The organism is Stenotrophomonas sp. CC22-02 (assembly GCF_004365115.1).
GTDB lineage: Bacteria > Pseudomonadota > Gammaproteobacteria > Xanthomonadales > Xanthomonadaceae > Stenotrophomonas > Stenotrophomonas forensis.
The window spans coordinates 678092-792062 of sequence record NZ_SOCO01000001.1 but is presented as its reverse complement, the minus strand read 5'-3'; the positions used below and the strand labels follow the sequence as shown (position 1 = coordinate 792062).

Genomic DNA, 113971 nt, shown 5'->3' with positions numbered 1-113971 from the left:
GAAGAGCGACTACCCGCTGATCGAGGTCGGCCAGTTCGAACTGAACCGCAACCCGGTCAACTGGTACCAGGACGTGGAGCAGTCGGCGTTCGCACCGAGCAACCTGGTGCCGGGCATCGGCCCGTCGCCGGACAAGATGCTGCAGGCGCGCCTGTTCGCCTATTCCGATGCGCAGCGCTACCGCCTGGGCGTCAATCACCACCAGATTCCAGTGAACGCTGCGCGCTGCCCGGTGCACAGCAACCACCGCGATGGTGCGATGCGCGTGGACGGCAACTACGGCGGCCTGCCGCACTACGAGCCGAACAGCTACGGCCAGTGGCAGGAGCAGCCGCAGTACCGCGAGCCGCCGATGAAGATCCGCGGCGATGCCGACTTCTGGAACTTCCGTGAGGACGACGCCGACTACTTCAGCCAGCCCGGTGCGCTGTTCCGCAGCTACAACCAGGCGCAGAAGGACCGCCTGTTCGCCAACACCGCCCGTGCCCTGGGCGATGCGCCGGACTTCATCAAGCAGCGCCACATCGACAACTGCAGCAAGGCCGACCCGGCCTACGGTGCCGGCGTCGCTGCGGCCCTGAAGGCGTTGGCCAGCCAGCCGTCGGACCCGTTCAAGCCGGCCCAGCCGGAAACCGACTTCCCTGCCGCCACCCCGGGCGCGGAAGACATCGAGCTCTGATCGCCCTCCCCTGCGTACGGCACGCCGCCTCCCCGTGAGGCGGCGTCGCCGTTTTAACGGTCCGCGTCGTACTTTCTGCACGCCCCATCCCAATCGAGGATTCCCCTGATGAGCCTGACCGATGAACTTCTCGCCAAATTGCAGGGCGCTCCGCTGCAGCAGGTGTCGCAGCAGCTCGGCATCAGCGATACCCAGGCCTCCGGCGCGATCAGCGCCGCGCTGCCGGTGCTGATGGGCGCGCTGGGCAACAACGCTGCGCAGCCGCAGGGGGCGCAGGCCCTGCTCGGCGCGCTGCAGAACAACCACAGCGGCCTGGACCTGGGCAGCGTGCTCGGTTCGGTGCTGGGCGGCGGTGGTGGTGGTGCCGCCAGCGATGGCGCCGGCATCCTCGGCCACATCTTCGGCGGCAGCCAGCAGAAGGTGGAAACCGGCCTGGCCCAGGCCACCCAGCTCGACAGCGGCCGCACCAGCCAGCTGCTGCAGATCCTCGCGCCGATCGTGATGGCCTTCCTCGCCCAGCGGCTCGGTGGCGGCCAGGCCGATGCCGGCTCGCTCAGCCAGGCGCTCGGCCAGGAGAAGCAGCAGGTGCAGCAGCAGGGCGGCATTGCCGGTGGCCTGCTCGGCAGTGTGCTGGACCAGGACGGCGACGGCCAGTTCGGCATGAGCGACCTGTTGAAGCTGGGCGGCAACCTGCTCGGCGGCAAGCGCTGACAGACGCTGTCGCCGGGGGTGACCCGGCGTGATCAGCATCGCCAGGGATAACGCCGGGCCCTGCCCGGCGTCTCAGCGGTTCCCGGCCTTCAGCCGCTGCAGGATCGGCGCGAACAACGGCGCCTGCATCGAGCGCGGCGGCACCGCTGACTTTCCCTGTTCCTGTGCCTGCCAGTACGACCACGGCAGCGCCTTGTCGCCCAGTTCGTAGTCCATGCCATCCCAGCCATCCTCGCGGAAGGCGTAGAAGGCCCAGTGCACCTTGTCCTGTTCCAGCACCTGCAGCACGTCCTGCAGGTAGCGGCTGCAGTCGGGCCAGCGGCGCATGCAGCCGAATTCACCGACCACCATGCGGTTGGCCCCCACCCCGTGCGTCTTCGCCCAGTCCATCGGCTGCTGCAGGTAGCTGCGTACGCGCGCCGCATCCCAGCGCTCGCTATGGCCGCCGAACGGCACGCTGCCCGGGTAGCGCCAGGGCTTGGCACGTTTCTGGTTCGGCGCACTGGTCGCCGCGTACGGCTCGTACATGTGCACGCTGTACAGCAGTTTCCCGTCGTCCAGCGGTGCCGGCCAGTAGTTGAAGCCATCGGCGGCCGCATACCATCCGGCATCCAGCATCAGCGGCATTTCCGCGTCGACCTCGCGGATGCGCGCGATCAGCCCCGAGTAGAAGCGGCGCAGATCACGCGGGCCGTCCTGCACCCCGGCATACCACTGCTGCATCGCTTCGCTGGACGCATGTTCGGCCAGGCCGGCACCGTACTCCGGCACCGGTTCGTTGATCAGGTTGTAGGCGGCCAGTGCGGGATGCCCCTTCAACGCCACGGCCAGGTCATGCCAGAAGCGTAGCGCCGGGGCGTGATTGTCGAACGACTGCCACAGGCGCTGGTCGACCTTGTCACCGTTGTGCTGCTTCCAGCGCAGCAACGGCAACGACAGCGGGGTGAGCACCACTTTCAGTCCGGCCGCGTCGGCATCGTCCAGCACGCGGCGCAATGTCGCCAGATCGGCCGCGACCAGCCCTTGATAGTCGTCCGCGTTGCCAATCAGGAAGTCACGGCCGCCCTGCGCCTTCCACTTGTCCGGCACCAGCCGCACCCAGGTCGCGCCGGTCGCACGTAGCGCTTCGAAGTAGTCCCGGTCCGGAGGCGACATGTTCATGCTGTTGCCCCCGCGCTGCGGAGCATCCCAGAAGGTGATATCGGCCGCGTGCAAGGGCGCGGCAGCAAGCAGGGACAGGCACAACGGCAGGTAACGCATCGGCAGGCTTCCAGAAGGTGAACATCCAGCCTGCCCCGCCGCTTCCGAACGCACCGTGACTCGCGCCTCCTTTCGCGCCGCGATAGGAACAATGCACCGGAATCGCCGTTCCGTCAGAGCGCGTCGATATCGCCCAGCGCCCGTATCAACCGCCGCGCGCGCTTGTCCGGCTTGTGCTCAGGCGGCTGGAAGCCATCGCGGGCGGCGATGCGCAGCGCGCGCTGCTCTGCACGACGCGCCTTCGAGGCTTCACTCTCGGTGTACAGCTGCTGCGCCACCGGGGCCGGCCCGCGCTGGTCGCTCAGGCCCAGTACCTGGATCTCGAAATGCTCTTCACCGCGATCGACCTGCAGCTGCTCACCCACGCGCACCGCGCGCGAGGATTTCGGGCGCTGGCCAGCCACGCTGACCTTGCCGGTCTCGATGGCCTGCTTGGCCAGACTGCGGGTCTTGAAGAATCGGGCCGCCCACAGCCAGATGTCCAGGCGGACACTGGGCGACAGCGGGGAAAGCTCATGCATCGGTGCGTACTACTCCGGTGGCTTGTTCAGGGGACGCGGGTTGTCCGGATCAGCCCGGCAGCCGGTGCCGCCGATCAGCGGTGGAACGCCGGACGCAAGATCCTGGCGCTGACTGCCGACCAGGCATTCGGGCCGGTCGGTCGGCCGGATCTGGGTATCGCCCAGCCGGTCGTCCATCGAACATGCGGCCAGTACGACGCCGATCAAGGCCAGCGCCATGCTCCGTCCCACCCGTAGTCGTTGATGCATTGCCACATCCCGCAAACCGGCTTGGTGCTAGTGTGCGCCTCCCGGGAATCGATCACCACTCCATGGCCAAAGCGCCGCTTGACCTGACCTCCGGCCCGATCGGCCGCAATCTCCTGCTGTTTTCCCTGCCGATCCTGGCCGGCAACATCGCGCAGTCGCTGAATGGTTCGGTGAATGCGGTGTGGGTGGGGCGTTTCCTCGGCGAGGCGGCGCTGACCGCCACCGCGAACGCCAACAACATCATGTTCTTCCTGATCGGCTCGGTGTTCGGTTTCGGCATGGCCTCGACCATACTGATCGGCCAGGCCATCGGCGCACGCGACATCGCCCAGGCGCGGCGCGTGGTCGGTACCAGCGCCACCTTCTTCATCGGCCTGTCGGTGATCATCGCCATCGCCGGCTGGTTCATGGCGCATCCGCTGCTGGCGGCGATGGGCACGCCGGCCGCCTCGCTGCCGCTGGCCGAGGCCTACCTGCAGATCATCTTCCTGGCGATGCCGACGCTGTACGCGTTCGCCTTCCTCACCGCCGCGCTGCGCGGTGCCGGCGATTCGCGCACGCCGTTCCGCTTCCTGATGGTCTCGGTGGCGCTGGACATCGTGCTGAACCCGGTGCTGATCTTCGGCATGGGGCCGTTCCCCGCGCTGGGCATCGCCGGTTCGGCCTGGGCCACGCTGGTCGCGCAGACCCTGTCGCTGGCCGGCCTGCTGCTGTACATGCGCCACAAGCGCCACACGCTGTGGCTGGGGCGTGCCGACATGCGCCTGTTCAAGCTCGACCTGACCATCCTCAAGGCGCTGGTGCTCAAGGGCGTGCCGATGGGCCTGCAGATGGTGCTGATCTCGCTGTCGGTGATCCTGCTGATGACCATGGTCAACCAGTACGGCACCGCGACCGGCGCAGGCTATGGCGCCTCGCTGCAGCTGTGGAACTACCTGCAGATGCCGGCGATGGCGATCGGTGCGGCCTGCTCGTCGATGGCCGCGCAGAACGTGGGCGCACAGCGCTGGGACCGCGTGCGCGGTACCGCACGCCAGGGCGTGATGTTCAACTTCCTGCTGACCGGCGCACTGATCCTGCCGCTGGTGGTATTCGATCGCCAGCTGCTGGCGCTGTTCCTGCCGCCGGCCAGCGAGGCATTGGACATCGCCCGCCATCTCAACCATGTGGTGATCGGCTCGTTCCTGTTCTTCGGCGTCAGCTTCGTGATCTCCGGCGTGGTGCGCTCGACCGGCGCGGTGATTCCACCGCTGCTGATCCTCGCCGGCTCGCTGTGGGGCGTACGCGTGCCGTTCGCCGAACTGCTGCAGCCGTACTGGGGCGCCGATGCGATCTGGTGGAGTTTCCCGGTCAGCTCGTTCGTATCGATGCTGCTGTCGCTGGCGTATTACCGCTGGGGTGGCTGGCGCAAGGCGAAGATGATCGGCAAACCCTCGCACGCCGAGGAACTGGCCACGCCCTCGGAAATTCCGGCCTGCCCGCCCTCGCCGGTGGCCGACCCGGATGCCGCATTGGAATCATCGCCGCCACGCTAGTGCCTGCCGCTGGCCGGCGTGCAACAGCCGGCCAGCGGCCGGCTCTACCGTTTCTTCTTTTTCGCCGCGTTGAACTTGGCCGCCTCGCGCAGCAGCGCCTTGAACGCGGCGGCATTGGGCATCACGCCTTCATGGATGTCGATCGCGCGCCGCGTGTTGCCGTCCAGGCTGGCATTGAACAGACCCTTCGGGTCCGCCAGTGCCGCACCGTTGGCGAAGGTCAGTTTCACCGCCTGCTTGTAGGTCTCGCCGGTACACAGTATGCCGTTGTGCTCCCACACCGGCGTGCCGCGCCACTTCCAGGTTTCCTGCACCTCCGGCAGCGCTTCATGGATCAGCGCGCGCACGCGTGCCAGCGTTTCGCCACGCCAGTCGCCCAGTTCGGCGATGCGCGCATCGATCAGTTCGGCCGCCGGGGTTCCGGCATCGGCAGGGTTGGGTGCGTGCGTGGCCATCAGGTGCTCTCGTCGGGAAGGACATCGAAACGTCGGGCTTACATGCGCTCGCCGGGCAACGCGGCCGCCTGCCGCACCCAGTCGAGAAAGCGTACTTCATCCAGCACGCCGTCCTGCTGCAGGTGCAGGTAGCGCGTATCGGCGCTTCTGGATGGCTCGGGCGGCACCGGCTTCAATGCAGCGCCACGGAAGAACGCGACCTTGATGTAGCGCGTGAAGCAATGAAAGCTGAGGAACCAGCCTGCGCCCGGGGCCACCGCATACATCGGCGAGTTCCATTTCACCGCCTTGTGCACGCCGGGCACGGCCTGTTCGATCAGCGCGTCCAGGCGCTCGCCGATCGGTCGTTTCCAGTCCGGCATCGCCGCGATGTAGGCCTGCACCGTGGCATCGCCCTCGCCCTTGGCGATCTGCGGGTTGCCGCCGGACAGCAGCCTGGGAGCGGCGGAAGGTGCGGTTCGCTTGGCAGGCATCGCACGGCACGTCCATCTGAGTGGAAAGCGCAGCCTAGCGCGGTACATGCCTGCCGGTCACGGCGCGCTGCGCCATCGGTTCAGTCCGTCTGGCCGGCCAGGAACTGGCGCCAGCCCGGCAGCTTGCGGTGACGCCGCAGCGAATGCATCAGCGCCGCCATCACCACGCCGAACACAGCGCCGGCCAACAGGCCGGCGGCCAGCAGCAACGCCAGCGGGCGCTCGCTGCCCTGCCACAGCATCAGCCACATCAGCCCGGTCCAGAACAGCCCGAACAACAGGCCCTGCACCAGCGCATTGGTGCCGAAGCCGGCCAGGATCGGCGGCGGCAATGCGACGCCCACGCGCCACAGCAGGCGATGCAACAGCGGGGCCGACTGCGCACGCGCCAGGCCCTTGCTGTCGAGAAAGCGCAGCGCCGACTGGATTGCGGCGGGATAGCGCGGATTGATGTCGCTCATCGCCTGATCGTGACCGATGCACTGCCGGAAACGCAAACGGCCACCCGAAGGTGGCCGTCGCGGCAACAACCGAAGTTGTTTATCAGGCCTTTTCGGCCAGACGGGCAGCCTTGGCGGCAGCAGCGGCAGCCAGGTCTTCCTTGATGCGGGCAGCCTTGCCTTCCAGGCCACGCAGGTAGTACAGCTTGCCGGCGCGGACCTTACCACGACGCTTCACTTCGACCGAGTCGATGATGGCGCTGTGGGTCTGGAACACGCGCTCGACGCCGTAGCCGTGCGAGATCTTGCGGACGGTGAACGAGGAGTTCAGGCCGGCATTCTTGGTGGCGATCACAACGCCTTCGTAGGCCTGCACGCGCTCGCGGCTGCCTTCCTTCACCTTCACGTTGACGACAACGGTGTCGCCCTGGCTGAACTTCGGCAGTTCGCGGGTGATCTGGGCGGATTCGAATTCCGCGACGATGGACTTGTTCAGCTTGCTCATGGGTTACACCGATTCTTGTTCGGGTGGGTGTGTCGTTTCGACAACGTAGGCTGATGCAGTCACTGGACTGTGCTGCACGTTTGTTGTGGGTACTGCGCGCGCCAACCGGGGCTGGCGGGAATTGGCCATGATAGCCGATAAAGCCAGCCCTGCGCTAGGGGCCAGCCTTCTGTTTCAAGGCCTGCCGGGCCTGGTCCAGCAGTTTGCGGTCGGCCTTGCCCAGTGCCTGTTCATCCAGCAGGTCCGGGCGCCGCTGGGCGGTACGGACCAGCGACTGCTGACGGCGCCAGGCAGCGATGGCCGCGTGGTTGCCTGAACGCAGCACCTCCGGCACGTCACCCAGCGGATGCTGGGCCGGCTGGCTGTAATGCGGGCAGTCGAGCAGGCCGAGGTCACCCTCGAAGCTGTCCTGTGCTGCCGATTCGGCGTCGTTCAGGGCGCCGTCCTGCAGGCGGGCCACGGCGTCGATGATCACCGCCGCGCCCAGCTCGCCCCCGGACAGCACGTAATCGCCGAGGGAAATCTCCTCGTCGACATTGGCTTCCAGGAAACGCTCGTCGATGCCTTCGTAGCGGCCGCAGAGCAGGACCATGCGCGGCAATGCCGCCAGTTCCCGCACCTTGGCCTGGGTCAGCGGCGCGCCCTGCGGGCTGAGGTAGATCACCCGCGCCGGGGCCGGGTCGGCGTCGCGGATCGCCTGCAGGCAGGCCTGCAGCGGCTCGATCAGCATCACCATGCCCGGGCCACCGCCGAACGGACGGTCGTCCACCCGGCGGTAGTTGCCTTCGGCGTAATCACGGGGATTCCAGCCATGCAGGCTGAACAGGCCCTTCTCCTGCGCACGCCCGACCACGCCCAACCCAGCGGACTGGGCGAGGAACTCGGGGAACAGGGTGATGACGTCGAAACGCATGCTCACACTCAGAACTCGGGATCCCAGTCGACCACGACCAGGTTGGCCTCGAAGTCGACCGACTTGACGAAGTCCGGCTGCACGAACGGAATCATCCGCTCGCGGTCACCACGGACCACCACCACGTCGTTGGCGCCGGTACTGAACAGGTGCGAGACCTGGCCCAGGACGACGCCCTCGGTGGTCTTCACGTCCAGGCCTTCCAGGTCCACCCAGTAGTACTCATCGGGCTTCGGCGGCGGCAATGCACTGCGCGCCACGTAGATCTCGGTGCCGTGCATCGCTTCGACGGTATCGCGGTCCTCGACGCCGGGGAAACGGGCGACCAGGTGCTTGCCGCTGTCGCGGCCACGCACACCTTCAATCGTGGTTTCCACGCCGGACGGGCTGCGCACGATCCACGGCTGGTAACGGAAAATGGCGGAACGTGGCTCGGTCCAGGACTCGAGCTTGATCTCGCCGCGCACACCAAAAGCGCCGACAACCCTGCCCAGCAGGATGCGGCGCTCGATATCTTTCATCTGCTTCAACCAAGAGGGCCACGCCGAAGCGTGGCCCGTCAGGATCAGGCCGCAGCGGCCTGGGACTTGGTCGCTTCCTTGATCAGGTTGCGGACCTTGTCGGTCGGCTGGGCGCCGTTCTTGACCCAATGGTCAACGCGGGCCAGGTCCAGCTCGATGCGCTTCTCGGCGCCCTGGGCGACCGGGTTGTAGAAGCCAACGCGCTCGATGTTGCGGCCGTCGCGCGCGCTGCGCACGTCGGTGACGATGATGTGGTAGAACGGACGCTTCTTGGCGCCGCCGCGGGTCAGTCGAATCTTGACCATGGTGTTTTTCCTATTGCCCAGTCGCCAGGATGGCGAGGTAAGCGGGCGATTATAGCGGCAGACCCGGGCCGAGCCAACCCCGGCGGTCCCCTGACCTTCACGGTAGCGCCGGGCCCTGCCCTGCGGGGCTTTCAGCCCAGATCGTCCCAAGCCACCCCCGCCAGCACCGCCCTGCCCTGTTCAGCCAGTGCCTGCGAACCCGGTAGGACCTGCCCGTCGATGGCCTCCAGCGCCCACAGGCCGCTGGCATTGCAGGCAAAGGCCGCCTTCACGCTGGCCAGGTCAGCCAGCCGCAGCGGCCGGGTGGCCTGCGCGCCCGGCCAGTACCGCAGCAACAGCGCCTCGGCGGTCCCACGCAGGGCCGGGGCCTGCGGCCAGAGCAGCCGCTCACCATCGTGCATGGCCAGGTTCCAGGTGCTGCCTTCACTCACGTCGCCATCGGCGGTCACGAACAGCACATCGTCGAATCCTTCCGCCATCGCCGCACGCCGCTCGGCGAACAGGCCGAAGGTGCCCACGTGCTTGATCTGCGGCAGCTCGCGCTGCCAGACCAGGCTGCGCACCCGCTTGGGTGCGCTCAGTGCCACCGGCGCGGAGACGGCCACCAGCACGTCCACCGGCACGGTCGCCAGCGGGCTGCGGAAATCGAAGTGGCGCGAGTACACCGTCACCCGCAGCGAGGCATCGGCCCGCGCGGCCTGCTGCAGGGCCTGCGCCATCCACGCCTGCACCTGCGCCGTATCCAGTTCGCTGCCAAACAGTTCGCGCGTGGCCTGCGACAGCCGCGCAAGATGCAGATCGAGCCCCTGCACGGCACCGCCGCGCACCTGCAGCGAGGTGAAATGGCCGTAGTTGACCAGTGCCGGCAGCAGATCTTCGACCTGCGCCGGCTGGCCGTTGCAGGTCACCGTCATCGCAGCAGCGCCTGCGCCTGTTGCCACATGCCACGCAGCACCTCGGCGGCCGGCTGTGCCGGAGCCATCCATGCCGACTGCCCGGCCCAGGCCTGCATCGCCGCCAGCCGGTTTTCCTGCACCGCCTGCCTGCGCATCGGTGCGGTCAGCCCGCGCTGCACCGGGTACGGGCGCGGTGCAGGTGCGCCGTCCGCGGCGGCGGCGCGCACATAAGGGGTGGCCAGGCCACGGCCAAGGCGGCCACTGAAGGCACGCGTCGGCCAGGTATCCTCCGGCTCGCTGGCGGCCAGCCCGTCGGCCCACGCCGAGGCGATCGCCGCTTCGGGCGTGCGCAGGAAGGCCGTGCCGATCTGCACGGCGCTGGCGCCGAGGGTGAGCGCGGCGGCGATGCCACGGCCATCGGCGATGCCACCGGCAGCGATGACCGGAATCCGCAGGTGATCGGCCAGGCGCGGCAGCAGCGCGAACAGCCCGACCAGTTGGCGCTCGGCCATCGCCGGATCAAAGGAACCGCGATGGCCGCCCGCTTCCACGCCCTGCGCCACCACGGCATCGGCACCGGCATCCTGTGCCGCGCGCGCTTCGGACAACGTGGTCGCACAGGCGATCCAGGCAATGCCGGCATCCTTCAGCTGCTGCACGTGGCGTGGCTGCAGCACGCCCATGATGGTCGAGGCCACTGCCGGGCGCGCCGCCAGCAGCGCGGCAAACTGTTCCTCAAAATCGGCAGGCGTGGCATCGGCGGCACTGGCCGGCACGTCCGGCCCCCACTGTGCAAGGAAGGTGCGGCTGGCAGCCTCGGCGGCAACATCACGGGTCGGCGCCGGGTCCGGTACCCACAGGTTCACCTGTGCCGGGCCAGTGGAGGCGGCGCGGAAGTCGTCCATCCAACGACCGATGTCGGCCGATGACGACAGCACCGCACCCATCGCGCCCATGCTGCCGGCGTTGGCCAGCGCGGCCGACAACGGCACCGGGCAGGCCCCCGCCATCGGCGCCAGCAGGATCGGAAGCTGCAATGAAAAACGCCGACAGAAGGTGTCGGCGCGTTCAAGAATCGGCGATGCGTTCACGCGACATACCTGTGGGAGAAGTCGCTGCCCAGCATACGCCAGTCGTTGCAATCGGGGCCGGATCCCGATCGGTTCCGGCCCTGATCCGGATCAACGGAACGGCATGCCACGGCCGCCCATGGCGCCCATCATGCCCTTCATGCTGCGCAGCATGCCCTTCATGCCGCCGCCCGCCATCTTGCTCATCATCTTTTCCATCTGCATGTACTGCTTCATCAGCTTGTTGACGTCGGCCGGGGTCACGCCCGAGCCCTTGGCGATGCGCGCGCGGCGCGAGCCGTTGAGCAGGTTCGGGTTGCGGCGCTCCTTCTTGGTCATCGAGCTGATGATGGCGATCATGCGCGGCACCTCCTTGCCCTGGCTGACCTGCTGCTTCAGATGGTCGGGGATGTTGCCCAGGCCCGGCAGCTTGTCCATCAGGCCGCCGATGCCGCCCATGTTCTGCATCTGCTCCAGCTGGTCGCGCATGTCGTTCAGGTCGAACTTCTTGCCCTTGGCGACCTTCTCGGCCAGCTTGGCGGCCTTGTCCTTGTCGACCTGCTGCTCGACCTGCTCGACCAGCGACAGCACGTCGCCCATGTCGAGGATGCGGCTGGCGATGCGGTCCGGATGGAACACATCCAGGCCTTCCGGCTTTTCGCTGACGCCGACGAACTTGATCGGCTTGCCGGTGATGTAGCGCACGCTCAGCGCGGCACCGCCACGGGCGTCACCGTCGGTCTTGGTCAGCACCACGCCGGTCAGCGGCAGCGCGTCACCGAAGGCCTTTGCGGTGTTGGCCGCGTCCTGGCCGGTCATGGCATCGACCACGAACAGGGTTTCGGCCGGGTTCACGGCAGCGTGCAGGGCCTTGATCTCGGCCATCATCGCTTCGTCGATGGCCAGGCGGCCGGCGGTATCGACCAGCAGCACGTCGACGAACGACTTGCGCGCATCATCGATGGCGGCGCGGACGATGGCTTCCGGCTTCTGGTCGGCGCTGGACGGGAAGAACAGCACGCCAACCTGCTCGGCCAGGGTCTTCAGCTGCTCGATCGCGGCCGGACGGTAGACGTCGGCCGACACCACCATCACCTTCTTCTTGCGCTTTTCCTTCAGGTGCTTGGCCAGCTTGCCCACGGTGGTGGTCTTGCCGGCGCCCTGCAGGCCGGCCATCAGGATGATGGCCGGGGCCGGAACATTGAGGTTCAGGTCGCTGGCTTCAGCGCCCATCACCGCGGTCAGCTCGTCGCGCACGACCTTGATCAGGGCCTGGCCCGGCGTCAGCGACTTCAGCACTTCCTGGCCGACCGCGCGCACCTTGATGCGCTCGATCAGGGCCTGCACCACCGGCAGCGCGACGTCGGCTTCGAGCAGCGCGATGCGGACCTCGCGGGTCGCCTCGCGGATGTTCTCCTCGGTCAGGCGGCCACGGCCACGCAGGCGCTCGATGGTGCCGGAAAGGCGCTGGGTCAGGGACTCGAACATGCGGTACGACCTGTCTGAAAACGGGGGACAATAAGGCAGACAGTATAACGGGTCCGCCCCACCTGCCGGGCTGCGACGCCGCGGCCGTCGCCACCACCGCGGGGGTATGCGAAACTGCAACGATGACAATCGTTCTCATCGCCGTCCTGCTCTATCTGGCTGCCAGTGCCCTGCTGGTGCGCGCGCTCGGCCGCGATGAAACCACCGGTTCCCCCACCTGGCTGTGGCCGGCCCTGCCGGCGATGCTGCTGCATGGCGGCTACCACGTGATGGTGGCGATGCGCACCAATGGCGGGCCGGACATGCACTTCTTCGCCGCGCTGTCGCTGGTCGGCCTGGGCATGGCCTGGCTGACCTCGCTGGTCGGCGCGCGCGGTCGCATGTCGGCGCTGGGCGTGGTGGTGTTCCCGCTGGCCGCCGTGCTGCTGCTGGCCTACCACGGCTACGGCCACGAACCGAGCAAGGTGCTGGGCTGGCGCCTGGCCAGCCACGCCTGGCTGGCGCTGCTGGCCTACGCCACGCTGAGCATCGCCGCACTGCTGGCGATCATGCTGTGGTTGCAGGAACGTGCGCTGCGCCGCCGCGAATTCCGGCCGTGGCTGCGCGCACTGCCGCCGCTGGCCGACCTGGAATCGCTGCTGTTCCGGGTGATCACCGTCGGCTTCGCCCTGCTGACCCTGACCCTGGTCACCGGCGTGCTGTTCGTCGACGACCTGCTGGCGCAGAAGCTGGTGCACAAGACCGTGCTCAGCGTGCTGTCGTGGATCGTGTTCGGCGTGCTGCTGATCGGCCGCCGCCGCTACGGCTGGCGCGGCATGAAGGCGGTGCACTGGACGCTGGCGGCGATGCTGTTGCTGTTGCTGGCGTTCTTCGGCAGCCAGTTCGTGATCGAACTGGTGTTCGGGCATTCGCGATAGCGGCGTGCCGACCCACGGTCGGCACCCACCGGCACTTACCGCCAAGGCTGGGCGAGAATCTTCCGCACCGACTGGCCGCGACTGGTAACGATGTCATCGACCTGCCAGCAGCCGTTGCCCTGCCGGACCATCGGTACGCGGGTGAGACGGGCCTGCTTCCACACGGTGTAGCGCATCTCGACCACGCCGGCGCTGGCCGAATCCTGCCGCCATTGGTAGTCCACCGCACTGTCGATGTCACCGTCCTGGCCATCCAGCCAGGGGTCCGAATCGATCGTGCAGATGCCCTCCTCGCGCACCTGGCAGGCGCGTTCGCCGCGCAGGGCGTTGCCGAATGCCGGGCTCACCAGCGCAGGCGGCGGCTGCAACAGATCCCCCTTGCCCGTCGTCGCCTCGTAGAACGCGCGCGCCACGGCCACCGGCGCCTGGCAGGCCGGCGCGCCCTGCACGGCAGGGGCCAGCAGCAGCCCGGCGATCACCCACATCCTTGTCTTTCGCATAGGTCTCTCCTTGGGGTAGTGCCGGCCGCAGGCCGGCAACACAGGATCGCATGGCGCTGCCGGCCAGCGGCCGGCACTCCCCGATACCGGGCTTACAACCCGTAGCGCTCGATCACGTCCAGGTGCGGCTGGCGGTCCTGGTCACAGGCTTCAGCCAGGCGCAGCCAGCAGTGCGGATGCGGCCACGTCGCGGTCTGCTGCTGCAGGAAGCGGTGCAGCGCCAGCGGCGCATGGTCCTGCGGCTGGGCAACAGTGAACAGGATGCCAGGCAGGGTGCCCTCGTCTGCGTCCGGATCGGTCACGGTGTAGTCCGGGCGGCTGTGCGACCAGACCTGCCATCCCTGTGCTTCGGCGGCTTCGACAAAGGCGTTCCAGGCCGCTTCGCCCGGGTGCGCGCCATCGATCAGCCAGCTGCGGGCGAAACCACCACGCTCCAGCACATGCACCTGTGCGTAGGTCGGGATGAAATGCTCGCGTGCTTCCTCCTCTTCCGGTGCCGGATGCACCAGCGCGGCATCGAACACCACCCAGTCGCCGACCTGCTGGGCGCGGTTGGCCGGTGCGTTCTCGACGATGCGCGCGGTGACCGGGCCGCTGCGACGCGCGTAGTACTCCATCGGCTCGCCATGCTCCTCGCTGCGGATGATCACCCACCCCCACGGCTCCTCGACCACGCCGTCCTGGCTGGTCAGCTCCATGCCGATCGCTGCCGCCGAGCGGCGCACTGCGTCCCAGTCGCGCGCCGCGCTGGCGGCGCTCATGTGGTCCCAATGCGCGGCGTTGGGTTCTTCCAACAGCTCCACCAGCTGCGCATAGCAGGCCTGTGCTTCGCTGAAGCGGCCGGTTTCCATGTACATCCGCGCCAGCGTACCGCGCGCACCGTGCGATCCCGGCGAGGCCGCCAGCAGGGCCAACGCGGCCTGCTCCAGCGCCGGCCAGTCGGACACGCGGCGGGCACGTTGCACCTCGCACCAGTGCGCGAACACCGGCACGCTGCCGCGATAGACGTCGGCCAGGCGGCGCAGGCCGTCGTCGTCGCCCTGCTCGGTCAGCCAGCGCATCAGCGTGTAGGCCGCCGGGCCGTCTTCCTGCGCGTGTGCCTGCACGAACTGCCACAGCAGCGCGCGCGCCTCGGCCTGCGCACCGCAGGCAGCCAGCGCGGAGGCGGCCGTCTCGGCCAGCGCTTCGTCATCGGGCAGTTGCGCCTGCGCCTGCAGCAGCCATTGCGCCTCGCGTTCGGGATCACGCGACTGGTTCTGCTCGCCCTGCTCGCTCAGCCACGCCAGCAGGTCGCCCGCGGGAACCGGCAGCGGCGCCACCTCCGGCAACGCCTCGATGCGCGCGGCCAGGCCAGCCACCAGCGCCGCCGCACCGCGGTCCTGGCGCAGCTGCGCCAGATGGGTGCGGGCCAGTGCCAGCTGGCGCTGCGCGACCCAGCGCGCACCGCGCTGCAGGGCCAGCTCCAGGCTCAGCGCAGCCACTTCGATCAGCAGGCGGTGAGAACCCACCTGGGCGAAGTGCTCAATGATGGTGGAGTAGCGCGTGCCCAGATCCCAGCTGTTGCGTGCCGGATCGCGCTGGCACAGCGCAGCGGCGGTGTTCGCCCACAGCCGCCAGTAGGTGGGGGTCAGTTCGCTCCAGGGCACCAGCTGCTGCAGCGCTTCTTCATCGCGTCCCAGCTGGGCCAGCGCCCAGGCCTTGGACAGGCGGCGCGGCACCGTGCAGTTGGCCGGCTCGTACTCACCGGACGCGGCCACTTCGGCCTCGCGCTTTTCGATCAGCACCAGCGCCTCTTCGGCGCGCCCCATGCCCAGCAGGATCTTGATCTGCATCTCCGGGAAGCTGTCGAACACTTCCTTGCCGCAGGCCTCGATCGCATCGGACTGCACCTGCAGGTAGTCGAGCGCATCCTGGCCGCGACCATCATCGAGCAGCGCGTCGGCCTTCTCGCAACTCAGGCACTGGAAGCAGGCCCAGCCGGGATTGATGCGCGCCAGCGTTTCATCGCACACCTCGATGCGCTCGGGCACCCAGCCGGGGCCATCGATGTTGCCGTAGCAAGCGGCCAGGTCCTGGGTCACGCAGATCGACTGCGGGCACTCCAGCGTGTCCTCGCGGTGCGCCCGCTCGAACAGCGCCACCGCTTCGCCCAGCGCGCTCTCGCCCTCGACACGATTGCCGACACGGTTGCGCAGCGCCCAATGGCCGACGTAGACGTCGACCCACGGGTTGTCGAGCGCCTTGCCCAGCGCGCGCGCCTCGGGCAGCAGCGCGTCGACGCGGTCGACACGTAGTTCACTCACCTCGTCGGCGAGGCGGTTCAGCAGGTGCGCGTTCTGCGCCTGGCCGGCCTGGCGCAGGTCGCCCTGCAGTTTTTCGACCCAGTTCCAGATGTCCATGGGGTAAGTGCTCCTGTCTAGCGAAGGCTGGATGAGAGGGGGCGGTGCTCAGCGCAGCATCTGCTGCAGGGCACCGGCAATATCGGAGAAGGCGCCGTTGAGATCCGGGCCCGGCGCGGCAGTCGCGCGGGCCAGCGGACGGCCCTGTGCGGCAACGATGATCTTCAGCGAGCGCAGCAGGCGCGCCGCGGCTTCGGCCTGCGGGTGGCCCTCGCGCTGGGCGCGCAGCAGCGCCTGTACCGCTGGATTGTCGAGGTTGAGATACAGCCGCGACGGCGCACGCGATTCGATGCGCGCGGTGAACTGCCGCGCCAGGCGCAGCGCCGCCATCGACACACGCTTGTCGTTCTCGTCGTCTTCCAGCCGCTGCTTCAGCTCGGCCTCGCGGTCGGGCACCACCACCACCGGCAGCGCCTCCGGGCTGAAGCGCGCCGGCAGCAGCTGCTCACCGTCGCCCAGCTGCTCACGCAACCATGCCAGCTGTGCTTCGTCGAGGCTGTCGTCGCTGCGGAACAACGCACGGTTGCCCTGCTCGGTGCCGAGTTCGACCAAGCGCAGGCCCTTGGCCTGGGCCCAGCGTCGCAGGAACGGCACCACCGCATAGCGATGGCCATGCGCGACCGGCACGCCCATCGCGCGGAACAGCATTTCCTCGAAGCCGCCACCGTTGTCGAGGATCACGTGCACGGCACCGCGCGCCGGCAATGCACTGGCCGGCAGGTCACCCTGCGAGGTCGGCACGCGCACGTGTTCCAGCAGCAGGTCGAACAGGCGGTCATCGCAGAGCGCCGCGCCCAGCAGCGCCTCGTTGTGGCGGGTCAGTACGCGCCGCCACGCTTCCGGCTGATGCCGCGCGATGTCGGCCAGGCCGTCGATCAGCGCTTCCAGCAGCGCGTGCTGCACGGCGCGGTACTGATCATCGCGTTGCAGGTCTTCGCGGCTGGCGGTGGGCGTGAGACGGGACGATTCGATCACCCCGCCGATGAACCCGGCCCACGGGGGCAGCAGGTCGCGCGCATCGTCGTCCAGCAGCATGCCGCGCACGAACACCGACAGGTTGCGGTTGTCGCTGGTGCCATAGGTGGCACCGTCCTGTACCCATAGCAAGCCGGTAGCATCACTGTGGCCATCGGCACGCAGCGGCACAGTGACGATCGGTTCGAAATCGTGCTCGAAGCGCGCGGCGAACTGCAGCGCCTGCCGGCGCGCCTGCACCGGATGCAGCGCGACATCATGCTGGCCGCGCCACGGCGGCGGCTCAGGGTTGAGCGCCTCGGCTGCGGCGCCGATGAAGATCGGCTCGGACAGCAGCGCGCAGTAGCGGCCCAGCACCTCGTGCAGGCGCGCCTCGTTGGCCAGCGGCAGGAAATCCGGATGCAGCTCCAGCTCCACCTCGGTGCCGACCGCACGTGCCGGCACTTCGCTGACCGTGTACTGCTCGGCGTTGCTGGACACGTACAGATGGCCCAGCTCGGGCGTCTGGTAGGAGGTGGTGCGCACGCTGACCCGGCGCGCCAGCACGAAGGCCGACAGGAAGCCCAGGCCGAACATGCCGATCAGGCCGTCGTCGTCCTCGCCCCCCTGGCGCAGGCCACGGGTGTAACCGACGCCGACGGTGGCGAGGTAGTCATGGATTTCCTGGCGGGTCAGGCCGGCACCGGTATCGGTGATGCGCAGCACGCCGGCACCGGCATCGACCTGCACCGCGATGCGCGAGGGTACGTCGACGCCGGGCTGCTCGATGCGGCGACGGATGATCGAGTCGTGCGCGTTCTGCACCAGCTCGCGCAGCGCCACCATCGGGGTGGAATACAGGTGCTTGCCCAGCACCGTCATCAGTCCATTGAGATCGACCCCGGCGCGACGGATTTCGGCGTTGGGGGCGGTGAGCGCGGTGTCCTGCATGTAATCGTTTACTCCTGGGCACGGAAAGGCGCCAGAGGGCGCCTTCGTCGAGCGGGAAAAACTAGCACAGCAAGCCTGACCGGTGCCGTGTCGGCCGCCGCATCCATGTGGAGTCGAGCTTGCTCGACTGCTGTTCTGCCAGCAGTCGAGCAAGCTCGACTCTACGTAACCTGCATCACGCCGCGTCGATGGCCTCGGACAACCGCTCCACCGCGATCACTTCCATGCCCTTCACCGAGCCGCCCTTGGGCGCATTGGCCTTGGGCACGATGGCGCGCTTGAACCCATGGGTGGCGGCCTCGCGCAGGCGGTCTTCACCATTGGGCACCGGGCGGATCTCGCCGGACAGGCCGACCTCGCCAAAGGCAATCGTCTTCTCCGCCAGCGGCCGGTCCTGCAGCGAGGACAGCACCGCCAGCAGCACCGGCAGGTCGGCGGCGGTTTCCTGCACGCGGATGCCACCAACGACATTGACGAACACGTCCTGGTCGCCAACCAGCACGCCGCCGTGACGGTGCAGCACCGCCAGCAGCATGGCCAGGCGGTTCTGCTCCAGGCCAACGGCGACACGGCGCGGATTCGACAGCGGCGACGCATCGACCAGCGCCTGCACCTCCACCAGCAACGGCCGGGTGCCCTCGCGGGTGACCATCACGCAGCTGCCCGGCTGGTGGGTACTGCCCCCGGACAGGAAGATCGCCGACGGATTGGAGACCTCCTTCAGGCCCTTGTCGCCCATCGCGAACACGCCCAGCTCGTTGACCGCACCGAAGCGGTTCTTGAACGCGCGCAACAGGCGGAAGCGGCTGCCGCTCTCACCCTCGAAGTACAGCACCGCATCGACCATGTGCTCCAGCACGCGCGGGCCGGCGATGCCGCCCTCCTTGGTCACGTGACCGACCAGGAACACGGCGGTGCCGGTCTCCTTGGCGAAGCGCACCAGCCGTGCCGCGCTCTCGCGCACCTGGCTGACCGAGCCCGGCGCGGCGGTCAGGCTTTCGGTCCACAGCGTCTGCACCGAATCGGCCACGATCAGCCGCGGGCCGGCCCTGGAAGCATGCTGCAGGATTGATTCAACCCCGGTCTCGGCCAGCGCATTGACACCGTCCAGCGGCAGCTCCAGCCGGTGCGCACGGCCGGCCACCTGGGCCAGCGATTCCTCGCCGGTGACATACAGTACCGGCAGCTCGGCCGCCATCTTGGCCACCGCCTGCAGCAGCAGGGTCGACTTGCCGATGCCCGGATCGCCACCGACCAGCACCACCGCACCCTCGACCAGGCCGCCGCCCAGCACGCGGTCGAACTCGCCGATGCCGGTGGAAACCCGGCGGTGTTCGGTCTGCTCGACGTCCTTCAGCGCGGTGATCTTCGGCGGATCGATCTTGCCGGCCCAACCGGCCCGGCGCGAGGCCGGCGCCTTGGCCGCCGCCGCGCTCTCCAGCACGATCTCCGACAGCGCGTTCCAGGCATTGCACTCGGTGCACTGGCCCTGCCACTTGCTGTATTCGGCGCCGCATTCATTGCAGACGTAGGCGGTGCGGGCTTTGGCCATCGGATGATTTCCAGCAACGGGAACAGGCGTGGCAGGATAGCCGAGCCGGGTCGCAGGTGCTGCGACCGCTCAAGTCCCGCCCACCCGCGCCGATAGGGGTCGCGGGCATGCGCCTTGCGGGCGCCCCTCCCTTCTCCCACTGGATTCAACATGACTGGCAGTTACAGTCAGAGCCTGGTTGCCATCTCGCTGCTGGTGGCCATTCTTGCTTCGTACACGGCGCTGGACATGGCCGGCCGCCTGGCCACCGCCGAAGGCCGCGTGGCCCGCTGGTGGCTGGCCGGGGGCGCGGCAGCGATGGGCCTGGGCATCTGGTCGATGCACTTCATCGGCATGCTCGCCTTCGACCTGCCGATTCCAGTCGGCTACGACCTCGGCATCACCCTGTACTCGCTGGCGGTCTCCATGGGTGCCTCGGCCTATGCGCTGTGGCTGGTATCGCGGCCCAGCCTGCCGTGGCGACGGCTGCTGGCCGGCGCGGTGCTGATGGGGCTGGGCATCGCCACCATGCACTACCTCGGCATGGCGGCGATGCGCATGCAGCCCGGCATCGATTACCACCCGGGCTGGTTCGCCGCGTCGATCGCGGTGGCCATCGGTGCCGCCGGCGCCGCGCTGTGGATCGCCTTCCGCCTGCGTGCCGAGCAGCACAACACCCTGCGCCTGCGCGCACTGGCCTCACTGGTGATGGGCCTGGCCATCGTCGGCATGCATTACACCGGCATGGCCGCAGCGCGCTTCCCCGAAGGCAGCATCTGCGGCGCGGTCGGCAGCGGCGCCATCGACACCCGCTGGCTGGCGGTGCTGGTGATCGTCACCACCGTGGCCACGCTGGGCATCGCGCTGGTTGCCTCGCTGTTCGATCGGCAGATGCGCGTGCGCACCGGGCTGCTGGCCGATTCGCTGGCGCGCGCCAACAACAAGCTGATCCAGGCCGCGCTGCACGACCCGCTCACCCAGCTACCCAACCGCATGCTGCTGCAGGACCGCATCGAACAGGCCATCGAGAAGGCGCGCCGCCGTGGCCACACGGTGGCGGTGATGTTCTGCGACCTGGACGGTTTCAAGGCGGTCAACGATGCCTACGGCCACCAGCTCGGCGACCGCCTGCTGGTGGCGGTGGCGCAGCGCATCGGCGGCCTGCTGCGGCCGCAGGATACTTTTGCCCGCCTTGGCGGCGACGAGTTCGTGATCGTGCTGGCCATCGACATTCCCGACGATGCGGTGGTGGTGGCCGAGCGCATCATCGCCGCAGCCGGCGAGCCGTTCACGCTGGATGCGGCCGAACTGCAGGTCAGCGCCAGCCTCGGCATCGCGCTGTACCCGGACGACGCCGGCAACGAGCGCGAACTGATGGCGCACGCCGATGCGGCGATGTACCACACCAAGGAAACCGGCCGGAACGGCTACACCTTCTTCACCCCGTCGATGCAGCTGAGTGCCAACCGCCAGCTGCGCCTGCTGCAGGACCTGCGCAAGGCCATCGCCCGCGACGAACTGATCCTGCATTACCAGCCCAAGTTCCCGGCCGCGGGCGCACCGGCCACCGGCGCCGAGGCGCTGCTGCGCTGGCAACACCCGGAGCTGGGCCTGCTGGCCCCGGATGTGTTCATCCCCATCGCCGAGCGCAGCGGCCTGATCCTGCCGATTGGCGACTGGGTGCTGGACCGCGCGTGTGCGCAGCTGCGTGCGTGGCACGACGCCGGGCACAGCGAATGGTCGATGGCGGTGAACCTGTCGCCACTGCAGTTCGCCTCGCCCGCGCTGCTGGACAGCGTGCGCGAGGTGCTGCAGCAGCACCGGATCGAACCGGCACGGCTGACCCTGGAAATCACCGAGACCACGGCGATGAAGGACGTCGATGCCAGCCTGGCGATCCTCAACGATCTGACCGCGATGGGCGTGCACATTGCCATCGACGATTTCGGCACCGGCTATTCCAGCCTGCTGTACCTCAAGCGCATGCCGGCCACCGAACTGAAGATCGACCGCGCCTTCGTGCACGACCTGGAGTGCAATGACGAGGACGCCGCCATCGTCTCGTCGATCATCGCGCTGGGCCGCACCCTGCAGCTGCAGGTGGTGGCCGAAGGCGTGGAAACGCAGGCGCAGCGCGAGTACCTGAGCGAACTGGGCTGCGACCAGCTGCAGGGGTACCACCTGGGCCGGCCGATGGAGGCCGAGGAGTTCCTGCGCAAGGTGGTGGGGTAGAGCCGGCCGCTGGCCGGCTTGCCGCGATTGCCGGCCAGCGGCCGGCACTACCGGACAACGGAAAAACAAAAAGGCCGCCCTGGGGCGGCCTTTCTGCGTGGCAACGTCGCGAGGACGTCAGTGCATCATGTGCACGTTCATGTTGTGCATGACCCACAGGGTACCGACCACGATGATGCCGATCACCACCACGGTGAAGGCCGCAGCGTTGACGTTCCAGCGGCTTTCCGAAGAGCGGTCCAGGTGCAGGAAGAACACCAGGTGGACCAGCATCTGCAGTACCGCGGTGATCGCGATCACCACACCGTTGACGGTGCGCGAGAAATCACCCGACATCACCATCCAGAACGGGATGACGGTCAGCACCACCGCCAGCACGAAGCCGATCAGGTACGACTTCACGGTGCCATGGCTTTCGCCGCCGGTGCCGTGGTCGTGTGCATGGTTGTCATGTGCCATTACAGCGCTCCATTGAGGTAGACGACGGAGAACACGCCAATCCAGATCAGGTCCAGGAAGTGCCAGAACAGGCTCAGGCACGCCATGCGGGTCTTGTTGGTCGGGGTCAGGCCGTACTTCTTCAGCTGCACGAACATCACCAGCAGCCACAGCAGGCCGGCGCTGACGTGCAGGCCGTGGGTGCCGACCAGGGCGAAGAACGCCGACAGGAAGGCACTACGGTCCGGACCGTAGCCCTGATGGATCAGGTGCTGGAATTCATAGACTTCCATGCACATGAAGCCGAAGCCCAGCAGCCAGGTGACCGCCAGCCACAGGAACATCTGGCCGACCTGCTTGCGGTGCATGGCGATCATGCCCAGGCCGAAGGTCAGCGACGAGGTCAGCAGCAGCGCGGTTTCCCACGCCACGAACGGCAGCTCGAACAGGTCCTTCGCGCCGGGGCCGCCATCGGTACCGCCGGACAGCACCACATAGGTGGCAAACAGCGAGGCGAAGATGAGGCAGTCGCTCATCAGGTACACCCAGAAACCGAAGACGGTGTTGCCGCCGGTGTCGTGGTGCTCGTGGTCGTCATGGCCATGGGCCGCCGTATGCGCGGCGTGCCCGTGGCTCAGGGTCGAGGTATTGGTGCTCATGCCTTCAGCTCCGACTTCACCAGGCCCTGGTTTTCCAGGTGCTTGCGGTGTTCGTTCTCGATGCGTTCCACCTCGGCGGCCGGGACCCAGTAGTCCACGTCCTGGTCGAAGGTGCGGTAGATGAACGTGGCGATCATGCCGACGAAGCCGACGATGGCCAGCCACCAGATGTGCCAGATCATCGCGAAGCCGAACACCAGGCTGAAGGCACCGATGACCACGCCCGTGCCGGTGTTGCGCGGCATGTGGATGTCGGTGTACTTGGCCGGCTTCGGCCAGGCTTCACCACGCTGCTTGCGCTCCCAGAAATCGTCCAGCTCGGTGACTTCCGGCAGCGTGCCGAAGTTGTAGAAGGCCGGCGGCGAAGAGGTTTCCCACTCCAGCGTACGGGCATCCCACGGGTCGCCGGTCAGGTCGGCGGTCTTCTTGCGGTCGCGGATCGACACGGCCACCTGGATGATCTGGCACAGGATGCCGGCGCCGACGATGAAGGCACCTGCAGCGGCCACCAGCAGCAGCGGCTCGTAGGCCGGGTTGACGGTGCTCTGCAGGCGACGGGTCATGCCCATGAAGCCCAGCACGTACATCGGCATGAAGGTCACGTAGAAGCCGATGAACCAGCACCAGAACGCGCACTTGCCCCAGAACTCATTGAGGCGGAAGCCGAACATCTTCGGCCACCAGTAGGTGATGCCGGCGAACATGCCGAACACCACGCCGCCGATGATGACGTTGTGGAAGTGGGCGATCAGGAACAGGCTGTTGTGCAGCACGAAGTCGATGGCCGGGATCGCCAGCATCACGCCGGTCATGCCGCCGATGGTGAAGGTGACCATGAAGCCGATGGTCCACAGCACGGGCGTGGTGAACTGCACGCGACCGCGGAACATGGTGAACAGCCAGTTGAAGATCTTCACGCCGGTCGGGATCGAGATGATCATCGTCGTGATGCCGAAGAAGGCATTGACGTTGGCACCCGAGCCCATGGTGAAGAAGTGGTGCAGCCACACGATGAACGACAGCACGCCGATGCAGGCGGTGGCGTAGACCATGCCCTTGTAGCCGAACAGCGCCTTGCGCGAGAAGGTCGCGATGACTTCGGAGAACACACCGAACGCCGGCAGGACCAGGATGTACACCTCCGGGTGGCCCCAGATCCAGATCAGGTTGATGTACAGCATGGCGTTGCCGCCACCGTCATTGGTGAAGAAGTGCGTACCCAGGTAACGGTCCAGGGTCAGCAGCACCAGGGTGATGGTCAGCACCGGGAAGGCAGCGACGATCAGCACGTTGGTCACCAGGGCAGTCCAGGTGAACACCGGCATCTGCATCAGCTTCATGCTGGGGGTACGCATCTTCAGGATGGTAATGAAGAAGTTGATACCGCTCAGCGTGGTACCCAGGCCTGCGACCTGTAGACCCCAGATGTAGTAGTCCATGCCGACGCTTGGACTGTATTCGATGCCCGACAACGGCGGGAACGCCAGCCAGCCGGTGGCAGCGAACTCACCGATCCACAGCGACAGCATGATCAGCACCGCGCCGGACACGAACAGCCAGAAGCTGAGCGAGTTGACGAACGGGAACGCGACGTCGCGCGCACCGATCTGCAGCGGCACGGCCAGGTTCATCAGGCCGGTGATCAGCGGCATCGCCACGAAGAAGATCATGATCACGCCGTGGGCGGTGAAGATCTGGTCGTAGTGGTGCGGCGGCAGGTAACCCTCGGACCCGCCGACGGCGAGCGCCTGCTGGGTACGCATCATGATGGCGTCGGAGAAGCCACGCAGCAGCATGACGAAGGCGACGATGAGGTACATCACGCCGATCTTCTTGTGGTCCACCGAGGTGAACCACTCCTTCCACAGATAGCCCCACAGCTTGAACTTGGTGATCAGGGCCATCACGCCCAGGCCACCCAGCACCGCGCCGACCAGGGTGGTCAGCACGATCGGATCGTGGGGGATCGACTCAATAGAGAGTTTTCCCAACATGTTCATTCTCCCGAACCCGCGTGGCCGGCATGGCCTGCGTGTTCGTGTTCGTTGGCATCCAGGTTTTCACCCGATTCCTTGGAATCATGCGCGTCACTGGGGGCGTGGCCCTCGTGCGCTTCATGGCTGGCGGCATCGGCAGCGGCGGCACCGGCGTGTTCGTGCTTCATGCCGTAGTGCTTGTTGTCGCCCATGTGCTTGGCGATGACCCAGTTGAACAGGCCTTCTTCGGTCTTGCCGAAGTAGGTGACCGGGTACCACTCGGCGTTGCGTGCTTCACCCAGGGCCTTGAACGAGGCCTTGTCCAGGGTCTGCTCGCCGGCACGGACCTGGTCCAGCCACTGGCGGTATTCGGCATCGGTGACCGAGTAGGCGGTGAAGTGCATCTTGGCGAAGCCCGCGCCGCTGTAGTGCGAGGACATGCCCGGGAATTCACCGGTCTCGTTGGCGATCAGATGGAGCTTGGTCTCCATCGCAGCCATCGAGTAGATCATGCTGCCCAGGTGCGGGATGAAGAAGGCATTCATCACCGTGTCGGACGTGATCTTGAAGTTCAGCGGCGTGTTGACCGGGAACTTGATTTCGTTGACGACCGCCACCTTCTCTTCCGGATAGATGAACAGCCACTTCCAGTCCAGCGAGATCGCCTCGATGGTGACCGGCTTGACGTCCGATTCCAGCGGCTTGTACGGGTCAAGCGCGTGCGACGAACGCCAGGTCAGGACCGCCAGCACCAGCACGATCATGCAGGGAATGGACCACACCACCACCTCGATCGCCGTCGAGTGGGACCACTTCGGCTCGTAACGGGCCTTGGTGTTGGAGGCGCGATACTTCCACGCGAAGGTCAGGGTCATGATGATGACCGGGATGACGACCAGCAGCATGAGCACGGTAGCCGTGATCAGCAGGGTCTTCTCATCCTGGCCGATCTGGCCCTTCGGACTGAGGATGGCCACGGCATCGCAGCCGGTGAGCATCACCAGCAACGACAGCAGCAGGCCCGGGCGCAACCAGCGCCCAAGGGTTTTCAACGGAATCATCGGTCGATCCAATTGCGAGGGAATGCCGTTCCCCGTCCTGCCTGTTCCGGCCAAAGCCGGTCCCACCGGTCCGGGGACAGGCAGGGAGGTGGGGTCGAGTCAGCCCTACAATTTTAGGCCGTCACCCACCATTTAAGAAAGGCATTGACAATGATCGAGCGCAGGAAAGGCGCCGATCTGGCTGCGACACGTTGTCGCACCGCGCACTCGTGGGCTGTCCAGCCGCACGGGCACGCAGCGTAGCATCGGGCCCGGCCACGCCAAAGCCACCGGACCGGCAAAGCCTACTGAACGTGTTCAGCCATGCGCGGAAGGTCAGGACGGCCGGACTTCCCGGCACACCAGTTCAGCCAGCTCACGGCATGCGAAGAACAGCCCTTCGACGACGCCCTCGTCCAGATGCCGGTCGGGCGTGGCCATGGATTCGCAGCGACTGGCCGCATGCAGCATCTCCACTGCCGTCAGCATGCCCACCGCCGCACGGTCGATCCTGGCCAGGGACTGACGGCGGCCGTCTGACAGGTTCTCTTCTGGCCACAACATGCCATCGGACCCTTCGCCATCGCGGATGCGCTTGAGGCAGCCCTGGAAGGTGCTGAGGTCAATGGACGGGTTGTCGTCGTCGTTGGTGGGCTCATCGACGGGGAATGGCGGAATCTTGCGAGTGGTCATGGCGTCGGCTTCCGTGGCTGTACTTAACACCGCCACCGCGCGGAAGCGGGGTGGCGGACGGTGCGGGTTGCAAACCGGGCATAGCTAAACCGGCGGGTCCGGAGACCCCCACGCACCGCCCGCCATATAGGCCGACGGATTGCCAGCCGGCACCGCTTTTGGGCGGTGCCGGCTGGCAAGCGTTTACAGCTATGGTCGGGTTTGCACGCCCGGCCACCCTTTTTCGGTGGCGCGCCATGTTGTTTACGCCTGCACCTTCGATTCAATGAGAAAAATCCGAAAGGTTCGGATGCATCGGAAGGAGCGGTACGAATTGTTGCATGCCCAGTAGATGGCGAGGGCGACACGAGAAGACGTGAGTGCGCTGATGCTTAGGCGTTGACGACATCCGGTGCCGCAAATGGGCTGCAGACCCTTAAGGCCAGTGACGTTTCCCGCTTACCAATAGTTGTATGAAGCAGCCTGGCCGAATGGATGGACAGTTGGCGGCGCCGTGGGATTTGTCGCAACTGGCGAACCAAACATGCAGAAAGCGACAGGCGATTGGCTTCCGTTTTGGCGGCCATGGGCTGGCACTACTGGGGCTGCCGGACGGCGGCCAGCACTACCAGAGCCACAAACAAAAAGCCCCGACCAAGGCCGGGGCTTTTCATTACAACTGGTGCCGGAAACAGGAGTCGAACCTGCGACCTACGCATTACGAATGCGCCGCTCTACCAACTGAGCTATTCCGGCGGAGCCCGCGATTTTACGGGCTGGGCGCCCCGGCGGTCAATCCACCCGGCTCAGCCCGCCTCCACCCGGTTGGCGCAGGGCCGCCCGGCGGCGAAATCGGCCAGGTTGCCCAGTGTGATCGCCGAGATCTCCTGCAGCGCCTCCACGGTGAAGAAGCCCTGGTGGCCGGTCACCAGTACGTTGGGGAAGGTCATCAGCCGCTGGAAGGCTTCGTCGTCAATGATCTCGCCGGACAGGTCCTGGAAGAACAGCGCGCTTTCCTGTTCGTAGACGTCGATGGCCAGATGGCCGAGCCGGCGCGACTTCAGCGCGCGGATCACCGCATGGGTATCGACCAGCGCTCCGCGTGAGGTGTTGACCAGCATCGCGCCCGGCTTCATCCGCGCCAGCGAGGCGTCGTTGATCAGGTGCTGGGTGTCGGGTGTCAGCGGGCAATGCAGCGAGACGATGTCGGCGCGCGCCAGCAGCTCATCCAACGCCACCATGTCGCCGATACCGTTGAAGGCGGCCGAGGGATACGGGTCGTGCCCCAGCACGGTACAGCCCATGCCCTTGAAGATGCGCGCGGTGGCCAGCCCGATCTTGCCGGTACCGACGATGCCGACGGTGCGACCATGCAGGGTTCGGCCAAGCAGGCCATCGAGCATGAAGTTGCCTTCGCGCACCCGGTTGTAGGCGCGGTGGGTCTGCCGGTTGAGCGTCATCACCAGCGCCAGCGCGTGCTCGGCCACGGCTTCGGGCGAATAGGCGGGTACGCGCGCGACGAACAGGCCCAGTGCCTTCGCCGCAGCCAGATCGACATTGTTGAAGCCTGCGCAGCGCAACAGCACCGCACGCACACCCAACGCATGCAGCGCGCTCAGTACCGGCGCATCAAGCCGGTCATTGACGAACACGCAGACGGCCGCGCAATCCTGTGCCAGCGCGGCGGTATGCACGTCCAGCGCAGCATCGAAGTAGACGAACGCGTACCCCTGCCCGTCCGCATCACGCTGGTTGGCTTCGTCCAGGAAGCGGCGGTCGTAGGGTCGGGCGCTGAAGACGGCGATCTGCATGGAAGAACCTGGGTGGGATGCCCTGCCGACCATACCGCAGCCACGCGCCTGTGGGGATGGCACCGGCGATACAGGCATCGCCGGTGCCCCCTGCCACTTGCTCAGAACCGATAGCCCAGGCCCAGCATCACGCCGTTCTGGATCTGCCCGTCGCGGCGCTCGCCCACGTAGTCGGCCATGATCGACAGGCGTTCGCTGGCGCGGCTGGTCACGCCCAGGTTCCAGGCCAGCACCTGCTCACCCACGGCCTGGCTGCTGGCGCCGAACACCAGGTCCGGGGCGGCGGCGAAGCCGGTGCTGTAGCGGGCCTGCGAATCGCCCAGCTCCTTCTGCCAGACCACGCGGGCACGCGGGGTGATGCGCTCGCCGTTGTTGCCTTCGAAGGTCTTGAACAGCTGCAGGCCAGCGCCAACGCGGATGCTCTCCAGGCTGCCGCTGCGGCCCACCAGCGCGCCCGCGCCCTGCCCTTCATTGAAACGCGTGGCCGAGGTGCGCGCGTAGTCCACCACCGGCAGCAACGGCTGGATCACCAGCCCCTTGCCGGTGGTGAACGAGAACGCGTGCTCGACCCGCGCGGAGATCGCATCGTTGTTGTACTTGGCGCGCAGCGGCTACTGCAGGCCATCGATGCCGCTGACGCTGCGACGGGTGTCGTGGCGCAGATCGGTATAGCGCACCGCCGCCGACAGGTAGCCGCGCGAATAGGTCGCGTCCAGATAGCCGCCCACATCCAGCGCGCGCACGTCACCGCTGAAGTCGGAGCCGTCGCGGCCCTTGGTCGACATGTCAGCTGCCGCCACGCTGACGCCCAAGGTGACGCGGTCATCGGCCACGCGGGTATCGGCACCGACCACGATGCCACCGATGTTGTGGCTGAGGCCGGCCACGCCGCCCTCCGCATCGATGCGGCCATGGCTGGCGAAGCCGCGCGCCCACAGGCCACGGCTGCGCCCAGTGTCGCTGCTGTTACCCGCACCGCCAGCGGCCGGCTCAACCAGATGCATCGCCAGCTGGTTGAACAGGCTGCCGTGGCGCATGCCCGGCTGTGCCGACACCGACTGCGCGGCCTGCGAGGCCAGGCCATCGGCATCACCACCACTGCGCATCGCGGCCTGGTGCTGCTGCACCACGTTGCCGATGCTGCCGACCAGCGCGTTGTCGGCCAGCCGCAGGCTGGCGTGCGCATCACCACGCAGGGCACCGGCCTGCTGCGCGATCACATCACGGTCGGCGAACTGCAGCGCGCCCAGCAGTGACTTCAGGTTGCCGTCCTGGCGGGCGGAAGCGGTCGCCAGCGCGCGGCCCAGCCCGTCGCCGGAGGTGGTGTTGGTGAACAGGCCCAGCTGATCGAAGCCAGGGTTGGCCGTCAGCCACAGGCCATCGGCGGTCTGCTTCACGTTGAAACTCAGCAGCGAGTTGTGGCGCGGGCGGAACACATCGCCCGCGGTGATGCTGGCGCTGTAACCGGTATCGCCCAGGCGCACGACGTCTTCGAAGCCGCCCTGGTAGATCGGGCCCTGCACCAGGTCACGGCGGAAGTCCTGGCCGTAATAGCCCTGCGCCACATTCAATTCGAGGAAGGCGCCCTTGGAGATCACCAGCGCACCGTCGGTCGGTTCGTCATCGAAGAACGTGCCCACGCGCAGTCGGCCCGTGGCGGCGCCGCCGTTCTCGGTGACGTCGAACAACAGCTTGCCGCCCGGCATGATGTTGACGTAGCCGTGGGTGACCAGATCACCGCCGCGCGGCATCAGCGTGCCAAACACGCGCAGGCGGTTGAAGCCGTCCTCGCGCCAGGAGGGGCCGGAACCGCTGCCCAGTGCATCAATATCCATCGCGGTGCCGGCCACGTCGCCATGGCCGACCAGCATGCCCGCGCCCAGCACGCGCACCTCCGACGCCCGCAGCGCGCCGCCTTCCAGTGCGATGGTGCCGTTGTCGACCAGCATGAAGTCGGCGCCGGTGGTGGCGGCGGTGCGCCAGGTGGCACCGTTGCTCACGCGGATCACGCCCATGGCGTTGTCGAGCGTGGAGACGTCCAGGTCGGCCAGGCGCAGCTTGGACAGCAGCAGCGCCTGGATGCCCGGATCGTTGAGGTAGTCCTGCACCGAATCCGGGCCGATGCCCTGCGGGCCACGGCTTGAAGCGTTGTAGATGCTCTGCGCCAGGTTGATGTAGCTGGACTGCCAGTCGGTGTTCCAGCGCGCGAAATCGTCGTCGACGAAGGTCTGCAGCTGGCGCCCGGTGCGCAGGTAGCCGGGGTTGATGTCGCCGCTCACGTTCGCGCTCACGTTCAACGTGTCGCCAGGATCGCGATAGCCGTTCGCGGTGACGATGTTGTTGCTGTAAATGTCCTGGCCCGGGAACGACTCCAGCTTGCTGCCGCTGCCATCCGGGTCGAAGGTGACCGAGGCGCCGGTGGTGCGCGCCGGGTCGCGGAACACCAGCAGGCCATTGGGCTGCACGACCTCGTACATGGCCTTGTGCAGCAGGCCCGCATCCATGCCGCCGCCGTAATTGCCGGTGTAGATCTGGGTCATGCGCGGCGACGGCGTATAGATCACCTTGCCGCCATTGCTGGCCGCGTGGATCTGCACCGAATCGATGATCGGCAGGTCGCCGGCCAGATAGCGCTCGACGCCACCGGACTGCATGATCGAGCACGACGAAATGCAGTGGCCGGACACGATGGTGTTCAGGCCGGCGGCGCGGATCACGCCCTGCAGCCACTCGCCGGCAATCAGCGCGCCGCCGTTGGAGGTGCGCAGCACCACTTCGCGGATCGGCCGGCCCTCGGCCTGCGCCTTGGCCAGCAACGCCGGCAACGACACCACGTCGGCGTAGGTCACCCCGCCACTGAGGAAGATGCGGTCGCCCTGCACGTGATAACTCATTGCCATGACGTCATCAGCCGCCGCGAGGGCGCCGACGCCGATCAGCCCGGCCAGGGCCAGGCTCAACTTCGAATGCTTCATACGTTCTCTCTCCACCCGCAACACGCGGGTAAGGGGTCAAACGTCAGAGCGGCGCGAACTCCCCCAGCCGACCCGCTGCGCAATGATGAATGCATTCACAATGAGAATGGGGTGCCGCACACTCTTCCCCATCCGGTCATCGTCGCGTAAAACTCGATGACGCATCCGCCAATGTCTGCCGAGGCCAGCCCTGTCCGCTCCGTCCCCCCTGATCCACCACGCGCCGGAGCCGCCGGTGCCAGCGGATGCCTTCATCGCGTTCGTACGCGAAGAACGCGCACCGTTGTGTGCGTTCCTGCGCACGCGGGGCGTCGGGCCGGAGGATGCAGAGGACATCGCGCAGGACTGCATGGAGCGGCTGATCCGCTATCGTGCACACGGCGCCGACGAGCTGCGCCTGCTGCTGTATCGTATCGCCCGCAACCGCCTGGCGGATCGCGGCCGCTCTGCGCAGTCGCGACCACACCTGCCGTTGGCCGAGCATGATGGCAGCGACCTGCCCACCAGCCAGTCGCCCGATCCATTGCGCCAGGCCGAGTCCGGGCAGATGCTGTCCCTGCTTCGGCAGGCCCTTTTCAAACTGCCCGAGCGCGCGCGCGAGGTGTACCTGCTCAACCGGATCACCGGCATGAGCTATACGCAGATCGCGCGGCACTGTGGAATTACTGCCAAGACCGTGGAAAAACATATCGCCCGTGCCCTGCAGGGCCTGCGCCAGGAGTTGGGACCGGATCCGCTGCACAACGACAGGGATGTGGAATGAACAGCTACCGGCACACGGAAGACGCCTCGCTGTTTGAACGCGCCAGCGCCTGGGTGGCGCGGCTGGAAGCGCCGGACTGCACGCCGGCCGAACGCGAAACGTTCGAGGACTGGCTGGCCGAAAACCCGGCCCATGTGAAAGCGTGGGTGCAGGCCGAGAACCTGTTCCAGCAGGGCCAGGGGCTGGCAGCAGACCCCTGGCTGCGCACCGCTGCGGCCCGTGCGGCGCGACCGCCGCGCCGCCGCTGGTTGCCAGCGTTCGCGGCCGCCGCCGGCATCTGCCTGGCCATCGGCGTGGGTTGGATGCTGGCCGTGGACGGCAACCCCACGCCGCAGCGCTATGCCAATGACAGCCATGAAACGCAGCAGCTGACCCTGGCCGACGGCAGCGTGGCCACGCTCGACGCGGGCACCACGCTGCACGCCCGTTTCGGCTGGCGCCATCGCGAGCTGGACCTTGAACGCGGGCGCCTGCAGCTGCAGGTCGCGCCGTCGAGCAAGGCGCTGCAGCTGCGCGCCGGCACCAGCACGATCCGCGATATCGGCACGACCTTCCAGGTGGAGCGCCTGCGCGATGGCCTGGTGGAAGTCGCGCTGCTGGAAGGCGCGGTGGAAGTGAGCAACGGTGCCGCCCAGCACACCCTGGCACCGGGCCAGCAGCTGCAGGTGCTGCCTTCCGGGCGCATCCAGCCGGGCCCGGCGCTGTCGTCCACGGCGGCCGCCGAGGGCTGGCTGCAGGGACAGCTGGTATTCGACGCCACGCCGCTGTCGATCGTGGTCGAACGGATGAACCGCTATGGCCGCACACCGCTGGTGATTGCCGATCCGGAGATCAGCAACCTGGCGGTCAGTGGCACGTTCCGCGCAGGCGACGCACAGGAGTTGCTGTCCGCGCTGGAACTGGGCTGGTCCGTCGCTGGCCAGACGCGCCCGGATGGCGCGCTGGAACTGCGCCGCACGTACTGAGGGGGCCTGCAGTGATGGCAGGACCGGGCGCGCTGCAGTGGGGGCTGCTCCGCCCCCTGCTGTGCCTGGCGCTGCTGGCCACTGCACTGCCTGCGGCCACGGCCAGCGAATCGGCGGCCACGCATGCCTACCGCATCGATGCCGGCCCACTGCCGTCGGCGCTGCAGCAGTGGGCCCGGCAGAGCGGCATCGCGCTGCTGTTCGACGCCCGTGAGCTGGCAGGACTGCACAGCGACGGCGCGAACACCCGGACCGATCCCGCCACCGCCCTGAAGCAGCTGGTTGCCGGCATGCCGGTGACGATCCTGCGCACGCCTTCGGGTGGCTTCGTGGTGCGCCGCGTCGGTGCGGCCCCGATTGCCACAACACCCACGCCCAAGGCCGTGGTGGCTCCCCACCACGATGCCCCCCGGCCGCCGCCGCAGGTGGAACTGGCACCAATCCACGTCACCGGCAGCCGCCTGCCACGCACCTCGGTGCAGACCACGCTGCCGGTTACCACGATCGATCGCGCCGACATCCTGCGCAGCGGCTACGGCAGCCTGTTCGACCTGCTGCGGCACCTGCCCGGCATGAATGGCCTGCCGGCGATGAGCAGTGCGCGCAGCGGTGACTCGCAGTACCTGCCGGTCGGTGCCGCAGCCACCACCAGCCTCGACGGCATGGGACCGCGCGCCACTCTGTTCCTGGTCAATGGCCGGCGCCTGCCGCGCTACCCGATGGTATCGCTGGAGCAGGGAGGGCTCACCGACCTGGGCGGCATTCCGCTCAGCTTCGTCGAACGCATCGAGCTGGTCCGTGGCGGTGCCTCGGCGATCTACGGCGCTGACGCCATGTCCGGCGTGGTCAACATCATCCTGCGCGACCAGGCCGATGGGCCCGAAGCCATGCTGCAGACCGGCCTGAGCAGCCGTGGCGACGCCGCGCAGTATCGCCTGCAGGCAGCCACCGGCGGCCTGCGCGGCAACGGCGATCGCTGGTTCGCCGGCGTCGACCTGCACCGGGTCGACCACCTGGCCGGCGACCGCCGCGACTGGCATGCAGAGACCTCGCAGTACCTGATCGGTGCGTTCGGCGCTGGCCGCTACTGGCCTGCACGGCGCTGCGAAGGACCGTTGAAGCGGCGCGATGGGGCCTGCTGGTTCGACAGCGCGCGCCCACGCTCGCTGCAGCCCGCGTCGGATACCGCGTCGGCCTATCTGCGCTATCGGCATGAACGTAGCGACGGCCGTTATGCCTATGCCGAAGCGCGCGCCAGCCACAACCGCCAGCGCTTCGACCTCGGCCCCACCGCGGTTTCCCTTGCCCTGTATGGAATCACCTTCAACACGGTGCTGCGCGAAGCCGGCAACGTGCGCCCACACGTGCGCGCCACCGACGCCGACGTCACCTTCGGCATCGGCCGCGACCAGGGCCGGCGCAGCTGGGATGCCGGGCTCAGCGCACAGCGCAGCGATGTCAGCCTGTCCACGCCGGGCACCGTGCGGGCCACCCCGTTGATCGAGGCCGCGCAGTCGCTCCGGTTCCTGCCCGGATTCGACATGCTGCCCAGCGACGAAACGGCGTCATGGTTCCCGATGATCCGCAACCGTGGCCTTACCGAACAATGGCAGGGCTGGTGGGGCATGCAGCGCGAACTCATGCCGTTGCCGGGAGGCAATGCGCAGCTGGCCACCGGCATCGACCTGCGCCATGAGCGCTGGACCTCGCACCCCGATGCGCTGCTGAGCCAGGGTGACCTGGCGCTGGGGCTGCCACAGCAGCGGCGTCGGTTGTCGCGGCAGAGTGGTGGCGCCTACGCCGAACTCGGCCTGCCGCTGGCACCTGCGCTTCGCATGGACCTGGCCGCACGCTGGGACCGTGACGGTGACTACACCGCACTCTCGCCACGGGCCGGCCTGCGCTGGACGCCGTCGCCGCAATGGTCATTCCTGCTGGCCAGCGGGCGTGGCTATCGTGCCCCCAGCCTGTTCGAGCAGCGGCGCCCGCCCGGCCAGTTCGGCACCCTCACCCTGCCCGCTTCGGATGCGCTGCCGCCGTGTGCGCAGAGCGCAGCGGATGGCCGCTGCAGGGTGACCGCAGACGTGGAAGAAAACACCATGCTGAAGGCGGAGAGCTCGCGCAGCCATTCACTGGCCGCGACCTGGTCTCCGAATGATGCGTTCTCGCTGTCGCTGACCCACAACATCGTCGAGCTGCGCAACGAGATCCTCGCGCTGCAGCCCAACGATGCGGTCTGGAACCGCGATACCTGGCAGCTGGATGAGCAAGGCAGGCTGCACAGCCTGCGCCTGTCCTTCGACAACATCGGCCGCACCACCTCGCGCAACTGGGTGCTGCGCGGCGAGTACCGCATCGACACCGGCAGCAACGGCCAATGGCTGTTCTCGCTGGATGCACTGAAACAGCAGGAGCTGCGCCGCCAGCGCGACCACGAACCCGCGATCGATCTGCGCGGCCATGTGACGCCGGAGACGGCGGCGGTGCTGAACGTACAGTGGCAGAACAGCCACTGGGACATCGCCCTGCGCGGCAACCAGGTGGGTCGCACCCGCGCCTGGCTGCCCGGTGCCGAGTGCCCGCAGGATCAGGTTGAACTGAACCACTGCATGAACCCCCGCCAGCTGCGCTGGAACCTGCATCTTGCACGCCGCCTCGGTCCACGCATCGTTGCCGCGCTGGACGTGCACAACGTGCTCGACACGCAGCCGGTGAACTACCTGGTCGGCAATGGCGGGCAGATGCCCGGGCTGGACGATCCACTGGGCCGCTACTACCTGCTGACCCTGCAGTTCCGCTGAGCGTAGTACGCTACGCGGCCTGCTCCACCGGTCTGCCAGCTCCACCCCATGAAGGCCCATCTCTGGTTCTGGGGCGCGTTCCTGCTGTTCTTCGCGTTGCCCTTCCCCTGCATCCTCTATCTCGGCAGCGCTTGGCCACTGGCATTGGCCGATCGAAGTACCCCCTGGCTTGCGTTGCTGCTGCTCGCGTTGTCGCTGGCGCTGTGGCTGGCGCTGCTGTTCGCGTTCCTGCATTACCTGCTGCTTGGCCCACTGCGTGCGCTGCATCGCGTGCGTTCAATTCTCGTCGAAGGTGAACCGCGCAGCGCACTGATCGAACAGGCCGAACAGACTGGCGTGCATATGCGCGGTTTCGCGCAATGGAAACTGCAGCTGGCCTTCCGGAACCTGTCCGGCACACCGATCCGCGAACAGCTGCTGGTGGTCGACAGCAAGCCGCAGCTGCAGCGCTTCGTTGCTGGCAGGCACATCGATGCACGCCTGAGCCGAACGCCGGGTGCCCATCCCAACGTGGTACTCGACGGTGCTCAGCCCGAACTGGATATTGCCAGCCTGTGGCGGCGTGGAATCGGCGGTGCCATCGGCATCGCCGGGGTAGCCGGTGCGTATGTAGCTGCTTACCGCCTGCAAAGCGAAGGCCTCGGCTGGACGTTCCTGTCCTTCGGCCACCCGTTGCTGGTGTGCCCGCTGGTGCTCTGCAGCTACATGCTGGGCCTGCGCCTGCTCGGCCGCCTGCTGCAGGCCGATGCCCGCGGTGATGCGCTGAAATATCGTGGCATCGGTGTCGAGGCCAGGGTGCTGAAGGTGCGCCAGACCGGCACCTGTCTCAACGAACAGCCACAGGTGGAATTCCAGCTGGAGTACACCGACCGCGAGGGTGGCGTGCGGCAGGCCAGCGTGCGTCGCTTCATCCCGCTGATCGAACTGGCCAGCATTCCGCGCGATCAGATGACCGTGCTGTACGACCCGGATGAGCGTGGCAGCGTGCGCCTGGAGGGGATATGAAACCACCTGTTTCCACCCGATGGGTGTTCTCGATGGTATTGCTGGTGCTGGCCGGTGCGGCGGTGGCAGGCGGAGCGCTGCAGACCCTCGGCGAAACGCTGGGCCATTCGATGCCGCGCGACCGGATGCCGGCATCGGTCACTGCGCAGGCGCCGCGCGAGCAGCCGACATCGCTTGCGCCCGTGACCGATCCGCAGCCGGTCCCGATTCCCGAACGCAACAACCGTCTGTTCGATGCCGACTACCTGCAGGATGCGCGTCAGGCGCTGGAGCAGCTGCCGGCGCTGGCTGGACAGCGGTTGACAGTGTTCCACAGTGTCCACTTCTACGACGATGGCCGCATCCACCTGGATCTGGTCGACCCCCAGCAGCCCACCCACGTCGACAGCTACGACTTCGAACGCGGCCAATGGCGCAAGGGCAACCCGGTGAACCCACAGCAGTTCGCACCCACCATAAGCCTGCAGCGCAGCAGCACGCCGCTGGCCAACATCGATTTCGATGCCGTACCACGTGTGGCGCGGACACTGCAGGAACAGCGCAACGCACTTCAGAATCCTGCTTCAGAGGTCGGCCACGTCTACGTGATCGTGCGCAAGGCAGGCCGGCTGGTCTGGCTGCCGGACGAAGTCGCGGGCGATCGCGAATCGGTACGCCTGCAGTTCGATGCACAGGGCGTGGCCCGCAGCGCAAGCCGCCAATAGCCCCCAAAAAAAGGGGACGGAGGGGATTAAGTCGCAATCGACTTGATGCTGATTACGACTTAATCCCCTCCGTCCCCTTTTTGCTATTTCACCGAGCGGGCGATGGCGTACTGCGCGGCGTAGTAGGTGGACAGCACCAGCAGGCTGGCCAGCGGCAGACCGCCGGCGAAGCGGTCCCAGGCCAGCAGTGAATCGCTGGCCACGAACAGCAGTGCACCGGCGGCGGCCCAGCGTGCACTGCACGGTTCCGGCGCCGCCGCTTGGGGGCGCGCCCATGCGCGTGCTAGCGCCAGCACCGCCATCGAGGCCAGCACCACCACGTACGCCAGCACCGGGATGCGCATCGGCGCCGGCAGGTGCGGCCACAGGCCCAGCACGTTGAGCGCGGCGAACGCTGCCAGCAGCAGACTGGCAGCCACCAGACCGCGCCCGCCGCGCAGGCCATCGCGGAACGCGACGATGTAGCACAGGTGTGCCAGCAGGAACGCCACCAGGCCGGGCACGAACGCATCCATCGGCAGCATCAGCGCGATGTCGCCCACGCACGACAGCAGCATGCCGGCCAGCACCGCGCGCCGGTAGAACGGTTGCGCAGGAGTGTGCTCCTGCCATGCGATGCCGGCGATCAGCAGCGTCGTGGCCGGCTTCGCCAGCCAGTGCAGCCAACGCCCGTCACCGTGCAGGAACGCGCCGATGATGGCCAGGATCGCCACCAGCAGGATCATGCCGTCGCGGGCGCGCGCTTTCATCGCGCCTTCCACAGGTCGGCCAGGCGATCAGGCGTGCCGGCGATGCGCTCCAGCACCGGGTACTGCAGGCCACCGTGGTAGTCGATGTTCATCGTATCGATGCGGTCGAACTGCTTGACCAGCAGCACGATCGGCGCCTTGTCGTTGGCCGCGTCAGCCACGGCGTCCTTCAGCCGTTGGCTGCTGTACTCGCGGCCGCCGACCGCGATCACCTTCATGCCGGGCGCCAACCCTGCGTTGAACGCCGGGCTGTCCCAGATCACGTCACCCACCGTGCCGCTGTCGAGCACGGTCGCGCCCAGCGAGTAGGCCAGCAGTGCGCCCTTGGCGCGCTTTTCCTGCGCCTTGTAGGCGGCGTTCGGGGTATCGCGGTAGACCAGCTTCCAGCCGGCCAGCGCGAGGCCACCGGTCAGCGGACCGTGCCCGTCCAGGCGGCCGCGCAGGAACGTCGCCCAGTCGTACGGCGCGATGCCGTTCAAGGTCGCGACCACGTCATCGAAGGTGTACGGATTGACGTCCCAGTCGCCATTGCCGACCCCGAAGAAGGCGCGCGCGAAGTCGTCCAGGCTGCGGCGGTTGCCGCTCAGTTCGCGCAGCTTGCCTTCCACTTCCAGCCACAACATCTGGCCGCCGGAATAGTAGTCCTCGCTCATCTGGTAGTTGCGGTACGGCAAGGTGCGGCGCTGGGCGATGGTCGGGTCGTTGGTGGTGTCCTGCAAGGGTCGCCAGGCCAGGCCCGGGCGGCCACGGTCATAGGTGGCGGCCACATTGGCCAGCATGTCGCGCGCCTGCTCGACCGACCACAACCCGGAACGCGCGGCCAGCACCTGGCCCCAGAACTGGGTCTGGCCCTCGTACACCCACAGCAGGCTGTCGCCCATGGGCACGTTGAAGCTGGCGGTGGCCAGGTCGGCGCCGCGACGGTACTTGCCGTTCCACGAGTGGGTGTACTCGTGCGGCAGCAGGTCGCGCATCCACGCGCTCTTGTCCCACTCGGTGAAGTAGCCCGGCTCGGCGCTGTTCTCGCTGGAGCGGTGATGCTCCAGGCCGATGCCACCGAGGCGGTCGGTCAGCGCCAGCAGGAACTCGTAGTGGTTGTAGTGGCGCGCACCATAGAGCTTGTCGGCCTGCTGCACCAGCGCGCGGTGGAGCTTGATCTGTGCGTCCGTCGGCTTCAGCGATTTGGCATCGTCGGCGAACACGTTGAGGTGCACCGGCACCTTCGCGCCCGGGTCGAGGTCGATGCGCTGGTAGTGCTCGCCGGCGAACAACGGCGAATCGACCAGGTGGTCATAGGAAATCGGCTTGAACACCACGGTGTCACCGTCGCGGCGTGCGGTTTCCAGCGCGGTGGCGAACGACCAGCCCTTGGGCAAAGTCACGCTGGCCTGCGCCTGGAGCTGACGGGCATCGACCCCGGCCGGATACAGCGAATTGGCGTTCCACTGCAGGTTGAGCATTTCCGGGGTCATCACCACCCGCCCCTGGCTGCCACCCTGCGAAGACAGGAAATCGAAGTGGGCGACGATCTCGCTCACGCCTTCGGGCACGTTCACCTTGAACGCATAGACATTGAACTGATCGCGCTGCCAGGCCAGCGGCTTGCCGTTGGCGGTGACGCGCAGCCCGGCCAGCTTGTCGATCGGGCCGGTGGGCGAATGGTTGCCGGGAATCCACTGCGGATACAGCAGGGTCATCGGGCCAGGTTTGGCCGGCACGGTGGCGGTGACCTTGAAGATGCGGCGGGCCAGGTCGCGTGCGTCCACGTCGATGCGCAGCAGGCCGGGAGCCGCGGCATTGGCCGTCGGCGCGGCCTGTGCCAGCGCCAGCACAGGCGTGGCGGCCAGCGCGAACAGCAACGGCATGGCCAAGGCTCGGGTTTTCATCGGGCAGCGTCCAACAGCGGAGAATTCCCCGATGCTAGGCCTGTGGCATGCGTGGCCCCATGGCCAAAGGTCATGGCCCGCGCGAACCCCGCCAGAAGCGGCAAACCCGGCAACAAGGCCGTGAGCAGTAGATCTACGCCGTGCGTGGATGGAATGCATCCAGAAGCAGTGCGAACCAAGGTTCGCACCCACCAGAATCAGGCCCGGTCAGTCGACCAGGCGCAGGCGCAGTTCCTTCGGCAGCGCGAACACCATCGATTCCGGCTCGCCATCCAGCTCACCCACGCCGCTGGCGCCCAGCTCGGCCAGCCGCGCCAGCACGCCATCGACCAGCACCTGCGGCGCCGAGGCGCCTGCGGTGACACCGATGTGCTGCTTGCCTTCCACCCAACGCGGGTCGATCTCGTGCGCACCGTCGATCAGGTACGACTCGACGCCTTCACGGCGGGCCAGCTCACTGAGGCGGTTGGAATTGGAACTGTTCGGCGAACCGACCACCAGCACCAGGTCGCAGCGCTTGGCCAGGTCGCGCACGGCGTCCTGGCGGTTCTGCGTGGCGTAGCAGATGTCGTCGTTCTTCGGGCCCTGCATCGCGGGGAAGCGATCGCGCAGCGCATCGATGATGCCGCGCGTGTCATCCACCGACAACGTGGTCTGGGTGGTGTAGGCGAAGTTTTCCGGCTGGTTGATCTGCAGCGTGGCCACCTGCTCGACATCCTCGACCAGATAGATCTGGCCGGTGCCGGCCTCGCGGTTCCACTGGCCCATGGTGCCTTCCACTTCCGGGTGGCCGGCGTGGCCGATCAGCACCACGTCTCGGCCGGCACGGCAGTGGCGGGCGACTTCGAAGTGGACCTTGGTCACCAGCGGACAGGTCGCGTCGAACACCTTCAGGCCACGGCGCTCGGCTTCCTGGCGCACCGCCTGCGAAACGCCATGGGCGCTGAAGATCACCGTGTTGTTGTCCGGCACTTCGTCCAGTTCCTCGACGAAGATCGCGCCGCGCTGCTTCAGGTCGTCGACCACGAAGCGGTTGTGCACCACTTCATGGCGGACGTAGATGGGCGCGCCCAGCGTTTCGATCGCGCGCTTGACGATCTCGATCGCACGATCGACACCGGCACAGAAACCACGCGGGTTGGCGAGCAGCACATCCATCAGTTCAATCTCCCGGCAGCGGCCGGCTTACGGTTTCGGGTTGGCATTATCCGCCTTTTTGGCGGACTTGCCGTCGAACAGGCCAAACAGGGCGATGCCGATGGCACCGACCACGATGGCCGAATCGGCGATGTTGAACGAGGGCCAGGTGTAGCTGCCCACGTACCACTGGATGAAATCGACCACATGACCGTGCACCTGGCGGTCGATGACGTTGCCGATGGCACCGCCGATGATCAGCGCATACGGCACCGCGGCCTTCCAGTTGCCGCGGGCGGTACCGCGCAGCCACCAGGCCATCAGGCCGCTGATGGCGATCGCCAGCGCAGTGAAGAAGTACTTCTGCCAGCCACCGGCGTCGCTCAGGAAACTGAACGCGGCACCGGTGTTGTAGGTGCGGTACCAGTTCCAGAAGCCATCGATGACCACCACCGGCTGGAACTCCGGCAGGCTCGACAGCACCCAGGCCTTGGACCACTGGTCCAGGCCGATGATGGCCGCCGACAGCAGCAGCCAGACCAGGGCGTTGGGATGCGGGCGTGCAGTGCTCATCAGAACCAGCTCCGCAGTTCGCCGGCGCCGGTGATGTTGCTCACGCAGCGGCCGCACAGTTCGGGATGGTCGGCGTTGCTGCCGACATCGGCGCGGTGGTGCCAGCAGCGCACGCACTTGGCCTTGGTGGTCGGCTGCGCGCTGACGAACACTTCGTCAGTGGTTGCCGGGCGCACCTGCACGTCGCCGCTGATGAACAGGAAGCGCAGTTCATCGGCCAGCGGCTGCCACTTCGCGGCCTGCTCTTCGCTGGCGGCGATGGTGATTTCCGCTTCCAGCGCGGCACCGATCGCACCGTTGGCGCGCATCGGCTCCAGCACCTTGGCCACCTGCTCGCGCACGGCCAGCAGCTGCTCGAAGTCGGCGGCGTTGAGCTGGGCATCGGCCGGCAGCGGCGCCAGGCCGTCGTACCAGGTGGTGAACAGCACGTGCCCGGCACGCTCGCCCGGCAGGTAGCCCCACAGCTCGTCGGCGGTGAAGGTCAGGATCGGCGCCACCCAGCGGGTGAATGCTTCGGCGATGTGGTACATCGCGCTCTGCGCCGAACGGCGACCGTGCGAGTCGGTCGGCATCGTGTACAGGCGGTCCTTGGTCACGTCCAGGTACAGCGAGCCCAGGTCCACGCTGCAGAAGTTCAGCAGCAGCTGCACGATCTCGGCCATGTTGTAACCGTCGTAGGCTGCCTTGATCTTCTCCTGCAGCTCCCACGCGCGATGCACGATCCAGCGGTCCAGCGCGACCATCTGGTCGAGCGGACGCAGGTGCTGGGCCGGATCGAAGCCATCCAGGTTGCCGAGCAGGAAGCGCGCGGTGTTGCGCAGGCGGCGGTAGGCATCCGCGTTGCGCTTGAGGATCTCCTGCGACAGCGACATCTCGTTGCTGTAGTCGGCCGAGGCGATCCACAGGCGCAGGATGTCCGCGCCCAGCTTGTTCATGATGTCCTGCGGCTCGATGCCGTTGCCCAGCGACTTGGACATCTTGCGGCCGTGCTCGTCCACGGTGAAACCGTGGGTGAGGCACTGCTTGTACGGGGCGCGCTTGTCGATCGCCACGCCGGTCAGCAGCGAGGACTGGAACCAGCCGCGGTGCTGGTCGGAACCTTCCAGGTACAGGTCGGCCGGCTTGCCGAAGCCGCGCGCGGCGAGCACGCCTTCATGGGTCACGCCCGAGTCGAACCAGACGTCGAGGATGTCGGTGACCTTCTCGTAGTCGGCCGCTTCGGCGCCCAGCAGTTCGGCGGCATCCAGCGAGTACCACACGTCGATGCCCTCGGCCTCGACGCGGTCGGCGACCTGCTGCATCAGCTCCACCGAACGCGGATGGATCTCGCCGGTCTGGCGGTGGGTGAACAGTGCGATCGGCACGCCCCAGGTGCGCTGGCGCGAGATGGTCCAGTCCGGGCGACCGTCGACCATGCTCTGGATGCGCGCCTTGCCCCAGGCCGGGAACCAGCCCACGGTGTCGATGGCAGCCAGCGCATCGGTGCGCAGGTTGGCCTTGTCCATCGAGATGAACCACTGCGGGGTGGCGCGGAACACCACCGGCGTCTTGTGGCGCCAGCAGTGCGGGTAGCTGTGGCGGATCGGGTGGAAGGCCAGCAGCGAACCGTTGTCGCGCAGCACGCCGACGATGGCCTCCTGCGCCTTCCACAGGTGCTGGCCGGCCAGCACCACGTCACCGGCCGGCGGGGTCGATTCCAGGTACACGCCGCGGCCGTCGATCGGGGTGACCTGGCCGGCGTTGTACTTGTCCAGCAGGCCGTACTTCTGGCTGACCACGAAGTCTTCCTGGCCGTGGCCGGGCGCAGTGTGCACCGCACCGGTACCGTCCTCGTCGGAGACGTGGTCACCGTTGAGCACCAGGATTTCGCGCTCCGGGTAGAACGGATGCGCCAGCAGCTGGTTTTCCAGCGCCGCGCCGGTGGTTTCACCGTGCAGCACCACTTCATCCACGCCGTAGCGCTGCAGCGCGCGCTCGGCCAGCGCGGCGGCCAGCACCAGCCAACGGCGCTTGCCGTTGTGGGCCGGGCCTTCGGCCAGCACGTAGTTGATCTCCGCACCGAGCGAAACGGCCAGCGAGGCCGGCAGCGTCCACGGCGTGGTGGTCCAGATCGGCACGGCCACTTCGACGTCGGCCGGCACGCTCACGCCGAACGCCTGGCCGATGGCCTGCGCATCGCGCGCGGCGTAGGCCACGTCGATCGCCGGCGATTCCTTTTCCTGGTACTCGATCTCCGCTTCGGCCAGCGCCGAACCACAGTCGAAGCACCAGTACACCGGCTTGGCGCCACGCACCAGGTGGCCATTGGCCACGACCTTGGCCAGCGCGCGGATCTCGTTGGCTTCGAAGTCGAAGCTCAGGGTCTTGTACGGGTTGTCCCAGTCACCGGTCACGCCCAGGCGCTTGAAGTCCACGCGCTGGATGTTGATCTGCTCTTCGGCGAACTCGCGGCACTTCTGCCGGAATTCAACGGCGTCGAGCTTGGTGCCGACCTTGCCCCACTTCTTCTCGACCGCGATCTCGATCGGCAGGCCGTGGCAGTCCCAGCCCGGTACGTAGGGCGCATCGAAGCCGGCCAGGTAGCGCGACTTGACGATGATGTCCTTCAGGATCTTGTTGACCGCGTGGCCGAGGTGGATGCGGCCGTTGGCGTACGGCGGGCCGTCGTGCAGCACGAACAGCGGGCGGCCGACGGCGTTGTCGCGCAGCTGCTGGTAGAGCCCCTGCGCTTCCCACTGCGCCAGAATGCCCGGCTCGCGCTTGGGCAGGTCGCCGCGCATCGGGAATTCGGTGGCTGGCAGGTTCAGGGTGGTCTTGTAGTCCTGGCTCACGCAGTGGCTCGCAATCTATGTTCGGAAAGGATGGCGCGCGCCTGTTCGGCGTCGCGGTGCATCTGGTCGGTCAGTGCCGCCAGATCATTGAATTTCTCTTCGTCGCGCAGCTTGGCGACGAACTCCACGTCGATGTGGCGGCCATACAGGTCGCCCTGGAAATCGAACAGGTGCGCTTCCAGCAGCGGCTCCACGCCGTCCACCGTCGGCCGCGTGCCGAAGCTGGACACCGAGGGCCACGGCTGGTCGAACACGCCGTGCACCCAGGTCGCGTAGATGCCCGACAGCGCCGGGGTCTTCGGGAAGCGCAGGTTGGCGGTCGGGAAACCCAGCGTGCGGCCGAGCTGGCGCCCGCGCACCACCCGCCCGCTGATCGCGTACGGACGACCGAGCAGGTCGCCGGCGCGGGCGAAGTCGCCGTCCTGCAGCAGCTGGCGGATGCGGGTGCTGGAAATGCGCTCGCCATGCAGGTCCACCGCCTCGATCTCGCCGGCGCTGAAGCCCAGTTCGGCGCCCATCTTCTGCAGCAGGGCCAGGTCACCACGACGACGGTTGCCGAAGCAGAAGTCCGGGCCGATCCACACTTCGCGGGCGCCCAGCCGGTGCACCAGCAGCCGCCGCACGAAGTCCTCGGCCGGCATGGCGGCCATCGCCGCGTCGAAACGCAGCAGGCCGATCGCATCGACGCCGAGCTCGCGCAGGATCTCGACCTTGCTGCGCGCCAGGGTCAGCCGCGGCGGCGGCGTGCCCTGGGCGAAGAATTCACGCGGCAGCGGCTCGAACGCCACGGCCACCGCGGCCACGCCCAAGGCGCGCGCGCGGGCGACCGCGTGGCGGACCAGCGCACGATGCCCCAGGTGGAGGCCGTCGAATGCACCGATACAGACCACGCTTCCGTTGGGGAACAGCTCCCCGCCCTCGACGCTTCTGAACAGCCTGCTCATCAACTCTCGTTCCGGCCCGACCGGGGCCGCCGCTTCAATGGTGTAACCCTGAAGTATAGCCGCCACGGGCCGCGATCAATGCCCGCGCAGGTCGCGCGGGCGGAAGCCCATCGCCACCATCGCCACCGCATAGGTCGCACCACCGCCACCGACCAGCAGCGCCAGGGCACCGATCCGCTCCCACACGCTCATCGCCGAGAAGCCCGGCAGCCAGTACCGCAGCGCCAGCAGCACGCCGACCATGGCCAGGCAGGCCAGCAGCAGGCGCAGCAGATAGCCGCCCCAGCCCGGACGGCGCTGGTAGACATCGGTCTTGCCCAGCCAGTACCAGAGCAGGCCCAGGTTCAGGTAACTGGACAGCGCGCTGGCAATGCCCAGCGCCAGGTGCAGGCCCGGCTGCTTGCCGATGGCCGCCATTACGCCCTGTGCCTTCAGTTCGTCCGGCACCATCACCTGGTACAGCACCGCCAGCAGCGCGAAGTTGAACACCATGTTGGCCACCAGCGCGGCGATACCGGCGCGCACCGGGGTCTTGGTGTCCTGCCGCGCGTAGAACGCCGGCAGCACCACCTTCAGCAGGGCGAACGCCGGCAGGCCGAAGCTCAGGCCGTACACCGACAACGCGGTCATGCGGGTATCGAAGGCGCTGAACTGGCCGTGCTGGAAGATGGTCGCGATCAGCGGCTCGGCCAGCAGCAGCAGGCCGAGCATGGCCGGCACCGAGATCAGCAGGGTCATGCGCAGACCCCAGTCCAGCGAGCGCGAGAAGCCTTCACGGTCGGTGCTGACGTGGTGGCGGGCCAGCGCCGGCAGGATCACCGTGCCCAGCGCCACGCCGAACACGCCCAGCGGCAGCTCCAGGAAGCGATCGGCCAGCGACAGCCAGGACTGCGAGCCGTCGGTCAGCTTGGCCGCGATGACCGTGTCCAGCAGCAGGTTGATCTGCGCCACCGAGGAACCGAACAGGGTCGGCACCATCAGCGTCATCACCTTGCGCACGCCCGGATGGCTCCAGCCCCAGCGCGGCAGGGTCAGCAGGTTGATGCCCTTCAGCGAGGGCAGCTGGAACAGCAGCTGCAGGATGCCGGCGGCCAGTACCGCCCAGCCCAGCGCCAGGATCTGCTTTTCAGGGGTGCCGCCCAGCCGCGGCGCCAGCCACAGCGCGCCGGCGATCATGCACAGGTTGAGGATGACCGGGGTCAGCGCCGGCATCGCGAAGCGCTGGAAACTGTTCAGCGCGCCGCCGGCCAGTGCGGTGAGCGAGACGAACAGCAGGAACGGGAAGGTCAGGCGGAACAGGTCCACCAGCAGGCCCTGCTTGACCGGGTCTGTATCAACGCCGCTTGAGAAGACCGAGGCCAGCTGCGGCGCGAAGATCAGCGCCAGCGCGGTGACCAGCATCAGCACCCCACCCAGGGTGCCGGCGGTGCGGGCCATCAGTTCGCGCAGCTCGGCGTGGCTGCGGGTTTCCTTCACTTCCGTGAACACCGGCACGAAAGCGGTGGCGAAAGACCCCTCGGCGAACAACCGGCGCAGGAAATTGGGTACCCTGAAGGCGACCCAGAAAGCATCAGTGATGGCGTTGGTGCCGAACGTGGTGGTCACCACGAAGTCCCGGACAAGTCCAAGGACGCGCGAGACCATGGTCATGCTGCTGAACGACAGCAGGCCCCGCAACAACTTGGGTGAACTCACTCAGCGTCCCTCTTGACAATCGACTTGACGTGCATTTCTTACGCCATCATACTAGCTAGCTTGCTGTTCCCATAACACCGATTTTTTCAGGAAACCACCACCGTGGCCAATATCAAGTCCGCCAAGAAGCGCGCCAAGCAGACCGTCGTGCGCAACGCGCGCAACGTGGCTCAGCGCTCGATGCTGCGCACCGCTGTCAAGAAAGTGATCAAGGCGCTGGACGCCAACGATGCCGCCGGCGCCGAAGCCGCCTTCGCCGTTGCCCAGCCGATCCTGGATCGCTTCAGCGCGCGTGGCCTGATCCACAAGAACAAGGCTGCTCGCCACAAGAGCCGCCTGAACGACCGTATCAAGGCCCTCAAGGCCGCCTGATCCGGCGTTGCCGCCCTGCCCTTCGGGGTTGGGCAGCAGACAAAAGCCCGGCCTCGGCCGGGTTTTTTGTTGCCTGCGATCCGGGAATGCCGGCCAGCGGCCGGCACTACCGGAAAGCAAAAAACCCGGCCGAAGCCGGGTTTTTCGCATGGAACCACAACAGCATTACTGCGCGTTGCGGGCTTCCAGCTCGTCTTCCTTCTGGCGATCGAAGAACGCCATGATCCGGCTCATGATCGGGAAGGTACCTTCGCGACCCAGCGCCGACACCAGGAACCACGGCTCCTTCCAGCCCAGCTCGGCGACGATCTGCTCGGCCGCCGCCTTGGCCTCGTCTTCGAACATCAGGTCGGCCTTGTTCAGCACCAGCCAGCGCGGCTTGTTCAGCAGCTCCGGATCGTGCTTTTCCAGCTCACGCTCGATCGCACGCACCTGCTCCACCGGCGAGATGCCCTCCACACCACCTTCCATCGGCGAGATGTCCACCAGGTGCAGCAGCAGGCGGGTGCGCTGCAGGTGGCGCAGGAACTGCGCACCGAGGCCGGCACCGTCCGCCGCGCCCTCGATCAGGCCCGGAATGTCGGCGATGACGAAGCTGCGGTAGTTCTCCACCTTCACCACACCCAGGTTCGGGTACAGCGTGGTGAACGGGTAATCGGCCACTTTAGGGGTTGCCGCCGAAACGGCACGGATCAGGGTGCTCTTGCCGGCGTTGGGGAAGCCCAGCAGGCCGACGTCGGCCAGCAGCTTCAGCTCCAGCTTCAGCGTGCGCTCTTCGCCCGGCTCGCCCGGCAGCGCCTGGCGCGGCGAACGGTTGGTCGAGCTCTTGAAATGCATATTGCCCAGGCCGCCGCGGCCGCCCTTGGCCACCAGCAGGCGGTCGTTGTGCTGGGTCAGGTCGCCGATGACTTCATCGGTGGCAACGTTGATGACCACGGTGCCGACCGGCACGGTGATGGTGAGGTCTTCGCCGCCCTTGCCATAGGCCTGGCGGCCCATGCCGTTCTCGCCGCGCTGCGCCTTGAAGATGCGGTCATGGCGGAAGTCGACCAGGGTGTTCAGGTTTTCGTCGGCGCGGATGTACACGCTGCCGCCTGCACCGCCGTCGCCGCCGTCCGGGCCGCCGAGCGGAATGAACTTCTCGCGACGGAAGCCAATGCAGCCGTTGCCGCCGTTGCCGGCGAACACTTCGATTTCTGCTTCGTCTACCAGTTTCATTGTTTCGATGCCTGCGATGGGCGCGGCATCTGCGCCGTCGCCTTGAATGTAATGCGGGCGCGCGTGGCCCGCAGCCCGGCGCGGCCGGTCTTCCTTTTACCCGGTAACTCTAACGAAAAGCCCCGCCGAAGCGGGGCTCTTCATGCAGCGTGCTCTTCACCCAGCACCGCCATGCCGAGGCACGGGTGCCGGCGATGCCTGGATCAGGCGTCGGCCGAGACGATGCTGACGGTGCGACGCTTCTTGGCGCCCTTGACCGAGAACTCCACCTTGCCGTCCACGAGGGCGAACAGGGTGTGGTCACGGCCCAGGCCCACGCCGGAACCCGGGTGGAACTGGGTGCCGCGCTGACGCACGATGATGTTGCCGGCTTCGATGGCCTGGCCGCCGAAGATCTTGACGCCCAGGTACTTCGGGTTGGAGTCGCGACCGTTGCGCGAGGAGCCTACGCCCTTTTTATGTGCCATGACTGCTTCTCCTGATGCTTAGCCGGCGATGCCGGTGATCTCGATTTCGGTGTAGTACTGACGGTGACCCTGACGCTTCATGTGGTGCTTGCGGCGACGGAACTTGATGATCCGGACCTTGTCAGCACGACCCTGGGACAGGACCTTGGCGGTGACGGCAGCGCCCTTCAGCGCATCGCCCAGCTTCACGCCGTCGCTGTCGCCCAGCATCAGGATGTTGTCAAACTTGATCTCGCTGCCGACTTCGACTTCGAGCTTTTCGACGCGGAGCTTTTCGCCCTGCGCCACGCGGTATTGCTTACCGCCGGTGACCAGTACTGCGTACATGACCAGACTTCCTCTGTAGTTATTGTGGTCTATGGACTGCCGCCGTCGAGGGCGGACAGGAGCGGGATTGTACGCAGATCAATGCGACAGGGTCAAGTCAACCCCTGAACAGCCCGGGAGGCCCGGTCGGAACGGGGTCAGATCCCTTTTCACAGCGTGAAAAGGGATCTGACCCCTTCATAAAGCCTTGTCTCACAGGGTGAGACACCGGGCTGGCATTGTCGCCCATTGCCCCCATCTGGTCACCTCGGTAGGCTGACCGATTGCCGTTCCCTGCTGGCCCGGCACCCAGCCAACGCCCCCACAACCGGATCCCCCATGGCGATGGATTTCATCCGCATCCGCGGCGCGCGGACGCACAACCTGAAGAACCTCGACCTCGACCTGCCCCGCGACAAGCTGATCGTGATCACCGGCCTGTCCGGCTCGGGCAAGTCCTCGCTGGCGTTCGACACCATCTACGCAGAAGGCCAGCGCCGCTACGTCGAGTCGCTGTCGGCCTATGCACGCCAGTTCCTGAGCGTGATGGAAAAGCCGGACCTGGACCACATCGAAGGCCTGTCCCCGGCCATCTCGATCGAGCAGAAGTCGACCTCGCACAACCCGCGTTCGACCGTCGGCACGATCACCGAGATCTACGACTACCTGCGCCTGCTGTACGCCCGCGTCGGCACCCCGCGCTGCCCGGACCACGGCTACCCGCTGGAAGCACAGACGGTCAGCCAGATGGTCGATCAGGTGCTGACCCTGGACCCGGAACAGCGCTACATGCTGCTGGCGCCGGTCATCCGCGACCGCAAGGGCGAGCACGCGCAGGTGTTCGACCAGCTGCGCGCGCAGGGCTTCGTGCGCGTACGCGTGGACGGCGAGCTGCATGAAATCGACGCGGTGCCGCCGCTGGCACTGCGCCAGAAGCACACCATCGAGGCGGTGATCGACCGCTTCCGCCCGCGCGAGGACATCAAGCAGCGCCTGGCCGAGAGCTTCGAGACCGCGCTGAAGCTGGGCGACGGCATGGCCTCGGTGCAGAGCCTGGACAACACCGAAACCGCGCCGACGCTGTTCTCCTCCAAGTACTCCTGCCCGGTGTGCGATTACTCGCTGCCGGAGCTGGAGCCGCGCCTGTTCTCGTTCAACGCACCGATGGGCGCCTGCCCCGGCTGCGATGGCCTGGGCATCGCCGAATTCTTCGATCCGTCGCGCGTGGTGGTGCATCCGGAGCTGTCGCTGGCCGCCGGTGCGGTGCGCGGCTGGGATCGCCGCAATGCCTATTATTTCCAGCTGATCGCCTCGCTGGCCAAGCACTACAAGTTCGACGTCGATGCGGCGTGGAACTCGCTGCCGGAAAACGTGCAGCAGGCCGTGCTGTACGGCAGCGGCGATGAGGCGATCACCTTCACCTACTTCACCGAAGCCGGTGGCCGCACCCAGCGCAAGCACCGCTTCGAGGGCATCATTCCCAACCTCGAGCGCCGCTACAAGGAAACCGAATCGCCGGCGGTGCGCGAGGAGCTGTCCAAGTACATCAGCGAACAGCCGTGCCCGGAATGCCATGGCGCCCGCCTCAACAGGGCGGCACGCAACGTGTTCGTCGCCGATCGCCCGCTGCCGGACCTGGTGGTGCTGCCGATCGACGAAGCACTGAAGTTCTTCAGCGAACTGAGCCTGCCGGGCTGGCGCGGCGAGATCGCCTCCAAGATCGTCAAGGAAATCGGTGAGCGCCTCGGCTTCCTGGTCGATGTCGGCCTGGATTACCTGACCCTGGAGCGCAAGGCCGACACCCTGTCCGGTGGCGAAGCGCAGCGCATCCGCCTGGCCAGCCAGATCGGCGCCGGCCTGGTCGGCGTGATGTACGTGCTCGACGAGCCGTCGATCGGCCTGCACCAGCGTGACAACGAGCGCCTGCTCGGCACCCTCACCCGCCTGCGCGACCTCGGCAACACGGTGATCGTGGTCGAGCATGACGAGGACGCGATCCGCCTGGCCGACTACGTGCTGGACATCGGCCCCGGCGCGGGCGTGCACGGCGGCGAGATCGTCGGCCAGGGCACCCTGCAGGACATCCTGGAGGCACCGCGCTCGCTGACCGGCCAGTACCTGTCGGGCAAGCGCGCGATCGAGATTCCCGCGCGCCGGCACAAGCCGAACCCGAAGATGACCCTGCACCTGCGTGGGGCCAGCGGCAACAACCTGAAGGGCGTGGACCTGGCGATTCCGTCGGGCCTGCTGACCTGCGTGACCGGTGTGTCCGGCTCGGGCAAGTCGACCCTGATCAACGACACCCTGTTCTCGCTGGCCGCCAACGAGATCAACGGTTCCTCGCATCCGATCGCTCCCTACAAGGAGATCGATGGCCTGGATCTGTTCGACAAGGTGGTGGACATCGACCAGTCGCCGATCGGCCGCACCCCGCGTTCGAACCCGGCCACCTACACCGGTTTGTTCACCCCGCTGCGCGAGCTGTTCGCGCAGGTGCCCGAAGCGCGTGCGCGCGGCTACTCGCCGGGCCGTTTCAGCTTCAACGTGCGCGGTGGCCGCTGCGAAGCGTGCCAGGGCGATGGCCTGATCAAGGTCGAGATGCACTTCCTGCCGGACGTGTACGTGCCCTGCGACGTCTGCCACGGCAAGCGCTACAACCGCGAGACGCTGGAGATCCTGTACAAGGGCTTCAACATCAACGACGTGCTGGAAATGACCGTCGAGGATGCGCTGAAGCTGTTCGAGCCGGTGCCGTCGATCGCCCGCAAGCTGGAAACGCTGGTCGACGTGGGCCTGAGCTACATCAAGCTGGGCCAGAGCGCGACCACGCTGTCCGGTGGTGAAGCGCAGCGCGTGAAGCTGTCCAAGGAACTGTCGCGCCGCGATACCGGGCGCACTCTGTACATCCTGGACGAGCCGACCACCGGCCTGCACTTCCACGACATCGAAGCGCTGCTCGGCGTGCTGCACAAGCTGCGCGACGAAGGCAACACGGTAGTGGTGATCGAACACAACCTGGACGTGATCAAGACCGCCGACTGGATCGTCGACCTGGGTCCGGAAGGCGGCCATCGCGGTGGCACGATCCTGGTCACCGGCACGCCGGAAGACGTGGCAGCCTGCCCGCAGTCGTACACCGGCCAGTTCCTGGCGCGCATGCTGCCGTCCACCAGCGCGCGACCGGAACGCCCGGCCGCCGTGGCCAACAAACCCGACGCCCGCCCGCCGCGCAAGGTGAAGCCTGAAAAGCCGGCCAAGGTGGCGAAGAAGGCGGTGGCGGCAACGAGTACCGGCAAGGCCAGCAAGACTGCTGCCGCCAGCAAGAAGAAGAAGGACGCCTGATGAGCAGTGAACACAAGATCCTGGCCCGCATCCCGATCAGCGTGCGCTGGCGTGACATGGACAGCATGGGCCACGTCAACAACGCCAAGTACATCTCCTACCTGGAAGAAGCGCGCGTGCGCTGGATGCTGGGCGTGGACGGCGTGTCGATGACCGACCGCATCGCACCGGTGGTGGCCGCGACCAACGTCAACTACCGGCTGCCGATCGTGTGGCCCAACGACATCCTGGTCGAACTGTTCGTCGAGCGCCTGGGCAACAGCAGCGTGACCATCGGCCACCGCATCGTCGACCAGCAGGATGAGTCGAAGCTGTATTCGGACGGCAACGTGGTGGTGGTGTGGATGGACACCCAGACCGGCAAGAGCGCACCGCTGCCAGAGGCGATCCGCAGCGCGTCGACCTGATTCGCTTCTGGTAGATGCCGACCTTGGTCGGCACGCTTCGGCGGCAATGACGATGCCGGCCAGCGGCCGGCACGACCGACACTGATCAAAGGACTGACATGATCCACCACACCGAACTGCGCGACCTGCTGCCCGGCATGGTCCCCTTCCCCGCCGATGTCTTCCCCGCCGACCAGGCCTGGCTCGGCCAGCACCTGTTGCCGCTGCTGAAGATCGACCTGGGCGTGCTGCGCCCGGAACTGGCCGGCCAGGCGGCAACCATGCTGTGCCCGATCGAGCCGTATGACGGCTGTATCGGTGACGACACCGGAGAGCACCACAACGAATTCACCGGCAGCAACTGGACCGCTTTCCAGCTGACGGACGACAACGAGATGCGCTTCCTCGGCAACGAGGGCTACTTCCAGGGAGACGAAGTGGAAGGCGAGTACGCGAGTGCGCATATCGCCGAGATGCGCGAAAGCCATGCCAAGGCCCAGGCGTACTTCCAGCAACACGGAAAGCTGGCCAGCTATTCGCGCTATGGCGATGGCGCGCCACGCGAACAGGCTTGGCTGGATACCCTTGGCGGCGCGATTTCGTACGGAAACTGGACAGAAACTGCAGAGATACCGGCAGCATTCGAGATCTCGATCCTGCCTCCAATGCACGATCGTGATCGCACGGCAGACATGGAAGACGTGACCATCACGCGTGATGGCAATAAATTCTTCGCAGTCGCCGAAGTGGCCGGCTACAACTGGTGCGCCACTGGCGCCGATGCCATCGTCATGCTGTACGAACCGGTAAGCCGCACGGTGCTGTTCTCATACGACTGGACGTAAGCCCCGTGATTGTGCCGGCCGCTGGCCGGCATTTCCTGTGTTGCCGGCCAGCGGCCGGCTCTACCCGATCGTCATTTCGCGGCCTTGCGCACGGTCAACGTGGCATTTACTTCGCCACCGCCTTCCAGCTGCAGCCGCAGTGGCAGCGCCTGCCCGTCCTTCAATGCGCCCTTGCCCTGCATCAGCATCAGGTGCAGGCCACCGGGCTTGAGTTCGGCACGGGCGCCCGGTGCCAGCGGCAGGCGCTCGATCGCGTGCATCCGGCTGACCCCGTCAGTGATCGTGGTCTCGTGCAGCGACACATCACCAAAGCTGCTACTGGCCGCACCGGTAATCACCACCGCCTTGCCGCAGCGGTTGTGGATCACGCCGTAGCCGGCGGTCATCGGCATCGCCGGATTCGGCGGCAGCCGCGCCCAGCCCTGCTCGACGGTGACGCACGTCGTCTCGGCGGCAGAAGCCGATGCTGCGGCCGCACACAGAACCCACAGTACGCCAACGAATGGTTTGGTTATCATCGCCCAGGTTCCTTCTTCGCAACGAGACCGCAGCATGACGACGCTCATCGAGGTGATCAACCATGGCCCCATCCGCGAACTGCGCCTGGCGCGGCCGCCGGTCAACGCACTGGATACCGAACTGTGCCGGCAGTTGATCCACGCCATCGAGCTGGCCATGGCCGAAGATGCGCACGGCATCGTGCTGTCGGGCAGCGAGCGCATCTTCACCGGTGGCATGGACGTGCCGCACCTGCTCTCGCACGGCGATGACAAGCACAAGCTGTTGGACACCTGGAACGCCTTCTTTGGCGCCGTGCGCACGCTGGCCGAGAGCCGCATCCCGGTGGTGGCCGCGATCACCGGCCACGCCCCGGCCGGCGGCTGCGTGCTGGCGCTGTGCTGCGACTACCGGGTGATGGCGCGCAGCGCCGAGCCGTCGCGCCCGTATGCCATCGGCCTGAACGAGGTGCAGGTGGGCCTGATCGCACCGGAGGGCATCCAGCGCCTGCTGCGCCGCGCGGTGGGCGTGCACCGCGCCGGGGTCCTGCTGACCACCGGTTCGCTGGTGCCGGCCGAACAGGCGCTGCAGATCGGCCTGGTCGATGAACTGGCTGAAGGTGACCTGGTGGTGGCGCGTGCCGTGGCCTGGCTGCAGAACCTGCTGAAGCAGCCGCGCCAGCCGATGCTCCTGACCCGCGCGGTTGCCCGCGCCGACCTGCACGAAGCCCTGCACCCGGACCTGATCCAGCTGGACCGCTTCGTCGAAGCCTGGTTCGCCCCGGATGCACAGAACGCCCTGCAGGCACTGGTGGCGCGCCTGGGCAAGTAAACGGTAGTGCCGGCCGCTGGCCGGCTACCTCAGGCGCCGCAGAAGGATCACGAAGCTGCCGGCCAGCGGCCGGCACTACCGATGATGGGCCGGCCTGCACCGGTATAATCAGGCCCTCTTCATTGCTGTGGCTGCCCCCTTGAACGACACGCCCGAACCCGTCGTCTCCGAGCTGATCGACCTGCTCACCCTGGAGCGGCTGGAGGACAACCTGTTCCGCGGGCAGAGCCGCGACATCGGCACCAAGTACGTGTTCGGCGGGCAGGTGCTGGGCCAGGCATTGGCCGCCGCACAGGCCACGGTCGACAACGGCCGCCACGTGCACTCGCTGCACGCCTACTTCCTGCGCGCCGGCAACATCGACCACCCGATCGTCTACGACGTGGACCGCACCCGCGATGGCGGCAGCTTCTCGGTACGCCGGGTCACCGCGATCCAGCACGGCAAGGTGATCTTCTTCTGCGCGGCCTCGTTCCAGCAGGCCGAAACCGGGGCCGAGCACCAGCACAAGATGCCCGAAGTGCCGCAACCGGAAGACATCGAACCGAATCGTCCGCTGCCAGCCGAAGTGCTCGAGCGGCTGCCGATCAAGGTGCAGCGCTGGCTGTCGCGCGGCGGCCCGTTCGAGTTCCGCCACGTCTACCCGCGTGACGAACTGAACCCGCCCAAGCGCCCGCCCTACCACCAGGTGTGGCTGCGCCTGAGCGAGCCGGTCGGCGATGCGCCCGAGCTGCACCAGGCGCTGCTGGCCTATGCCTCCGACTTCCACCTGCTGGGCACCGCGACATTCCCGCACGGCATCAGCTACTACCACCCGCATGTGCAGATGGCCTCGCTCGACCACGCCATCTGGTTCCACCGCCCGTTCCGTGCCGACGACTGGCTGCTGTACTCGCTGGACAGCCCCAGCGCGCAGGATTCGCGCGGCCTGGCCCGCGGCCAGTTCTTCACCCGCAACGGCGTGCTGGTGGCCAGCACCGCGCAGGAAGGCCTGATCCGCGTCGTTCCCGACCAGGCAGCGGCGGCCGCCGTGCCGGCCAAGGAGTAATCCGATGCGCCAGATCTTCAGCAGCCAGCGCGTGGAAACCGTGGAAGGCGTGGCCGAGCTCCTGCGCGGGCATGGCATCGAAGTCAAGGTGACCAACGGGCGCTCGTACAAGACCCGCCGCCGCGGCCAGTTCAGCTATACCGACCTGGGCAACGCCAGCGCCTACCCGGCGGTGTGGATCGTGCGCGCCGACGACCAGCCGCGCGCACGCGAAATCCTGCGTGACGCGCGCCTGCTCGACACCACCCGCCGCGACCACCCGACCGCCGAATTCGCCTTCCGCGACATGCCGGAACAGGGAAGCGGCGGGCGCGGCTGGGCCTGGCGCATCCGCATCGCCCTGCTGGTGGTGATCGCCGGCGTGGCGCTGGTGATTGGCCTGCGCCATCGCGGCGCCCCGGCGCCGGCAGCACCGCTCCCTACCCCGCAGGCGCAGCCGCAGCAGCAGCCCCCCGCCCAACCAGCTCCGCCGGAAGAAGAAGAAGTCCGGGTCCGCATCCAGCCCTCGAAATGACACACGGGTAGTGCCGGCCGCTGGCCGGCAACCTCATGAACCCGTCCGGCGGGCTGCGGTTGCCGGCCAGCGGCCGGCACTACCGCACTGAAGGCCGGTCACACTTCGCGCGCGGCTCCGTCATGGGACACAATCCCAGCAGGAGAGCCGCCGCCGTGACGACCTTCGCCGCATCGATCGACCAGACCCTGGAACGCGAACTGCCGGCCGCCGCCGGCGGCTGCCAGCATGCCTATGGCCGCATCGTGCTGGCCTGCCAGAACACGGTCACCGCCATCGCGCTGGCCATCACCCGCGACCGCCAGGCCAGCGAGGACATCGCCCAGGAAGCCTTCGTGAAGGGCTGGCAGCAGCTGCACCAGCTGCGCAGTTCAACCAGCTTCCTGCCCTGGCTGCGGCAGATCACCCGCAACCTGGCCCGCGACTGGCTGCGTGCGCAGCGTGGCCGGCCGCTGACCGGCGAGGCGGCCGAAGTGGCACTGGGCATGGCCGCCGACCCGGCGCCAGGTGCGGCCGACCGGCTGCAGCGGGTGGAAGAAGAGATCGTCGCCGAAGACATCATTTCCGCACTGCCGGCCGACAGCCGCGAAGTCCTGCTGCTGTACTACCGCGAAGGCCAGCGTTCGCAGCAGGTGGCCGACCTGCTCGGGCTCAGCGACGCCGCCGTGCGCAAGCGGCTGTCGCGTGCCCGCGCCCAGGTGCGTGACGGCCTGCTGCAACGCTTCGGCGAATTCGCCCGCAGCAGCGCCCCGAGTGCGGCGTTCGCCACGGCCGTGGTGTCGATGGTGCTGGTGGCCGCGCCCGGCACCACCAGCGCGGCGATCCTGCTCGGCACCGGCGTCGGCATCGGCGGCAGCAAGCTCGGCCTCGGCGGCGCCAGTGCGGCAGGCGGCACCGCGATGGGCTCGTTGACTGCCACACTAGGCCAGCTGCACGTGCTGCCGGCCGAAAGCTGGGGCGCAGTCATCGGTGGCGTGGTCGGCGGAGCGATCGGCAGCTATCTGGGCGGGCGCTTCCTGATGTCGTACACCGAGACCGATGCCGAGCGCGCCGATGTGCGTCGCTTCCTCTATCTCAACATCACCACCGGCATGTTCTGGTGCCTGGCGATCCTGCTGGCGGTGATGCTGCAGGTGCCGGTCTGGGCACAGATGGCGGTGCTGGCGGTCGGCCTGGGCGTGGTCAACTACCAGTGCCTGGTACCGCTGCAGCGAGTGATGGCGCCGATGATCGTGCGGGACTCGGCACGGCGCGGGCGCACGGGCATCAACTGGAAGTACGAGTCCATGTACGGCCGCACCGGCATCATCGCCATGAACCTGATGGTGATCGCACTGGTGCTGTACTCGCTGGTACGCAGCGGCCGCCTGTAACGGACAACGCCGGCAGTGCGCCGGCGTTGTCGTCGATCACTGCGTTGGCTCTCAGCGCTGCGGCTTCGGCATGGCACCGTCACGCGGGCCGCCCTGACGCGGACCACCGTGCATCGGGCGCTTGACCGCATCGAACTCGGCCTTGCTCAGCTGGCCGTCCTTGTTGGTGTCGGCCGCGGCGAACCAGGCGTCACGCATCTGCTTCATGCGCAGCTCGCGGTCGGCCTTGTCCAGGTAGCCGTCCTTGTTGAGGTCGAGCTGGTCGAAGCGTGCGGCCAGGCGCGGATCGGCCTTGGCTTCCTCGCGGCTGATGCGGCCGTCCTTGTTGACGTCCAGCTTGGCCCAGCGCTCGCCGCCGTGGCCACGACGGCCGTGCTTCCAGCGCGGCAGTTCATCGCGCGAGAGCTTGCCGTCCTTGTTCTTGTCCAGTTCGTCGAACTTCGCCGCCAGACGCGGGTTGGCAGCGGCTTCGCTGCGGTCGATGACGCCGTCGCCATTGGTGTCCAGCTTGGCCGGGCGCTGCGCCGGCGTGGTCGGGGTGTCGGCCGCCAGCGCGATACCGGAAGCGGAGGTGCCGAGCAGCAGGGCCAGCAGCAGGGGGGTACGGATCATGAGGTCACTCCTGGGGATGGGAACAGCGTCGGGGTGATCACTTCACCCTCGGGGGACAACAACGCCCGGGCGCGACATCGGTTGACGCCGCTGCCAGTTCCATTCATCCGGCGGACAGTCGCCGCCACTGCGACGGGCTGGGGCTATGCTGTGCCCATGGCGATGCATGGCGACAGAGACGACGAACTGCGACTTTTCCAGACCGGCGAGCACCCCTGCGGGTACTGGTCGGACCGGGTGGCGCGCGACCTGGTGCTGGACCCGCACGACCGCCGGCTCGGCGGCCTTTACCCGCTGGCACTGAGCTGGGGCTTCCGCCGCAGCGGTGACCTGGTCTACCGGCCGCATTGCGCGCACTGCCAGGCCTGTGTGGCGGTGCGCATCCCGGTGGCGCGCTTCGCCCCGGACCGCAGCCAGCGCCGTTGCGCGGCCCGCAATGAAGACCTGGAGGTGCGGATCACCGCCGCCACCGCCCGCGACGACCTGTTTGCGCTGTATCACCGCTACCTGGTGCATCGCCACGCCAACGGTGGCATGGACGACCATGGCCCGCACGAATTCGAGCAGTTCCTGATCGGCAGCTGGTCGCACACCCGCTTTATGGAGATGCGCCTGCCCGGCCACGACGGCCAGCCCAGCCAGCTGCTGGGGGTGGCGGTGACCGACGTCACCGAGCACGGCCTGTCGGCGGTCTACACCTTCTTCGACCCGGAGCACGCCGCGCGCGGGCTGGGTACGTTTGCAATCCTGCAGCAGATCGAATGGGCCCGCCGCGAGGGCCTGCCGCACGTCTACCTGGGCTACTGGATCCGCGGCCACCAGAAGATGGACTACAAGCGCCGCTTCCATCCGCTGGAGGCCTACGACGGCCGCCGCTGGCACGATTTCGACAACGATCTGGACGGGCGCTGACAAACCGCTGACACCGGGCCGGGTGCACAATACGGCCCATGAACGCCAAACCCCTGATCCTCGCCCTGGCCCTGCTCTGCGGCGCCACCGCCCCCGCCTTCGCCACCTCCCCCGCGATGACCGAAAAGCCGTCCGCTGCGCTGCGCCTGGCCACCTACAACACCTCGCTGTACTCCGATGACGCCGGTGGCCTGATCAAGGAACTGGAAGGCGACAGTGAGCACGCACGCAAGATCGCCGCGGTGCTGCAGCAGGTGCGCCCGGACCTGGTGCTGCTGAACGAGTTCGACTTCGACGACGCCCACCGCGCCGCCGACCTGTTCCAGAAGCGCTACCTGGAAGTGGCCCAGCCCGGCGGCGGCAAGCCGCTGCACTTCGCCTACCGCTACCTGGCGCCGGTCAACACCGGCGTGCCCAGCGGCCTGGACCTGGACAACAACGGCGTGGTCGGCGGCGAAGGCCGCAGCCGCGGCAACGATGCCTGGGGCTACGGCCTGCACCCGGGCCAGTACGGCATGCTGGTGCTGTCGCGCTACCCGATCGACGAAGCCAAGGTGCGCAGCTTCCAGCTGCTGAAGTGGAGCGCGATGCCGGGGGCGATCCGTCCGGTCGATCCGCGCACCGGCAAGAGCTTCTACAACGACCACGTGTGGTCGCAGCTGCGGCTGTCGTCGAAGTCACATTGGGACGTGCCGGTGAAGACCCCGGCCGGCGTGGTGCACGCGCTGGCCTCGCACCCGACCCCGCCGGTGTTTGACGGCCCGGAAAAGCGCAATGCCGCGCGCAACCACGACGAACTGCGCCTGTGGCAGGAATACCTGTCCAAGGGCGACAAGCCGTGGCTGTGCGACGACAAGGGGCAGTGCGGCGGTCTGGCCCAGGACGCACGCTTCGTGATCCTCGGCGACCTCAACAACGACCCGGTCGATGGTGATGGCCGCCATGAAGCGATCGTCGAACTGATCGAGAACGCCCGCGTGCTGCGCTACCCCACCCCGCGCAGCGTGGGCGGCGAGCAGACCAGCCTGGCCTATGCAGCCAAGGGCATCGCGCGCAAGGGCGCGCCGTTCCATGCCACCGGCGATTTCGGCCCGAAGTCCGGCACCATGCGCCTGGACTACGTGCTGCCCTCGACCGGTTTCGAGTACATCGGCAGCGGCATCTTCTGGCCAGCCAATGAAAGCCCCGAAGCGAAGATCGCCGACGGCAGCGACCACCACCTGGTGTGGGTGGATGTGAAGTAAAAAAAGGGGACGGAGGGGATTAAGTCGTTTGTGGCACAAACGACTTAATCCCCTCCGTCCCCTTTTTGTTTTACGGGCGCAGTTCGACGCCGATGGCGTCGGCGGCATCACGCGCGATGGCGCGCGCTTCGTCGATGGTTTCGGCGCGTGCCAGGGTTACGCCGACACGGCGATGGCCGTGCACGCTGGGCTTGCCGAACAGGCGCACCGCGGTATCCGGCACCTGCAGCGCGGCAGCCACGTTGTTGAAGTACGGCACGCCTTCGCCATGCGCCAGCAGCGCGCACGAGGCCGACGGGCCGCTCTGGCGGATCACCGGAATCGGCAGGCCGAGGATCGCCCGCGCATGCAGCGCGAACTCGCTCAGCTCCTGCGAGACCAGCGTCACCAGGCCGGTGTCATGCGGGCGCGGCGACACTTCGCTGAACCACACCTCGTCGCCCTTCACGAACAGCTCGACGCCGAACAGGCCCCAACCGCCGAGGTCGTCGGTGATCGCACGCGAGATTTCTTCCGCACGTGCCAGTGCCGCGCTCGACATCGGCTGCGGCTGCCAGCTCTCACGGTAGTCGCCGTCCTTCTGCAGGTGGCCGATCGGCGCGCAGAACGAGGTGCCACCGGCGTGGCGCACGGTCAGCAGGGTGATCTCGTAATCGAAGTCGATGAAGCCTTCGACGATGCAGCGGCCGGCACCGGCACGGCCACCGGTCTGCGCGTAGTCCCAGGCCGGGGCGATGTCCGCCTCGCTGCGCAGCGTGCTCTGGCCCTTGCCCGAGGACGACATCACCGGCTTGACCACGCACGGCAGGCCGATCGCGGCCACCGCGGCACGGTACTCGGCCTCGGTATCGACGAAGCGGTACGGCGAAGTCGGCAGGCCGAGGGTCTCGGCGGCCAGGCGGCGGATGCCTTCACGGTCCATGGTCAGGCGTGCGGCGCGCGCGGTCGGGATCACCCGCAGGCCCTGCTCCTGTTCCAGCTGCACCAGGGTCTCGGTGTGGATGGCTTCGATCTCCGGCACCACCAGGTGCGGCTGCTCCCGGGCGATCAGCGCGCGCAGGGCCATCGCGTCCAGCATGTCGATCACGTGCGAGCGATGCGCGACCTGCATTGCCGGCGCATCGGCGTAGCGGTCGGCGGCGATCACTTCCACGCCCAGCCGCTGCAGCTCGATGGCCACCTCCTTGCCGAGTTCACCCGAGCCCAGCAGCAGCACCCGGGTGGCGGAGGGGGACAACGGAGTTCCAAGCTTGGCCATGGCGGTTCCAGCAGCGATGTGAAGGCGGGTGGGCATTCTAGCTGGCCGGGCACCCCGGCCACGGCATCCGACGAACGGTAACCCGCATCTGATATCACTTTGATATCTTAATTCCGAACCCTCAAGGACGTACTGCCATGAAAGAGAAGTCGCTGTCCTCGCTCAACGGCCTCGGCACGCTGGCCGGCGCCCTGCTGGTCGCCCTCGCCGGTGCCGCCGTGTTCGTGCTCGGGGTTGCCGCCAAGGCCAGCACCGGCTCGCCCAACCTGCTGCTGATGCTGCTGGGCGTCCTGCTGGTCGCGGCCGGCATGTTCATCCTGGCCGGCCTGTACACCATCCAGCCCAACCAGGCCGCGGTGCTCAGCCTGTTCGGCAAGTACGTCGGCACTGTGAAGGACAACGGCCTGCGCTGGAACAATCCCTTCTTCAGCAAGCGCCGGGTCAGCCAGCGCGTGCGCAACTTCGAAAGCGGCAAGCTGAAGGTCAACGAGCTGGACGGCAGCCCGATCGAGATCGCCGCGGTGATCGTCTGGCAGGTGGTCGATGCCTCCGAGGCGGTCTACAACGTGGATGACTACGAGAGCTTCGTGCATATCCAGTCCGAATCGGCGCTGCGCGCGATGGCCACCAGCTATCCCTATGACCAGCATGAGGACGGCCAGCTGGCCCTGCGCAGCCACGCCAGCGAAATCTCCCAGCACCTGAAGAACGAGTTGGCCGAGCGCCTGGCCGATGCCGGCGTGCAGGTGATCGACGCGCGCATCAGCCACCTCGCCTACGCCGCCGAAATCGCCCAGGCGATGCTGCAGCGGCAGCAGGCCAATGCGGTGATCGCCGCGCGCACGCGCATCGTTGCCGGCGCGGTTGGCATGGTCGAGATGGCCCTGGCCGAACTGCAGAAGAACGGCGTGGTGCAGCTGGATGAGGAACGCAAGGCGCACATGGTCAGCAACCTGTTGACCGTGCTGTGCTCGGACCGCGGTACCCAGCCGATCGTCAATGCCGGTTCGCTGTACTGAACCACCCTCGCAACGGGGCGCCCCACCGCCCCGCCAGGAGTTTTCATGAGTGAGAAGAAAGCCTATCCGCTGCGCATCAATGCCGAGGTCCTGGCCGCGGCACAGCGCTGGGCTGACGACGAGCTGCGCAGCCTCAACGCGCAGATTGAATACGTGCTGCGCGACGCCCTGCGCAAGGCAGGACGCCTGCCGAAACCCAAGCCATCGCCGGAGGACAAGGAATGAGCAAGCGCTGGAGCTACCAGACCATCGAGGTCAAGACGTCCATGATGGGCCTGCACAAGTCCGAGGACATCCAGGCCGAACTCAGCCGCCAGGGCCAACTGGGCTGGGAGCTGGTCAACATCATCATCCCGGCGCCGATGCGCCCGGCGATGCTGGTGTTCAAGAAGGAGGCCTGAGCCATGGGCGCCAGCGACCCGAAACAGTACGAGGTGGCCGACAGCTCGCCGTTGCGCGTGCTGTGGATCGTGCTGCCGCTGCTGGCCGCCTTCGTGGCCTGCCTGTATGCGCAGCTGTACAAGGCACCGGCCAGCGCGCCCTGGATCGAAGTGACGCTCTGGCCGCCCTGGTTCCGCATGGGCGGCAGCGCCGCCTGGAGCCTGCTGGTGATCGCCGCGCTCGGCATCGGGCTGGGCGCGGCCTTCTTCCGCCGCCGGGTGGAACTGGCCGGCGACGTGCTGGACGTGCGCTCGACCCTGTATCGCCGGCGTGTTCCGGTGGCAACACTGCGACTGGACCAGGCGGAGGTGGTCGATCTCGGCCGCGACCGCCGCTATGGCATCCGCTTCAAGACCAACGGCTATGCAATGCCGGGCTTCTATTCAGGCCACTTCCGCCTGCAGGGCGGCGGCAAGGGATTCGCCCTGGTCACCGATCGCGCGCGCGTGCTTGCCCTGCCGGTCAGCGACGGCAGCACGCTGCTGCTCAGCGTGGATCGGCCGCAGGTGCTGCTCGATGCCCTGCGCAAGGTGGCCGCATCGGCGCCGCGGCAGTAAGCTGCGGCGATGCAACGACGCCCGCCCCTGCTGATCAATACCGCGACCATCGAGTTGTGGCCCGCCGGCCTGCTGCGTGCGCGCAGCAACCTGGACGCGCGCCTGCTGTCACAAGCGCACTGGGTGCTGCGGCGCAAGCGTGATGGCCGCTATCTGGCGGCCGTACTGCCGCGCGGCGTGCATTCGATGGTGCCACGACTGCCGCGCGAACCCGGGGTCGAGGAAGCACTGGCACTGCTGGACGCAGCGGCTGCTCGACCGTTCGGGGCAGCGTTGGAAGATCAATGGCTTCCGCTGGCCGGGCTGCAGCAGCGCCTGCAGCAGCTGGGCCTGGACGCCCAGCGCTACGCAGACGACAGCGGCCTGCCGCTGGAAGCCGAACCCTGCCTGCTGCATTTCGCCGGTCATGACCGCTTCGCCCGCCCGCTGTGGCTGCGCCGCGGCGCCGCGCAGGGCTGGCGCCGGATGCGCCTGCACGCCGCGCGCGATGACGTGGCACTGGACGCGATCTCTGGTTTCCGAAGCCATGCCTACCAGCTGGGCATCTTCGAACGGAAACGGGCGCGCGGGCTGAGCGTGGCGGAGATCCTGAAGGTCAATGCCGCACCGGGCTTCAGTGAACACCACAGCGGCCATGCGCTGGATATCGGCACGCCGGGCGATGCGCCGGCAGAAGAATCCTTCGACGCCACCGATGCGTTCGCCTGGCTGCAGCGCCATGCCGGCGCGCACGGCTTCCAGCTGAGCTACCCGCGTGACAACCCGCACGGCATCGTCTACGAACCCTGGCACTGGTGCTGGAGACCGGCCAACAGCTGAGCCCCTCGTGGCGGCCGCAAGGCGAAATCCATGGGGCTGTCCGGGCGGGTAGGCTGGGCAGGGGACGCCGTGAATCCGTCCGTGGAGGCTTGGGCGCCGCATCCATGCGGCTTACACCCCCGCAAGCCCATCCCTCCCGCGTCCTGGAATTGTTCCGTGTGCGTCCGCCACGGAATGGAACAAGAGAGCAAAGGTAAAAGCCGGTTGCTTCGCTCGAAGCCTCTGCAACGGATCAGCGCGCGGCTGTTGGGTCCGTCGAGGGCGAAGAGGTGCGCGCGATTCTGTAGAGCCGAGCCATGCTCGGCTGCTCTCCGCACCGTCCCTCGACGGGCTGCCGTCACCGCCTCAACGCATTGATCGCCAGCAGCACCCATCCGGCCATCATGCTGGTGCCGCCGATCGGCGCCATCCGCGTCGGCCACTGCCATAGCGCCCCGCCCACCAGGCTGCCGGAAAACAGCAGTACGCCCAGCAGCACTACGTACAACGCCAGGTGCGCGATCGCCCCCTGCGCACGCGGGCCCAGCGCCACCAGCACCGCACCGTGCGCGAATGCGTACAGCGCTGCCATGTTCAGATGCTGCTGCGCCAACGGATCGGCCACCCCATGCGAGGCATAGGCGGACAGGCCGATCGAGGTGGCGGCCAGCAATGCACCCAGGCAGGCCAGCAGGGAAGGCTTACGGGCACGGCGTTCCAGATTGAACATGAGGGCTCCTTGCGCAGCGCCGCTTGCCGGGCGCCAGATGAAAAAAAACGCGCCGCAATGAGCGGCGCGTTTTCGTGTCCAACATTACATGGGTCAGCCGAGGCTTACTTGACGGCCCAGTAGATGTCGTAGGTCGCTTCCGGGGTGAACGACTTGTCGATGCCGTCCTTCCAGGTTTCGTACGGACGGTCGATGACTTCGTTGCCCGAGGTCACGGCCCAGGCACGCAGGCCGTTGCGGGCCACGTCCAGACCTGCCATGTGGCCGGTGTAGGCCGCATGTGCCGAACGGTGCGGAGCAACGTGCACGTACTTGACCGGAGCGCCGCCGTCGATCTTGACGGTCAGCTCTTCAGCGGTGGCACCTTCAGTACCCTTCTTCTTCACCGGCTGGGCGATGTCGAAGGCGTACTTCTCAGCACCGAAGTCGGTGGTGATGATGCGGAACGGGCCGGCGGCTTCAAGGCCATTGGCCTCCATCACGCGCTTGATCCACTCCTGGTTGTCCTTGATGGACTTGGTGATCGTGTCCTGACCGCGGTCCACGTTACCGGCGTTGACGACCAGCAGGTCTTCAACCGGCACATCGACGATGGCCAGATCGGTCAGCGGCGCTTCCGGGGTGCGGTAGTCGACGTTCGGGACGGTGGCGAGCATGTTGGCCATGCGCGACAGGCCCATCTTGATGTCGTCGCCGATCTGGCGGCTGACATACAGGCCGGCATAACGACCGAACAGGTCGAAGCCGTACTTCACCGAGTAGTCCTGGGTGATCTTGACGTTGCGGCCACCCTTGCCGGTCGGCTCCAGGGTGAAGGTGGTGACCTTGTCGTGACCCTTGGTCGGGTCTTCGATGGCGATCGCAACGCGCTTGTTCTCTTCGGCTTCGGTGATCTTCCAGGAGCCGGTGCCCAGGTCCTTGGAGGTGAAGTCGAGAGTGGCACCGACGCCGGAGGCCGGGCCGGACAGCTTCAGTTCAACGGCGGGATCGCGCAGTACCAGCGGGTTCCAGTCCTTGAAGCGGCGCAGGCTGCTGACCGTGTCGTACACGATCGTCATCTTGCGGTTGGTCTCGATGCTTTCGGTGATGTGACGCTCGCCCGGCAGACATACGCCAATGATGACGAACAGGCCAGCCACGATCCCCAAGGCGATCAGGAACTCGATAATACGGGTCATTCAGAGAGTCTCCGGGGCCGATCCCACGGCCGGGTTGATTGAAGCGAAGCGCCAATCCTAGCAGGCTTCGCGGGCATTGTTTATCGGGATTGGCGCACCGGTTTCCCTGCCGGCTGCGTATTTGTATGGACAAAGAATTCGAAGGGTAACGCATACCGTCACCCGCCAGTAGGGGGCGCGCTTGGCCGGAACCCCCGACCGTCACCCAAGTTGTTGTACCGGAACGATTTTCCCTAGACCAGCTGAAGTTCGAACGCCTTCAGTACGGCGCGCGTGCGGTCGCGCACACCCAGCTTGGAGAGGATGTTGGACACGTGGTTCTTGATCGTGCCTTCGGCCACGCCCAGCGAGTTGGCGATCTCCTTGTTGGAGAATCCGCTGGCCATCAGCCGCAGGATCTCGGTCTCGCGGTCGGTCAGCGGGTCGGGCCGGTCCAGGCTGACGAACTCGTTGCGCATGTGTTCCAGGCCGGACAGCAGCCGCTGGGTCACCGCCGGCTGCACCAGCGAACCACCGTCGGCCACGGTGCGGATGGCCCCGACCAGCTGCGCCAGGGTCACGTCCTTGAGCAGGTAGCCCTTGGCACCGGCCTTGAGCCCGGCCAGCACCAGCTGGTCGTCATCGAAGGTGGTGAGGATGATGGTCGGCGGCAGCTGCTCCTGCCTCGACAGCACCTGCAGCGCTTCCAGCCCGGACATCACCGGCATGCGCATGTCCATCAGGACCACATCGGGACGCACCTGCGGGATCAGCTCGACCGCCTGCCGGCCATCGCCGGCCTCGGCCACCACCTCGATGCCATCATCGAGCGCCAGCAGGGAGCGGATTCCCTGCCGCACCAGGGTTTGGTCATCGACCAGGCAGACGCGAATCATCAACGTACTCCTTCAGGAACCTTGGTAAGGGCGGCCACCAGCACCGTTGCCGGTACCGTCGCCCGCAGGCGGAAGCCTTCGCCGGGACGGGTCTCGACCTGCAGCTGGCCACCACATTGTTGCAGGCGCTCGCGCATGCCGCGCAAGCCATTGCCCACATTGACCATTTCCGCGCCGACGCCGTCGTCGCGGGCCTCCACCACCACCCGGTCCGGCGCTTCACGGTACACCTTGATCCACAGGTGGCGGGCACCGGCGTGGCGCACGGCATTGGTGATGATCTCCTGGGTGCAGCGCAGCAGCACGTGGGCCCGCTGCGGGTCCTCCACGTTCAGGGGATCCTCGATCTCCAGCTGGATGTCCAGCGAGGGCACGTTCTCGGTCAACGGGCGCAGCGCCGCGGCCAGATCGATGGCGCCGGTCTCGCGCAGCTGGCTGACCACCTCGCGCACGTTGCCCAGCAGCAGCTTGGCCAATGCGTGGGAACGCTTCACATGCTCCAGCGCCTGGCCGTCGGCCAGGTGGCCGGCCACTTCCAGGTTCAGGGTCAGCGCGGTCAGCTGGTGGCCCAGCAGGTCGTGCAGCTCGCGCGAGATGCGCGTGCGCTCATTGACCCGGGCGCTCTCGGCCAGCAGGGCGCGGGTGGCGCGCAGTTCCGAGTTGAGCCGGCGCTGCTCGTCGCGGGCCTCGGCCTGGCGACGGGCCACCAGCGCGATCACGAACACGAAGCTGGAGAAGCCCATGTAGCCCACCGCCTGCAGCACGGCGATGAACGGCGGGAAGCCCAGCGGCTGGATATAGACCGGCAACACGGCCAGGTTGCTGGCCACCAGCCAGACCACGCCGATGCGCGGCCCCAGCAGCCATGGCAGCAGGCCGGCAACCACCATCAGCAGGATGCTGCCCAGCGCGGTACCGGAAAAATAGCTCACGCCGATCGCGCAGGCGGTCAGCAGGATCAGTGCCGCGTGGTCGAAGAAGCCCGGACGGCCCTCGCCCAGCGAGCGGGTCAGCGCCCAGTACACGATGCCGAAAGCCAGATAGGCCGAGGCCCAGGGAATGATGCGGAAGCCGGCTTCGCCGTCCAGCGTCTCCAGCGTCAGCGAGACAGGATCGATCAGGTAGATCGCAAGCCAAAGGCCAACGGTGCCCCAGGTGAACAACCCGGAGTAGCGCAGCATCGCATTGTGGTTCAGTCGGGCCAGCATCCCTCATCGTAGCCCGTGCACGGCCGCTCCCAAGCGCCGAAAGTCATGCTCGGGCATATCCCCTGTTCATGCCGCAGCCCACCCCGGGCATGCAATAATCGTGCGCAGGGTCCCTTGATGGACCAACCGCGTTACCCCACGGAGTCACAATGTCGATTGTCATCCGCGACGTGCGCGAGCACGAGCTCGATTCCGTCCTGGCTTTGAACAACAACGCTGGCCTGGCCATCCTTCCCCTGGATGCGGCCCGCCTGCGCCTGTTCTACGAAACCGCTGAGTATTTCCGCGTCGCCGAGCGCGACGGCAACCTGGCCGGATTCCTGATCGGCTTCGGCAGCGACAGCCAGCACGACAGCAGCAACTTCGCCTGGTTCAAGCAGCAGCTGGACACCCCGTTCTTCTATATCGACCGCATCGTGGTCGCCAGCCGCCGTCGCGGCGGTGGCGTCGGCCGTGCGTTCTATGCCGACGCCCAGAGCTTCGCCGAACTGCGCTACCCGCAGATGACCTGCGAGGTCTTCCTCGACCATGGCGCCGATGCCGCCCTGCTCTTCCACGGCAGCTTCGGCTTCCGCGAGCTGGGCCAGAACACCATGGCCCAGGTTGATGTGCGTGCCAGCATGCTGGCCAAGGAACTGTGCAGCTACCCGTGGGTGCAGGAGACCTACCGCGGCAAGCTGCCGGATGTGGCATGGACACGCGCCCGGCAGCTGCCGGCGCAGGCACAGCGGCCGACGGGGACCTGAGCGTGGCGGTGAATTTCGATTACGAACAGGCCGGTGAACTGAAGATCGGCCAGGTAGGCATCGCCAACCTGCGTATCCGTACCCTTGATGTCGAACGCCTCGTGCAGGAAATGCGCGAGCGCGTGACCCGCGCACCGAAGCTGTTCGGCCGCGCTGCGGTGATCCTCGATTTCGGCGGCCTGAGCCAGGTGCCGGACGTGGCCACCGCACAGGCGCTGGTCGACGGCCTGCGCAGCGCGGGCGTGCTGCCGGTGGCACTGGCCTACGGCACCAGCGCGGTCGATCTGCTTTCGCAGCAGCTCGGCCTGCCGTTGCTGGCCAAGTTCCGCGCCCAGTACGAGCGTGCCGAGGCCGAACCGGCCCCGCCGGCGCCCGCACCGGAACCGCGCCGCGCCGTCCGCGCCGAGCCGAAGCCGGCCCCCGCCGCGCCGGTGGCCAAGGTCGCCGATGCCGCCGCGCCGCAGCCGGGCCGCATGCAGCTGGGCAACGTGCGTTCGGGCCAGCAGCTGTACGCGGAAAACTGCGACCTGACCGTGATGGCCACCGTCGGCGCCGGCGCCGAGGTCATCGCCGATGGCAGCATCCATATCTACGGCACCTTGCGCGGCCGCGCGCTGGCAGGAGCCCAGGGCAACACCGCGGCACGCATCTTCTGCCGTGATTTCCATGCGGAACTGGTCGCCATTGCAGGCCATTACAAGGTACTGGACGATGTCCCGGACAACCTGCGCGGCAAGGCCGTGCAGGTGTGGCTGGAACAGGACCAGATCAAGATCGCTGCGCTGGACTGACGCAGCCCCCAAACAGAATCATCAGGAGAAGTCCTTTGGCTGAAATCATCGTAGTCACCTCCGGCAAGGGCGGCGTCGGCAAGACCACTTCCAGCGCGAGCCTGGCCTGCGGCCTGGCGCGGCGCGGCAAGAAGGTGGCGGTGATCGACTTCGACGTCGGCCTGCGCAACCTCGACCTGATCATGGGCTGCGAGCGCCGCGTGGTGTACGACTTCGTCAACGTCGTGCACGGCGAAGCCACCCTCAAGCAGGCCCTGATCAAGGACAAGCGCTTCGACAACCTGTACGTGCTGGCCGCCTCGCAGACCCGCGACAAGGACGCACTGACCCAGGAAGGCGTGGGCAAGGTCCTGAAGGACCTGGCCGCCGACGGCTTCGACTACATCATCTGCGACTCCCCGGCCGGCATCGAGAAGGGCGCCTTCCTGGCGATGTACTTCGCCGACCGCGCGGTGGTGGTGGTGAACCCGGAAGTGTCTTCGGTGCGCGACTCGGACCGCATCATCGGCCTGCTCGATTCGAAGACCCACAAGGCCGAGTCCGGCCAGGACGTGCCGGCCTTCCTGCTGCTGACCCGCTACACCCCGGTGCGCGTGGAAAGCGGCGAGATGCTGAGCATCGCCGACGTCGAGGAAGTCCTCGGCCTGAAGGCGATCGGCGTGATTCCGGAATCGGGCGACGTGCTCAACGCCTCCAACAAGGGCGAGCCGGTGATCCTGGATGTCGAATCCGCTGCCGGCCAGGCCTATGAAGACGCCGTCGCGCGCATCCTCGGCGAAGAACGCCCGATGCGCTTCACCAACGTCGAGAAGAAGGGCTTCTTCAGCAAGCTGTTCGGAGGGTAAGCATGGGCCTGTTTGATTTCCTCAAAGCGAAGAAGACCACCGCCGAAACCGCCAAGAACCGCCTGCAGATCATCATCGCGCAGGAACGCAGCCACCGCGGTGGCCCGGACTACCTGCCGCTGCTGCAGCGCGAGCTGCTGGAAGTGATCAAGAAGTACGTGAACATCGACGTCGACGCGGTGAAGGTCGACCTGGTGAAGGATGGCCAGCACGACGTGCTGGACATCTCCGTGGCGCTGCCAGAAGGCCCGGACAAACCCTGATGCCCTGCCCCGCCCGTGCCGGCATGGGCGGGGCTGCGTGACCTGCATGACCGACACGACTACCGCCGTGGATATCACCTGCGTGGGCGACATCGCCTTCGCCGATGCGCAGTGCCTGCTCGCCGCGCATGGCCTTGGGCTGCACCACGTGGCCGCCGGTGAACCGATTCCCGGCAGCTACTGGGGCGAACCGGAAGCGGGCATCATCGCCAGCAACGTCTACGTGCGCGATGACACGCCTGTGCATTCGATGCTGCACGAAGCCTGTCACCTGATCGTGCTGCCGCCGGAGCGGCGTGCACTGGTGCATACCGACGCCACCGATTCGGTGCCTGAGGAAGACGCTACCTGCTACCTGCAGATCGTGCTGGCCGGGCAGCTTCCCGGTGTCGGCAGCGAGCGGCTGATGGCCGACATGGATGCGTGGGGGTATACGTACCGGCTGGGCTCTACGAAGGCGTGGTTCGAGCAGGATGCCGAGGATGCGAAGGCGTGGTTGATCGAACGCGGATTGCCGGTGGCGTAACGCATCGGTAGTGCCGGCCGCTGGCCGGCAAACCCCTGAACCTGTGAAGCATCGCCTGGTTGCCGGCCAGCGGCCGGCACTACCCCGGTCAGCCCTGCCCGGCCAGCGCGCGCAGGGTGATGCCGACGACGTAGGCCAGATAGGTGCCGGTGGCGTAGCCCATCGTTCCCAGCAGCACGCCGACCGGCGCCAGGGCCGGATGGAAGGCGGCGGCCACCACCGGCGCCGAGGCCGGGCCACCGATGTTCGACTGCGAACCGATGGCGAAGTAGAAGAACGGCACCTTCAGCAGCTTGCCCAGGCACCACAGCAGCACGATGTGCACGGCGATCCAGATCAGGCCCAGCAGGAACAGCCACGGCCGGTCCAGCAGCGCCAGCAGATCCATCTGCATGCCGATGCAGGCGATCAGGAAATACAGCAGCAACGAACCCAGACGCGAGGCGCCGGCGCCTTCCAGGGTGCGCGCACGGGTGAAACTGAGGCCCAGGCCCAGCGTGGTCGACAGCACCACCACCCACACGAACGGCGCATCCAGGCTGAACTGCGCGGCCCAGCTGACGTTCGCCTTGAACCATGCGGCCAAGGGCGCACCGATCGCATGCGCCAGGCCGACGCCACCGAAGGCCACCGCCACGATCAGCATCAGGTCGGTGAGGCTGGGAATGCGCTCGTGCTCGGCCTGGAAGCGCGCGATGCGCTCCTTCAGTTCATCGATGGCCGAGGTATCGGCGCCACTGCGCGCGTCGATCTTTGCCGCGCGGCCGGCCAGGAAGATCAACGCGGCCATCCACACGTAACCGACGCCGACATCGACCACGGCGAACTGGCCGAAGGTGGTGGCGTTGACGTCGAACACTTCGCGCATCGCCAGCATGTTGGCGCCGCCACCGATCCAGCTGCCGGCCAGCGCGGCCATGCCCGCCCAGGTATCGCCGGCCACAGTGTCGGGATGGATCGCGCGCATCACCAGGAAGGCCACCACCGCGCCAAGCATGATGCTGGCCGAAGCGCCCAGGTACATCAGCACCAGCTTCGGGCCCAGCCGCAGGATGCCCTTGATGTCCACCGCCAGGGTCAGCAGGATCAGCGCCGCCGGCAGCAGGATGTCGCGCGCGACCGGGTTGTAGAGTTTGGTGTTCTGGCCGTCGATCAAGCCGACGGTGTTGTAGATGCCGGGAAGCAGATAGCACAGCAGCAGTGCCGGCACGAAGGTGTAGAAGCGCTTCCACAGCCCCTGCTCGCGCGAGGCGGTCCAGAACACGGCGCCGAGGGTGGCGGCAATCAAACCGAAGACGACGATGTCGTTCTGGATCAGGGCGGTCGAGGGCATGCAGGCGCTCTGGGTAATGCCGGCCGCTGGCCGGCAATCTGGCAGGGGTGGGAAGCGGAATGGGGTTGCCGGCCAGCGGCCGGCACTACCCGTAAGCAGAGCGCCGCCCCGAAGGGCGGCGCCGGAACCGCTTATTCGCCGATGTGCTGCTTCAGCCAGGCATTGACGGTGTCATGCCACAGGATGCTGTTGTTCGGCTTCAGCACCCAGTGGTTCTCGTCCGGGAAGTACAGGAACTTCGATTCGATGCCCTGGCGCTGTGCCGCAGTGAACGCAGCCAGGCCCTGCTCGACCGGGATGCGGAAGTCCTGCTGGCCGTGGATGACCAGGATCGGCTTCTTCCAGTCCGCCACGTGGTTGACCGGGTTGAACTTCTCGTAGTTCGCCGCCTTCTGGTACGGCGTACCGCCCTGCTCCCACTCGGTGAACCACAGTTCTTCGGTGGCGTAACCCATCATGCGCTGGTCGAACACGCCGTCGTGGTTGACCAGGCACTTGAACGGGCCGTTCCAGTTGCCTGCGATCCAGTTGACCATGAAGCCGCCGTAGCTGGCGCCCAGCGCACAGGCCTTGTCGCCGTTGAGGAAGGAATACTTCTTCAGCGCCGCGTCCCAGCCCTTCTGCAGGTCTTCCAGCGGGCGGTCGCCCCAGTGCTGGCTGATCGCATCGGTGAAGGCCTGGCCGTAGCCGGTGGAGCCGTGGAAGTCGATCATCACCACGGCGTAGCCCTGGCCCGCATAGGTCTGCGGATTCCAGCGGTAGCTCCAGCCGTTGCCGAAGCTGCCCTGCGGGCCGCCGTGGATCAGGAACGCGACCGGGTAGGACTTGCCTTCCTGGTAGTTGTGCGGCTTGACCACGTAGCCGTGCACGGTGTCGTTGTTCCAGCCCTTGAACTCGAACTGCTCGTAGTCGCCGAAGGACACGTCCTTCAGCACGTCGCCTGCGGCAGGAGTCAGCGCGCGCAGCTCGCCGATCGGCTGGCCAGCGGCCGGCAGCAGGCCGACCAGCACCTGGTCGTTGCTCTTCAGGCTGTTGCGGGTGATCACCACGCTGTTGCCGGCCACGTCGACCGCGGTCACGCTGCCGTCGCCGATCAGCTTGGTGGCCTTGCCGCTGGCCACGTCGATCTGGAACAGCGGGTGCTCGCCGAGGTCATCGGCGGTGGTGTAGATGCTGGCGCCATCGGCGGACAGGGCGATGCCACCGGCCGAGCGATCCCACTGCGGGGCGATCTCGCGGGTCTTGCCGCTGGCCAGGTCCATCGCCATCAGGCCGAAGCGATCGGCCTCGAAGCCCGGGCGCTTCATCGCGCGGTAGAACAGGGTCTTGCCGTCGGCGCTGAACACCGGGCCGGCATCCCAGGCCGGGTTGGCGGCGGTCAGGTTGACCGGCGCCTGCTTGCCGGCAGCGTCGAAACGGTACAGGTCGAAGTTGGTCGACCACGGCTCCTGCTTGCCGGCCACGCGGATGCTGGCCACTACGCTGGCGCCATCCGGCGACCACGCGAAGTCATCATTGCCGCCGAACGGCTTGGACGGTGCATCGCCATCGATGGTCGCGCTCAGCGCCGAAGCGCCCTTGACCGGGCCGGCCTTGGCTGCCGGTAGCGGCGCCACGAACAGGGTGTTGCGGCGGCCGTCATTCCAGGTATCCCAGTGGCGCACGAACAGCGAGTCGAAGACCTTGCCGCTGGCCTTGGCGTCCTTGTTGTCCTTGAGCTTCTTCTCGGTGCACGCCAGGTCAGAGGCGCACGCCTGGAACACGCCGGCGCTGAACAGCACGCGGTCGTCCTGCGGCGACACGTGGTAGCTGTCCACGTCAACCGCGAAATCGGTCAGCTGGCGCGGCGTGCCGCCGCTGAGCGGCTGTGCATACAGCTGCTGGCTACCGTTCTTGCCGCTGAGGAAGTACACGGTCTGGCCATCGGCCGACAGCGAAGCGGAATTGACGTTCCAGCCAGCCGGGGTGATCTGCTTCGGCGGTGCCGCATCACGGGTGAGCAGGTTGCGTGCGAACAGCGCGGTAGAGGCCTTCAGGTTGGCATCCACGCTGCGCTTGGCGAACACCACGGTGCCGCCGTCAGCGGTCAGTACCGGCGCGGAGACGCGGTCCATGGCCACCATGTCGCGGACTTCCAGGCCACGGGCAGCGGCGACGCCGGGCAGGGCGGCCAGCAGGCTCAGTGGCAGCAGGGCATGACGCAGTTTCATCGGGGTCTCCGCAGGGACGGCAAAAAACCGATGTTAGGCCCGTGCGGCCGGGGCTGCCAAGGCCATCGGTCATGGCTGTGATCGAGCAGCCGCCAGAACGGGCAAACCCGCGCCGAAGCTGGGTTTGCGGTAGTGCCGGCCGCTGGCCGGCACTCATGGGCCTTCATGGGTTCCGGGGTTGCCGGCCAGCGGCCGGCACTACCCATCAAACCTGGGGCCAGAGCCCTTCCCTGCCGGAAGGGATCCGACCCACCCCTTACGCCACGGCGCGCTTGCCGGTGCGGTAGATCAGCCAGCCGACCAGGAACAGCACGGCCAGGCCGATCCACTGTGCGCCCGGCAGGTGGAACGGCACGGCCAGCACGTCGGCGCGGCTGCTGACCACGATCGGCACGGCGATGGCGATGCCCATCAGCGCTTCGCCGGTGATCAGGCCAGCGGCGAACAGCACGCCCGGCTTGTGCACGCGGTCGCGGCCTTCTTCGTCATCGGCGCGCACCTTGTGGAAGCGCTCGACCAGGTAGGCGATCAGGCCACCGAGGAAGATCGGCACCATCAGCTCCAGCGGCAGGTAGATACCGATGGCGGCGGCCAGCACCGGCACGCGGAAACGTGCGTTGCGCGACTTCAGCCAGCTGTCGAAGGCAATGATGGCAGCGCCGATCAGGGCACCGATGCCGATGAAGGTCCACGGCAGCTCGCCACCGAACAGGCCCTTGGCCACCGAGGCCATCAGGTTGGCCTGCGGCGCGGCCAGCGCGTTCGGGTGCAGCTCGGACTTCACGCCGATGCCGTAGGCGGTGGCCAGCAGGTTCAGCACCGGGGCCATGATCAGCGCGCACGAGAACGCACCGATGCCCAGCATCAGCTGCTGCTTCCACGGGGTGGCACCGACGATGTAACCGGCCTTGAGGTCCTGCAGGTTGTCACCGCCAACCGCCGCAGCGCAGCACACCACCGCACCGATCATGATCGCGGCCACCGCACCCAGCGGCGCACCGAAGGCACCCACCGGCTGCAGGCCATCCTTGCCCAGCAGCAGCACCAGCACCGCCGAGGCGAACAGGATGGTGGAGATGGTGATGCCCGAGACCGGGTTGTTCGACGAGCCGATCAGGCCGGCCAGGTAGGCCGAGACCGAAACGAACAGGAAGCCGGCGGCGATCATGATGAGGGTCATCGGGATCGACACGTGCCACTGGCCGACGATGGCCTGGTACAGGGCCAGCAGCGGCAGCACGAAGACCACCAGTGCCACCAGCATCCACTTCATCGGCAGGTCGCGCTCGGTGTGCGCCAGCACCGGGCCACCGCTCTTGCGCGCAGCCGCGAAGCCGCTCTTGACGCCGTTCAGCAGCGACTTGCGCAGCGAGATCAGGGTCCAGATGCCACCGATCAGCATCGCGCCGACGCCCAGGTAGCGCATTTTCACGTTCCAGATGGCTCCTGCGGCGTCGGTGGCCGAGGCCGTGGCGATCGACGCGGCCAGGCCCGGATCGGTATTCATGAAGAACGCCTGGTACACCGGAATGGCGATGTGCCAGGTCAGGATCGAGCCGGACACCACCACGATGCCGACGTTGAGGCCGACGATGTAGCCCACGCCGAGCAGCGCCGGCGACAGGTTGGTGCCGATGAAGGCGGTGACCTTGGAGCTGCCGACATAGGCCGAGGTGGCCCAGGCATCCGGAATCAGGTTCATGCCGCTTTTCGCGGCCAGCTTGACGAAGGCGCCGATCACCGCCGACAGGGCGAGGATCTTCAGGCCCGGGCCGGGGTTTTCACCGGCCTTGAGCACTTCGGCGGCGGCCTTGCCTTCCGGGAACGGCAGCGGGTCTTCGACGATCATCGAACGGCGCAGCGGCACCGAGAACAGCACGCCCAGCAGGCCGCCCAGACCGGCGATGCCCAGCACCCACCAGTACTTGAAGTCGGGCCAGTAGCCCATGATCACCAGCGCGGGGATGGTGAAGATCACACCGGCGGCGATTGACGAACCGGCCGAAGCACCGGTCTGCACGATGTTGTTCTCGAGGATGGAGCCACCGCCCAGCAGGCGCAGCACGCCCATGGAAATCACCGCGGCGGGAATGGCGGTGGCGATGGTCAGGCCTGCGAACAGACCGAGGTAGGCGTTTGCGGCCGACAGCACCACCGCCAGCACGATGGCCAGGGCCACTGCGCGGAAGGTGAGCTGCTTGGGCGCAGCGTCGTGGTTCATGGAAGCCCCTGCTGGCAAAAAATCCTGGTCACGCTAGCGTTCAGGGGGCGTCACGTCCAGTGCGGTTCGGGAGGGTTGCAGCCGGGTCGCCGGTGGGATAGTCGCTTTTGACCAAACTCGGCCAACGCATCAAGCCCATCAGGCACATCCCAATGGGCTGCCGGGTACCGGATACCGCGCGCCCCCCTGCCCCACATCGGCCAGGCCAGCCACCGCTGCAGCATTCCAGCCAACATCGTTTGAAGTGTCTCGACTCCCCATGCATCGTGTTCACGATCCAAATGCTGTCGCCGAGCCGACCTATGAAAAGCACACTTCGTATGCGCCCGATCAAGGGGCCGGTCATGGCCATCGTGACCTTGCTCTGCTCGATGCCCCTTTGTGATCACGCATCTGCCTGGAGTCGCGTTGGCGCGATCGAGGTCACTGACCACGCCGGCAGACCCTGTTTCGGGCTTCCCAGGAAAGAGCGCAAGCGTATCGGTGAGACTCCTCAGGTGTTTGGTGTGGAGGTGTATGACGCGATCACTCCACCGCTGCGGCGGCTATGGTCTTTCGACTTTTCCTATCCCGCGTCACTCCCGCTTCCACCCGGCGCTTGCGTCCTCTATGGAGAAGTGCCAGCCAATGCCGTTGCAATACAAACCGCAATGCCGCTGGAGCCTGGACGCCTGTACGACGTCACGATGTCGGCCACCAGAACGGGCGCCACCCGGTTCCATAGCGCCCGATTCTGCGTGAAAGCGGACGCCGATGGCAGCCTGCGGGCGATCCAGGTCCGCTACGACGACGCTCTGGGCTGGAGTCCTGCGGTCTGCCTGCCCTGAGCTGATGGACGCGCTCGTCGGCATCTCTCAGCGCCCGCTGGAAACATGCAATTGTTATGTTATATCCTGTCACGCCGAACGAACATCGTACGTGGCTTCTCCTTCCTCCCCTCGGCTGGCCTCCATCGACCAGCTGCGCGGCACCGTCATGCTGCTGATGCTGCTCGACCACGTGCGCGAGACCTTTTTCCTGCAGCACCAGGTCGGCGACCCGATGGATGCGGCCAGCGTATCCCCTGCCCTGTTCGCTTGCCGCCTGCTGGCCCATCTGTGCGCCCCGGTGTTCGTGCTGCTCACCGGCCTGTCGGCGTGGCTGTATGGCCAGCGCCAGGGCGACCCGCGCCGCGCGATCGCCGCATTCCTGCTCAAGCGCGGCCTGTTCCTGGTGGTGCTGGAACTGACCCTGGTCAACTTCGCCTGGACCTTCCAGTTCCCGCCGGACACGCTGTACCTGCAGGTGATCTGGGCCATTGGCCTGAGCATGATCGCGCTGGCCGGCCTGCTGTGGCTGCCGCGCCCGGCGCTGCTGGTGCTGGGCGTGCTGCTGGTGGCCGGCCATAACCTGTTCGATGGCGTGCGCGTGGAAGGCGACGGCGTGCTGGGCGTGCTATGGAAGGTGCTGCACCAGCGCGACTGGATCGAGACCGGCGTGTTGCGCCTGCGCACGTCCTACCCGCTACTGCCGTGGATCGGGGTGATCGTGCTGGGCTACCTGATGGGGCCGTGGTTCGCGCGCGATCGCGATCCGACGCAGCGCCAGCGCTGGCTGCTGTGGGCCGGGCTGGCCGCTCTGTCAGCCTTCGCCCTGCTGCGCCTGGCCAACGGCTACGGCGAAGCGCCGTGGCAGCACCAGGACAGCACCCTGCGCACCTGGATGAGCGCGTTCAACGTGACCAAGTACCCGCCTTCGCTGCAGTTCCTGCTGCTGACCCTGGGCGTGGGCCTGTTGCTGCTGCGCCTGTACGAATGGCCGCCGGTGGCCCGCGCCCTGCGCCCGCTGGCCGACATCGGAGCGGCGCCGATGTTCTTCTACCTCCTGCACCTGTATGTGCTGAAGCTGCTGTACGTGGCTGCGCTGGTCACGTGGGGCCCCACCCACGGCAGCCTGTACGCGCTGGATTCGGTGGCCGGCCTGCTGCTGGTGGCCTGCGCGCTGGCGGTGGCGATGTACCCACCGACGCTGCTGTTCGGCCGGTTCAAGGCCCGCCGTCGCGACCTGGCTTGGCTGCGCTACCTGTAGGCTGTCAATCGGGCGTCCATCCACGCATTGCGTGGATCTGCTGAAGGCTGGCGGGGCGCTACCGGGCGCGGGCGCGGCTGCAGGCCTATAATCGCGCCCTTTCCGCTGTTCCCGCCGTCGATGACCGTTGCCGCTACCACCTCCGACGACTTCCTGGGCCATCCCAAGGGCGTCTACGTCTGCTTCTTCACCGAGATGTGGGAGCGCTTCTCCTTCTACGGCATGAAGGCGCTGCTGCTGCTCTACCTCACCAAGTACCACCTGTTCGGCGACAAGGCCGGGCTGGACCTGCTCGGCGCCTACGGCGGGCTGGTGTACTGCATCCCGGTGTTCGGCGGCATGCTGGCCGACCGCTGGCTGGGCATGCGCCGGGCGGTGCTGTTCGGCGGCATCCTGCTGGTGCTCGGCCATCTGGGCATGGCCTTCGAGGGCCACGCCGCGTACCGGGTGAACGGCGAAGTGGTGCGCGACACCTCGGCGCTGGCGGTGACCTACCTGTCGCTGGCGCTGATCATCATGGGCGTGGGTTTCCTGAAGCCGAACATCTCCACCATCGTCGGCAAGCTGTACGCCAAGGACGATCCACGCCGCGATTCGGGTTTCTCGCTGTTCTACGCCGGCATCAACCTGGGCGCGCTGTTCTCTTCGCTGGTGTGCGGTTTCCTCGGCGAAGCCTACGGCTGGAAGTACGGCTTCGGCGCGGCCGGCATCGGCATGCTGGCTGGCCTGGCGATGTTCCTGTGGGGCCAGAAATACCTGCAGGGCCATGCAGAACCTCCGCAACCGGCCGCGCTGAAGCAGAAGGTGCTGGGCCTGCCCCGCGAATGGCTCATCTATCTGTGCGCGGTGCTCGGTGTGCTGCCGGTGGCGTGGCTGATGTGGGCCGCCGGCAACGGCGCCTTCGCGCTGGGCGGTGAAATCAGCCTGGCGCTGATGCTGATGCTGGTGGTGCTGGGCGGCGTGCTGGTCTGGTTCGCGTGGTTCACCGGCACGAAGTGCACGCCGGTACAGCGCCAGCAGATGATCGCGCTGATGGTGCTGATCTTCATGGCGCTGGTGTTCTTCACGATGTACGAGCAGTCGTATGGCTCGTGGGTGACCTTCACCGACCGCCTGCTGACCAAGGACATCGTGCCGTCGCTGGTGATCACCGGCGGTACGCCGCTGCCGTGGTCGATCATCTCGCTGCTGCTGGCACCGCTGGGCTTCGTGGTCAGCGCGCGATTGTCCGAGCGTCGTCCGGGCTCGTCGGCACCACGCACCTTCTTCGCCGCCATCGTCGTGCTGATGCTGGTGCTGCTGGTGCGCGACTGCCTGGTGATTCCGCAGACCGCCGGTTCGCTGACCTATCTCGGCGGCCTGTTCCTGGTACTGCTGGCACCGGCCTTCGCCGCGCTGTGGACGTGGATGGACCGCCGCGGCTGGGAGCCCGGCAAGCCGGTGAAGTCGGCATGGGGCCTGGTGATCGGTGCGCTGTCATTCGTGCCGCTGGCGCTGGCCGCGCAGCAGGTCGGTGCCACCGGCGAGATGGCCAGTGTCTGGTGGCTGGTGCTGGCCTACTTCCTGCTGGCCAGCGGCGAGATGTGCCTGTCGCCGGTCGGCCTTTCCGCCGTGACCCAGCTGGCCGTGCCACGGGTGATGAGCCTGATGATGGGCACCTGGTTCCTGGCCACTGCATTCTCGGAAACGCTGGCCGCACTGTTCGGCAAGCTCGCCGCCATCGATGTGCCGGAAGGCGAATCACTCGACATGGTGGCTGCCGCCGGTGCCTATGCGCATCTGTTCTGGCTGCTGATGTGGATCGGCCTGGGTTGCGCGTTGGCCGCCTTCATCGCTGCGCCGCTGTTGAGGCGGATGATGCACGGGGTGAAGTAAGGCCCCGTGCAGCGGCGCCCGCTCAGGGCGCCTTGGCCTTTTCCACTGATGCTGCAACCTGGGCGTTCGCCCCGCCCAGGTGCTTCGACAGGAACGCCAGCAGGCGCGTGTAGTAGTCGCGCTGGCTGGCTTCGCCGTAGAAGCCATGCCCTTCGCGCGCGTAATACACCGCCTCCACCGGCACCCCGGCCTGCTTCAGGGCCGCTTCCATCCGCTGTGTGTGCTGCACCGGCGCACGCGCGTCTTCGCGCCCGGCCGCCAGCAACACCGGCACCGTGATCCGGGCCGCCAGGTTCACCGGCGAGACCACTGCCAGTGCCGCGGGATCGCCGAGCCATTCATTCAGATAGGTCACGCCCGAAGCGCGGTCCTGGATATCACCGCGCTTGAACATCAGCGGCAGGTCGTACACGCCCACATAGCCCGCGGCGCACCGGTACAACGCCGGCTCACGCACGGCGCCCATCATGGCCGAGTACGCGCCGTAGCTGGCGCCATAGATGCAGATGCGCTGCGGGTCGGCGATGCCTTCGGCAATGGCCCAGCGGGTGGCGTCGGTCACGTCATCCTGCATGGCCTGGCCCCATTGCTTGGCCGCAGCCTGGGTGTGGGCGCGACCATAGTTGCCGGACCCGCGGAAATTGACCTGCAGCACCGCATAGCCGGCTGCGGCCAGCAGCTGGTTGTCACGCTCGAAGCCACCATCATCGAATTCGCCGATGGGCCCGCCGTGCGGCATCACGACCATCGGCAGGCGGCGGCCGTCACTGCCCTTGGGTACGGTCAGGAAGCCGTGCAACGGCAGGCCGTCGCGCGCAGCCAGGGCGATCGGACGCACGCTGGCGGCTCCGTCGCGGTCGAACCAGCGCTGGCGCGCGGTCAGGAACGCCGCGTCGCGGGTGGCGGTATTGAACATGAACCAGTCGCCGGGATTGCCGCCCGAACTGACCTTGACCAGGATGCGCGCGTTGTCACGGGTGGCCGACAGCAGGCTGACCCGCTGGCCGGGGAAAGCCTTTTCCAGCATGCGCTGGATCCGCGCGGTGGGCGACTGCTCGTCGAAGAACGCGCTGCGCGCGGTCGCCCCCACGAACTGCACGCCGACCGGCACACGGCTGCCCGGCTGGTAGATGATGGAGCCCGGGTCGACCACCGCGTCGCGCAGCAGGGTTCGCCGCTCGTCGGTCTGTGGATTCCAGCTGACCACCGCATCCGGGCCGGTGGCCTGTTCGACAATCAGGTAGGCCAGCTGGTTGTCGGCGGAAAAACCTATCGCGCGTTCGATGCGGTGGCTGCTGCCCTCGTCGTTGAGCAGGGTCCAGCGTCCATCGTCCTGCCGGTAGTAGAGCTTGTTGATGTTGTCCGCGGCGGCGCCGCGGGCAAAGCGCAGCACGCCGGCGTTGTCGGTGGTGAATGTTGCCCGCTGCACCGGCGACCGCGAGACCAGCACGCGGCGGCCGGTGATGACGTCCATCCGCTCAAGCCGTGCGCTGGTGTCGTTGGCGAACGGCCACAGCGAGATCAGCACGTTGCGCTCGTCACCAGACAGCGGATCGGCCAGGAACGCGGCCACAGGCTCGACCACGCGGCCGCTGACCAGGCCCGGCTCATCCGGTCGCGCGCGGTAGCCGACCAGAAGATCCCCCCGCTTGCCATCGACATCCATCGCATAGAGCTCGCCGGTGGAGCGCGGCGCATCCAGCGCGCCCCACTTCTCGGCCAGCCCGATCAGCAGGCGACGGTCGCTCACCCAATCGACGCTGTTGGCGTGGTTGTTGCGCGGCGGCCGGAAATTGCCGACCAGTTCCATGGTGCGGGTGCGCAGCACGGCCACGGCCGTAGCCCCTTCCAGCGGCAGGGTCATGGCCAGGTACTCGCCGGTGGGCGACAGCTGGATGTCGTTGAACTCGGCGCGCCGCACGTAATCGTCCAGTGCGATGTCGGCTGCGCGCGCGTGGCTGGCAGCGCACAGCGACAGCAGGACGGCGAGCAGCAATGCATGCTTCATGGTGTCCCCCTTCTGACCGGGCAGCCTGGCTGCCCGGCATGCCGAAGCGCACGTCCCGCGCGCGCCGATGCAGTTACGGCGCCTTGCCGCTGCCGGCCGGTGCTGCTTCGCCGGCGGTGGCCCCACCCAGGCTGCGCGACAGGAAGGCCAGCAGCCGGCTGTAGTAGGTGCGCTGGTTGGCCAGGTTGTAGAAGCCATGCCCTTCGTTCTTGACGTACAGGCTCTCCACCGGCGAGCCGGCCTTCTTCAGCGCCGCCTCCATGCGCTCGCTGTGCACGATCGGTGCGCGCTGGTCCTGGCCCCCTGCGGCCAGGAATACCGGCACCCGCACCTGCGCTGCCAGGTTCACCGGCGAGCGCTCTGCCAGCTCATTGGGCGATCCCAGCCAGTTGCGCAGGTACGCCAGGCCTGACTCATCGCTCTGGATATCGCCCCGGGCATACATCAGCGGCAAGTCGTAGATGCCGACATAACCGGCTGCACACTGGTAGAGACCCGGCTCGCGCACCGCGCCCATCATCGCCGCATAGGCGCCGTAGCTGGCGCCGTAGATGCAGATGCGGTCCTTGTCCGCCACGCCCTGTTCGATGGCCCAGCGCGTGGCATCGGTGACGTCATCCTGCATCGACAGCCCCCATTGCTTGCGCGCTGCCTGCATGTGCGCCCGGCCATAGCCGGAAGAACCCCGGAAATTGACCTGCAGCACCGCGTATCCGGCCGCTGCCAGCATCTGGGTCTCGGCCTCGTAGGCGCCATGGTCGGTAACACCGATCGGCCCACCATGCGGCAGTACCACCATCGGCAGTGCACGCGCCTCGCGCCCGTGCGGGACCGTCAGGAAGCCATGCAGCGGGCGGCCATCGCGCGCCTTGACGCTGATCGGGCGGACCTCGGCGGTCAGCGCCGGGTCGACCCAGTCGCTGCGGCTGATCAGGTGGCGGGCGCTCTTGCCCACCGTGTCATACAGATAGAAGTCACCCGGATTGCGGCCTGACCAGCTCTCCACCAGCACGGTCCTGCCATCGCGCGTGCTGGAGGTGATGTAGACCGGCCCTCCCAGGCCCGCTTCAAGGCTGCGGTAGAGGCGCGCTTCGTCCGAGGCGTCATCGAAGAACGCCGTTCGCGGCGCGCCGCCAAGGAACAGCGCCCCCACCGGCACGCGGCTGCCGGGGCGACGGATGATGCGTGCCGGATCGGCGGTTTCATCACGCAGCACGGTGCGTCGCTCATTGCTCTGCGGGTCCCAGCTGACAATCGCGTCGGGCCCTTCGGCCTGCTCGACCTGCAGATAGGCCAGGCGACCGTCGGCCGAGAAACCGAGGGGGACTTCGATGCGCTTGCTCAGGGCCTCGTCGTTGAGCAGGATCCACTCGCTGTTGCTGCCCGCCCGGTAGTAGAGCTTCTGCGTTCCATCAGTGACGGCAGCGCGCGCGAATCGCACCTCGCCCTGCTCATCGGTGGTGAAGTCCGCATCGGCAACCGGCGCCCGCGCCACCGCGTTGCGGCGACCGGTCATCACGTCCATGCGCTCGATCTGTGCATGCGAGTTGCCGACGAAGGGAACCACGGTGACCAGCACGTTGCGGTCGTCGTCCTTCAGTTCGTCGCTGAGGAACGCAGCAACCATGCCCGCCGGCTTGACCTTGATGTTGGTACCCAGGCTCTGATCGGCAACCCGGTACCCCACCAGCAGCTCGCCGCCCTTGCCGTTGGCATTGATGCCGAACAGCTCGCCGGTCGGCGTGGGCCGGTCCAGCAGCCCGAGTTTCTGCGCCATGCCCACCAGCAGCCGTTCGTTGCTGACCCAGTCGAAAGTGTGGGCGTGGTCATTGCGTGGCGGACGGAAGCTGCCGACCATCTTCATGTCGGCAATGCGATAGATTGCCAGTGCCGTCCCGGCTTCCAGCGGTACCGTGGCGGCAACGTACTCTCCGCCCGGCGAAATCTTGATGTCGGTGAACGATTCCTGCCGCAGGAAACGATCCAGATCCAGCGTCGCCGTCGCCGCCGCTGTCCCGCCCGATACGGCCCCCAGCACCACAGCCAGCACAATCCTGCGCATCCTTCCCCCATGGAAAACCGGACAGCCTGTCCGGATGCGCGATTCTAGGCACGTACATGCGGCGGATGCCACAGGGGCAAAAAAAACGACGGCACCGTTGCCGGTGCCGTCGTTACCACTACCTTGGAGAGAGAGTCAGGACGTGGGTTCGGGGGGCGTGCGCCGGGTCAATGGACCCCGCGTACCGCCAACATGAGGGCCAGGATGCTGAGGATCACGGCGATGGTGCCGTCCAGCACGCGCCAGGTACCGGGCTTGGTGAACAGCGGCGCCAAGAGGCGTGCGCCCAGGCCCTGCGCGGTCAGCCACAGGCAGCTGGCGGTGACCACGCCGGCGGCGAAGGCCATGCGGGCATTGCCGAAGTTCTCGGCAATCGAGCCGATCACCATCATGTCCAGCCAGAAGTGCGGATTGATCAGCGAGAAGCCGACCGCGGCCATCAGTACGGCACGGCGGCTGCCGTCATCGCTGTCAGCCTCGCCCATGCCGCCGCCTCCGGCGATCGCACGGCGCGCCGACTTCATCGCATACCAGGCCAGGAACGCCACGCCGGTCCACAGCACGGCGGTGGTCAGCCACGGCAGCGCCGAGGTGAGCGTGCGCAGGCCGGCCACGCTGGCGAAGATGAAGATGGCATCGATGGCCGCGCAGGTGGCGACCACCGGCACGATGTGCTTGCGCAGGATGCCCTGGCGCAGAATGAAGGCGCTCTGGGCCCCGACCACGGCGAACAGGCCGATGCCGGTGGCTGCACCAGAGAACCAGGCACCGAGGCCGGTGCTGGCGGAGATGACCGAGAACATGGGATGGACTGCCTTGTGTTGCTTGGGGGGACGGTGCCTCGCGAAGGCGGACAGCACCGGAACGGGCGCCATTGTCGCGCCGCAACATGAAAAAGACGAGCTAAACTTCCTAAACCAACATTAGCGGAACTTAATTCGATGCGTATCGACCATGCCCAGCTTCGCGCCCTGGCCGCGGTGATCCGCGAAGGCAGCTTCGACCGCGCCGCGCAGTCGCTGAATGTCACCCCTTCGGCCATCTCGCAGCGGGTCAAGGCGCTGGAGGACCGGGTTGGCCGCCTGCTGGTCAAGCGCGGCACCCCGGCCACCGCCACCACCGAGGGCCAGGTGCTGGTGCAGCTGGCCGAGCAGACCGCCCTGCTCGAACACGACGCGCTGCACCGGATGGGCCTGGCCGACGAGGACCTGCCCCAGGCCAGCATCCCGGTGGCGGTGAACCATGACAGCCTGGAAACCTGGTTCCCGCAGGCTGCCTCGCAGTTCGCGCAGAGCACCGGCACCACCCTGGACCTGCGCGTGGAAGACCAGGACCACACCGTGGAACTGCTGCGCCAGGGCACCGTGCTGGGCGCGGTGACCACCCTGGACGAGCCGGTGCAGGGCTGCCAGATCCACGCACTGGGCAGCATCCGCTACGCCGCGACCTGCACCCCGGAGTTCCGCGAGCGCCACTTCGCCAAGGGCGTGACCGCGCAGGCGCTGGCGCAGGCACCGGTGCTGGTGTTCAACCGCAAGGATGACATGCAGTCGCGCTTTGCCCGGCGCATGGCCGGCGACGATCTGCCCAGCACGGCGCCGACCTGGTGGATTCCCTCCACCCGCGCCTTCGTGCAGGCCAACCTGGGCGGCATGGGCTGGACCATGAACCCCCTGCCGCTGGTCAAGCGCCATCTGGACGCCGGCCGCCTGGTCTACGTGCGGCAGCGCGCGTGGGAAGACGTGCCGCTGTACTGGCAGCACTGGAAAGGTGACGTGCAGACCATGGCATTGCTGACCCGCGCCGTGCTGGACGCCTCCTCGGCGCTGATCCGGCGCAAGCGCTGATCGTGAGCTGCAAAAAGGGGACGGAGGGAATTAAGTCGTTTAAGGCGAGAACGACTTACAAGGCAGAAACGACTTAATTCCCTCCGTCCCCTTTTTCTGGCGCTCCATGCAATCTCCACGCGTCCTCCACACCGGGTCCATGCGCGATGCGGATACTGGCGGGCCGCCTGTTGCAAGGAAGCCTCGCATGCCCATTTCCGTGCGCGATGCACGCCCCGACGATGCCGCCCAGTGCATCGACCTGCGCGGGCGTACCCGCGAGAACGCCTTCACTGCCGCGCAGCTGACAGAGCTGGGCATCACTCCGGAAAGCTGGGCAGCCGGCATCGCCCACGGCGATTCGATCGGCCGCGTTGCCTGGGAAGGCGAGCGCATGCTGGGCTACTGCTTCGCCGACCGCGACAGCGGCGAGGTGCTGGTGTTGGCCCTGCTGCCGGACTACGAGGGCCGTGGCATCGGGCGCCAGCTGCTGCAGGAAGTGGTCAGCCTGACCCGCGATGCCGGCCACCAACGCCTGTTCCTGGCCTGCTCGGCCGATCCTCGTTCGCGCTCCCATGGCTTCTACCGCCGCCTGGGCTGGCGTCCGACCGGCGAGATCGATGAGGCCGGTGACGAGATCCTCGAACTGATCTGAGCCGGGCGTGGCCCCGCGTTGGGCGTGACGGTGCCGCGAAACGTCGGATGCTGCGTTGCATCAAAAAAGGACCGGTTCCGGTTAGAATCGCCGATGGATGCTGCAAGGCGTTGTTTCTTCACGCCCTTTCCCTGCTCCATGCGCATCCTGAACTCCTCCCCTCCGCCAACGATCCCGCCCCCATGAAGAAATTTGGCAAGGCCCTGCTCGCCCTGCTCGTGCTGCTGTTGCTGGCCGCCGCGCTGTTCCTGTACTGGCCGCTGACCCAGCGTTCGGTGCCCGCCGCCAGCAACGACAAGCCCGTCGACGTTGTGCTGGTCGGCGCCGGCATCATGAGCATCACCCTGGCCACCTACCTGCAGGAACTGCAGCCGGACTGGAACATCCAGGTCTACGAACGCCTCGACGGCGTTGCCGGTGAAAGCTCCGATGGCTGGAACAACGCCGGCACAGGCCATTCGGCGTTCGCCGAACTGAACTACACCCCGGAACTGCCCGACGGCAGCATCGAGACCAAGCGCGCGGTCGGCATCGCCGAATCGTTCGAGGTCTCGCGTCAGTTCTGGTCGCACCAGGTCAAGGAAGGCCGGCTGAGCCAGCCCAGCGACTTCATCAACCCGACCCCGCACATGAGCTTCGTCTGGGGCGATGACAACATCGCCTACCTGCACAAGCGCCAGCAGGCTCTGGTGAAGAACCCGCTGTTCTACGGCATGCAGTACTCCGAAGATCCCAAGCAGATCCAGCAGTGGGCACCGCTGCTGATGGAAGGCCGTGATCCGAAGCAGAAGGTGGCCGCGACCTGGATGCCGCTCGGCACCGACGTCAACTTCGGTGTGATCACCCGCCAGCTGACCACCGGCCTGCAGCGCAGCCCGAACTTCAGCCTGCACCTGAACCACGAAGTGAGCGCGCTGCGGCAGAACGCCGACAAGAGCTGGAACGTGACGGTGAAGGACCTCAAGGCCGGCACCGAGACCACCACCCACGCCCGCTTCGTGTTCATCGGTGCCGGTGGCGCCGCGCTGAAGCTGCTGCAGATGTCGGGCATCCCGGAATCGAAGGACTACGCCGGCTTCCCGGTCGGCGGCCAGTTCCTCGCCTTCCAGGGCCAGGACGTGACCTCGCGCCATGGCGTGAAGGCCTACGGCATGGCCGAGACCGGTTCGCCGCCGATGTCGGTGCCGCACCTGGATGCGCGCAAGCTGGACGGCAAGCCGGTGGTGCTGTTCGGGCCGTTCGCGCTGTACAGCACCAAGTTCCTCAAGCACGGCTCGTGGTGGGACCTGTACTCCTCGGTCACCCACAACAACGTCGGCCCGATGCTGGAAGTGGGCAAGGACAACCTGGACCTGGTGCAGTACCTGATGGGCCAGGCGCGGTTGAACGATGCCGACCGCCAGGCCGAGCTGGTCAAGTACTTCCCCAATGCCAAGCCGGGCGACTGGAAGCTGGTCACCGCCGGCCAGCGCGTGCAGATCATCAAGCGCGACCCGCTGAAGGGCCCGGTGCTGCAGTTCGGTACCGAGATCGTGACCGACAAGGACCACACCCTCGCCGCCCTGCTCGGTGCCTCGCCGGGTGCCTCGACCTCGCCGCCGATCATGCTGGACCTGATGGCCAAGGCCTTCCCGGAGCAGATGAAGGCCGGTTGGGAAGCGCGCCTGCGCGAGATCGTGCCGTCGTACGGGCGCAAGCTCAACGACAGCGCCGCGCTGACCAACGAGATCCGCACGCTGACCAGCCAGACCCTGCACCTGCCGTACCTGGAGGTGCCGGTGGATGCCAATGCCGCAGCGCCGGCACCGGCAGCGGTTCCGGCCCCGGCCCCGGCTCCGGCCCCGGCCAAGGAAAAGCGCAACGCCAACGAGGAGCTGCAGGCGCTGTAAGCCTGCACGCACCTGTCGTCGTACACGGACGGCCACCTTCGGGTGGCCGTTCGCGTTTGCGCGGAGGAGACCTGCCCGCTGCCACGCGCCCGAATAGTCCTGCGCACTGATGAGAATTGAAATGTTGTTAAGAATTATTTACATTTGCGCACTGCGCAGTGACCGCGCCTCTCCCAGATGGACCTGACGTGCCCGAAGCCGCCGCCCCGGGTGCTGGACGACTGTTGCCGCCCTTCCCCGCCTCCACGTTTCGAGCCCACCATGTCCCCGAACCCGCATGACCGCCTGCCCCGCCGCGCGCTGCTGCCCGCTGCCCTGCTTTCGTCGTTGGCCCTGCTGTCCGCACCCAGCGCATTCGCGGCCGCCGATGGCGCTGCCGACGCCAAGACCCTGGACCGGGTCAGCGTCCGCGCCGAACAGTCCGCACCGCCGTCCAGCTCCACCCGCCTGCCGATCACCCTGCAGGAAACCCCGCAATCGGCCACCGCGATCAGCCTGCAGCGCCTGCAGGACGAATCGCTGTTCAGCATCAACGACGTGATGCGCACCGTGCCCGGCGTCAGCGTGTCCTTCTATGACACCCAGCGTCCGCTCTACTACGCGCGTGGCTTTGCCATCACCGATTTCCAGGTCGACGGCATTCCCACTTACAGCGGTTCCACCAACCAGGAATACGACACCGCCTTCTACGACCGCATCGAAGTCATCCGCGGCGCCAACGGCCTGCTCAGCGGTGCGGGCGTGCCGTCGGCCACGGTCAACCTGCTGCGCAAGCGTCCGGGCAAGGAGTTCGACGCATCGTTCTCGCTCAGTGCCGGCAGCTGGGACTACCGCCGCATGCAGGCCGACGTGACCGCGCCGCTCACCGATGATGGCCGCTTCCGCAGCCGGGTAGTCGCCGCCTACACCGATCGCGGGCTGTACTACGACCGCTACGACGAGACCAAGATGGCGGGCATGGCGGTGCTGGAAGGCGACGTCACCGACAGCACCACCCTCACCCTGGGTTACCAGAGCCAGGACAACAACCCGACCGGCTCGACCTGGGGCACCGTCGCGTTCTTCGACAACCAGGGCAACTTCGCCCATCTCGCGCGCTCGACCAACCTGTCGCCGAAGTGGAGCTACTGGAAGCGCGAGAGCAATACCGCCTTTGCCAATCTGGAACAGCGCTTCGGCGAGGACTGGCTGCTGAAGATCAACACCGCCTATACCCGTGGCAACGTGCAGAACGTGCGCCTGTACGGCACCGGCTACCCGGACCCGAACTCCGGCGCGGGCATCTACCTGCGCGCCGCTGCAGGCGATTCCAAGGATACGCGCCGCAACGTCGATGCCTACCTGACCGGCACCTTCCCGCTGTTCGGCCGCGACCATGACCTGACCGTGGGTGCACAGTGGTCGGACCTGGAGGGCACCACCAATACCGTGGCGCTGAACTTCCCCGGCGACTGGGCGACGTGCGGGCGTGAGCGCTGCTACTACATCCCCAACGTGTTCAACTGGGACGGCGACATCTCCGAAGTGACCTACAGCCGCACCGGCGCGCGCCGCGTGGCCAAGACCACGCAGAGTGGCGTCTACCTGGCCACCCGGCTGCGCCTGGCCGATCCGCTGTCGCTGATTGCCGGTGCCCGCCTGAGCCGCTGGCAGACCCTCAGCCGCTCGTACAACGCGGCCGGGGCCTATACCGGCACCAGCGGCGCCTACAAGGTGAGCGATGAGGTCACCCCGTACGTGGGCCTGGTCTACGAGATCACCCCGAACGTCTCCGCGTATGCCAGCTATACCGAGATCTTCAACCCGCAGAACTACAAGGACCGCAACGAGAACCTGCTGGCGCCGGTGCAGGGCTCGAACCTGGAAGCGGGCATCAAGACGCAGTGGTTCGATGGCCGCCTGACCGCCAATGCCGCGGTGTTCGAGGCCAAGCAGGACAACTATGCGGTGCGTGACATGAGCGTGCCGGAAGGCACGCTGAGCGATGGCAGCTCGGCCTACATCGGCATCAACGGTACCAAGGCGCGCGGCTGGGAAATGGACGTCAACGGCGAAATCCTGCCGGGCTGGACGGTCAACGCCGGCTACACCCACGTCAAGGTGACCCGGGCCGCCACCGACCTGCTGTATGCCAACCCGCCCGAGAACCTGCTGCAGCTCAACACCCAGGTGCAGCTGCGCGGCGCACTGGAGCGGCTGAGCATCGGCGGCGGCCTGCAGTGGCAGAGCCGGGTGCAGGGCTACAACATCGCCTACCCGCTGGGGGGCACGGTGACGGTGAACCAGCCGGCGTACTCGCTGGTGCAGTTCAATGCCAACTACCGCATCAGCGACAACTGGACCGCGACGTTGAGCGTGCGCAACGCGCTGGACAAGACCTACTGGGCCAACCTGGACTACAACAACTTCGGCGAACCGCGCTTCGTGGCGGCCAGCCTGCGCTGGAAGTTCTAAGCGACCCGCGAACCGGCGGGTGCCTGGTGGATGCCGACCGTCGGTCGGCACGCCCTGCGCCACGACCCACGGTCGTGGCCTACCTGAATGGGCCCGCCTGCGCGCGGGCCCTTCTTTTTGCTGCGCTGCGGGTTGCACACCCCTCCATAATTATGTCGTAATTATCTCAACGCTAATCGGAAGCCGGTCGATGAACCCGAGCTGGGATACGTTGCAACGCAGCCGCCAGGCACGCCTGGAGCGCGCTTCGCGCTGGGCCCGCGGCCATGAGGTGGCGGCCGCCGATATCGGCGAGCTGCTGCACGCGCTGCTGGAGCCGGGCGACAAGGTCTGCCTGGAGGGCAACAACCAGAAGCAGGCCGACTTCCTCGCCCAGGCACTTGCCGACCTCGACCCGGCACGGATTCACGACCTGCACATGGTGCAGTCGGTGCTGTCACTGCCTTCGCACCTGGATGTGTTCGAACGCGGCATCGCCTCCAGGCTGGACTTCTCCTTCTCCGGCCCGCAGTCGGTGCGGCTGGCCAACCTGGTGGCCGAGGGGCGCATCCAGATCGGTGCCATCCACACCTACCTGGAACTGTTCGGCCGCTACTTCATCGACCTCACCCCGCGCGTGGCGCTGGTCGCCGCGCAGGCCGCCGACCGGCACGGCAATCTCTACACCGGCCCGAACACCGAAGACACGCCGGTGATCGTCGAGGCCACCGCCTTCGGTGGCGGCATCGTGATCGCGCAGGTCAACGAAATCGTCGACACCCTCCCCCGCGTCGACATCCCCGCTGACTGGGTCAACTTCGTGGTGCAGGCGCCGCGACCGAATCACATCGAACCGCTGTTCACCCGCGACCCGGCACAGATTTCCGAGATCCAGGTGCTGATGGCGATGATGGCGATCAAGGGCATCTACGCCGAGTACGGCGTCAACCGGCTCAATCATGGCATCGGCTTCGACACGGCCGCCATCGAGCTGCTGCTGCCGACCTATGCCGAATCGCTCGGGCTGAAGGGAAAGATCTGCCAGCACTGGGCCCTCAATCCGCACCCGGCGTTGATTCCGGCGATCGAATCGGGCTTCGTAAAATCGGTGCATTCGTTCGGCTCCGAACTGGGCATGGAGAAGTACATCGCCGCACGAAGCGATGTGTTCTTCACCGGCGCCGATGGCTCCATGCGCTCCAACCGCGCGTTCTCGCAGACCGCCGGCCTGTATGCCTGCGACATGTTCATCGGCTCGACCCTGCAGATCGACCTGCAGGGCAACAGCTCCACGGCTACGCGCGACCGCATCGCCGGCTTCGGCGGCGCACCGAACATGGGGTCGGATGCGCGTGGCCGCCGCCACGCCAGCGACGCCTGGATCAAGGCCGGCCAGCAGGCCGCCCGTCCCGGCGAGATGCCACGCGGGCGCAAGCTGGTGGTGCAGATGGTGGAAACCTTCCGCGAACACATGGCACCGGCCTTCGTCGATCGCCTTGATGCCTGGGAACTGGCCGAGCGCGCCGGCATGCCGCTGCCGCCGGTGATGATCTACGGCGACGATGTCAGCCATGTGCTGACCGAGGAAGGCATCGCCAACCTGCTGCTGTGCCGCACGCCGGAAGAACGCGAACAGGCGATCCGCGGCGTGTCCGGCTATACGGCGGTCGGCCTGGGCCGCGATCGCGCGATGGTGGAGAACCTGCGCGACCGTGGTGTCATCCGCCGCCCCGAAGACCTGGGCATCTCCGTGCGTGATGCCAGCCGCGATCTGCTGGCGGCACGTTCGGTGAAGGATCTGGTGCGCTGGTCCGGCGGTCTGTACGACCCGCCCAAGCGCTTCCGCAACTGGTAAGGGGCTGAGCATGGAAACCCTCGACTATCGATTCGAAGGACGCACCCCGGTGCAGTTCCCGCGCGATGCGGTGCTGGTGGGCGTGCTGGCCTCGGGCAACCTGGAAATCCTGCTGGAGCCGGCAGCCCTGGAGGGCGCGATGACGGTGCGCATCGTCACCGCCGCGCAGGGCTTCGGCCGCGTATGGGAGGCGGTGATCGGCGATTTCGCGCATCGCCATCCGCTGCGCGATGTGCGCATCTCGATCAACGACGCCGGCGCTACCCCGGCGGTGGTCAGCCTGCGCCTGGACCAGGCGGTGGAAACCCTGCTGGCCGGAGGCACGCCATGAGCCACATCCAGCGCCACAGCTACTACGAGGCCGATGCGCGCGAACGCATTGCCGGGCTGGTCGATGCGGGTTCGTTCCGCGAGTTCCTGGGTCCGGCGCGACGGATGATGAGCCCGCACCTGGCCCAACTCGACCAACCAGCCGCATTCGACGATGGCATCGTCGTGGGCGAAGCCACGCTTCGCGGCAAGCGCGTGCTGCTGGCCGCGCAGCAGGGTGAATTCATGGGCGGCGGTGTGGGCGAAGTGCACGGCGCCAAGCTGACCGGCCTGCTGCGGCGCGCAGCGGCGACCCGCCCCGATGGGATGTTGCTGCTGTTTGATACCGGCGGCGTACGCCTGCACGAAGCCAATGCCGGCCTGATTGCCATCTCCGAGATCATGCGCGCCACCCTGGATGCACGCGCTGCGGGCGTCCCGGTGGTCGCGCTGATCGGCAGTGGCAACGGCGCGTTCGGTGGCATGGGCATCGTTGCCCGTTGCTGCAGCACGGTGATCATGTCCGAGGAAGGCCGGCTGTCGCTGTCCGGGCCGGAGGTGATCGAAACCGTTCGCGGCGTGGAAGAGTTCGATTCCCGCGACCGCGCGCTGGTCTGGCGGGTGACTGGCGGCAAGCACCGCTACCTGATCGACCAGGCCCAGGTGCTGGTGCCCGATGCCATCGGGGCGTTCGCGCAGGCGGCATTTGATGCGCTGCTGGCGGACACCGCCAGCACCGATGCCGATGCCGCACTGAATGCCCTGCAGGCACGTCATGCCGCATTGAAGGCACGCGTGCAGGCCTGGGGCGGATGCCGCGATGGTCTTGAGATCTGGTCGCTGCTGGGCATCACCGAACCCGAGCGGCTGCCGCTGCTGGACACCGACGACTTCCTCGCCGCCACCGCTGACCGGAGCCTGCCATGAGCCTGCCCCTGCACGCGCTGCTCGATGCCCTGTTTCCGCGTGGCCACGCCATTGCCGTGGAGGACTCGGTGCTGACCGGAACCGCCAGCACCGACGACGGCGACGTGACCGTGATCGGCACTGCCGACAGGCTCGAAGTGGGCGTGGACCACGCACTGGCACTGGCCGAAACCGTGCTGGCCAGCACCGCCGCGCATCCCCATCGACCGATCGTGATGCTGGTCGACACCGCCGGCCAGCGCCTGGCACGCCGCGACGAACTGCTCGGCATCAACGGCTGTTTCGCGCACCTGGCGCAGACGCTGGATGTGGCCCGCCGCCGTGGCGCCCGCCTGGTCACCCTGGTCTACGGTGAGTCGGTGAGCGGTGGGTTCCTGTCCTTCGGCCTGATGGCCGACCACATCCATGCCCTGCCCGATGCGCAGGTGCGGGTGATGGACCTGCGCGCGATGGCGCGGGTGACCAAGCAGCCGCTGGAGAAACTGCAGGCGCTGAGCCAGACCTCGCCGGTATTCGCACCGGGCGTGGAGAACTACGTGGCGATGGGCGCGGTGGATTCGATCTGGGGCGGCGACCTGGCCGCACACCTGCTGCAGGCGCTGCGCACGCCCACCGATGGCGACCGCCGCGCCGTGCGGGGTGCTGAACGTGGCGGGCGTCGCCTGGCCGCAGCGGTAACCACTGCGGTGAGCCAGGGCGATGCCTGAGCGCTTGCCCCGGCATACGCTGGTCTGGCTGTCGGCACACGCGGCCTGGCAGGCGGACATCGCCGCGCATGAGTCGCGCTTGGCCAACTGGTTCGCGCAGGGCCTGCCGGCCATCGTCGCCCGGCGTGCCGCCGACGATGCCGATCCCCGGCTGCGCCTGGGCGTACCGCTGCCGCCGGCCGAGGGCAAACTGCGCGTGGCCCTGCGCGTGCCGGCACGCGATGTGCTGCGCAGCGCACCGCCACCATCACTTCGGACGGTGCTGGAAGGCAACGTTGCGCAGGACTGGCAACGCCCCCTGCAGGCACTGCACGGCATCGCTGCGGCGCATGTATTCGGTGCCTTCGCATGGCAGCACCTGACCGGCCTGCGCTATGTGCACGCGCGTTCGGACATCGATCTGCTGTGGCGGATCGACAGCAGCGCGCAGGCCGATGCCCTGGTTGCACGGCTGCAGGCCTGGGAAACCGAACACGGCCGCCGGGTCGATGGCGAACTGTGCCTGGCCGGCGATGCCGCCGTGAACTGGCGGGAGTACGCGGGACGCAGCCGCGAAGTGCTGGTCAAGCGCCACGACGGCGCCGCCCTGGAACTGCGCGAGTCCGTGTTCGCCCCCGCCGGGGTGACCGCATGAGCGCCGTCGCGCAGCCGACTGTCCGAGCGGCAGCTGCCGCGGACAGCGCGCGACTGGGGCGCCTGGCCGTCGCCAGCCTGCACGCGGAACTGGCGCTGGCGCCCAAGCCCGGGCTGGTCACTCCCTTCGACACCGGCAGCCATCACGACATGGACGCCGGCACATTCCTGCGCAGCCTGTTCGCGCTGCGCCACTATTTCGCTGCCGTGGCCCACCTCGGTGCAGCCGGGGCAGACTTCGATGCCCTGCGCCGATGTGGCATCGCCGCCGAAGCGGCGATGCTGCGCGCGACCGCCGGCATCAATACCCATCGTGGCGCGATCTTCAGCCTCGGCCTGCTGGTCGCGGCCGCCGCTGCCTGCCGTTCCCGCCTGGGCCATGCCACCAGCGGTGAGCGGGTCTGCCTGGAGGTACGTCGCTGGGCGGGGCACTTTGCACATGCCCCGCTGGATGCAGGCAGCCCAGGCCAACGTGCGCGCGTCCGGCACAACGTGCCCGGTGTGCGCGAACACGCCGCTGCAGGCTATCCGCTGCTGCGCGAGGTGGCGTTGCCCACCCTGCGCCACGCGCTGGCCAATGGCCTGTCACGCGAAGCCGCGATGTGCCACACGCTGATGCAGCTGGTCGCACACACCGACGACCTCAACCTGCTGCATCGCGGAGGCGCTGAAGGCCTGCGCTGGGCACGGCAGCAGGCCCACCGTTTCCTGGCCGACGGCGGGGCCTTCGCGCACGATTGGCGGCCGCGCCTGCAACAGATCGCCGATGCCTTCGTCGTGCGTCGCTTGAGCCCCGGCGGCAGTGCCGACCTGCTCGCCTGCAGCGTGTTCCTGTTGCAGCAGGAGGGCGCATGAGCCTGGCCCTGCTCTGTCCCGGGCAAGGCGCACAGCATCCGGCGATGTTCGATCGCGTGCGCGGCCTGGCCGCCGCACAACCGCTGCTGGATGCCACCGGCGAACTGCTGGGCCGCGATGTATTCGCCGCTGCGGCGGCCGACGACCGTTTCGACAATGTGCAGGCGCAGCCACTGCTGTGCGCAGCCAGCCTGGCGCACTGGCAGGGCCTGCGCGAGGTATTGCCGACGCCGACGGTGATTGCCGGCTACAGCATCGGCGAGCTCGCCGCGCATGCCATCGCCGGCAGCTTCGACATCACCACCTGCCTGGCACTGTCTGCGCAGCGCGCGCGCCTGATGGACGCCGCCAGCCCTCGCGATGCCGGGCTCCAGGCAGTGCTGGGGCTGGACCGCGATGCCACGCAGCGGTTGTGCGACATGCATGGCGCCTTCATTGCCATCGCCAATGGCCATGACCACTTCATCGTGGGCGGTGCACAGCCGTCGCTGCACGCGCTGGCGGCAGACGCGCAGGCACATGGCGCGGAGATCCGTCCGCTGCCGGTCCATGTGCCCGCACACACGCCGCTGTTGGCCAGTGCGCAGGCACCGTTTGCCGCAGCGCTGCGGGCCGCGCAGGTGCATGCGCCGCGGCTGCCCCTGCTGTCCGGCGTCGATGCCCGCCCGGTGCGTGATGGCGCCGCCGTGGTGCACACGCTGTCGGCCCAGCTGGCACAGACCATCGAGTGGGCGCAGGTGATGCGCCAGGCCTTCGAGCGCGGCGCACGGGTGTTCCTGCAGCTGGGCCCGGGCAATGCGCTGGCGCGCATGGTCGCGCCGTCCTATCCGTGCTGCGAGATGCGCGCGGTGGAAGAGTTCCAGAGCCTTGAGGGTGCCGCGGCGTGGGTCCGCAGTGCGCTGGATCGGCAGCAGTAACGGGTTCGAGCAGTACGTATCACGCAACACGCCGTACGTCGCCTTACCCCGGGATGGCGGGTCTCCATCCGCGCTGTACGTGAGTCACGTGTCTGGGAGGGCGCATGAGTCCACAAATCGCAACGATCATCGGCCTGGTGATCATGTTCATCGTCGCCACGGCAATGCCGATCAACATGGGCGCCGTCGCTTTCGCGCTGGCCTTCATCATCGGCGGGCTGTGGGTCGACATGGGAGGCAAGGAGGTCCTGGCCGGCTTTCCAGGTGATCTGTTCCTGACCCTGGTCGGCATCACCTATCTGTTCGCCATCGCGCAGAAGAACGGCACCATCGACCTGCTGGTGCACTGGGCAGTGAAAGCGGTGCGCGGCCATATCGTGGCCATTCCGTGGGTGATGTTCGTGATCACCGCGGTGCTCACCGCGTTCGGTGCGCTGGGCCCGGCCGCGGTCGCCATCATCGGCCCGGTCGCCCTGCGCTTTGCCAAGCAGTACAACATCAATCCGCTGATGATGGGCCTGCTGGTCATTCATGGTGCGCAGGCGGGCGGCTTCTCGCCGATCAGCGTGTACGGCAGCATCACCAATGGCGTGGTGCAGAAGGCCGGGCTGGAAGTAACTGAAATGGCGGTGTTCCTGACCAGCCTGGGCTTCAACCTGATGATGGCGACGATCTGCTTCTTCGCCTTCGGTGGCATCGCCCTGCTGCGTCGCGGCTCGATCACCGCAGCGGGAACGATCGGCAATGCCGAGCTGGTGATGGCCGGCGGCCCGCAGGCATCGTCGCGCCAGTTCGCGATCGAAGGCCATGGCGCGCTGGTTGCCGCCGGCGGTGGCACCCTGTCCAATGATCCGGTGGCACTGGATGCGGTGAACCTGACCCGCGAGCGGCTGTTCACCCTGATCGGCCTGCTGGGCCTGGGCGTGGCCGCGCTGATCTACAACCTCAACGTCGGCCTGGTCTCGATCACCGTGGCGGTGACGTTGGCGCTGCTGTCGCCGCAGAGCCAGAAAGGGGCGGTCGATGGCATCAGCTGGTCCACCGTGCTGCTGATCTGCGGCGTGGTGACCTATATCGGCGTACTGGAACATGCCGGTGCGGTGGACTTCATCGGCAATGGTGTATCCGATATCGGCATCCCGCTGCTCGGTGCACTGCTGGTCTGCTACGTCGGTGGCATCGTCTCCGCATTCGCCTCGTCGGCCGCCGTGCTGGGCGCCACCATTCCGCTGGCGGTGCCGTTCCTGATGCAGGGCCACCTCAGCGCGGCCGGCGTGATCTGTGCGCTGGCGGTGTCATCCACCATCGTCGATGTCAGCCCGTTCTCGACCAACGGCGCACTGGTGGTGGCGTCGGCCGCCAAGGAAGAACGCGAGACCCTGTTCCGCCGCTTCCTGGTCTACAGCGGCCTGGTGGTGGCACTGGGGCCGCTGCTGGCCTGGCTGGTGTTCGTGGTGCCGGGCTGGATGTAACCACCCAACGGTAGTGCCGGCCGCTGGCCGGCAATCTCATGAAGCCATCCCGCAATCATGGGTTGCCGGCCAGCGGCCGGCACTACCTGGCGGTACACTTCCACCATGGCCATTGCCCCTGCTCCACGGTCCCCGAAGAAGCGTGCCCCTCTGTATGAAGAGGTGGCCGAGCATGTGCGCGAGCGCATCTACGATTACCGGCTGCCGCCGGGTGAGTGGATCGACGAGCCCGCGCTGTGCGAGGAACTGGGCATCAGCCGCACGCCGCTGCGCGAAGCGCTGAAGCTGCTGGCCGCCGAAGGCCTGGTGCAGATCGATGCCGGGCGTGGCGCGCGGGTCACCCGGCTCACGCTGGAAGATCTCAACCAGCTGTTCCCGGTGATGGCGATGCTGGAAGGCCGCTGCGCGCATGAGGCGGTCAGGCATATCGACGATGCCGGCGTGCAGCAGCTGGAAGCGCTGCACGCGGCGATGGAAGCGGCGGCGGCCGAGGGCAACATCGCCGAGTACTACCGCAACAACTACCTGATCCACGAAACCGTGCAGCACTACGCCGGCAATCCGTGGCTGATCCGCATCACCCATGACCTGCACCGCATCCTGAAGATGCATCGCGGCCGCCAGCTGCTGACCCCGGGCCGCACCGCGCAGTCGCTGGCCGAACACCGCGAACTGATGGAGTGCTTCCGCCGCCGCGACGCGCAGGCCGCCGAACGCACCATGGAGCGCCATCTGCTGAGCCAGGGCCAGGCATTGGCCGCCTATGTGGCAGCGGGTGGGCTGCTGAACGTGCCGGCCCCGTTGCCGACCGCAGGCGGCGGCTGAGCGGGCTGTCGTCGCCTTTGTAGAGTCGAGCCATGCTCGACTGCTTTTCGATCAGGCATCGCGGCGTTGGAACGAAGGGCAGTCGAGCATGGCTCGACTCTACAGAGGCCTCAATCGCCGCAGCTGCCGCCGTCACTGCCACCACCATCACCGCTGCAGTCGGAGCTGCTGTGGCCGTGATGGCTGTGGTTGTCACTGGAATGGCCTCCCGAGTAGTCGTAGGCGCCGCCGAGGCCGTTATCGCCCCGGCTGCCGGAGCCATCGGCGGTGGCCACCGCCATGCACAGGATCGCGCCGGCCAGCGGCAGCAGCCAGACCAGCAGCAGCTGCACCGTGCGGCCGCCTGCCGACAGGCCGTCGCGCCGGACAATGAGCACCGTGGCGACCAGATTCAGGCCCAGCACCAGCAGGACCAGCAGAAGGGCGAGGATCAGCATGCGGCGGTTCCGTGCCTGGACTGGCCGCATTATGCCGCCCCGCCCCGGCATTGGCCCTGCCTGTCATGAAGATGGGACAATATCGGGCGCGCCGGCCTGCCCCGTGGCCGCCGGCGCCCCCCGCACCACACGGAAGAAGAAGAACAACAACATGCTGAAAGTCATTTTCGATACCGACCCGGGCGTCGACGACGCCCTGGCCCTGCTGTACCTGCACAAGCACCCGCAGGTCGACCTGATCGGCGTCACCACCACCTTCGGCAACGCCTCGGTTGAATCGACCACGCACAATGCGCTGTACCTGAAGCAGGCCTGGGGCTTTGCCGCCCCGGTCGCACGCGGCGCGGCAGGCCCGCTGCAGCCGGAAGCCACTCCGGAAGCGTGGCCGGTGCATATCCATGGCCACAACGGCCTGGGCAACCACCCGGTGCCGGCGCAACTGGACGTAGCCGCCGACGCGCGCCCGGCCGCACAGCTGATCATCGACCTGGTCCGCGCCCATCCGGGCGAAGTGACTCTGGTTGCCGTGGGCCGCATGACCAACCTGGCGCTGGCCCTGCAGCAGGCCCCGGACATCGCCGGCCTGGTGCGCGGTGTGGTCCTCATGGGCGGCGCCTTCCACGTCAACGGCAACATCACCCCGGCCGCCGAGGCCAACATCTGGGGCGATGCCGAAGCGGCCGACGTGGTGTTCACCACCGATTGGCCGGTCACCGCGATCGGCCTGGACGTGACCACCCGCGTGGAAATGGACCGTGACGGCCTGGACACGCTGGCCGGGATCGGCGGTGCCGATGCCGAGCTGGTGCGTGCGCTGTCGCAGGACTACGTGGACTTCTACCTGCAGGCCGGCCACAAGGGCATGGTCGTGCACGACTGCTGCGCCTGCATCGCGCTGACCCGCCCGGAGCTGTTCCAGTTCGAGCGCGCCAGCGTGCGCGTGGCCACCGACGGCGTCGCCCGCGGCATGACCATTCCCAAGCCGGAAGGCATGGGCTTCGGCCCCAGCGTGTGGGATGGGCACGTGCTGCAGTCTGTCGCCATCGGCGTGGATGCGGCCGCCGTACTGGCCGATATCGAGCAGACCCTGAAGGTCTGATCGGCTAGCGCCTGGCCCTGCCCGGGACCGTCTCGGGCAGGGTCCACAGCACCGGCAGCACCAGCACCGCCACCAGCGCGATCATCGCGCCCGGCGCCGCCGCCCAGCCGCTGTGTTGCACCCACCATTGCGCCAGCCATGGCGTTGCGCCACCGAATACCGCCGTGGCCATGGTCACCCCCAGTGCCAGCCCGCTGACCCGGCCTTCGCCGGGGAACTGCTCGGCCGTGGCTGGTGCCGCCACCGCACTGACGCCACCGGCCACGCAGGCCAGCAGCACCGCCGCCAGCGCGATGCCCCACGCCGTTGCCTGCGCCATCCACGCGAACAGCGACAGCGGCAGCAGCGCCGCCAGCACGGTCAGGCCCAACAGCATCGGCCGTCGCCCGATTCGGTCGGATAGTGCGCCACACAGCGGCGTGATCGCGATCACCGCCACCGCCGCGATCGTCGACAACCACAGCGCGTCGCCTTCGTCGTGGCCCTGTGCATGCAGGAAGGCTGGTACGTAGGTGATACCCACGTAGTAGGTGATCGAGCCCAGTGCGGAGATCGCGAAGGTACGCGCCACCGCCCGCGGATGATGGCGCAGCACGTGCCGCAACGGCGTAGCCGGGATGCTGCCCTCGCGGCGCTGGCGCTCGAACTCGGGCGACTCGTGCATTCCCGAGCGCGCGACCAGGATCACCAGCGCCAGCGCCGCGCCGACGAAGAACGGAATGCGCCACCCCCAGCTGTCCAGCTGCGCAGGGGCCAGCAGCGCCACCGTCGCCGCCGAGATCGCCACCGCCAACAGCGCACCTACTTCACTGGCTGCCGACGCCAGCGAGGTCACCAGGCCGCGTCGCCGTTCCGGCGCGCTTTCCAGCAGATACGCGACCACACCGGTGTATTCACCGCCCACCGAGAACGCCATCACGCAGCGCAGCACCAGCAGCAACACGCCAGCGGTGGCGCCTGCGGTGGCGGCGGTCGGCAGCAGGGCGGTGGCCAGCATCGCTGCCGCCATCAGCGCCATCGAGGCCAGCAGCATCCAGCGCCGGCCCAGCCGGTCACCCAGGTGGCCAAAGCACAGCGCGCCGAGCGGGCGCATCAGGTAGGACACCGCGAAGCCGGCCAGGGTGACCAGCATCGCCTGCTCGCCACCGCCGAAGAACACCCGCGACAGCACCGTGGCGAAGTACAGGTACAGGGTGAAGTCGTACCACTCCACCACCGTGGACAGGCCGGCCACCCACATCGAGCGCTGCCGCGCCACGGTCATTTCATTCATGGGCGGAGGGTGTCATGCGCCGGGTGAAACGCGGGTCAGGACCGGCCTACATGGCGCGGAACGCACCCAGATAGCGGCGGCTGACCGGCAGTACGTCATCACGACCGCGCAGGTACAGCTGGGCGGTCTCGTTGTCACCGCGCACCAGCAGCTTCACCGCGTGCCGGTTGACCACCGCCGAGCGGTGCACCTGCACGAAGCTGTCCGGATCCAGCTGTTGCACCAGCTCCTTCAACGGCAGCGTGATCACCGCCTCGCCGGGACGGCCGTCGTCGTCGCGCCAGCCGACCTGGGTGTACTTGCTGTCGGCGCGCAGGAAATCCACCGCGCTGCAGGGAATCACCCGCAGCACGTTGCCAACCTGCGCGTGCAGCCAGCGCAGCGGCGTCGGCGCCGGCAGTGACAGGCGTTCGGCCAGCTGCTGCAGCTGCTTCTGCAGGTCCTGCAGGGGCGGAGGTTGCTGCAGGCGCTGCTGCAGCCGTTGCACCGTATCGTGCAGGCGCTGTGCATCCACCGGCTTCACCAGGTAATCCAGCGCGCCCTGCGCGAATGCCTGCACCGCATACGCATCGTAGGCGGTGACGAACACCACCTGCGCGCGCCGCGCGATGCGTGCAGCGACGTCGATGCCGGACAGGCCGGGCATGTGGATGTCGAGGAAGCAGACCTGTGGCTGCAGGGTTTCGAAGGCCTGCAGCGCCTCGCGCCCATTACGCGCCTGCGCCACCACCTGCAGCTGCGGCCAAGCCTGCGCCAGCTGTGCCGCCAGCGCCTGCCGCAGCAACGGTTCGTCGTCGGCAATCAGTGCGGTGGCGATCACGCGGGCAGCTCCCGCGCCGGCAAGCGCAGGCGCGCGATCGCGCCACGCTGTGGGCCCGCCTGCAACTGCAGGGACGCGGCATCGCCATACAGCAGCTGCAGCCGCTGGCGCAGTGCCTGCAGGCCGGTGCCCAGGCCCGGCGCCACAGCTGACAGGCCTCGGCCGTCGTCAACCACGCAGACCTCGCAACACGCCCCGTCGCGCCGCACCTGCACCACCACCTCGCCACCGTCTTCGCAGGGGTCGATGCCATGGCGGATCGCGTTCTCCACCAGGGTCAGCACGGACAGGCCCGGGCAACCCAGCGCGCGCACCTGCTCGGCAACATCCAGGCGGAAGCGCAGCCGATCCGGCATCCGCATATGCATCAGTTCCAGATAGGCACTTACCAATGCGATCTCGTCCTCCATCCGTACCACCGGCTGCTGCAGGCGTGGCACGCTGCCGCGCAGGTAGGCCACCAGATGGCGCATCACCACCGATGCCTGCGGTGAACCGCCGTCCACCAGCGCCTGCAGGTTGGCCAGGGTGTTGAACAGGAAATGCGGTGCAACCTGCCGTTGCAGCAGCTGCACGCGAGCTTCCAGCGCCTGCCGCTCCAGCTCGCAGCGTTCCAGCGCGAAGGCCAGGGCCTGGTGCCGTGCCAGTGCGTCCTTGTGCCTCACCAGTGCCGCCAGCGCCACCCACGGTGCAACCAGCAGGCCAACCACGTTGAGGGTCAGGAATCCGGTCCAGCGATCGGCGTCCTGCCAGAATGGCGGTGCGCCTGCCTCGGTGCCCGCCAGATAGATCACCAGGGTTCCCAGCGGAATCACCATCGCCACCGCGAGGATCTGCACGACCCAGCGAGACAGCCAGTGCGGCAGTGATGCCGGCCACCGCTCCAGCACGGTGAACACCAGCATCGCGGCCAGGCCCAATGCCAGCGCGCGCGGCAGCACCGTCCACCACGGATGCCAGTCGATGACCAGCAGCGCGCCGAGTGCCAGCGAGATGCCTGCGCACCACAGCGTTCGGCGCAGCAGCGAAACCGGTGGTGGCGACAGCACATCGGACATGGCCGGCAGCATAGCGCCTTGCCGTGCACCCACGTCAGCCCGCCGCAAGCGGTGGCCACCACATCAGTGCCGCCGCTGCGAGGCTGCCGGCCAGGGTGGCCACAGCCGCAACCAGCAGGACCACGCCGACCCGCCAGGCATGCGCCGCCCCTGCAGGGCGTTGGGCACGCAGATACAGTTCCAGCACTGCCAGGGGCAGAAGGCTCTGTGCAAACGCCAGCACGGTCAACGCGGGGCCGGTGAAGGTTTCCGGATCGAAACCCGCCGGCCCCTGGTTGAGCAGCAGCCACAGCATCAGGCCGATGCGGAAGAACCACACGCCCCCCACCGCCAGGAACAGGCGCAGCGCCCATGCGCGGTGTTCGCCCAGGCGTTGCTGGCGTGCGCGCCACCACGTGGCCGCCGCGAACCACAGGATCAGCAGGGCATTGAGCGAGGTGCCCAGATGCTGCGAAACATCACCGGCAGCGCCGCCACGGACCCACACCATCGCCAGGCCACCCAGTGCCAGCACTACCGCGGCCAACACGTAGAGCCGGCCGTTCCAGCGGTGCACGGCCGGTGCCCAGCGCCGCAGCGCTGGCCACAGCTGCAACCATCCCCCCAGCACGATGCCCGCTGCCAGCAGCAGGTGCAGCGCCAGCACGGCGTTGAAGGTGGTCGCCCCGGCGACGTAACCGTGCGGCATCACCTCGTTCCAGCGCAGCGGCTGGCCCGCCAGCGTGCTGCGTCCGTAGAAGCCTACGATGTAGGCGGCGAACAGCAGTTGGCCGAGTGCGGCACTGCCCAGCCAGGCCAGGGCTCCGATACGCAGCAGGCGCTGGCGGCGCGATGCGGGCACCTGCCCGTCGCGCAGCGCCCGGCGTGTGGTGATGGCAACAGCAGGCAAGGACATGGCAGCGCTTCCTTCAGGGAGTGCGCCATTGTTGGTCGTTGCCATCGGCCGTGAAGAGGCGATCGCGACCAGTGACGGCCCGCGCCGACCAGTGACGCCGGGCAGCGACCCGTGGCGCCCCCCTCTAAGGAGACTCGGCTGCCTGCATGTACTGGGTTTCATGGCCGGTGAAGCGTTCACCGTCAAAGCCGAAGCAGAAGCGGCCTTCCTCGAAGGCACGGTAGACCAGCAACGCGCCATCGAGGCAGAACTGCGGCTGGTCCACGCCCGTCTCCAGAGTCCCGTAGCCGGTAGCCTCTCCGCCCTTCCCCGCTGCTCCGGTGAAGGCGTCGATCGGCAGCGGTGTTGCCTCGCCGGTGCGGGTATCGACCAGCACCACCGTGCGCTGGAAGTACTCAGGGCGATCATCGATCTGCACCAGCAGATAGTGCTGGTTGAAATTGGGCTTCTGGTTCTGCAGCGCATCCTCGATGCGCGCGCGATGCCGCGCATCGCAGAAGTCGACCGGGCTGTAGCGGTAGCTGCAACCGTCGTGGTCGTAGGGCAGGTTCATGCCGGCATAGCGGAGGCTTCCCTCGCTGTCCACGTCGTGCCCCAGTTCCGGGGTGCTGCACAGCAGCCACGAACGCTGCGCATCCTCGGGGTCGGCCATCAGCTTCGGCTCGTGGCCCTCCTCGTAGGCGGCACCGCCTGGAAAATCCTGCCCGAAGCGCTGGCGGATGATCGGGCGCGCCTTCTCCAGCGGCAACCCGATCTTCGCCCCACGGAACGAAACGAACGTCATCGTCGGCAGGATCACTTCGTCCACCGGCAGCCCCTTCCACTGGCCTTGTACGCAGAACGTGGCGATCTCGTTCTCCACGTCCTCCCGGCAGGGCGTTGGTGCATTCGCGGCCAACCAGGGGTGGGCCGGGCGATCGGTCTGTTGATCGATGTACCAGCCCTCCAGCGCACACGTCGGCAGGGCATCGAGCAGCGGGGAGAGGTCGGTGCTGGCCACTGGCGCGGCAACCGGCGCGTCAGCCGCGGGTGCTTCGCCGGGCACCTCCGGTGTGCGCTGGCAACCGGTCAGCAGCAGTGCACCGACCAGCAGTGCGACGTAGCGTGGCCACCCGCGTGAGTGTTGTGCTTCCTGCATGGTGCCTTTCCCTGTTTGAGAACCCCGTGCAGATGATCTCTGATCCGGGGCCAGTATGAATGCTGGATGCAAGGCGATCTTGCTGGATGACCTGGAGCTAACGGGAGTGCAGGCGTCCCACCCGGTAAGCGCCGTAGGCATCGAGGATTCTCTGCATCCGCGCGTGCTGCTTCACGCCCATCGGCACCCGCTGCACGCGCTTCAACAACGTCTTCCACATGTAGCCGGACCGGAAGAAGCAGGGCCGCACTTCGAGGAAGGTAAGCGCTGCATCCAGCGTGCCGGGGTCATGCTCGGCCAGCAGTTTCAATGCCTGGTCATAGCCGCCCGGAAAGGCCAGCTGCTCATAGCGCAGCGCATACTCGGCGCAGGCCGCAGCATGGCGCGCCCGCTGCTCCGGTCCTCGCCAACGCGCACCTGCGGTATCACGGATCACCTGGCGAAGCCGGTTGATCTCATCGGCATTGGCTCGGATCAGGTGTTCCATCGGCGCGCGGGGATGCGCCATGGCTCCTTCCTCCATGAAGGCGTGTGCAGCATCACGGCGCGCGGCGCAATGTCACCAGGGTGATCTCGGACGGCACGCCGATGCGCGCAGGGAACCCGGCCCACAGGCCGGCACCGTTGCTCACGTACAGGGTCATGCCGTCCACCTCGTAGCGGCCGGAGACATAGCCGCCGTTGGCGCGCTTCACCAGCTGGTCCATACCGATGATCTGGCCACCGTGGGTATGCCCGGACAGCTGCAGCGTGACGCCGCGCGCGGCGGCCTCGCGCGCAGTACGCGGGCGATGGTCGAGCAGGATCACCGGCGCGGACGGATCGGCACCGGCCAACGCCGCGTCCAGATCCGGTAGCGGCAGTCCATAGCGTGCCGCCACCGGATCGGTGACACCGGCGATGGTCAACGCCGCCTCACCACGCCGTACCTGCAGGTGGCTGTTCTCCAGCACCTGCATGTGCAGCGCGCGGAACGCCTGCATCCAGTCCTGGTACTGCGCGTAGTACTCGTGGTTGCCGGTGATCGCAATGACACCGTCCGGCGCACGCAGGTCGGCCAACGGGCGCGCGTCATCGCGACGGGCCTCGACGCTGCCATCGATCAGGTCGCCGGTGATCACGATCAGGTCCGGCTTCAGCGCATTGCTCTGCTTCACCACCCTGCGCACCCAGTCACCGGTCAGCAGGCGACTGGCATGGATGTCGGTCAGCTGCAGCACGCGATAGCCGTCGAAGGCGGCCGGCAGATCCTTGATCGCCACGTCGATCTGCCGGGGCTTGGGCACGGCCATGCCCTGGCTGACGCCATAGCCGCTGACCAGCAGCGCCAGCACAGCGGCCACGGGACGCAGCCTGGGCGCGCACAATGCCGATACCGCGCGCGGCCGGCGGAGCAGGCGCGACAGCAGCAGTCCTGCGTCCAGCACCAGCATCACCAGCGCCAGCAGCAGCACCGCCGTCGAGCCGGTGGCCAGCGTGGCGATCGCCAGCTTCGGTATCTCCGGCGAGGCCATCGTGCCCCAGAAGGTGGCGACGATGCGCAGCTGCACGGCCACAGCCACCAGCAGCAGCGACAGCACGACCTTCAGTGCGGTGGGCAGGCGCAGCGGCCAGAACAGGCGCCAGGCCACGTACAGGCCCATCAACAAACCGATCGTACTCAGCACTGCAACCATCCAGGAAGAAAAGCGGGCCCGCCATGGTGACGGGCCCGCGTGTCATTGGGTAGAGGCAGCATCACGCCCCGGGCAGTCGCTCCACCCGCAGGCGGGCGATGCGGCGCTTCTCCATCGCCAGTACGGTGATGCGCACGTCGGCGATCTCCACCGCGTCGCCGATGTCCGGCAGGCGCCCCAACCGCTCCAGCACCAGGCCGGAGATGGTCATGTAGTCGGCACTGCGCGGCAGCGAGACGCCCGCCAGGCGCTGCAGGTCATCCAGGGTCAGCGCACCATCGGCCTCCCACTGGCCTTCGCCCTGCGCAACCACGCCATAGCGTTCGTCCTGGGTATCCACCAGGTCACCGGCAATCGCGGCCAGCAGGTCGTTGGCCGTCACCAGGCCTTCCACGCTGCCGTACTCGTCCACTGCCACCGCCAGCGGCACCGGGTGCTGGCGGATCAGCTCCAGCGCCTGCAGTGCACTGGCACTGGACAGCACGTACTGCGGCTCGCGCAGGTTGCCTTCCAGCTGCAGCGGCCTGCCCTGCAGCAGGTCGGCCAGCAGGTCGCGGCTCTGCACCACGCCACGCAGGCTGTCCAGATCGCCGTCGCCAACCAGCAGGCGGGTATGCGGCGAGGCCACCAGGCGCGCCACCACATCGTCCTCCCCGCGTGCCAGGTCGATCCACTGCACGTCGGCACGCACGGTCATCACGCTCGACACCGGGCGATCGGCCAGCCCCAGCACGCTGCGGATCATCTCGTGCTCGGCCGGCTGCAGCCGCTCTTCGGTATCGGCGTGTGCGTCCTCGCTTTCGTCGTCGTGTCCGTTGGCCGGACGCGCCCCCAGCATGCGCAGCACGGCGTCGGCGGTGCGCTGGCGGAACGGCTGGCGCCGCTCGTTGCGCTCGCGGTTGAAACGCACCCACTGGTTGAACGCTTCGACCAGGATCGAGAAGGCAATGGCCGCGTACAGGTAGCCCTTCGGGATCTTGTAGCCCAGGCCCTCGGCCACCAGGCTGAAACCAATCATCAGCAGGAAGCCCAGGCACAGCACCACCACCGTGGGATGCTTGTTGACGAAACGGGTCAGCGGTTTGCTGGCCACCAGCATCAGCGCCATCGCGATGGTCACCGCGGCATACATCACCCCGAGGTTGTCGACCATGCCGACCGCAGTGATCACCGAGTCCAGCGAGAACACCGCGTCGAGCACCACGATCTGCGCCACCACCATCGCGAAGCTGGCATAGACCTTCTTGCCATCCTCGTGGTGCTCGCGGCCTTCCAGCCGTTCGTGCAGTTCCATCGTGCCCTTGAACAGCAGGAACAGGCCACCGCCCAGCAGGATCAGGTCACGCCCGGAGAAGCTGTGGTCGAACAGCGTAAGCAGCGGCTCGGTCAGCTTCATGATCCAGGCCAGCGCCGCCAGCAGCACCAGCCGCATCAACAGGGCCAGGGTGAGGCCGATCACCCGTGCGCGGTCGCGCTGGTGCGGCGGCAGCTTGTCAGCCAGGATCGCGATGAACACCAGGTTGTCGATGCCGAGCACGATCTCCAGCACGACCAGGGTTGCAAGGCCCATCCAGATCGAGGGGTCAGCCAACCATTCCATTTCAGGTCCGTTTCGTCAGTAGGTAAGGGAAGAAAGCAGTCATTCAATCGGCATCCTGCGCCTGCGCCGGGTCATGACCGAGCAGATCGCCGGGCGTGCATTGCAGCTCCCGGCAGATCGCATCCAGCGTGGAAAAGCGGATGGCGCGTGCCTTGCCGGTCTTCAGGATCGACAGGTTCGCCAGGGTGATGTCGATGCGCCCGGCCAGCTCGGACAGGGTCATGCCCCGTTCCTGCAGAATGCGGTCGAGGGTGATCACGATCGCCATCAGCGCGTACCCATCAGACCAGACCGTCCAGGTCATCGCGCATCGCCGCGCCTGCGGCAAACACGCGCGCCAGTACGAACAGCATCAGCACCGCGACCAGGCCGGTGATCGACATGCCACCGCCGACCTCCATCCAGGTGAAGTCCGGGCCCATCCAGGCAGCGTAGGCACCGATCAGGATCGACAGCAGCTCCATCGCCAGCATCAACCACGCCATGCGCTGCAGGCGGTGTGCATTGGCGTGGGTGAACGGCTGTTCGCGTGCCGCCGAATCCAGCAGCCGCAGCAGATGGCGCAGGAACACCAGGCACAGCACCAGCAGCACGACGATGGCGCCCAGCCCCAGGCAGAAATGCAGGAACAGATCGTTGCCGTGCGCGGCCGCGGCAGCGGCATCATGCACGCTGTCGAGCAGCCAGCGGCGGTCGTGGGCGACGAGGGGAACGGCCAGCAGTGCGGCCAGGATGCCCAGCCAGCACATCGCGCGCACGGCCTGCACGGCGGCCTGGGCCAGGGTGAACAAGCCTCGCGCGGGTCTGGCGCGGGCGGGTCGAGCGGTCAAGCGGCCTCCGGCATTGGGGTGGCATGCCGCCCCGGGATGGATTTATCGATAAACGATATACCACATCCTGCGTGAAAGGCTGAATCGCGGGCGTGGCGCGTATCAGGGCCGAGGCGCGCTCTGCTCCGGCATCGGCTCCCCCGGGGTCACCGAGGCCATCGCCTGCACACCGGCATCGGCGGCGGGCCGCGTGACCAGTCGGAAGCGCGCCTGCAGCCGGCTCTGCCCCGACGCGGCCCACCCGTACTGGATCGCCACCTGGTCGGCCGACAACGGCCCATGCCCGGGCAGCGAGCGCACCTGCAACGGCTTCGGCGCGGCCTGCACCAGCCGCGCGAAGCCCTTCTGCACCACCGCTGCGTCGGCTTTTTCCGCATATACCGTGCAGGTGCCATCGTCGGCCCAGCTGACCGCATAGCGGCCACTGGCCAGCGGCACCATCCAGGCCACACCCGGTTGGCCCTGCAGCAGCGTCGCCGCTTCAGCAGGCTGCAGCGGCGACAGCCCATTGGATTCCATCAATGACTGCAGGCGGGCAGGCGCCCCGATGTGCTGCATGCACGCGGTATCGAACAGTTTGCTGAAGGGATCCTGCGCCTGCCCATTGGCCTTGGGGGCACGCACGGGTTGCGCCACCGCCACAGTGGGCAGCAGGGCCAGGGCCAGCCAGAGCGCGGGGCGCATCGGAACTCCACGGTACGGAACGCAGCCGCGAGGATGACAAATCGCCGGCCCGGCGTGCAACGGCTGGCGCTACCGGCCCGCCACCGGCAGCGCCGCCGGGACGTCAGCTCACAGATGCTGACCGAAGAACGGAATCACCGCCGCCAGTGCCTGCCGTACCGGCTCCGGCTGGTCATACAGATCATAGTGCGACCCACCCTCCACCACTTTCAGCTGCTTGTGCTTCGAAGCCGCACGGCCATGGATCTCCAGGCCATCGCGGTAGGCACCAAACGCCCCCGGCTTGTCACCGACCACCACCAGCAACGGCTGGGTCAGCAGCACCTCGGCCAGATGGAAGGCATCCCAGCCCACCGCCGCACCACGGTGCGAGAACAGCGCGCTGACCACGCCGTTGGGCTGCGGCCCGCGCGTGCGGTAGTAGTCCGTGGCTTCCAGCACGTCGATATCGGTGATGCCGGCAGCGCGCCCCTGTTCCACCGAAGGCGGCAGGAACAGGTCCACACGTGCCTCGCCGCCACGCATCTCGGCGGTGCGCTGTGCGGCGATGGCCTCCAGCGAACCAATCGGATCGAAGCCGCCAAAGCCCTCGCGGCTGAGCCGGCCGAAGTTGACGCCGGTGATGCTGGTGACGGCCTTGATGCGGCGCTCGGTCATGGTGGCGTTGATCGCATAGCCACCACCGCCACAGATGCCGAGCACGCCGATGCGTGCGGCGTCCACGTACGGCAGCGTGACCAGATAGTCGACCACGCGGCGTACATCCTCCACACGCTGGGTCGGGTCTTCGATCCGTCGCGGCTGCCCACCACTGGCGCCCTGGAAGCTGGCGTCGTAGGCGATCACCACATAACCCTCGCGGGCCAGCGCCTCACCGTAGACGTTGCCGGACGTCTGCTCCTTGCAGCTGCCGATCGGGTGCATGCTGATGATCGTGGGATAGGTCCGGTTGCGGTCGAAGTCCGGCGGAAGGTGCAGGTCGGCAGCAATATGCCAGGCCATGTCCGGGTTCTGGATCTTGACGGTTTCCATGCGGTGGCTCCTCGTTTG

The 113971-nt window shown here is 67.3% G+C and carries 106 protein-coding genes, 1 tRNA gene and 1 pseudogene (1 of these 108 only partly in view); 47 read left to right on the top strand and 61 right to left on the bottom strand.

Annotation, left to right across the window (positions count from 1 at the left end; genetic code table 11):
- On the top strand, positions 1-679 hold the final stretch of the coding sequence (locus N440_RS03800) for a catalase (RefSeq protein ID WP_166671576.1). The gene continues 833 nt to the left of window position 1, outside the view; the window shows 679 of its 1512 coding nt (coding positions 834-1512); the start codon falls outside the window, past its left edge; its stop codon occupies positions 677-679.
- Positions 680-787: 108 nt separating this feature from the next.
- Positions 788-1390, top strand: coding sequence for a DUF937 domain-containing protein (locus N440_RS03795; RefSeq protein WP_049456157.1), 603 nt, complete (start codon positions 788-790; stop codon positions 1388-1390).
- A 72-nt stretch (positions 1391-1462) separates the two neighbouring features.
- On the opposite strand, the gene N440_RS03790 is transcribed toward N440_RS03795, so the two are convergent.
- From N440_RS03790 to N440_RS03780, 3 genes are all read right to left on the bottom strand, one after another.
- A complete protein-coding gene (locus N440_RS03790) occupies positions 1463-2650 on the bottom strand; it encodes a cellulase family glycosylhydrolase (RefSeq protein ID WP_133934136.1) in 1188 nt (395 codons plus the stop codon).
- A gap of 113 nt (positions 2651-2763) precedes the next feature.
- The gene (locus tag N440_RS03785; protein ID WP_133934135.1) at positions 2764-3171 is read right to left on the bottom strand and encodes an RNA-binding S4 domain-containing protein; all 408 of its coding nucleotides are present in this window, start codon (positions 3169-3171) and stop codon (positions 2764-2766) included.
- Positions 3172-3180: 9 nt separating this feature from the next.
- Positions 3181-3420, bottom strand: a complete 240-nt coding sequence (locus tag N440_RS03780) for a hypothetical protein (RefSeq protein WP_133934134.1) — start codon at positions 3418-3420, stop codon at positions 3181-3183.
- 62 nt (positions 3421-3482) lie between these two features.
- Here N440_RS03780 and N440_RS03775 point away from each other — a divergent pair, with 62 nt between their 5' ends.
- Positions 3483-4955, top strand: coding sequence for an MATE family efflux transporter (locus N440_RS03775; protein ID WP_053449142.1), 1473 nt, complete (start codon positions 3483-3485; stop codon positions 4953-4955).
- A gap of 44 nt (positions 4956-4999) precedes the next feature.
- Here the strand turns inward: N440_RS03775 and N440_RS03770 are convergent, their stop codons facing one another.
- The 10 genes from N440_RS03770 to ffh form a co-directional block, all read right to left on the bottom strand.
- Entirely contained in the window at positions 5000-5410 is a 411-nt protein-coding gene (locus N440_RS03770; protein ID WP_133934133.1) for a DUF1801 domain-containing protein, read from the bottom strand.
- Between the two features lie 38 nt (positions 5411-5448).
- On the bottom strand, positions 5449-5883 hold the full coding sequence (locus N440_RS03765) for a DUF1801 domain-containing protein (protein ID WP_133934132.1): 435 nt from the start codon (positions 5881-5883) through the stop codon (positions 5449-5451).
- An 80-nt stretch (positions 5884-5963) separates the two neighbouring features.
- Complete coding sequence (locus N440_RS03760; protein WP_133934131.1) at positions 5964-6344, bottom strand: DUF6404 family protein; 381 nt, start codon at positions 6342-6344, stop codon at positions 5964-5966.
- 82 nt (positions 6345-6426) lie between these two features.
- The gene (gene rplS / locus N440_RS03755; RefSeq protein ID WP_005408597.1) at positions 6427-6828 is read right to left on the bottom strand and encodes a 50S ribosomal protein L19; all 402 of its coding nucleotides are present in this window, start codon (positions 6826-6828) and stop codon (positions 6427-6429) included.
- Between the two features lie 154 nt (positions 6829-6982).
- The gene (gene trmD / locus N440_RS03750; RefSeq protein ID WP_049456164.1) at positions 6983-7741 is read right to left on the bottom strand and encodes a tRNA (guanosine(37)-N1)-methyltransferase TrmD; all 759 of its coding nucleotides are present in this window, start codon (positions 7739-7741) and stop codon (positions 6983-6985) included.
- An 8-nt stretch (positions 7742-7749) separates the two neighbouring features.
- On the bottom strand, positions 7750-8262 hold the full coding sequence (gene rimM / locus N440_RS03745; RefSeq protein WP_133934130.1) for a ribosome maturation factor RimM: 513 nt from the start codon (positions 8260-8262) through the stop codon (positions 7750-7752).
- A 44-nt stretch (positions 8263-8306) separates the two neighbouring features.
- Positions 8307-8567 carry a 30S ribosomal protein S16 gene (gene rpsP / locus N440_RS03740; RefSeq protein ID WP_005415733.1) on the bottom strand — a complete coding sequence of 87 codons (261 nt, stop codon included), beginning with the start codon at positions 8565-8567 and terminating at the stop codon, positions 8307-8309.
- A gap of 131 nt (positions 8568-8698) precedes the next feature.
- On the bottom strand, positions 8699-9481 hold the full coding sequence (locus tag N440_RS03735) for an aminotransferase class IV family protein (protein WP_133934129.1): 783 nt from the start codon (positions 9479-9481) through the stop codon (positions 8699-8701).
- The gene (locus N440_RS03730) at positions 9478-10596 is read right to left on the bottom strand and encodes a nitronate monooxygenase (protein ID WP_166671575.1); all 1119 of its coding nucleotides are present in this window, start codon (positions 10594-10596) and stop codon (positions 9478-9480) included. Before N440_RS03730 ends, N440_RS03735 begins: the two co-directional genes overlap by 4 nt.
- Before the next feature lie 48 nt (positions 10597-10644).
- Positions 10645-12021: a signal recognition particle protein gene (gene ffh / locus N440_RS03725; protein ID WP_005408591.1), complete on the bottom strand. Its 1377-nt coding sequence runs from the start codon at positions 12019-12021 to the stop codon at positions 10645-10647.
- A 122-nt stretch (positions 12022-12143) separates the two neighbouring features.
- On the opposite strand from ffh, the gene ccsA reads away from it, so the two are divergent.
- Positions 12144-12938, top strand: a complete 795-nt coding sequence (gene ccsA / locus N440_RS03720) for a cytochrome c biogenesis protein CcsA (protein WP_049456167.1) — start codon at positions 12144-12146, stop codon at positions 12936-12938.
- A gap of 35 nt (positions 12939-12973) precedes the next feature.
- On the opposite strand, the gene N440_RS03715 is transcribed toward ccsA, so the two are convergent.
- The 4 genes from N440_RS03715 to radA form a co-directional block, all read right to left on the bottom strand.
- Positions 12974-13438 (bottom strand): hypothetical protein, encoded by a 465-nt coding sequence (locus N440_RS03715; RefSeq protein WP_133934127.1) that lies wholly within the window; start codon positions 13436-13438, stop codon positions 12974-12976.
- Positions 13439-13530: 92 nt separating this feature from the next.
- Positions 13531-15837 carry a tetratricopeptide repeat protein gene (locus N440_RS03710; RefSeq protein ID WP_133934126.1) on the bottom strand — a complete coding sequence of 769 codons (2307 nt, stop codon included), beginning with the start codon at positions 15835-15837 and terminating at the stop codon, positions 13531-13533.
- Positions 15838-15885: 48 nt separating this feature from the next.
- The gene (locus tag N440_RS03705) at positions 15886-17742 is read right to left on the bottom strand and encodes an ATP-binding protein (RefSeq protein WP_133934125.1); all 1857 of its coding nucleotides are present in this window, start codon (positions 17740-17742) and stop codon (positions 15886-15888) included.
- 175 nt (positions 17743-17917) lie between these two features.
- Complete coding sequence (gene radA / locus N440_RS03700; RefSeq protein ID WP_133934124.1) at positions 17918-19294, bottom strand: DNA repair protein RadA; 1377 nt, start codon at positions 19292-19294, stop codon at positions 17918-17920.
- A gap of 150 nt (positions 19295-19444) precedes the next feature.
- Between radA and N440_RS03695 the strand changes: the two genes are divergently transcribed.
- Entirely contained in the window at positions 19445-21505 is a 2061-nt protein-coding gene (locus N440_RS03695) for a bifunctional diguanylate cyclase/phosphodiesterase (protein ID WP_133934123.1), read from the top strand.
- A gap of 117 nt (positions 21506-21622) precedes the next feature.
- On the opposite strand, the gene cyoD is transcribed toward N440_RS03695, so the two are convergent.
- The 8 genes and pseudogenes from cyoD to N440_RS03655 form a co-directional block, all read right to left on the bottom strand.
- Positions 21623-21964: a cytochrome o ubiquinol oxidase subunit IV gene (gene cyoD / locus N440_RS03690; RefSeq protein WP_005408584.1), complete on the bottom strand. Its 342-nt coding sequence runs from the start codon at positions 21962-21964 to the stop codon at positions 21623-21625.
- On the bottom strand, positions 21964-22602 hold the full coding sequence (gene cyoC, locus N440_RS03685) for a cytochrome o ubiquinol oxidase subunit III (RefSeq protein ID WP_133934122.1): 639 nt from the start codon (positions 22600-22602) through the stop codon (positions 21964-21966). The genes cyoD and cyoC overlap by 1 nt, the downstream gene beginning before the upstream one ends.
- Complete coding sequence (gene cyoB / locus N440_RS03680) at positions 22599-24596, bottom strand: cytochrome o ubiquinol oxidase subunit I (RefSeq protein ID WP_040008505.1); 1998 nt, start codon at positions 24594-24596, stop codon at positions 22599-22601. The genes cyoC and cyoB overlap by 4 nt, the downstream gene beginning before the upstream one ends.
- A 2-nt stretch (positions 24597-24598) precedes the next feature.
- Positions 24599-25639, bottom strand: coding sequence for a ubiquinol oxidase subunit II (cyoA, locus tag N440_RS03675; RefSeq protein ID WP_008267587.1), 1041 nt, complete (start codon positions 25637-25639; stop codon positions 24599-24601).
- 315 nt (positions 25640-25954) lie between these two features.
- Entirely contained in the window at positions 25955-26311 is a 357-nt protein-coding gene (locus N440_RS03670) for a hypothetical protein (RefSeq protein WP_133934121.1), read from the bottom strand.
- Between the two features lie 659 nt (positions 26312-26970).
- A tRNA-Thr gene (locus N440_RS03665) sits at positions 26971-27046 on the bottom strand.
- Between the two features lie 50 nt (positions 27047-27096).
- Complete coding sequence (locus tag N440_RS03660; protein WP_133934120.1) at positions 27097-28101, bottom strand: 2-hydroxyacid dehydrogenase; 1005 nt, start codon at positions 28099-28101, stop codon at positions 27097-27099.
- A 101-nt stretch (positions 28102-28202) separates the two neighbouring features.
- Positions 28203-31076, bottom strand: a pseudogene (locus N440_RS03655) (autotransporter outer membrane beta-barrel domain-containing protein).
- A gap of 235 nt (positions 31077-31311) precedes the next feature.
- On the opposite strand from N440_RS03655, the gene N440_RS03650 reads away from it, so the two are divergent.
- From N440_RS03650 to N440_RS03630, 5 genes are read left to right on the top strand one after another with little or no spacing between them, the layout of a single operon-like run.
- Entirely contained in the window at positions 31312-31839 is a 528-nt protein-coding gene (locus N440_RS03650) for an RNA polymerase sigma factor (protein WP_080357329.1), read from the top strand.
- A complete protein-coding gene (locus tag N440_RS03645; protein WP_133934119.1) occupies positions 31836-32804 on the top strand; it encodes a FecR domain-containing protein in 969 nt (322 codons plus the stop codon). The genes N440_RS03650 and N440_RS03645 overlap by 4 nt, the downstream gene beginning before the upstream one ends.
- Before the next feature lie 14 nt (positions 32805-32818).
- Entirely contained in the window at positions 32819-35605 is a 2787-nt protein-coding gene (locus tag N440_RS03640; RefSeq protein WP_133934118.1) for a TonB-dependent receptor, read from the top strand.
- A 48-nt stretch (positions 35606-35653) separates the two neighbouring features.
- The gene (locus N440_RS03635) at positions 35654-36610 is read left to right on the top strand and encodes a hypothetical protein (RefSeq protein WP_133934117.1); all 957 of its coding nucleotides are present in this window, start codon (positions 35654-35656) and stop codon (positions 36608-36610) included.
- Positions 36607-37314: a hypothetical protein gene (locus N440_RS03630; RefSeq protein ID WP_133934116.1), complete on the top strand. Its 708-nt coding sequence runs from the start codon at positions 36607-36609 to the stop codon at positions 37312-37314. Before N440_RS03635 ends, N440_RS03630 begins: the two co-directional genes overlap by 4 nt.
- Positions 37315-37397: 83 nt before the next feature.
- Here N440_RS03630 and N440_RS03625 read toward each other — a convergent pair whose 3' ends face one another.
- The 7 genes from N440_RS03625 to murJ form a co-directional block, all read right to left on the bottom strand.
- A complete protein-coding gene (locus tag N440_RS03625) occupies positions 37398-38063 on the bottom strand; it encodes a lysoplasmalogenase (RefSeq protein WP_133934115.1) in 666 nt (221 codons plus the stop codon).
- Positions 38060-39949: a M61 family metallopeptidase gene (locus tag N440_RS03620; protein WP_133934114.1), complete on the bottom strand. Its 1890-nt coding sequence runs from the start codon at positions 39947-39949 to the stop codon at positions 38060-38062. Before N440_RS03620 ends, N440_RS03625 begins: the two co-directional genes overlap by 4 nt.
- 207 nt (positions 39950-40156) lie before the next feature.
- Positions 40157-41107, bottom strand: coding sequence for a 4-hydroxy-3-methylbut-2-enyl diphosphate reductase (gene ispH / locus N440_RS03615; RefSeq protein WP_133934113.1), 951 nt, complete (start codon positions 41105-41107; stop codon positions 40157-40159).
- A 27-nt stretch (positions 41108-41134) separates the two neighbouring features.
- On the bottom strand, positions 41135-41659 hold the full coding sequence (gene lspA, locus N440_RS03610; RefSeq protein ID WP_008266713.1) for a signal peptidase II: 525 nt from the start codon (positions 41657-41659) through the stop codon (positions 41135-41137).
- A complete protein-coding gene (gene ileS, locus N440_RS03605) occupies positions 41659-44490 on the bottom strand; it encodes an isoleucine--tRNA ligase (protein WP_133934112.1) in 2832 nt (943 codons plus the stop codon). The genes lspA and ileS overlap by 1 nt, the downstream gene beginning before the upstream one ends.
- Positions 44487-45434, bottom strand: a complete 948-nt coding sequence (locus N440_RS03600; protein WP_133934111.1) for a bifunctional riboflavin kinase/FAD synthetase — start codon at positions 45432-45434, stop codon at positions 44487-44489. The genes ileS and N440_RS03600 overlap by 4 nt, the downstream gene beginning before the upstream one ends.
- Positions 45435-45509: 75 nt before the next feature.
- Positions 45510-47114 carry a murein biosynthesis integral membrane protein MurJ gene (gene murJ / locus N440_RS03595; protein WP_133935970.1) on the bottom strand — a complete coding sequence of 535 codons (1605 nt, stop codon included), beginning with the start codon at positions 47112-47114 and terminating at the stop codon, positions 45510-45512.
- 117 nt (positions 47115-47231) lie between these two features.
- Between murJ and rpsT the strand changes: the two genes are divergently transcribed.
- A complete protein-coding gene (gene rpsT / locus N440_RS03590) occupies positions 47232-47501 on the top strand; it encodes a 30S ribosomal protein S20 (RefSeq protein ID WP_005408560.1) in 270 nt (89 codons plus the stop codon).
- Positions 47502-47666: 165 nt separating this feature from the next.
- Here the strand turns inward: rpsT and cgtA are convergent, their stop codons facing one another.
- From cgtA to rplU, 3 genes are all read right to left on the bottom strand, one after another.
- A complete protein-coding gene (gene cgtA, locus N440_RS03585) occupies positions 47667-48719 on the bottom strand; it encodes an Obg family GTPase CgtA (RefSeq protein ID WP_006424789.1) in 1053 nt (350 codons plus the stop codon).
- A 203-nt stretch (positions 48720-48922) separates the two neighbouring features.
- The gene (gene rpmA, locus N440_RS03580; RefSeq protein WP_005415704.1) at positions 48923-49186 is read right to left on the bottom strand and encodes a 50S ribosomal protein L27; all 264 of its coding nucleotides are present in this window, start codon (positions 49184-49186) and stop codon (positions 48923-48925) included.
- A gap of 18 nt (positions 49187-49204) precedes the next feature.
- Positions 49205-49513, bottom strand: a complete 309-nt coding sequence (gene rplU, locus N440_RS03575; RefSeq protein ID WP_006424709.1) for a 50S ribosomal protein L21 — start codon at positions 49511-49513, stop codon at positions 49205-49207.
- A gap of 318 nt (positions 49514-49831) precedes the next feature.
- Here rplU and uvrA point away from each other — a divergent pair, with 318 nt between their 5' ends.
- The 3 genes from uvrA to N440_RS03560 all read left to right on the top strand — a co-directional run bounded on the left by uvrA (position 49832) and on the right by N440_RS03560 (position 54065).
- On the top strand, positions 49832-52834 hold the full coding sequence (gene uvrA, locus N440_RS03570) for an excinuclease ABC subunit UvrA (protein WP_133934110.1): 3003 nt from the start codon (positions 49832-49834) through the stop codon (positions 52832-52834).
- A complete protein-coding gene (locus tag N440_RS03565; protein WP_006424673.1) occupies positions 52834-53241 on the top strand; it encodes a thioesterase family protein in 408 nt (135 codons plus the stop codon). The genes uvrA and N440_RS03565 overlap by 1 nt, the downstream gene beginning before the upstream one ends.
- Before the next feature lie 98 nt (positions 53242-53339).
- Entirely contained in the window at positions 53340-54065 is a 726-nt protein-coding gene (locus tag N440_RS03560; protein WP_133934109.1) for an enolase, read from the top strand.
- A 71-nt stretch (positions 54066-54136) separates the two neighbouring features.
- Here the strand turns inward: N440_RS03560 and N440_RS03555 are convergent, their stop codons facing one another.
- Entirely contained in the window at positions 54137-54583 is a 447-nt protein-coding gene (locus N440_RS03555; protein WP_133935969.1) for a copper chaperone PCu(A)C, read from the bottom strand.
- Positions 54584-54617: 34 nt separating this feature from the next.
- Here N440_RS03555 and N440_RS03550 point away from each other — a divergent pair, with 34 nt between their 5' ends.
- The 4 genes from N440_RS03550 to N440_RS03535 all read left to right on the top strand — a co-directional run bounded on the left by N440_RS03550 (position 54618) and on the right by N440_RS03535 (position 58329).
- Positions 54618-55394, top strand: coding sequence for an enoyl-CoA hydratase/isomerase family protein (locus N440_RS03550; RefSeq protein WP_049458435.1), 777 nt, complete (start codon positions 54618-54620; stop codon positions 55392-55394).
- A gap of 139 nt (positions 55395-55533) precedes the next feature.
- Positions 55534-56442 carry an acyl-CoA thioesterase II gene (tesB, locus tag N440_RS03545; RefSeq protein ID WP_005412623.1) on the top strand — a complete coding sequence of 303 codons (909 nt, stop codon included), beginning with the start codon at positions 55534-55536 and terminating at the stop codon, positions 56440-56442.
- A gap of 4 nt (positions 56443-56446) precedes the next feature.
- Positions 56447-56956 (top strand): pathogenicity-like protein, encoded by a 510-nt coding sequence (locus N440_RS03540; protein WP_133934108.1) that lies wholly within the window; start codon positions 56447-56449, stop codon positions 56954-56956.
- A 155-nt stretch (positions 56957-57111) separates the two neighbouring features.
- Positions 57112-58329, top strand: a complete 1218-nt coding sequence (locus N440_RS03535) for a sigma-70 family RNA polymerase sigma factor (protein ID WP_133934107.1) — start codon at positions 57112-57114, stop codon at positions 58327-58329.
- A gap of 51 nt (positions 58330-58380) precedes the next feature.
- On the opposite strand, the gene N440_RS03530 is transcribed toward N440_RS03535, so the two are convergent.
- Entirely contained in the window at positions 58381-58941 is a 561-nt protein-coding gene (locus tag N440_RS03530) for an EF-hand domain-containing protein (RefSeq protein ID WP_133934106.1), read from the bottom strand.
- Between the two features lie 156 nt (positions 58942-59097).
- On the opposite strand from N440_RS03530, the gene N440_RS03525 reads away from it, so the two are divergent.
- Both N440_RS03525 and N440_RS03520 read left to right on the top strand, forming a co-directional pair.
- Entirely contained in the window at positions 59098-59853 is a 756-nt protein-coding gene (locus N440_RS03525) for an arginyltransferase (RefSeq protein ID WP_133934105.1), read from the top strand.
- Positions 59854-59891: 38 nt separating this feature from the next.
- Positions 59892-61097 carry an endonuclease/exonuclease/phosphatase family protein gene (locus tag N440_RS03520; RefSeq protein ID WP_133934104.1) on the top strand — a complete coding sequence of 402 codons (1206 nt, stop codon included), beginning with the start codon at positions 59892-59894 and terminating at the stop codon, positions 61095-61097.
- A gap of 70 nt (positions 61098-61167) precedes the next feature.
- Here N440_RS03520 and purT read toward each other — a convergent pair whose 3' ends face one another.
- Positions 61168-62355: a formate-dependent phosphoribosylglycinamide formyltransferase gene (gene purT / locus N440_RS03515; RefSeq protein ID WP_133934103.1), complete on the bottom strand. Its 1188-nt coding sequence runs from the start codon at positions 62353-62355 to the stop codon at positions 61168-61170.
- 137 nt (positions 62356-62492) lie between these two features.
- Between purT and N440_RS03510 the strand changes: the two genes are divergently transcribed.
- The 5 genes from N440_RS03510 to N440_RS03490 are packed head-to-tail and all read left to right on the top strand — an operon-like array spanning position 62493 to position 65191.
- A complete protein-coding gene (locus N440_RS03510) occupies positions 62493-63374 on the top strand; it encodes an SPFH domain-containing protein (RefSeq protein WP_133934102.1) in 882 nt (293 codons plus the stop codon).
- Positions 63375-63419: 45 nt separating this feature from the next.
- The gene (locus tag N440_RS03505; RefSeq protein ID WP_005412615.1) at positions 63420-63599 is read left to right on the top strand and encodes a hypothetical protein; all 180 of its coding nucleotides are present in this window, start codon (positions 63420-63422) and stop codon (positions 63597-63599) included.
- Positions 63596-63775: a DUF4177 domain-containing protein gene (locus N440_RS03500; RefSeq protein ID WP_133934101.1), complete on the top strand. Its 180-nt coding sequence runs from the start codon at positions 63596-63598 to the stop codon at positions 63773-63775. Before N440_RS03505 ends, N440_RS03500 begins: the two co-directional genes overlap by 4 nt.
- 3 nt (positions 63776-63778) lie before the next feature.
- A complete protein-coding gene (locus tag N440_RS03495; RefSeq protein ID WP_133934100.1) occupies positions 63779-64372 on the top strand; it encodes a PH domain-containing protein in 594 nt (197 codons plus the stop codon).
- A 9-nt stretch (positions 64373-64381) separates the two neighbouring features.
- Positions 64382-65191 carry a M15 family metallopeptidase gene (locus N440_RS03490; RefSeq protein WP_133934099.1) on the top strand — a complete coding sequence of 270 codons (810 nt, stop codon included), beginning with the start codon at positions 64382-64384 and terminating at the stop codon, positions 65189-65191.
- 337 nt (positions 65192-65528) lie between these two features.
- Here N440_RS03490 and N440_RS03485 read toward each other — a convergent pair whose 3' ends face one another.
- From N440_RS03485 to N440_RS03470, 4 genes are all read right to left on the bottom strand, one after another.
- The gene (locus N440_RS03485) at positions 65529-65900 is read right to left on the bottom strand and encodes a DUF423 domain-containing protein (protein WP_008264449.1); all 372 of its coding nucleotides are present in this window, start codon (positions 65898-65900) and stop codon (positions 65529-65531) included.
- Positions 65901-66004: 104 nt separating this feature from the next.
- Entirely contained in the window at positions 66005-67078 is a 1074-nt protein-coding gene (locus tag N440_RS03480; protein ID WP_006424176.1) for an SRPBCC family protein, read from the bottom strand.
- A gap of 233 nt (positions 67079-67311) precedes the next feature.
- A complete protein-coding gene (locus N440_RS03475; RefSeq protein WP_006424175.1) occupies positions 67312-67953 on the bottom strand; it encodes a response regulator transcription factor in 642 nt (213 codons plus the stop codon).
- Entirely contained in the window at positions 67953-69161 is a 1209-nt protein-coding gene (locus N440_RS03470) for a sensor histidine kinase (RefSeq protein ID WP_053449103.1), read from the bottom strand. Before N440_RS03470 ends, N440_RS03475 begins: the two co-directional genes overlap by 1 nt.
- Before the next feature lie 149 nt (positions 69162-69310).
- Between N440_RS03470 and N440_RS03465 the strand changes: the two genes are divergently transcribed.
- Genes N440_RS03465 through N440_RS03445 form a run of 5 tightly spaced genes read left to right on the top strand, consistent with a single transcriptional unit; the run spans position 69311 to position 72332 of the window.
- On the top strand, positions 69311-69907 hold the full coding sequence (locus N440_RS03465; protein ID WP_008267255.1) for a GNAT family N-acetyltransferase: 597 nt from the start codon (positions 69311-69313) through the stop codon (positions 69905-69907).
- Positions 69853-70698 carry a septum site-determining protein MinC gene (gene minC, locus N440_RS03460; protein WP_049457735.1) on the top strand — a complete coding sequence of 282 codons (846 nt, stop codon included), beginning with the start codon at positions 69853-69855 and terminating at the stop codon, positions 70696-70698. The genes N440_RS03465 and minC overlap by 55 nt, the downstream gene beginning before the upstream one ends.
- 35 nt (positions 70699-70733) lie before the next feature.
- A complete protein-coding gene (minD, locus tag N440_RS03455) occupies positions 70734-71543 on the top strand; it encodes a septum site-determining protein MinD (protein WP_006424120.1) in 810 nt (269 codons plus the stop codon).
- A 2-nt stretch (positions 71544-71545) separates the two neighbouring features.
- Positions 71546-71806 carry a cell division topological specificity factor MinE gene (gene minE / locus N440_RS03450; RefSeq protein WP_005408532.1) on the top strand — a complete coding sequence of 87 codons (261 nt, stop codon included), beginning with the start codon at positions 71546-71548 and terminating at the stop codon, positions 71804-71806.
- A 46-nt stretch (positions 71807-71852) separates the two neighbouring features.
- Positions 71853-72332, top strand: coding sequence for a hypothetical protein (locus N440_RS03445; RefSeq protein WP_133934098.1), 480 nt, complete (start codon positions 71853-71855; stop codon positions 72330-72332).
- Between the two features lie 88 nt (positions 72333-72420).
- Here N440_RS03445 and N440_RS03440 read toward each other — a convergent pair whose 3' ends face one another.
- From N440_RS03440 to N440_RS03430, 3 genes are all read right to left on the bottom strand, one after another.
- Entirely contained in the window at positions 72421-73665 is a 1245-nt protein-coding gene (locus N440_RS03440; protein ID WP_133934097.1) for a DUF819 family protein, read from the bottom strand.
- A gap of 131 nt (positions 73666-73796) precedes the next feature.
- A complete protein-coding gene (locus N440_RS03435; RefSeq protein WP_133934096.1) occupies positions 73797-75875 on the bottom strand; it encodes a S9 family peptidase in 2079 nt (692 codons plus the stop codon).
- Positions 75876-76131: 256 nt separating this feature from the next.
- Complete coding sequence (locus N440_RS03430; RefSeq protein ID WP_133934095.1) at positions 76132-78096, bottom strand: oligopeptide transporter, OPT family; 1965 nt, start codon at positions 78094-78096, stop codon at positions 76132-76134.
- Between the two features lie 320 nt (positions 78097-78416).
- Here N440_RS03430 and N440_RS03425 point away from each other — a divergent pair, with 320 nt between their 5' ends.
- The 3 genes from N440_RS03425 (at position 78417) to N440_RS03415 (ending at position 82038) form a co-directional block, all read left to right on the top strand.
- The gene (locus tag N440_RS03425; protein ID WP_243831282.1) at positions 78417-78923 is read left to right on the top strand and encodes a hypothetical protein; all 507 of its coding nucleotides are present in this window, start codon (positions 78417-78419) and stop codon (positions 78921-78923) included.
- Positions 78924-79014: 91 nt separating this feature from the next.
- Positions 79015-80163, top strand: a complete 1149-nt coding sequence (locus N440_RS03420) for a heparan-alpha-glucosaminide N-acetyltransferase domain-containing protein (RefSeq protein WP_279587422.1) — start codon at positions 79015-79017, stop codon at positions 80161-80163.
- A 120-nt stretch (positions 80164-80283) separates the two neighbouring features.
- The gene (locus tag N440_RS03415; RefSeq protein ID WP_133934093.1) at positions 80284-82038 is read left to right on the top strand and encodes an oligopeptide:H+ symporter; all 1755 of its coding nucleotides are present in this window, start codon (positions 80284-80286) and stop codon (positions 82036-82038) included.
- 22 nt (positions 82039-82060) lie between these two features.
- Here the strand turns inward: N440_RS03415 and N440_RS03410 are convergent, their stop codons facing one another.
- The 3 genes from N440_RS03410 to N440_RS03400 all read right to left on the bottom strand — a co-directional run bounded on the left by N440_RS03410 (position 82061) and on the right by N440_RS03400 (position 86911).
- Positions 82061-84046: a prolyl oligopeptidase family serine peptidase gene (locus N440_RS03410; RefSeq protein WP_133934092.1), complete on the bottom strand. Its 1986-nt coding sequence runs from the start codon at positions 84044-84046 to the stop codon at positions 82061-82063.
- 73 nt (positions 84047-84119) lie between these two features.
- Positions 84120-86108, bottom strand: a complete 1989-nt coding sequence (locus N440_RS03405) for a S9 family peptidase (RefSeq protein ID WP_133934091.1) — start codon at positions 86106-86108, stop codon at positions 84120-84122.
- 167 nt (positions 86109-86275) lie between these two features.
- The gene (locus N440_RS03400; RefSeq protein WP_008267441.1) at positions 86276-86911 is read right to left on the bottom strand and encodes a LysE family transporter; all 636 of its coding nucleotides are present in this window, start codon (positions 86909-86911) and stop codon (positions 86276-86278) included.
- Positions 86912-87049: 138 nt separating this feature from the next.
- On the opposite strand from N440_RS03400, the gene N440_RS03395 reads away from it, so the two are divergent.
- The 13 genes from N440_RS03395 to N440_RS03330 all read left to right on the top strand — a co-directional run bounded on the left by N440_RS03395 (position 87050) and on the right by N440_RS03330 (position 101411).
- Positions 87050-87955 carry a LysR family transcriptional regulator ArgP gene (locus tag N440_RS03395; protein WP_049457744.1) on the top strand — a complete coding sequence of 302 codons (906 nt, stop codon included), beginning with the start codon at positions 87050-87052 and terminating at the stop codon, positions 87953-87955.
- A gap of 187 nt (positions 87956-88142) precedes the next feature.
- Positions 88143-88589, top strand: a complete 447-nt coding sequence (locus N440_RS03390) for a GNAT family N-acetyltransferase (RefSeq protein ID WP_133934090.1) — start codon at positions 88143-88145, stop codon at positions 88587-88589.
- Positions 88590-88771: 182 nt separating this feature from the next.
- On the top strand, positions 88772-90478 hold the full coding sequence (gene mqo, locus N440_RS03385) for a malate dehydrogenase (quinone) (protein WP_133934089.1): 1707 nt from the start codon (positions 88772-88774) through the stop codon (positions 90476-90478).
- A 261-nt stretch (positions 90479-90739) separates the two neighbouring features.
- Positions 90740-92932 carry a TonB-dependent siderophore receptor gene (locus tag N440_RS03380; protein ID WP_133934088.1) on the top strand — a complete coding sequence of 731 codons (2193 nt, stop codon included), beginning with the start codon at positions 90740-90742 and terminating at the stop codon, positions 92930-92932.
- Positions 92933-93122: 190 nt separating this feature from the next.
- Positions 93123-94766, top strand: coding sequence for a malonate decarboxylase subunit alpha (gene mdcA, locus N440_RS03375; protein ID WP_133934087.1), 1644 nt, complete (start codon positions 93123-93125; stop codon positions 94764-94766).
- A 10-nt stretch (positions 94767-94776) separates the two neighbouring features.
- Complete coding sequence (mdcC, locus tag N440_RS03370) at positions 94777-95097, top strand: malonate decarboxylase acyl carrier protein (protein WP_133934086.1); 321 nt, start codon at positions 94777-94779, stop codon at positions 95095-95097.
- Entirely contained in the window at positions 95094-96002 is a 909-nt protein-coding gene (locus N440_RS03365) for a biotin-independent malonate decarboxylase subunit beta (protein WP_133934085.1), read from the top strand. Before mdcC ends, N440_RS03365 begins: the two co-directional genes overlap by 4 nt.
- Positions 96003-96004: 2 nt before the next feature.
- On the top strand, positions 96005-96709 hold the full coding sequence (gene mdcE, locus N440_RS03360) for a biotin-independent malonate decarboxylase subunit gamma (RefSeq protein WP_133935967.1): 705 nt from the start codon (positions 96005-96007) through the stop codon (positions 96707-96709).
- Positions 96702-97343, top strand: coding sequence for a malonate decarboxylase holo-[acyl-carrier-protein] synthase (mdcG, locus tag N440_RS03355; RefSeq protein WP_133934084.1), 642 nt, complete (start codon positions 96702-96704; stop codon positions 97341-97343). Before mdcE ends, mdcG begins: the two co-directional genes overlap by 8 nt.
- Positions 97340-98197: a triphosphoribosyl-dephospho-CoA synthase MdcB gene (gene mdcB, locus N440_RS03350; RefSeq protein WP_133934083.1), complete on the top strand. Its 858-nt coding sequence runs from the start codon at positions 97340-97342 to the stop codon at positions 98195-98197. Before mdcG ends, mdcB begins: the two co-directional genes overlap by 4 nt.
- The gene (gene mdcH / locus N440_RS03345; RefSeq protein WP_133934082.1) at positions 98194-99114 is read left to right on the top strand and encodes a malonate decarboxylase subunit epsilon; all 921 of its coding nucleotides are present in this window, start codon (positions 98194-98196) and stop codon (positions 99112-99114) included. The genes mdcB and mdcH overlap by 4 nt, the downstream gene beginning before the upstream one ends.
- A gap of 104 nt (positions 99115-99218) precedes the next feature.
- Positions 99219-100586 (top strand): SLC13 family permease, encoded by a 1368-nt coding sequence (locus N440_RS03340; protein WP_133934081.1) that lies wholly within the window; start codon positions 99219-99221, stop codon positions 100584-100586.
- 105 nt (positions 100587-100691) lie between these two features.
- Entirely contained in the window at positions 100692-101411 is a 720-nt protein-coding gene (locus tag N440_RS03330) for a GntR family transcriptional regulator (protein ID WP_008266401.1), read from the top strand.
- A gap of 110 nt (positions 101412-101521) precedes the next feature.
- Here N440_RS03330 and N440_RS03325 read toward each other — a convergent pair whose 3' ends face one another.
- Complete coding sequence (locus tag N440_RS03325) at positions 101522-101848, bottom strand: hypothetical protein (protein WP_133934079.1); 327 nt, start codon at positions 101846-101848, stop codon at positions 101522-101524.
- A 151-nt stretch (positions 101849-101999) separates the two neighbouring features.
- On the opposite strand from N440_RS03325, the gene N440_RS03320 reads away from it, so the two are divergent.
- Positions 102000-102947, top strand: coding sequence for a nucleoside hydrolase (locus tag N440_RS03320; protein ID WP_133934078.1), 948 nt, complete (start codon positions 102000-102002; stop codon positions 102945-102947).
- A 4-nt stretch (positions 102948-102951) separates the two neighbouring features.
- On the opposite strand, the gene N440_RS03315 is transcribed toward N440_RS03320, so the two are convergent.
- The 12 genes from N440_RS03315 to N440_RS03260 form a co-directional block, all read right to left on the bottom strand.
- Positions 102952-104211, bottom strand: coding sequence for an MFS transporter (locus N440_RS03315; RefSeq protein ID WP_133935966.1), 1260 nt, complete (start codon positions 104209-104211; stop codon positions 102952-102954).
- 55 nt (positions 104212-104266) lie between these two features.
- Positions 104267-105040, bottom strand: a complete 774-nt coding sequence (locus N440_RS03310) for a LytTR family DNA-binding domain-containing protein (protein ID WP_133934077.1) — start codon at positions 105038-105040, stop codon at positions 104267-104269.
- Entirely contained in the window at positions 105037-106098 is a 1062-nt protein-coding gene (locus N440_RS03305) for a histidine kinase (protein WP_243831281.1), read from the bottom strand. Before N440_RS03305 ends, N440_RS03310 begins: the two co-directional genes overlap by 4 nt.
- Positions 106099-106132: 34 nt before the next feature.
- Positions 106133-106993, bottom strand: a complete 861-nt coding sequence (locus N440_RS03300) for a DUF2306 domain-containing protein (protein ID WP_133934075.1) — start codon at positions 106991-106993, stop codon at positions 106133-106135.
- Between the two features lie 124 nt (positions 106994-107117).
- Positions 107118-108131, bottom strand: coding sequence for a hypothetical protein (locus tag N440_RS03295; protein WP_133934074.1), 1014 nt, complete (start codon positions 108129-108131; stop codon positions 107118-107120).
- A gap of 97 nt (positions 108132-108228) precedes the next feature.
- On the bottom strand, positions 108229-108639 hold the full coding sequence (locus N440_RS03290; protein WP_133934073.1) for a hypothetical protein: 411 nt from the start codon (positions 108637-108639) through the stop codon (positions 108229-108231).
- A 31-nt stretch (positions 108640-108670) separates the two neighbouring features.
- Positions 108671-109807, bottom strand: coding sequence for a metallophosphoesterase (locus N440_RS03285; RefSeq protein WP_133934072.1), 1137 nt, complete (start codon positions 109805-109807; stop codon positions 108671-108673).
- A 61-nt stretch (positions 109808-109868) separates the two neighbouring features.
- Positions 109869-111407 carry a TerC family protein gene (locus N440_RS03280; protein ID WP_133934071.1) on the bottom strand — a complete coding sequence of 513 codons (1539 nt, stop codon included), beginning with the start codon at positions 111405-111407 and terminating at the stop codon, positions 109869-109871.
- A 43-nt stretch (positions 111408-111450) separates the two neighbouring features.
- Entirely contained in the window at positions 111451-111675 is a 225-nt protein-coding gene (locus N440_RS03275; protein WP_133934070.1) for a helix-turn-helix transcriptional regulator, read from the bottom strand.
- Positions 111676-111688: 13 nt separating this feature from the next.
- Positions 111689-112156 carry a DUF2975 domain-containing protein gene (locus N440_RS03270; protein WP_133935965.1) on the bottom strand — a complete coding sequence of 156 codons (468 nt, stop codon included), beginning with the start codon at positions 112154-112156 and terminating at the stop codon, positions 111689-111691.
- A 183-nt stretch (positions 112157-112339) separates the two neighbouring features.
- The gene (locus N440_RS03265; protein WP_133934069.1) at positions 112340-112921 is read right to left on the bottom strand and encodes a hypothetical protein; all 582 of its coding nucleotides are present in this window, start codon (positions 112919-112921) and stop codon (positions 112340-112342) included.
- Positions 112922-113029: 108 nt separating this feature from the next.
- The gene (locus tag N440_RS03260; protein WP_133934068.1) at positions 113030-113953 is read right to left on the bottom strand and encodes an alpha/beta hydrolase; all 924 of its coding nucleotides are present in this window, start codon (positions 113951-113953) and stop codon (positions 113030-113032) included.
- Between the last annotated feature and the right edge of the window lie 18 nt (positions 113954-113971).

Excerpts from the sequence above, each read along its gene's own strand:
- N440_RS03550 (WP_049458435.1), top strand. The coding sequence starts at position 54,618 with ATGACGACGCTCATCGAGGTGATCAACCATGGCCCCATCCGCGAACTG.
- uvrA (WP_133934110.1), top strand. The coding sequence starts at position 49,832 with ATGGCGATGGATTTCATCCGCATCCGCGGCGCGCGGACGCACAACCTG.
- N440_RS03555 (WP_133935969.1), bottom strand. The coding sequence starts at position 54,583 with ATGATAACCAAACCATTCGTTGGCGTACTGTGGGTTCTGTGTGCGGCC.
- radA (WP_133934124.1), bottom strand. The coding sequence starts at position 19,294 with ATGGCCAAAGCCCGCACCGCCTACGTCTGCAATGAATGCGGCGCCGAA.
- N440_RS03770 (WP_133934133.1), bottom strand. The coding sequence starts at position 5,410 with ATGGCCACGCACGCACCCAACCCTGCCGATGCCGGAACCCCGGCGGCC.
- cyoA (WP_008267587.1), bottom strand. The coding sequence starts at position 25,639 with ATGATTCCGTTGAAAACCCTTGGGCGCTGGTTGCGCCCGGGCCTGCTG.
- N440_RS03530 (WP_133934106.1), bottom strand. The coding sequence starts at position 58,941 with ATGATCCGTACCCCCCTGCTGCTGGCCCTGCTGCTCGGCACCTCCGCT.
- N440_RS03735 (WP_133934129.1), bottom strand. The coding sequence starts at position 9,481 with ATGACGGTGACCTGCAACGGCCAGCCGGCGCAGGTCGAAGATCTGCTG.
- N440_RS03290 (WP_133934073.1), bottom strand. The coding sequence starts at position 108,639 with ATGGCGCATCCCCGCGCGCCGATGGAACACCTGATCCGAGCCAATGCC.
- N440_RS03315 (WP_133935966.1), bottom strand. The coding sequence starts at position 104,211 with ATGACCGTGGCGCGGCAGCGCTCGATGTGGGTGGCCGGCCTGTCCACG.
- mqo (WP_133934089.1), top strand. The coding sequence starts at position 88,772 with ATGAAGAAATTTGGCAAGGCCCTGCTCGCCCTGCTCGTGCTGCTGTTG.
- N440_RS03340 (WP_133934081.1), top strand. The coding sequence starts at position 99,219 with ATGAGTCCACAAATCGCAACGATCATCGGCCTGGTGATCATGTTCATC.
- ffh (WP_005408591.1), bottom strand. The coding sequence starts at position 12,021 with ATGTTCGAGTCCCTGACCCAGCGCCTTTCCGGCACCATCGAGCGCCTG.
- N440_RS03430 (WP_133934095.1), bottom strand. The coding sequence starts at position 78,096 with ATGAACCACGACGCTGCGCCCAAGCAGCTCACCTTCCGCGCAGTGGCC.
- N440_RS03490 (WP_133934099.1), top strand. The coding sequence starts at position 64,382 with ATGCAACGACGCCCGCCCCTGCTGATCAATACCGCGACCATCGAGTTG.
- N440_RS03505 (WP_005412615.1), top strand. The coding sequence starts at position 63,420 with ATGAGTGAGAAGAAAGCCTATCCGCTGCGCATCAATGCCGAGGTCCTG.
- cyoD (WP_005408584.1), bottom strand. The coding sequence starts at position 21,964 with ATGGCACATGACAACCATGCACACGACCACGGCACCGGCGGCGAAAGC.
- N440_RS03435 (WP_133934096.1), bottom strand. The coding sequence starts at position 75,875 with ATGAAACTGCGTCATGCCCTGCTGCCACTGAGCCTGCTGGCCGCCCTG.
- N440_RS03705 (WP_133934125.1), bottom strand. The coding sequence starts at position 17,742 with ATGCAGGACACCGCGCTCACCGCCCCCAACGCCGAAATCCGTCGCGCC.
- N440_RS03440 (WP_133934097.1), bottom strand. The coding sequence starts at position 73,665 with ATGCCCTCGACCGCCCTGATCCAGAACGACATCGTCGTCTTCGGTTTG.
- mdcB (WP_133934083.1), top strand. The coding sequence starts at position 97,340 with ATGAGCGCCGTCGCGCAGCCGACTGTCCGAGCGGCAGCTGCCGCGGAC.
- N440_RS03790 (WP_133934136.1), bottom strand. The coding sequence starts at position 2,650 with ATGCGTTACCTGCCGTTGTGCCTGTCCCTGCTTGCTGCCGCGCCCTTG.
- N440_RS03715 (WP_133934127.1), bottom strand. The coding sequence starts at position 13,438 with ATGCGAAAGACAAGGATGTGGGTGATCGCCGGGCTGCTGCTGGCCCCT.
- ccsA (WP_049456167.1), top strand. The coding sequence starts at position 12,144 with ATGACAATCGTTCTCATCGCCGTCCTGCTCTATCTGGCTGCCAGTGCC.
- N440_RS03695 (WP_133934123.1), top strand. The coding sequence starts at position 19,445 with ATGACTGGCAGTTACAGTCAGAGCCTGGTTGCCATCTCGCTGCTGGTG.
- N440_RS03330 (WP_008266401.1), top strand. The coding sequence starts at position 100,692 with ATGGCCATTGCCCCTGCTCCACGGTCCCCGAAGAAGCGTGCCCCTCTG.
- N440_RS03660 (WP_133934120.1), bottom strand. The coding sequence starts at position 28,101 with ATGCAGATCGCCGTCTTCAGCGCCCGACCCTACGACCGCCGCTTCCTG.
- N440_RS03785 (WP_133934135.1), bottom strand. The coding sequence starts at position 3,171 with ATGCATGAGCTTTCCCCGCTGTCGCCCAGTGTCCGCCTGGACATCTGG.
- N440_RS03465 (WP_008267255.1), top strand. The coding sequence starts at position 69,311 with ATGTCGATTGTCATCCGCGACGTGCGCGAGCACGAGCTCGATTCCGTC.
- N440_RS03500 (WP_133934101.1), top strand. The coding sequence starts at position 63,596 with ATGAGCAAGCGCTGGAGCTACCAGACCATCGAGGTCAAGACGTCCATG.
- N440_RS03395 (WP_049457744.1), top strand. The coding sequence starts at position 87,050 with ATGCGTATCGACCATGCCCAGCTTCGCGCCCTGGCCGCGGTGATCCGC.
- N440_RS03780 (WP_133934134.1), bottom strand. The coding sequence starts at position 3,420 with ATGCATCAACGACTACGGGTGGGACGGAGCATGGCGCTGGCCTTGATC.
- N440_RS03260 (WP_133934068.1), bottom strand. The coding sequence starts at position 113,953 with ATGGAAACCGTCAAGATCCAGAACCCGGACATGGCCTGGCATATTGCT.
- N440_RS03795 (WP_049456157.1), top strand. The coding sequence starts at position 788 with ATGAGCCTGACCGATGAACTTCTCGCCAAATTGCAGGGCGCTCCGCTG.
- N440_RS03275 (WP_133934070.1), bottom strand. The coding sequence starts at position 111,675 with ATGGCGATCGTGATCACCCTCGACCGCATTCTGCAGGAACGGGGCATG.
- mdcC (WP_133934086.1), top strand. The coding sequence starts at position 94,777 with ATGGAAACCCTCGACTATCGATTCGAAGGACGCACCCCGGTGCAGTTC.
- minC (WP_049457735.1), top strand. The coding sequence starts at position 69,853 with ATGGACACGCGCCCGGCAGCTGCCGGCGCAGGCACAGCGGCCGACGGG.
- N440_RS03525 (WP_133934105.1), top strand. The coding sequence starts at position 59,098 with ATGGCGATGCATGGCGACAGAGACGACGAACTGCGACTTTTCCAGACC.
- N440_RS03480 (WP_006424176.1), bottom strand. The coding sequence starts at position 67,078 with ATGACCCGTATTATCGAGTTCCTGATCGCCTTGGGGATCGTGGCTGGC.
- N440_RS03410 (WP_133934092.1), bottom strand. The coding sequence starts at position 84,046 with ATGAAGCATGCATTGCTGCTCGCCGTCCTGCTGTCGCTGTGCGCTGCC.
- N440_RS03280 (WP_133934071.1), bottom strand. The coding sequence starts at position 111,407 with ATGGAATGGTTGGCTGACCCCTCGATCTGGATGGGCCTTGCAACCCTG.
- N440_RS03295 (WP_133934074.1), bottom strand. The coding sequence starts at position 108,131 with ATGCAGGAAGCACAACACTCACGCGGGTGGCCACGCTACGTCGCACTG.
- ispH (WP_133934113.1), bottom strand. The coding sequence starts at position 41,107 with ATGGATGTGCTGCTCGCCAACCCGCGTGGTTTCTGTGCCGGTGTCGAT.
- N440_RS03625 (WP_133934115.1), bottom strand. The coding sequence starts at position 38,063 with ATGAAAGCGCGCGCCCGCGACGGCATGATCCTGCTGGTGGCGATCCTG.
- cyoC (WP_133934122.1), bottom strand. The coding sequence starts at position 22,602 with ATGAGCACCAATACCTCGACCCTGAGCCACGGGCACGCCGCGCATACG.
- N440_RS03390 (WP_133934090.1), top strand. The coding sequence starts at position 88,143 with ATGCCCATTTCCGTGCGCGATGCACGCCCCGACGATGCCGCCCAGTGC.
- N440_RS03425 (WP_243831282.1), top strand. The coding sequence starts at position 78,417 with ATGCGCCCGATCAAGGGGCCGGTCATGGCCATCGTGACCTTGCTCTGC.
- N440_RS03670 (WP_133934121.1), bottom strand. The coding sequence starts at position 26,311 with ATGACCACTCGCAAGATTCCGCCATTCCCCGTCGATGAGCCCACCAAC.
- N440_RS03510 (WP_133934102.1), top strand. The coding sequence starts at position 62,493 with ATGAAAGAGAAGTCGCTGTCCTCGCTCAACGGCCTCGGCACGCTGGCC.
- N440_RS03405 (WP_133934091.1), bottom strand. The coding sequence starts at position 86,108 with ATGCGCAGGATTGTGCTGGCTGTGGTGCTGGGGGCCGTATCGGGCGGG.
- rpsP (WP_005415733.1), bottom strand. The coding sequence starts at position 8,567 with ATGGTCAAGATTCGACTGACCCGCGGCGGCGCCAAGAAGCGTCCGTTC.
- rplU (WP_006424709.1), bottom strand. The coding sequence starts at position 49,513 with ATGTACGCAGTACTGGTCACCGGCGGTAAGCAATACCGCGTGGCGCAG.
- mdcH (WP_133934082.1), top strand. The coding sequence starts at position 98,194 with ATGAGCCTGGCCCTGCTCTGTCCCGGGCAAGGCGCACAGCATCCGGCG.
- N440_RS03565 (WP_006424673.1), top strand. The coding sequence starts at position 52,834 with ATGAGCAGTGAACACAAGATCCTGGCCCGCATCCCGATCAGCGTGCGC.
- lspA (WP_008266713.1), bottom strand. The coding sequence starts at position 41,659 with ATGAGCACTGCACGCCCGCATCCCAACGCCCTGGTCTGGCTGCTGCTG.
- N440_RS03380 (WP_133934088.1), top strand. The coding sequence starts at position 90,740 with ATGTCCCCGAACCCGCATGACCGCCTGCCCCGCCGCGCGCTGCTGCCC.
- N440_RS03620 (WP_133934114.1), bottom strand. The coding sequence starts at position 39,949 with ATGAAAACCCGAGCCTTGGCCATGCCGTTGCTGTTCGCGCTGGCCGCC.
- N440_RS03710 (WP_133934126.1), bottom strand. The coding sequence starts at position 15,837 with ATGGACATCTGGAACTGGGTCGAAAAACTGCAGGGCGACCTGCGCCAG.
- N440_RS03520 (WP_133934104.1), top strand. The coding sequence starts at position 59,892 with ATGAACGCCAAACCCCTGATCCTCGCCCTGGCCCTGCTCTGCGGCGCC.
- N440_RS03400 (WP_008267441.1), bottom strand. The coding sequence starts at position 86,911 with ATGTTCTCGGTCATCTCCGCCAGCACCGGCCTCGGTGCCTGGTTCTCT.
- N440_RS03325 (WP_133934079.1), bottom strand. The coding sequence starts at position 101,848 with ATGCTGATCCTCGCCCTTCTGCTGGTCCTGCTGGTGCTGGGCCTGAAT.
- N440_RS03485 (WP_008264449.1), bottom strand. The coding sequence starts at position 65,900 with ATGTTCAATCTGGAACGCCGTGCCCGTAAGCCTTCCCTGCTGGCCTGC.
- mdcA (WP_133934087.1), top strand. The coding sequence starts at position 93,123 with ATGAACCCGAGCTGGGATACGTTGCAACGCAGCCGCCAGGCACGCCTG.
- N440_RS03285 (WP_133934072.1), bottom strand. The coding sequence starts at position 109,807 with ATGGTTGCAGTGCTGAGTACGATCGGTTTGTTGATGGGCCTGTACGTG.
- N440_RS03765 (WP_133934132.1), bottom strand. The coding sequence starts at position 5,883 with ATGCCTGCCAAGCGAACCGCACCTTCCGCCGCTCCCAGGCTGCTGTCC.
- purT (WP_133934103.1), bottom strand. The coding sequence starts at position 62,355 with ATGGCCAAGCTTGGAACTCCGTTGTCCCCCTCCGCCACCCGGGTGCTG.
- N440_RS03540 (WP_133934108.1), top strand. The coding sequence starts at position 56,447 with ATGCGCCAGATCTTCAGCAGCCAGCGCGTGGAAACCGTGGAAGGCGTG.
- N440_RS03495 (WP_133934100.1), top strand. The coding sequence starts at position 63,779 with ATGGGCGCCAGCGACCCGAAACAGTACGAGGTGGCCGACAGCTCGCCG.
- cyoB (WP_040008505.1), bottom strand. The coding sequence starts at position 24,596 with ATGTTGGGAAAACTCTCTATTGAGTCGATCCCCCACGATCCGATCGTG.
- cgtA (WP_006424789.1), bottom strand. The coding sequence starts at position 48,719 with ATGAAACTGGTAGACGAAGCAGAAATCGAAGTGTTCGCCGGCAACGGC.
- N440_RS03640 (WP_133934118.1), top strand. The coding sequence starts at position 32,819 with ATGGCAGGACCGGGCGCGCTGCAGTGGGGGCTGCTCCGCCCCCTGCTG.
- N440_RS03365 (WP_133934085.1), top strand. The coding sequence starts at position 95,094 with ATGAGCCACATCCAGCGCCACAGCTACTACGAGGCCGATGCGCGCGAA.
- N440_RS03300 (WP_133934075.1), bottom strand. The coding sequence starts at position 106,993 with ATGTCCTTGCCTGCTGTTGCCATCACCACACGCCGGGCGCTGCGCGAC.
- N440_RS03305 (WP_243831281.1), bottom strand. The coding sequence starts at position 106,098 with ATGTCCGATGTGCTGTCGCCACCACCGGTTTCGCTGCTGCGCCGAACG.
- rimM (WP_133934130.1), bottom strand. The coding sequence starts at position 8,262 with ATGAAAGATATCGAGCGCCGCATCCTGCTGGGCAGGGTTGTCGGCGCT.
- N440_RS03600 (WP_133934111.1), bottom strand. The coding sequence starts at position 45,434 with ATGAGCAGGCTGTTCAGAAGCGTCGAGGGCGGGGAGCTGTTCCCCAAC.
- N440_RS03760 (WP_133934131.1), bottom strand. The coding sequence starts at position 6,344 with ATGAGCGACATCAATCCGCGCTATCCCGCCGCAATCCAGTCGGCGCTG.
- N440_RS03320 (WP_133934078.1), top strand. The coding sequence starts at position 102,000 with ATGCTGAAAGTCATTTTCGATACCGACCCGGGCGTCGACGACGCCCTG.
- N440_RS03445 (WP_133934098.1), top strand. The coding sequence starts at position 71,853 with ATGACCGACACGACTACCGCCGTGGATATCACCTGCGTGGGCGACATC.
- trmD (WP_049456164.1), bottom strand. The coding sequence starts at position 7,741 with ATGCGTTTCGACGTCATCACCCTGTTCCCCGAGTTCCTCGCCCAGTCC.
- N440_RS03265 (WP_133934069.1), bottom strand. The coding sequence starts at position 112,921 with ATGCGCCCCGCGCTCTGGCTGGCCCTGGCCCTGCTGCCCACTGTGGCG.
- N440_RS03470 (WP_053449103.1), bottom strand. The coding sequence starts at position 69,161 with ATGCTGGCCCGACTGAACCACAATGCGATGCTGCGCTACTCCGGGTTG.
- N440_RS03635 (WP_133934117.1), top strand. The coding sequence starts at position 35,654 with ATGAAGGCCCATCTCTGGTTCTGGGGCGCGTTCCTGCTGTTCTTCGCG.
- N440_RS03630 (WP_133934116.1), top strand. The coding sequence starts at position 36,607 with ATGAAACCACCTGTTTCCACCCGATGGGTGTTCTCGATGGTATTGCTG.
- N440_RS03270 (WP_133935965.1), bottom strand. The coding sequence starts at position 112,156 with ATGTGCTGGCTGGGCATCCTGGCCGCACTGCTGGCCGTTCCCCTCGTC.
- N440_RS03560 (WP_133934109.1), top strand. The coding sequence starts at position 53,340 with ATGATCCACCACACCGAACTGCGCGACCTGCTGCCCGGCATGGTCCCC.
- N440_RS03775 (WP_053449142.1), top strand. The coding sequence starts at position 3,483 with ATGGCCAAAGCGCCGCTTGACCTGACCTCCGGCCCGATCGGCCGCAAT.
- N440_RS03415 (WP_133934093.1), top strand. The coding sequence starts at position 80,284 with ATGACCGTTGCCGCTACCACCTCCGACGACTTCCTGGGCCATCCCAAG.
- N440_RS03475 (WP_006424175.1), bottom strand. The coding sequence starts at position 67,953 with ATGATTCGCGTCTGCCTGGTCGATGACCAAACCCTGGTGCGGCAGGGA.
- mdcG (WP_133934084.1), top strand. The coding sequence starts at position 96,702 with ATGCCTGAGCGCTTGCCCCGGCATACGCTGGTCTGGCTGTCGGCACAC.
- minE (WP_005408532.1), top strand. The coding sequence starts at position 71,546 with ATGGGCCTGTTTGATTTCCTCAAAGCGAAGAAGACCACCGCCGAAACC.
- rpmA (WP_005415704.1), bottom strand. The coding sequence starts at position 49,186 with ATGGCACATAAAAAGGGCGTAGGCTCCTCGCGCAACGGTCGCGACTCC.
- N440_RS03645 (WP_133934119.1), top strand. The coding sequence starts at position 31,836 with ATGAACAGCTACCGGCACACGGAAGACGCCTCGCTGTTTGAACGCGCC.
- rplS (WP_005408597.1), bottom strand. The coding sequence starts at position 6,828 with ATGAGCAAGCTGAACAAGTCCATCGTCGCGGAATTCGAATCCGCCCAG.